Genomic DNA, 115,343 nt, shown 5'->3' with positions numbered 1-115,343 from the left:
CGAGGCTCCTTCGATCGATAAGACTTGGCGTATGCTGTCGTCCCAGACGTTGCTCTGCCCGCGCTCTTCCGCTTCGGTCTGGTAGCCGGTTGCCTCAACAAAGTCCGCAAAGGCGCGGTTGCTCACTTCGTACCGGTCGATCAAGAAAGTTGAAAGCACGACCTCGCTCTGCGGCTGTTCGTCAAGAAAGTTGTCAAGTACGCAACTAGATTGCGCCTGTTCGCAGAGCGCGACAAATGCTTGCAGATCGTCGTCACTGCTCCCCCGGATAAATGCGCCTCCTGGGATCAGCACCATTTCGTCGCTGTCGCTAACTTCAGCGGCGGTTGATCGCGCTGGTTCAGGCATCGTCGCCTGAGACGTCTCGTTGCTCCTTCCCGGCATGTTGCACGCTGCCAGGAGACTAGCTAGCAGTAACCATAACCATGTCCGTCGTCGGGTGGGTCGCATCTGAGCCTCCTCTTATTTCATTGATGCAGTTCGCTCGCGTAGCCGTTCTTGCAGCACCTGGCCAACCTGCTGTGGGTCAGTGAAGAGCAAATAGACCTCTCCTTCGCGATTGCCGAGCGCCAGGATTCGCCGATCAGCGCTGAGGGCCGCGCTCGTGAGGGGTTGCTCGGTCCGGAAGAGGATCGCAGGTTGATCCCAGGCGTTCGCGCCATAGGCGGCAACTGTCTCGGGCGTGATCACGAGCAGGGCCTGAGCAGCACTGGTGAATAAGGCCAAGGGGGCCTCGCCAGTTGCTATGCGCTGCTGTTCGACCATCTGAGGGTCAAAGCTCTGCACTTCACCCGAGGCCAGGCCAACGTAGAGCCAGCCGCGCTGGTCGTAGGTCAGGGCGGTGATGATGGCGCCAACTTCAAGCTCACGTCCAGCTTGCAGCCCGGTCGTTGCCTCCCAGCGCCGCACGGTCTGGTCCCGGCTCGCGGTGACAATGTGCGCGGTCTGCGGCTCAAAGACGAGTGCGACTGGATCATAGCGATGCGCCTGGATCGTTCGCCCAGCCCAGTCTGCGCGCTGATCCCATAATCGCAACGTGTCATCAGTCGCGATGCTCACCAGCAGGGGTCGCTGTGGGCTGAAACTGAGCGCCTGAATCGCCCCTTGATGGTCGGCAAGCCGCCGGACAATGCTTTGTTCGCGCCGATCCCAGATGGTGATGACGCCCTGGCGATCGCCAAGCGCAAGCAATTGGTCGTCGTGGCTGAAGGCAAGCGCTTGCACTGCGGCGTGACTGTTGGTGATGGTGAATTCGCGTTCCCAACGAGCGAGATCATAGAGCAGTACCTGGCGATCATGGGTCGCGATCGCCAGCGTGGTTCCGGTCTGATTGAACGCGAGGGTATGAATGGGTCCATGGAAGCGAAGGGGGGGATCCACTTCACCTCCGAGACGACGTGCCCAGAGCCGTACCTGTCGATCACGGCCTCCGCTGATCACCAGCGCTCCGTCAGGACTCAGCGTGAGGGCACGGATCTCGGCGGTGTGGCCGCGATAGCTCCGCACGACTCGCTGCGCGTCGAGATCCCATAGGCGGATTTGTCCGTCGGTATGACCACTCACGAGGGTTGCATTGTCCTGGCTGAGCATGATGGCCGTCACGGGCAGGCTGTCACTCCGCAAGACAAGCTCTTGCACGTCATCCCCAAGACTCGTGACAAGGATGGTGCCATCATCTCGGCCTAGTACCACAAAACGCCCATTGGCACTCACCGTTGCACTGGTCAGACGGTGCTGTCGGTGTGGGCGCAGGTCGTGTTGGCCGCTCGCTAGGTGCCACTGGATAAGTGACGTGCGGCTCACGATCACGAGGCTTTTTCCGTCGGTATGGAAAGCGAGCGCCCGCAGAAAGCCGTCCTCCAGCTTCAACACGGCGATCGCCTCACCCGTGGCAACCTCCCAGAGGCGTACGGTTCCATCACCCGGCACCGCAATGTCATCCTCGCCACTCATACTCGCTAGTATCAGGCCATCGGGACGAAAGGCAAGCGCAACGATACCTCGGCGGTGGCCTTGCATCGTCGCACGCAAGGTTCCATTGGTTGTGTCCCAAAGCCGGACGGTACGGTCGCTCGGGCCTCCGCCACTCGCGAGGGTCTGCCCATCAGGGCTAAAGACCAGGGCGTTGATCTGGTCAGTGTGACCAAGCAACTGCTGCCGCGCCTCGCCCTGCAGCAGATCCCACAGAATGATGGTTCGGTCACTGCTGGCCGTCGCGAGCGTCTGTCCGTCAGGACTCACCGCCAGGGCCAGGACGCTCTGCTCATGGCCGCTCAGAATCGCACGCACCGCAGTGGTCTGGGCGAGCAGATGGAGGGTCTCTTCGGTTGTTGGATTCGCATCAAGCGCAAAGGCTTCAAGCGCTTGGCCTATGGCGGCCTCTGGACGCTGCGCAACCATCTGACGTGCTGCCAGCGCACTGCGTTCGGCATTGGAACGCCGCAGGTTGGCACTCACGTGCTGGTACGCCAACAGAGTCGCAAACAAACCCAGGAACAAGACGGTCATCACCCCGCCTATGGTCAGACGGGTGTGCCATTGCCGCTGCTGCCAGTAACGTTCACTTGCGGCCAGGTAGCGCAACAAGGGCGTTCCCAGATCGCCCCCTCGTTCGGCCCGCCAGCGTCGTGCCGGCGCAAGTTCGTCGAGCGGCATGAGCCGCCCAGGACGTTCACCGCCTTCTTGCCAGTGCGCCAGGTGCAGCTCGCTGGTCTGTTTCCAGGCCAGAAAGAGCCGATTCTGCTCGAGCAGTTCCCGCAGGTAGATCCATTCTTGGACCAGCGCGTCATGGATCAGTTCCACGGTTTCACGTTCGCGCTCGCGTCCTGAAACAAGCAGACGTGCCGCAACCAGATGTTGCAGCGTAGGCATCAGGTCAGGATTTTGATCCAGGGCGTCGTACAAAGCACTGATCGTACGCCGACGGCGACTGTCGGGCCGCCCTTCATGCGCATTGCCAGGCTGCACGAGTTCGAGCAGCAAGCGGGCGACGAGCATGCGCTGTTGTTCAGGCAATTGTTCAACCGTGGTGGTGCCCCAACTGACCAGTGCCCCGCTGATGCCACCAATGGCCTGATACGCGTGATGGGTCAGTTGCAAGCCATCACTCTGTTCCCACAGCCGGGTGAGCATAAATTGCAACAACGGCAGCGCGGCCCCCGATTCATGCGCCTCGGCTGGATGCTCACGGAATACGTCGCCAACAATGCGTTCGGCCAGTCCTGCTTCGAGCGCGACCCCGACCGCCAGCGCCGGGGCCGTGATCATGTCGATCAGCGCCTCGCGGGTCAAGGTGTCAGGCAAGTGGATCTGGTTGTCAGCAACAGAGGGCATCAAGCTCGGGGCAAGTCGGCTCAGTTGACTATAGAAGTCGTTGCGCATTACGATAAGCACGGTGATCGGCAGGTCACATGCCAGCACGGCCTCAAGCTTCTCGAGGAAGCGAGCGCGGAGCTCTGGCTGGCACAGCACAAGGAATTCCTCAAATTGATCAAAGACGATCACGCGCTGGTCATCTGCTGAACGAAGCTGCATCTGTTTGGTCAGACTCGCCAGCAGATCCTCGCCATGCGCCAGCACCCCCGCTTCGGAGAGCGCCAGAAAGGGGCGATCCGCCAGGCGTACGCTCGCCACGGCCCAGGTTGGGTACAACAAGGCCAGTTGTGCCATCAGTCCCGCATAGATCAGCGACGACTTGCCGCTCCCCGACCCGCCAAGCAGCGCAAGCAGCCGCGGTCGTTGCTGCAGGCGCTCAATGAGTGTGGCGGTTTCAGCTTGACGCCCAAAGAAGAAGGGTGCATCAGCCTCGCTAAAGTGATCCAGTCCGCGATACGGGCAGGGTGGCCGCTCCTCGCCTTGAAGAAAGGCCAGCGCACGCTCAACCTCCTCAACGCCGTGGGTCTGGATCTGGGCGGCTTGGAGCAACCCGGCGACCTGTTTGTGGTCAACCGCCGGGTAGAGCACATGGAGGCGTGCGTTGGCCGCCGCCGCTAACTTGGCGGCATAACCCTCGACCGAGACCAACTCACCGCGAACACTCCCAAGGGTGCCGGTTACGGCCCATTGCTGGTGCAGCGACGATCCGTCAGCGCGCAACAGGTGCAGCAGACCAAGCGCAAAGCCCAGCCCCATCGAACTGCCCCGCAGTTGCTGGAGCAGCACGTCACGCGGCAAGCGCGGTGCTCGTATTTGGAGCGACCAGCGCACTGCCCCCTGCTTTGACCAGAGACCTCGCTCATGGACGAGCAGCTCGGCCGTCTGGAGGGCCTGCGCAAAGGTGGCATCAAACGCGCAGAAGGTCATGGTCGCCGGTGCTGGAAAACAGACTGTCGGCAGATCAGCGAGGAGCTCGAACGTCAGATCGGCAACCAGACCACCAATGGCATGCTCAAGCAAGACTGGCAGGCTACACGAAGCGACGGGTACAAGCGGTGCCCCTGACAGCCAGTGCGCCAGATCAACGAAGGTCGCCGCCACCTCGGGCTCAAGGCCATCAGGGAGCACGAGTTGCGCGGGGAGCAGCGCACGCGCTGGCGGCACCGCTGGCGGCGTCGGCCCGCTCCGTGCCTGAGCCGTGTTTGCGTTGTTGGCCCACTGCGTCGCGGCGCGTAGGATCAACGCCTGTGCCTCGTCGGGATCGCGCTCAGCAACGAGCAGTGCTAACGCCAGGCTTGCCGTTGCCGCTGGACGTGTGATCACCGCCGAGGCCGCCAGTGGGGTCTGCTCGGCAATCAGGCTCGCCGCCCATGCCAGCGGCGAAGCGTTGGTAAGATCGAGGAGCGCTGGCTGACGCAGCGCGATGACCTCACGACACGCCGCGAGCCAGCCTTGGGTTGGGCCAACGAGCTCATAAAAACAGCGCAGCCGGGCTTCAATGGAACCGTGGCGCGCTGCTTCAAGCTTGGCAAGGATCGTTGGCATACCCGTGGTACCTCAACCAGAGGGGATGGCGGAAAGGATCAGCGAGCGTACCCTGCCCGCTACATCGGGTCGCTCGGCAAGCGTGCGCCAGGCATGCAGCGTAATCGTTGATGCAGCCGCCGCAACCGAGGCCTGAATGATCATGCTAGGGAGCGTAGTATTGAGCGTCGCCAACTCAAGGGACGCATACGGCGGCCAAAGTTGTCCCAGGGTGCCTGATGGCAGCAGCACCTGGCCGCCCCATACGCCGAGTGCATCGTACCAACCTAGTGGCAGCAGCACCGTTTGGAGTGAGGTATGTTCCTCGCCCGTAACCATCTCATACACGATCGCAACGAGTGCGTTGGCCCAGGCGTCTTCCCGCGCGGTAACCAACAGCTCCCAGCCATCGTAGGCCGGCCGAAGCTGGATTGACAGATCACCGTCAGCGTGTTGAAGCTGCGGAAGTTCAACGTCTGGGCTGTCGGCAGCCGCCGCCCTCCCTTTGCGATCACTGAGCCAACCTGGACTCACTGCACCCAGCACTGCTTCCGGCAGGTTTGCGGTTGGCAGACTCAGGCTGCGTGCGCGGAGCCATCCCGGTGCGACCTTGGCGATCTGAACTTGCCCCAGGTGTTGGAGGCGCCCATAATGAACAATGGCCGGTTCTGACTCATGAAAGAGGAGCAGCGCCAGTTCACGTGGCAGCGCGATTGGGGGGAAACGCGAACGCATAACCAGCACGACTGTGCAGCGCCCGTTTGGAGCAGGTTCAGCCGGTGCAACCAGCAGATGCAGGTACTCACCCGCCAGGTAGATACCCTCGCTTGTGTGCCAATGCATGCGATTCAGCAAGGCGACCGCTTCTGATTGTAAAACCTCTAATGAAGGAACTGGTACATTCATAACAAACTAACTTTATTTCTGGTGTCGTTAGCCGACCACGAATGGGGGCACAAATAAACGAATACCGCACCGCAACGCCCCTATTCGTTTCTTCGTGATCAGTATTCGTGGTCGGCGGTGCGGGCAGAAAACGTAATTCACACACCACGTAACGGATCTCATTTCTTGGTCGGAGCATAGACCCACAACTGCACCGGGCGTTGCGAAACGGCGTGCCGCTGACAGAGTGGACATGCCGTTGCTGAACGCGCCGACCTCAACTCTTTTCGAGCCTGATGAATGAAATGACGTTGCGTCGTCGTTGCTCCTTCATCAACGCAGGTGCGCAACAATTCCATGGTCTCATAATGATACATATAGGACGCCGAGCATGGAAAGTGATGCCCACACGCGGTGCAATTCATAAACATACGCTCTTCATATGCCCCGCCATAGATGCGCGGAACCAGGAGCCAGTGGCGCCGTAGGAGGCGGTACGTTGATGTTGCTTCCGCGTGTTGACCACAACTGCTGCAACGGTTGCCTTCAAACAGACCAACTTTCCCCAACTCCGAGACCTTGATCGGATGCGCCTGGGTGATGGCTGCGTGAATCCGCTCGGCGTGACATGCTGCACTATGGCAGACCAAGAAGGCCACCGTGCCACTCAGCAGGCCAAGCTCTTCACGCAAAAGTGGATACAAAAGCCCTTCGGTGAAGGCGGCGCTACGCAGCGCCCCTGTGTCCAGCCTTCCCCCAAAGAGCCGTAAAAGATAAGAAGAGAGCCGGTGTTGTTCCGGTTTCCACCCATCGAGTCCCTGCGATGCAACCAGATCCAGCGCGAGCATACTCGCAAAACTACGCTCGCCAGCATCTCGATTGTGCCGTAACGCCAGAATACGCTCAGACGCCGGTGAAGGAAGATGCATCTCATCGAGTTGACGGAGCACCGTTCCCACCAGGGGTTCGCTTAATTGTGCGAGGGCCAAGACTGCTTTGGGCCAGGGTTGCTCCTGGCTCCTGGTTACAACACTGCGCCATCCACATCCCCAGGCCACCGCCAGTTCATAGCAGCGCTCGGGCTCATGGCCGCATTGACCGTCGTTGGCCTCAGCGAGTAGGGCCGCTAGGGCTGCCCGAGCTTGCCTCTCATCAGGTGCCAGGCGTCTGATTTCAGTCCATAATGCCGATCCTGCCACGCCTTCCGCTAGACACCACTCTTCGTATCCGCAACCCGCGACTGAGCGCTGCTGAAGAAGATGATTTTTCTGCATCGTAGTTAGGATTTGAGCTAGATAATGAGTAGGGGGTGCTAGTTTTTGGAAAGCTAGCAGTAATATTATACCAGACTTTGCGGGATGCGGGATGTTGAAAGTAGGGGCACCCCTTGCGGGTGCCCTGGCGGGGTGCATACACGGAAGATGCGGGGCGTCGCAGCAGGAGGGGCCGACGGTGCAACTGCACCGTCGGCCCCTCCTGCTGCGACGCCCTTACGCTTACGCACACTCTAGTGCCTGCATCGCCTGGTGCGTGGTCAGATGAATATGCTCGGTGCCGAGTTTGTCGACAAAGTGCGCCCGTTTCAGGCCGTCCATCACGGGGCCTTTGATCTCAGCGAGGTGTAGTTGCACCCCGGCGTCGCGCAGGCTCTGGATCAGCGCTTCGAGGGTGTGCAACGCGCTCGAGTCGATGAAGTTGATCGCCGAACCAATCAAGACTAGGTGCTTGACCTCGGGGCGTTCCGCGACAATGCGCAGCAGTTCGTCTTCCAGATAGCGCGTGTTCGCAAAATAGAGGCTTTCGTCAACGCGGACGGCGACGACGTGCGGCCAGGTTTTGACGTCGTAGCGCAAGATGTTGCGGTAGACTTCACTCTCACCGATCTGGCCGACCACCGCAATATGTGGCCGACTGGTGCGCCACAGATAGAGCGCCAACGAGACGCCGACCCCAACAAAGATTCCTGCTTCAATGCCCAGCAAGAGCACCGCAGCAAAGGTGATCCCCCACGTTGCGGCATCGCTTCGGTTGGCCTGCGCAATGTGCGCCGGCTCTTTCAGATCGACCAGCCCAAAGACGGCCACAATGACGGTCGCAGCTAGCACCGCCTGCGGCAAGAAGTAGAAGAGCGGGGTGAAAAAGAGCAGGATCAACGCAATGCCACCTGCCGTCACCAATGACGCCAACCCGGTGATCGCACCAGCCTGATAGTTGACCACCGAGCGCGCAAAACCGCCGGTGACCGGGTACCCGCTAAAGAGACCCGCCGCAATATTCGCGGCGCCAAGTGCAACCAGTTCCTGATTGGGATCAATCGCCTCACGGCGCTTGCTCGCCAGCGCTTTGGCAACCGCGATCGACTCAACGACGCTCACCAGGATAATCGCCGCTGCTGCGGGCATCAACGCCTGGGCATCAGCCACATTTGGCGAAGGCCAACTCAGGGGCGAGAGACCAGCCGGAATGCTGCCGACCACCGCCACCCCGGCCGTCTGATCGAGCCGCAACGCCCAGGTGACAATCGAGCCAAGTAGCACCGTCACGAGCGGCGCACCACTCACGATGAGCGTCACGGCAAGCGGATTCAACCCCGCTTTTTGCAAGATCGGCCGCAGCTTCTTGCGGAAGAAGAGCAGCATCGCAATACTGGCCACTCCGATCGTCAGCGTGACCGGATTGGTCATGCCAAGACCGACCACCGCATTGTACAAAATATCATAAATATGAGGGCCAGCAATGGAATACCCAAGGATATATTTCAGCTGCCCAGCCGCGATAATTAAGGCTGAAGCAGTCGTAAACGCAGCTAAGACCGGATGTGAAATAAAGTTAAGAATCACACCCAGACGAAAGACCCCGAGCAACAATTTGACCACACCGACCATCAAGGCCAGCAAAAGCACCAGTTCGACATAGCGGGCGCTGCCCGGCTCGGCGAGCGTACTGACCCCACTAAAGACGAGGAGCGAGGTGATCGCGACGGGGCCTACCGAGAGCTGCCCCGAGGTTCCGAGCAGCGCATAGATAATTAACGGTACAACTGAGGCGTACAAGCCGATCTGCGGGGGCAACCCGGCGAGTTGGGCATAGGCCATGCTCTGGGGAATGAGCATGATTGCCGTCACAATCCCGGCCACCAGATCACTCGGCAGATCTTCGCGACGATAGTTGAAAAGCCAGCGGGTGAAGGGAAAGTAACGGCCCAGACCTTTGGCCTGAGCCGCCGATGCCGCTCGACCCGCAAGCGACGGTGATGATGCCATAAGAGTGTCCTACCCTATTTGGTCGTCTCGGCGACCCGATCCATATAATCATCGGCACAGAAGCCAAAGGTCTCCATCGAGTCATCGTCATAGCCTGCCGCACGCAATTCAGCCTCGGCCTGCTCGCGGGTCCAGCCGTGATGTTGCTGCCGATAGAGCATCCACATCAGGCCGACGCGGGTGGCGCTACGGCAGTGAAAGACGAGGCGTCCCGTCTCGGGATTCTCGACGATCGCGGCCAACTCTTCGACGTGCTCGGGTTCGAGTTCGTAGGCTGGCCATGGCGTGTGCAGATAGCGTAGCCCCGCTGCTTCGGCATTGCGGCCCTGTTCGGCAGCACGCTCGGGGTCGCTGCGCAGATTGATCACCGTACGATAGCCCTGCTCAACCAATTTCGCCCAGTCCTCGATCTGTGGCTGCGAAGCCAGCAGCACATCAGGGGTCACGGCATAGCTCCGCAACGCGGCCCCCTCGGTCTGCGTCTGCAAATTGCCACAGGGAAGTTCGTTCGTTGCCATTCTCTAAGCTCCTTATATCTTAGCCGCGATCCATCGGAAAACCGGCCCGCGCCCATGCAATCATCCCACCGCTCAGGTTCGTCACATTCGTGAAGCCCTTGCGTGACAGTTGCTCACAGGCGACCCCACTGCGGTTGCCTGAACGACAGACACAGATAATTGGCTGGTCTTTTGGCAACTCCTCAATGCGGTTGGCCAGCATCGGCAGCGGGAGCAACCGCGACCCTGCGATCCGCCCGTCGTAGGTGTACTCTTCACCCGAGCGAACATCCACCAGCAGCAGGTTTTCACCCTGATCAAGGCGCTGCTTCAAGGTCTTGACATCAATCGTAGCTGGTGCTGTCGCACTCTTCGAACCACCCTGAAAAAGATTACGCAACATATGATGACCTTCTTTCTTTGCTTTCAAGTTCTTCAAACGCTCTTCTTTAAGCCACCTCTCCCTCCGGTTCCCTCCCCCAGCGGGGGAGGGTTGGGGAGGGGGACGCACCCCTAGATAAACAACGTCACTTTCGCCCGGGCGGCATCGCCGAGGAAGGTCGCGACCCCGCCGGTCTCCAGACCATCAACCAACTCGGCATCCTTCACGCCCAGCAGCTCGCGGGACATATCACAGACGACCATGCGCACCCCGAGCTCTTGCGCCAGACCAAAGAGTTCTTCGGGCGACGAGACATCGTGCTTGCGCATGAGGCCACGGATGATCTGCGCACCGGCACCAAAGAAGTTCATCTGCGACAGGCCGGTCTCACCAAGTTTGCCTGGCAACATTGCGGTAAAGCCCTGCTCGAGCAGATCCTTGCCGGTAAAGATCTTCTGCTTCTTGACGGCGTTGAGCCCCCAGAAGGTGAAGAACATGCTCACCTCGAGCCCCATCGAAGCCGCCCCAGTCGCAATGATGAACGCCGCAATCGCCTTGTCCAGTTCACCCGAAAAGACCACCATCGCCACCCGATCCTCAACACCCTGGGAAGGGTGCGCCTCCAACTCGTTCACCCGGCTCTCCAGGGCATTGATCCGCTCAAGCAACGTTTGGGTGTCAAAGGTCTCACTCATTTCAATGGTCATTGTCTTGCTACTCCCTCATATATATGGTTTGTGTTAACGATAGTTGCGCCCATCAGACCTCACAGGTCTTCAAGACCTGTGAGGTCTCACGTTCCATCACCGTCTTAGGACGTACGCTTCAAATAGTGAACGTAGAGATCCTGCCCGCCCTCTTGCTCGGTCTCCTGGGCCACCAACTCGACATTCTTGGCCGTCTTGGCCCAACCCTGGAAGTCGGCGACAGAACCACGATCCGTCGCGACCACCTTGAGCACTTGGCCCACCGTCAGATCCGCAATGGCCTTGCGGCTCTTTACCAGCGGCATCGGGCACTTGGCCCCCTTCACATCCAGCGTCTGATCAAAACTATTCGCCATGAGATTGACTCCTTATCGATCCATCGAGAGAGATTAAACCTTGGCGCCTCTGCGCCTTTGCGTCAAAAAAACCGTCCTCGTTGCAAGGTCTTGCGCTTAGCCAGCCAGGGCACAAATATTCTTGCCAAGCTCCAGCTCGTTCGCCTTGCCGTCACATGCCTCAACCAGACCAATGTTGACGCGCTTGATCTCAACATACTCGGGCGGGAAGACCGGCAGGTGGCTCAGCACATAGGCCGTAAATTCCGCTTCGCTGCGTGGCTTCAGGGCGTCGTTGTGGGCCCGGACTTCGCTGTATGGCGCGGCGAAGATGCCCTCGGCATTGCCTTCGTCAAGCGTGCTAAAGTGCGCCGGCAGGATGAGCGTATCATCATTCACGATTTTCGGCAAACGCTCGGTCAGGCTCCGGTAAAGGATCGGCGTCCAGGCTTCGCCCTTGCCACCCAGGTCGGGCCGACCAAACGAGCGCAAGAAGATGCCGTCACCAGTAAAGAGTGCGCTGCGACCATCGGGCGTGTCAACTCGGTAGTTGACCTGCCCAAGCGTGTGGCCCGGGAACCAGGCAACGGTGATGGTCGTCTGCCCAACCTGGAACTGCTGGCCGTCCTCAAGCGAGGTGTAGGCAATCGTTGCGGGCAGCATATCAATCGGGTGAATGGCATCGTAGGCGTGGACATAATAGGTTGCGCCAGTGATCGTCGCCAGCGCCGGGCCGCCACTGATGTGATCGGCGTGAACGTGCGTGTCAAGCAGGTGCGTCATCGTCGCGCCAGCCTCGGCCGCCAGGTTGAGGTAGATCTCGGTGTGGCGCATTGGGTCAATCAGGGCCATCTTGCCGTCGCTGATCACCGCGAAGCTCAGGTCGCCACGCGCAGGGCGGGCAATCTGCACGATCCGGCCCCAAGCGGCGTTGACCACGTCACGCACATCGTAGAAGTTGCCCCAACTGGTGAAGCCACCCTGCAGGTAGCGTGCGCTGTATCCATGCCCGGCCAGCAACTCGGCCACATACTGCGACGAACCCTCTTTGGCACAGACGACCATAATTTCACGGTCGGCCGGCACCCGCGCCACTGACCCATCCTCGTCCTCAAGGAATTCAAAGTAGGGAATATTGACACTGGTCAGATGCTCATGTCCCTCAATCGGGCTGCGCTTGAACTCGTCCTCGTTGCGCACATCGAGGATAAAGATCGCCTCGTTATTAAGGATGCGGGCATACAACTCGTTGGCAGTAAATTCAGCGATGCTAGTCTGGCCTTCAATCAGGGTCATTGCAAAACTCCTTTTCTTCTTCGTGCACGTCAGCACAAATCTCTTATGGGTGTAGTCTACCCTGCCAACGTAAGACGAACACGAGGGAATCGTAAGAGTTTTGTAAGGGTTTGCACAGATTATGCACAGATATATTTGCGCAACAAAAGACGGCCAGCATTGCTGGCCGTCTTCCTAAAAACTTGGTATTACCACGGGCCGGGCGACGCATCCGGCAACTCGACTTCGGCCTGTTCGTGCTTGTAGATCGCCATACCGCGAGCGGTATAATTCGCCAGCGCGACAGGCCCGTCGAGGCTACAGGTATGCACCCAAACCCGTTGTGCACCCATAGCCCAGCCCCGTTCTATCGCTGAAGTCAAGAGCGCCCCGCCCAAGCCGCGCCCAAGCGCGTGGGGCAGCAAGCCAAAATAGGCAATCTCGACCTTCCCGGCCTGGGCCTCTAGCTCGTAGTAGCCCGCCGGGGTGCCCGCCACGTAGCCGACCCAGGTTTCCACCTCGGGTCGGCTCAGGCGCTCCAACCAGGCCTGATAACTCCACCCACGCCGATCCAGCCAGTACCAGTTGCCACCCACCGCCGTGTACAAAAAGCGTCCAAACTCGGGGCTAGGATCTTCGGCCTGTTGCATGCGCAGGCTCGGGGCGGGACGGGCGGGCCGCAACTGGGCCGGATCGGTCTGTTCAAGGTAGGTGGTCGTCACCAGCACGCGCATCAAGCGACGACCTCGCGCTGATCGAGGCTGGACAGATCAACCCCAGCGGCGGCAAACCGGGCGTGCAAAGCCCCGGGATCGACGTAGGTGTGATCGTCAGGATCGTAGGCGAGCACCACCGTATCGTCGCCAATGCCCAGACTGCCGAGCACCTGGGCGATTTTGGCCGACGGGGCAACCTGCACCAGCGCGGGATCGTCCAGATCGACAAGATCGGTAGTCCAATCGAGGTAGACTGCGCCGGGGATGTGACTCGCCAGATAATCCTCGCGCCGCCCGAAGTAATGCGGTTTGGGCGCGGTTGGCGGCAACACCGTGCCGCGCATGTCCACCACCCGAAGCTGGGGATGGCCCAGATGCTCGGCGAGCCAAGCGCTACTCACCAATGGGCTAGCGGGTAACTCAAGCATTGCGAACTCCTTAGCCCCCAGCCTGGAGGCGCTGGAGCAGATTGCCCCAACAGACCTCGCCGCTGAACGCCAGCGCATGCAGCAGCACGCCGCATGCTTTCGCATCCACACCCGGGCGGTGCGCCAAACCAAGGCTTAATTCGCCCACTGGCGGTTGCGGGCAGGGGCCGCGAGCCGGTGATACCCCAGCCCAAACGGAAGCGTTTGCTGCTGCGGGATGGGCGCTTCGAGCAGCGCTTCGGCAGTCCGGATCAAGCCAGTCAGGATCTGCAGATCATCGCGGCTCAGGCAGAGCCCGGTTTTGTTGAGCCAGAGCTGAATGCCTCCGTCAGGGCTCTGCATCAGTCGGTAGTACCCACAGCGGAGCAAGCCCGGCTCTTCTTCGGCACACCATTCGTCAAGCAACATCGCCAGGTGCCCAAGATCATAGAGCGCGATACGGATCGTCGCCTCGTCCCAGACAAGGTTCAGGCTTCCATCAAGATTGGCGGTAATCAAACGTCCAGGTGTGGCACGGGCCAGGGTGATGCTCTGCGTTTCCATAGTATGTGTACTCTAAGGTGCGATTACAGCGCTCTTACATCAATCAAGGTCAAGTTTCCGCGCCAGGCGTTTGCGCATCCGCCGATGGAGTTTGTCTAACACCGGATTACCATCACGCACATGGTCAAGCACAATCTGGCGGGTCGAGACCGGACAGAGGTGCAAGTAGGGGTACATCCCCGGCACTAGGGTCAATACCGGGCCATCATCACAAAAGTCCTGGCAACGCGTTTGCACAACGGTGACAGCTTGCGTTAGGTCTGCTTCGTGCAGCGCCGCCTCAGCCGCCTGCAGGATCATCCCGCCCCCGGCCCGCGCACAATGCTTGCCTCCACAGACCGCGATGCAAGGCTGCCCATTGCGTGCGACTTGCTCGATCGACGGCCCACGCTCACGGTCGTGTTTACCCATAGATGCAACCTACTCTGGTTTGTAATGCTGTGGCAGGCCACGCAAGATCCATAACAACGCCAGGCCAAGCCAACCCAGCCCAACCGCGAGTACAACCTGCACCAAATCAAGCCACGCCAGCATTATACACCTCTATGATGAACAGACTACCTCTGGGTGTTAGTATGTGCAAACATCCGTTGGTATCATAGCTGAATTACGTGACTTGTCTAGTTGTGAATTTCCGAACTACTATGAAACTGGTGCCAGGCGCACAATTGGTAACTGGCGCGTGGTACGGCTTTTGTACGTTTGATAGGATTTGGTGTTTCACTGGGGCAACCCTGTGAAGCCCCTCTTCCTTTGCCTATGCTATACTAAGACTCACGAATGATCTACCTTATGGGACAGTTGTATGCACGAGACAATGCGCTCAGGTACCGACCAACTTGCGCCTCTTCGCGACCTCTACCCCTTTCAAACGCGCCGTCTGGCGGTACCCGGTGGTACCATCAGTTATGTGGATGAGGGCGCTGGCCCCCCGGTGCTGATGGTTCACGGCAATCCGACCTGGTCGTTTTATTATCGCCATCTGATTGCTGCCCTCAGCCCTACGCATCGGGTCATTGTACCTGATCATATGGGCTGCGGGCTTTCCGATAAGCCCCAGACTTATGCCTATACGCTCCAGAATCATCTTGGCAATCTGACCCGCCTGATGGAGCATCTTGACCTTGGGCCGCTCGATCTGGTTGTCCACGATTGGGGCGGTGCCATAGGCATGGGCTGGGCGACTCGTTTTGCTGACCAGGTGCGCCGCATTGTGGTGCTCAATACGGCGGCTTTTCTCTCGCCGCGCCTGCCGTTTCGTATCGCGGTCTGCCGATACCCCATTTTTGGCGATCTGGCGGTACGTGGCCTCAATGGGTTCGCCGTCGCCGCGACCACGATGGCCGTCGAGCGTCCGATGTCACCCGAGGTTCGCCGGGGCTACCTCTTCCCCTACAATTCGTGGGCCAATCGCGTCGCTATCCAGCGCTTTGTGCGCGATATTCCGATGTCGCCGCGCCATCCGACCTGGGCTGTTGTTGATGGTATTGACCGCGATCTGGTCAATGTGCGCGACAAGCCGATGCAGATCTTCTGGGGTGGCAAAGATTGGTGCTTCTCGGACTATTTTCTCGCTGGTTGGCTCGAGCGCTTCCCTGCGGCATCGGTTGTCCGTTTTGATCGCGCCGGACACTATGTGCTTGAAGATGCGCACGAAGAGATTGCGCCGCGTGTCGTACGGTTTTTCGGGGAGGCTCGCCCTCAATAACGCTTCAAAGGAAATGTTGATGACAGATGCGTCTTCTGGTCAGACCATACACGACGACTCCCTCTATGCTTCAGCCCCTCCAGGCGCAAATATTGCGCGCTATCTTCCCTTGATGGCCCGCGAACGCCCCGAGCAGACGGCAATTGTGATGGGCGATGGGCAGAATCGCGCCGGGCAGACGGTCTATCGGCGCTTGAGTTTCGCCGAGTTAAACTTGGTGAGTGACCGCTATGCCTGGGGCTTGAGTGCGCTTGGGATCGGACGGGGTACCCGGGTCTTGTCGATGGTTCCCGCCGGCCTGCCCTTGATCAGTCTGACCTTTGCGTTGATGAAGGTCGGGGCGGTGCCTGTTCTCATCGATCCCGCGATGGGGCGGCGTAATTTGATCCAGTGCATCAAGGAGTGTACCCCCGAGGCGATGATCGGGGTGGCGCGGGCGCAAGTGGCGCGGCTCCTCTTTCCCGGTGCGTTTCGTACCGTGCAACGCAGTATCACCGTTGGTTCGCGCTTTACGCCCCTTGGTGATCTCAACCTCGCCGATCTGAGTGTGCCGCTCAATGCGCCTTTTGCGTTGGCCCAGGTCGCGCCTGATGAGCCCGCAGCAATTATCTTTACCACCGGCAGCACCGGTGTGCCCAAGGGGGTGCTCTATGAGCACGGGATGTTCGAGGCCCAGGTGCGCCTCTTGCGGGCGCTCTTTCAGCTCGAACCAGGTGAAGTTGAAATGCCGGCGTTTCCGCTCTTTTCCCTCTTCAATGTGGCCCTCGGGTGTACGTCGGCTATTCCGCCGATTGATCCGACCCGCCCCGCCAGTTGCGATCCTGCCGCCGTCATTGCTTTTATGCAGGATCAGAAGGTGACTTCGACCTTTGGTTCGCCCGCAATCTGGCGCAAGGTGACGGCCTATTGTCTGGAACATCAGGTGAAATTGCCCGGTCTACGGCGTGTGCTGATGGCCGGTGCGCCCGTGCCGGCTGATCTTCACGAGCGCTTCCGTCAGATCTTGGACGAGACAAGCGACACCCATACGCCCTATGGCGCGACCGAGGCCCTGCCGATTACATCGATCAGTGGGCGTGAAGTGCTCGCGGCGATTGCTGCGCGGGGGGCCGATCCGACTGCCGGTACCTGTGTCGGCTTCCCGGCCCCCGAGGTGACGCTGCGCATTATTCCGGTCAGCGATGAGCCGATTGAACACTGGGACGAAGCCCTCGCCTTGCCCGCCCACCAGATCGGTGAGCTTGTCGTCAAAGGCCCCTCGGTGACCAAAACCTATATCAGTCGCCCGACCTCAACTGCCCACGCCAAAATCCACGAAGGCGATCAGGTCTGGCACCGTATGGGCGACCTCGGCTATCTCGATGACGAGGGCCGAGTCTGGTTCTATGGCCGTAAGAGCCATCGGGTCGAGACCGGACGTTTGCACGGAACCCTCTACACCGAACCGGTCGAACTGATCTTTAACCAGCATCCCGCTGTGGCGCGGAGCGCCCTCGTTGGCGTTGGCCCTGCTGGTTATCAAGAGCCGGTTGTGATTGTCGAGCCAAAAGATCGCTCGCTGCTGCGGGATCGCACTGCCGCAGCAGCGTTGCTGCGCGAGCTCGAGGAGTTGGGGGGGCGTTATCCAATGACTTCAGGCATCACGACGTTTCTTCTCCACCCATCGTTCCCGGTTGATATCCGTCACAATGCCAAAATCTTCCGTGAACAACTCGCTGTCTGGGCTCTCAGTCAACCTGGCATCCCGACTGGCTCAACAATGCCGCTCGCCCAGAGTCTCCAGGCCCCTCATGTTGCCGAGCAAGAGGGGTAGCTCCGGTTCGGGGTGTGGGGGCCTCTCCTTCCGTCTGCTGTGGATAGCTTTGCCGCTGGGAGCGCGGGCGGCGCGCCCGCAAGCGTATGTAGGCGTGCGAGCCACCCGCGCTCTCTGGAGAAGAGGGCCGCACGGGTTTGAAGGGCGACAGCCTTTTAGGAATTCATTTCTTCGGGCGCAAGCCCGCTTTGCATGCTGCGGAGCAATGGATGTTAACACTTGTCACTGGTGGCAACGGTTTTCTTGGCCGCTATATCGTTGAACAGTTGCTCGCACGCGGTGACCGCGTCCGGGTGCTTGGGCGCAACCCGTATCCTGAACTTGAAGCGCTTGGGGTGACGTGTGTTCGTGCCGATCTGAGTAGCCCTGAGGTGGCGCTGCCCCTTGCGAAAGCGCTGCAAGGCGTCGAAGTTGTCTTCCATGTCGCCGCCAAAGCAAGCGTCTGGGGTACGTTTGATGAGTTCTATGTGAATAATGTGACGGCAACCCAGCGTCTGGTACGCGCCGCCGAGCGGGCCGGGGTGCCACGCTTTGTCTATACCTCGTCCCCATCGGTGGTGATCGGCGAAACTGATCTCGTAGGTGCCGATGAGAGCACGCCCTATCCTGAGCGCTATCTTGCCCCCTATCCGGCGACCAAAGCCCTTGCCGAGCGTTTTGTTTTGAGCCGCAGTGAGCTTGCGACGGTTGCTATTCGGCCCCACCTGATCTGGGGGCCACGCGATCCACATATCTTTCCGCGCTTGCTTGCCCGAGCACGCAGTGGCCGCCTGATCCAGATTGGCGATGGCACCAATCTCGCCGATATTACCTATGTCGAGAATGCCGCCGAGGCCCATCTACAGGCCGCTGATGCACTGAGCGAGCATTCCCCCGTGCGGGGCCGCCCCTATTTCATTGGCCAAGAACAACCGGTCAATCTCTGGGCCTTCATCAATGAAGTAATTACCGGCGCAGGCTACAAGCCAATTCGCCGCTCGATCTCGTTGCGCACGGCGCTGCGCCTCACCACCGGCATCGAAGCGGCCTATCGCGGCCTTGGCATCACCCGCGAACCGCCACTGACCCGTTTTACCGTCAACCAGATGGGCATCAGCCACTGGTTTGACCACTCGGCGGCCAAACGCGACTTTGGCTACAGCCCGCGGATCACGACTCCCGAAGGTTTGCGTAGGACGCTGGCCGCGCTCGGCAAGCACGACCATGCTTGAAGGTTGACGCAAAGACGCAAAGACGCAAAGGCGCAAAGGGTTGTTTCGATCTTTGCGCCTTTGCGTCTTTGCGTCAAAACATGAAGCGTGAGAAGCCTACACGTGCCCTCTATAGCGCATGATCAACGCCGAATCAAGGGCAAAAAGACCTGTTCGATTGGCCGATTTGGGTCAATCGTTACGACCATCACCCGTTCTTCCGACTGATTGCCCAAGCTGTCAAACGCGGTGTAGCGGATGGTGTGGGTGCCAAGGCCAAAACCATCGAGTATGACCCCGCTGCTTTCGTAGGGTTGCCATGCCCCATCATTGATTGACACCTCTACTCTGGCAACCCCAGCGCCCCCCAGATCGTCGGCCACCAGGTGCAACCCGTCGAGACGATGAAAGGTATTCCCCAGCCGTCCCTGCGGGTTGATCAGCAAGCCATCAATCACCGTGCTAAAATCAGCGGCTCCGGGCGCAAGGAGATCATAGCCAGCGGTAGCTTGCCCGCTGCGTTCAAACATTTTGAAGGCGAGTACGTGATGGCCTGCTTCAAGGTAGACCGAGCCAATGACCGAGCGGGTTGGTTGCAAGCCAGGGTTGCTCACCACTAGGCGCCCGTTGACCCAGAGCCACGCTCCATCATCGCTGGTGACGCGGAAGATGTATTCGCCCGCCTGCGCGACGACGATTGAGCGGGTCTGCTCCACGAGAAAATAGTCGGTCAGTTCAGGCACCGCGAGGAGTGGCCCGCCGTCGCCCCAGTCAAGCGTTGTGCCATCCCAGGCAAAACTGCCCATATAGGTGCCACGCGGGATGGCCGTTGGATCGACTGTTCGCGCCAGCAGGTTATCAGGCACAAACCCGAGTTGATAGACATGGGCTTGGGGGCCAAGGGCATCGGTATAGGCCGCCGGCGCAGGCATCTGGCGTTCGGGCTGTACCGTGATGGTCGTCGGGGCCAGCGAACGCGCCATATACCCCACATATTCGTGGATGGCCCCCGCCTGAAGCGTGAACTGCCCAGGCGTACGGAGCCGGATGTAACCGACGATCTCGCGGGTCTCGCCAGGCGCAAGCGACCCATTCAGCCCCCAGCGCCACGGGTACCCACCAGTTTCACCTGCACACGTCGGCTGGTGCCCAGCTTCAACTGGCCCGAGCACGACCCGAAAACGTCCAGCCTCTTTGGGAAAGGCCGGATAGCTCTGCAAATCGTTGCCCTGGAAGCATTCGCCTTCGTCGTAGACATAACTATTGTCGAGGTCAAAGCCACTGGGGGACGCACTGTTGCGACTCGCTTCAGGGGCCTGGCTTTCAATCGTCATACTTCCGCTATTTTTGACGGTGAACGTGACCTTCAACAACTCACCTGCCCTCACTTCCTGCTGGTCGTAGCGCACGTCAAGCAGATCGAGGCGTTCGGTTGCGTCATTTTCAAAGACAAAATGCATGCTATCAAAGAAGATCAGGCGTTGTTCGCTCAGTGGTTCGCCTGTCAGATCGTTGAGTTCGACAAAACCGGCCTGGCCGGCGTTAAAACGGAAACTTCCCAGGGCCACCCATTCATCGCGGGTATTGTGACTGATCGTCACCTCTTGTGTGCCATCGGCACTCGTGATGCGATAGGTTGCCCGATTGGTTGCATGACCAAGGCTACAGCCCTGGGGGATATGGACAAGGATCTGGTAGTTGCCGGCCTGACTGATGGTTGGGCGCCAACGTCCATAATTAGTACTTTCGGCAGGATTGTCAGTGGCAAAAGTGTGGAGAGTCGTGCCCCCATAGCCACACGCGGCCTCATACCAGTTGGCATTGCTGCGGGTAAAACCGCTATCGCGCTCATCAATCAATAGCGGATCATTCACGATGCCCTGCAGACGCTCGTGGATTCGCCACCGCATGCCGGGCAACATCTCCATAAAGCGATCACCCGGGCATGTGGTATGGCCCGGGGTCACCTGGCGATGGCCGGCGATATTTTCAATGATCGCCCCTGGATTGAACGGATTGCAAAAAGCGCTGCGGGAACAGCCATAATAAAACGCCCGCCCGAGCGGATCGATGCCCTGTTGATCGGCTTTCCAGGCCAATAACTCAACCAAACTATCGACCGCAGGTGCAGGCGGATTGACCGTCGCGTAGGTGCCGATGACCGACACGCCCATCGAGCCATAGTTGGCGGTATCGTGGAAGCCGACCGCATTATCACCGCCAGCCCGCCCTTCATAGATGACGCCGTCGGGATCAATCAGGAAGTTGTAGCCAATATCGCCCCATCCTCTGGTGAAGGTGTGGAATGACCAGATGGCCCGCACACGATCCGCCCAGACCTGCTGGCTCCCGCCGAGGCTATTCGCGTCGGCGGTGTGATGGACGATCATGTGCTTGACGGGATAATAGACGGGGGTTGCCCGGCTGCCCTGACCATCAGGGTTGCCCCAACCCGTGCGCGTCACCACCGGTGGTCGCGCCAAGTTGGCCAGGCCTGACTGATCTGGCTCAAAGGAGGGCAATGGATCGGCAGGGCCAAAGCGGGCATCAATACTATTGACCTCGATCCGTTGAAGTTCCGGCAAGGCCCCATCGGTTGCTGGATCACGCAAGGCTCGCACCTGCCAGAACCGGCGGGCTTCACCAGCATAGATCTCTTCACTCCAGAAGACACCCTCGCCATCCTCGGGCATCCAGAGTTCTGGGTTCGCTTCGACCGTGCCCCAATCGGTCCAGGTATGTCCATCGCTGCTCGCCCGGATTTCGAGCTGCAAGGCCGCCCCGTTTGGCACAACCGCTTCCCAACGCACCAGCAGATAGCTAAACGGATGCGGCGTCGCTGTCGCCGCCGAGAGGTAGCCATCGCCAACACTGTTGAGGATCCCCGCACCAGCGATAGCCTCGGCCTCGGCAGGAATCAGCACTGCCTGATCGGGCCGACCTGGTTCACCAGTCGCTGGAACAGTGGCCTCAACCTGGTGCGTCACCAGGCCAAAGAATAGCAACATGCTCAGGAAACTCAAGAGACGAGCAAGCCAGCGTATCATTGGATTTACCTCACAAGAAGCTAGTCTTTCCTCTAAGCCAAGGTTCGCAGGTACGTGACTGTTTGCGGTGATTGGAGTGCCGACTGACGTCGGCACTCCAATGAAACCTTGTCTAACCATAGAAACGCTCGTTGGCAGAATTTTGGCTTGTTACGCACGTGATAAAGAGGTGAGCAAAGCGCTCTCGTCCGCAAAGCGAGACACTGGTAATACCGTGGTATGGTGCGGTTGGTATGATGATACCATGTCGTGGAGCAGCAGTGGAGTATCAACCCATGAGCGCGACCCATTGTATTCACCTGTCGCTGTTACGGGGCTTCTTGGTTACCTTCTTTGTTCTGGCCCTGGTTGGGTGTGGTGCGGCTGGCTCATCATCACCTTCATTGCCCCTCATCGAAGCCACCTCAGCAATTCCGGCTACGGCTCCAGCAGCGCAGCCCACGGTTCAGATCGGGTTGGTGATGAAGACCTTGACCAACCCGTTTTTTATTGAGATGGAACGGGGAGCGCGTCGGGCTGAAGCCGAACTTGGCATCGAGTTGATTGTGAAGACGGCGGCGCAGGAGACCTCGATTGATCAGCAGATCGCGATTGTGAACGATCTGATTGATACGCAGGTTGATGCCATTGTCATTGCCCCTGGCGACTCAACGAGTCTTATCCCTGTCCTCTACGAGGCGCAGCAGGCTGGGATCACGATTGTCAATATTGACAATCGCCTGGATATGTCGGTGGCGGCAAACCTAGGCCTGGTTGGGGTGCCCTTTATCAGTGTTGATAATGAAGCCGGGGCGTATGACTCGGCGCGAGTCATTAGCGATCAAGTTACGACGCGCACGAAAGTGGCGATCATGCAGGGCATTCCTACCGCCCAGAATGCGATTGATCGCGAACAGGGGGCGCGCCGGGCGTTTCGTGGTAACCCGAATATTACCGTTGTGGCGACGGCGAGTGGCTTCTGGAAAATTGATGAAGGCTACAAGGTTGCCGCCCAATTTTTGACCGCGCATCCTGATCTTGGGGCGATCTTCTGTGCCAACGATATGATGGCCTTGGGCACTATCCGGTTTCTCCGCGAGCATGGGCATGATCATGTGCTCGTCGCCGCGTTTGATAACCTCCAGGAAGTCCAGTCGGCTCTGCAAGATGGTTCGTTGCAGGCAACCATTGATCAGCAAGCCGCTGAACAGGGCTATCTGGGCATCCAGTATGCCTACAAGATGCTGCAGGGCGAGACTGTGCCTGCCGAGACGATGATCCCAACCTTGCTTGTGACAGGTACGCGTCAACCGTAAGGCTTTTTTATGCGCGTGCGGCTCAATCTTACCCAGAAATTTATAGCCATTCTGATAGTGATCAGTATTCTTCCACTGATGATTGTCAGCCTTGCTTCGTATCAAGTATCGCGCACGGTCGTGAATGATGAGGTGAGTCACTATGCGACCGAGTTGCTCAATAGCCATCGCGACCATCTTGATTTCAACCTTGAACAACTTGAGCGTCTGATCATCAATCTTTCGAGTGTTGAACCAGTTCTTCAGGCTCTTGGTCAGACTGAGGCCGAAATGGATACCTATACGCGCCTGGCAACCCAGGCGCAGATTGGGTATATCCTTGATAGTTACACCGACCTTGGTGGGGTTGTCTCGATTGATATTTTTACCGAGAATGGTGTACATTACCACGTTGGTGATACGCTCAATATCTCGAATATTCGTACCGATCTGCGTGACGACATTATTGCCCAAACTCGTGCCGCTGCCCCCGATGTTGTCTGGTTTGGTCTGATTGAAAATGTCAATAGTAATTCGAATACTAGGCATGTCGTGACGCTTGCCCGAGCGTTGATGACCGTTGATGTCGGTACCGCTCAGGCACGACCTGTCGCAACCCTGTTGGTCAACTACGATCCGCAGATGCTCCAGAAACATTTTAATCATGTCGATCTGGGGACGGACGGGTTTATGCTGGTGAGTGATGCGAGAGGTCAGATTATTTATCATCCGCAGCAGGATCTGATTGGGGCGATGCTCCATCCTGACCTGTTGCACCTGGTACAAGCGTCTCAAGGTGGTTTTACCCACACCATTAATGATCAGCCGATGGTGATCAACTCTGTGCAATCGCAGGTCACCGACTGGCTCATTATGAGTCTCGTGCCAGTGCAGACGCTTGATCAAGGTGTGCAGGCGATTGGAACCGTCACGGTGCTGGCGGTGGGGCTGGCCCTGTTAATTGTGGCGGTTGGCGCACTGCTTGTCTCACGTTCGGTCGTCAATCCTATCCGCCAGTTGACCTACCGTTTTCAGCTCTATCAGAGTGATCGCCCGGGTTGGTCAGAGCCGTTGCAGGCGACCAGTCAGGATGAGATCGGTGAACTGACCCGCTGGTTCAATGCATTTCTCGAGACCCTGGCCGCCCGTCGCCATGCCGAACAGGCGCTTCGCGAGAGCGAGTCACGCTACGTCCTGGCCCTCCAGGGGGCCAATGATGGGATCTGGGATTGGGATCTGCGCACCCAGACGATCCACTATTCGCTGCGCTGGAAGATGATGCTGGGCTATGGTGATGATGCAATTGGGGATAGCCCCGATGAATGGTTCAAACGCATTCATCCCGCCGATTATGACCATGTACGAGCCCAGATTGACGCCCATTTGCGTGGCGATTTGCCCCATTTTGAGAGCGAATATCGGATGTTCTGCCAGGATGGTTCGACGTATCTCTGGGTGTTGGCCCGAGGCATGGCTGTTGCCGATGAGCACGGGACGATGGTGCGGATGGCAGGATCACAGACCGATATCAGTATGCGCAAACAGACGGAAGAACAGTTGCGCTACGAGTTGCTCCATGATCCGCTGACCGGGTTGCCCAACCGTACCTATTTTATCCAGGCGATTGAACAGATGCTCGGTCATCTGGATCTTGCCTCTGGGCGCCAAGCTGCGGTGCTTTTCCTCGATCTGGATCGCTTCAAGGTGATCAACGATAGCCTTGGTCACGCGGCTGGCGATGAGGTCTTGCGAATGGTCGCGCAGCGCCTCTCGAACTCACGGCGCTTTAGTGACGTGGTGGCCCGGATCAGTGGCGATGAGTTTGCTCTGCTCCTCCCTGAGATGCGGTCGTTTGAAAGCGCCACCAGGGTCGCTGAACGTATCCAGGATATCCTCTCGCAGCCGATGGCAATCGAGTCACTCGAAATTACGATCCAGGCCAGTATTGGCATTGCTTTCATTACCGGGGCCTATATCCGGGCCGAGGATCTTTTGCGTGATGCCGATACTGCACTCTATCAGGCGAAAGCCAATGGGCGCGCCTGCGCGATGGTCTTTGATAACGAGATGCATACCCGCAGTATGGATCTCCTTCATCTCGATACCAGCCTGCGTCGGGCCATCGACGAAGACGAGTTGCGCGTGTTCTATCAACCCATTGCCGATGTGCAGACGGGACATATCTATGGGTTCGAGGCGCTTGTCCGCTGGTATAGTTGGGAACGAGGCATGATTAGCCCCGCTGAGTTTGTCCCCTTTGCCGAAGAGACGGGCCTCATTACCCGGATTGATCTCTGGGTGCTCGGGCGTGCCCTGACGCAGCTACAGGCCTGGCATCGCCAGGGCTATAACCACCTCTCGGTTTCGGTTAACCTTTCGGTGCGGAGCCTCCAGAATCCCCATTTGCCTCGCCTGGTGGCGAATTTGCTCACGGCGATGGGGCTCCCCCCGACCAGTTTGCACCTCGAGGTGACCGAAAGTGCCGCCATGCTCGATATTGAACGTACCATTGCGTTGCTCAAAGAGTTACGAGCGATTGGGGTACAGCTTGCGATTGATGATTTTGGCACAGGCTATTCATCGCTTGGGTATCTGCGTCGCTTGCCAGTGCAGATCCTCAAGATTGATCGCTCGTTTGTCCGCGATATTACCGAGAGCAAGGATGCCGCCGCGATTGCGAGCGCCGTGATTGCGATCGGGCATATTCTGGATATGCGTATTGTGGCTGAAGGCGTCGAGACCCAGGCCCAGCGTACATTCTTGATGAACCAGGGTTGTGATGCCATCCAGGGCTATCTCATCAGCCCACCACAACCTGCGGAACTGGCTGAGAAGTTGCTCGGCCAAACCCTCTTTGAACTCAAGCGCTGAGTAGTCTCCTGGGCGCACGGGCGGCCCGCCCGCTTCCGTGCATAAGACCTCACAGATCTTGAAGATCTGTGAGGTCTGCCGTGCGCTACTTTTCAAATAAGCTCACGCGAAGGCGCGAAGGGTTCGCTCACGTACGCTAAAAACTTTGCGCCTTTGCGCCTTTGCGTCAAAACAAGCGCCTTATTTGCAAGGTATTGCGCCTAGGCTTCGCCCGATGGATCAATTTCTGTACCATGTTTGAACCAGCGTGCGACAAGCGCAATAATTTCGTCGGCGCTCTCTTCAATCGAGCGGTCAGTCAAATTAAGCGTGGCCCACCCGTGCTGGCGAAAGAGGCGGCGTGCCCATTCGACCTCGTCCTCGGTGGTCTCTTGGCTGACATACCGACTCCCAAACGCCATGCCTGTCCGACGCTGGCGATGGCGACGCCGTGCGGTGATCTGTTCTGCGTCAACAACAAGGCCAATTACCCGTCGGCGATCAATCTGAAAGAGCGCTTCCGGGGGCGTGACCTCTTTGACCAGCGGAATATTCGCCACCTTCCAGCCAAGCACCGCCAGGTACATACTCAGTGGGGTTTTGCCGACGCGTGAAATGCCGACCAGCACAATCTCGGCGTCGTGCAACTCATCGGTGCGCGCACCATCGTCATGCTTGATCGAATATTCAATCGCCTCAAGGCGATCAAAATAGGTCGAAAGCCGTTGTTTGTAGAGCCCCGGCTTGCCCAGCGGTTCTTTGCCGACCAGGGTGGCAACGCGGGCGAGCACCGAACCAACCAGATCAATTTCGACCACGCGGTTGTCGCGGGCCTTCCGCATCAGATCGCGACGCACGCCTGGCTCCATCAGCGTATGGAGAATGGTTCCGCGGCTGACCCGCGCTTCTTCGATGACTTCACTGATCTGCTCGGGAGTGTGGACATTCGGAATGACAATGACGGGTACCTGGACGCCCTCGAACTGGCTGATTACCAGGCGGGCTACCTCTGATCCGACCAGTCCCTCGCCCCCTGACACAACATAGATTGGTGGGGCCAGACTCGCATCCTGAGACACCGGTGTCTTCGTTTGATCCATGGGTTTCCTCATATTTCTGGCCAGAATGCGTCAAATTGTAGCACACTTCTTTTTCTATGTGCTGGTCAAACTGTTACAGGCTGTTATCGAACATTTACACGCTTGCATGGGTTGGGGTGCGATAATGAAGGGGGTGCGCTTTAGAGCGCAAGCCCTGAACTTTAGTAGTTTGTAACGTAAGTTTTCTGACCTTCCTGGGTACGCGGGCGTCCCGCCCGCTTCGCGAGCACCAGCGGGCGGGACGCCCGCGTACCCAGGGTGCAGCAACATCAGAAAATGCACCTTACAGACCACGTAGGAGTGTGTGATGTCACGACAAGGTTTTGGCATGGTCGTGGTCGTTGCAACGTTGTTGCTGGCAAGTTGTTCCTTTGGGCAGGCCTCAACGCCTACGCCTGTCATTGAAGATACGTTTGCGCCACCACCACCATTGGTCATTGCTGATGGGCGGGTTGTGCCCGCCCGTTCGGTTGAGTTGCAGTTTGCACTGACTGGTACCGTTGCCGAGGTGCTGGTCAGTGAGGGTGAAACGGTCGCGCCAGGGGCACCTCTGGCCCGGTTGCAGACGGCTGAGCTTGAAGCAGCCGTTGAACAGGCGCGGGCGGTGCTTGATGAGGCGCAGGCGCAGTATGAACTTTTGCGCGAGCCGGCTCGCCCCGAGGCAGTTGCTGCTGCCGAGGCGCAACTTGCGCAGGCGCAGGCCGCCGAGCGTCAGACCGCCGGGCGGGTCACGGCGGCGGATCTTCAGGCGGCCCGCGATGAATTGCGTGAGGCCCAAGCGCTCTTGGCTCGTCTGCTGGCTGGGCCCAATAGCTCAGAACTAGCCCAGGCCGAGGCGTCCGTGACGCAGGCCCAGGCCAATCTGCAGGCCCAACGCGATGCCCTTGCAGCGGCCAAGGTTGCGGCCGAGTTGCGCGTGACCCAGGCGGCAAACGCCCTGCGCGATCTCCAGGATGCGTATAGCCGCATTGTCTGGGAAAATAAAGATCTGCGCGAAGAGGCCGAGCGGCAGGGCGAAACGCTGGCCCAGGCCCGTCAGGATGCCGAAGCGGCGGCTTTCCGTGCGGTGGCAAATGGCGAAGCTGCCCTTGAAGAGGCCCGGCTGGCCTTGGAACACGCCCTTCAGGCTGAACGCACTGGCATTGACGCGGCGACGGCCCAACTGCGCGAGCTCGAGGCGCGACGGGATCGTTTGCTCGCCGGGGCTGAAAATGACCAGATCGCCAGTGCGCGGGCCCGGGTCAGTGCGGCTCAGGCGCGCCTGGCCCATTTGAGTGGCACCGCTCGTGCAGGTGAACTCGAGGCTGCCCAGGCAGGCGTGGAACAGGCCGAAGCCGGGTTGCAACAGGTGCTCGCCGATCCAGCAACGCCGGCAGTGGCTGCCGCCGAGGCGCGGGTCCGTGCGAGCCAGGCCAATCTGCGTCTCGCCGAGCTTGCCCTTGCCAAAGCAACGCTGACCGCGCCTTTTGCGGCCACCGTGGTGACGATCAATCTTGAGCCAGGTGAACAGCCATCGGCCACGATGCCGGCGTTTGTCCTGGCCGATCTGACTTCGTGGAAGATTGAGACGAGCGATCTGACCGAACTAGATATTGTGGCGGTGCGGGAAGGCGATACCGTTACCCTGAGCTTCGATGCGCTGCCCGATCTCACCCTTGCCGGTGCGGTGAGCCAGATTGAAGCCATGGGCCAAACCTATCAAGGCGATGTCATCTATACGGTCACGATTGTCCCGCAAACGTGGGATCCGCGGCTGCGCTGGAATATGACGGCCACTATGACCCTCGAAGGCTAATACCATTGCAGCTTGCAGCTTTTGGATTGCCGATGGCCGTGCATGACGGTCCAAGCCAAATGGTATAAAGGGGGGCGTCATGCTCAGTTTCAAAAATCTGCTGCGGCGCAAGGTTCGCACCCTGCTGACCCTGCTTGGCGTGGCGATTGGCGTCGCGGCGGTCGTGGTGCTCTCGGCCTTTGGTGAGGGTATGGCGCGTGGGTTTGGCAGCGCGGGCGATACCCGCGATGCCGATCTGCTCATTAGCCAGAAAGATGCGCTTTTGATCATGATGGGCGCTATCGATGCCGAGATCGGTGATGAGATCGCGGCGATACCGGGGGTGACCGCTGTCAATCAGACGGTTATCGGCATTCTGCAGTTACCCGAGACGCCCTATTTTCTTATTGCTGGTGAAGAACCTCGCGGGTTTGCGATCCAGCGTTACCGCATTATTGAGGGGCGTTCGGTGATTACGCGCCGTGAATTGATTCTCGGTCGTCAAGCGGCGCTCAATTTCAAAAAGCAGGTTGGCGATAAGTTTCGCATCAATGAGATGAGCTATACCGTTGTTGGTGTCTATGAGACCGGGGCGAGCTTTGAAGACAATGGGGCGGTGATCCACCTTGATGATGCGCAGCGCGCCTTTGATCGCCGTCGCCAGGTGACCTTTTTCAAAGTCCTTGTCCGTGATGCCCATGAACGCGATGCAATCAAAGAGCACATTGAGCAGCGCTGGCCTGATCTGGCAGCGACGCGCTCGGGCGATCCCCATAGTCAGGACGATCTGCTGGAAATCTATCGTTCGATGGGGTGGGTGATCGGCATTTTTGCGATTCTGGTTGGTGGCCTGGGGATGATGAATGCTCAGTTGATGAGTGTCTTTGAGCGCACCCGCGAGATCGGGGTGCTGCGGGCGCTTGGGTGGCGTAGGCAGCGTGTGGTGCGTATGATCATTGGTGAAGCGCTGCTCGTGGCGCTCGCCGGTGGCTTGCTTGGCCTGCTGCTCGCGGCTGGTTCAATTACGCTGTTAGCTCAATCGGCGGCGTTGAGTGGCTTCCTGAGCGGTGAATTGGAAGCGTCGGCGATGGTGCAGGCAGTCGTCATTGCTGGCGTGCTTGGACTGGTTGGCGGCGGCTACCCGGCGTGGCGAGCTGCCCGCCTTGCCCCGGTCGAGGCGATGCGCGCCGAGGCAGGCGCCAGTGTGCGCTGGGGCTTGATGGCACGCTTGATGGCCCCGTTGCTGCGCGGGCCGGCGCTCCGCAATCTGCTGCGCCGACCGACGCGTAGTTTAATGACGATGCTTGGCCTCGGCGTTGGCGTTGGCTTGATCGTTGCGCTCAGTGGCATCGCCGAAGGCTCGCGTCAGGTCATTACCGAGATGCTCGGGGCCGGGCAGGCTGATATTCTCGCCCAGCAAGCGGGTGCGTCTGATGCGATGTTCTCGTCAATTGACGAACGGCTTGCCGATCACCTTCGTACCCACCCCGAGATCAAAGCCGTGTCGCGGCTGGTTTTTGGCTCAACGGCGGTGCCCGGCCTGCCCTTCTTTTTGCTCTATGGCCTTGACCCCCGCGAGAACCATATCGCTCATTATCGCGTGAATGAGGGCCGTTTGATCCAACGCAGTGATGAAATTATCCTGGGACGCCTGGCTGCTAACACCCTGGACAAGCAGGTGGGCGATCGGCTCCGCCTCAGCGGTCAGACCTTTACGCTTGTGGGGATCTATGAGACCGGCATTGGCTATGAAGACTCGGGCGGGGTGATTAATATTCGTGAGGCGCAGCGTCTCTTTGGCAAGCCGCGTCAGGTCTCGTTTCTCGGGATTAGCCTGCATACGCCTGAACGAGCCGCCGAGATCGCGGCTGAGCTTGAGGCGCGCTACCCTGAACTGCTGGTTGCACGTACGAACGATCTGACTTCGCGGATGCAGGATTTTGCCACGATGGACGCCTTTTTTGGGGCCTTGATGGGCTTGATGATGCTTGTTGGTGGCGTCGTCATGATGAATGTGATGCTCATGAGTGTCTTTGAACGTACCCACGAAATCGGGGTGCTCCGGGCGGTCGGCTGGCGTGGTCGGCGGGTGCTGCGGATGATCCTCGCCGAGTCGCTGGCGCTCGCCTTGCTCAGCGGTCTGGCTGGCCTTGGGCTTGGGATGGGCCTCAACCAGTTGCTTATCTTGATCCCGGGGTATGGCGAAGTGCTGGCCATTAGCTATGCGCGTGCCGATCTGTGGCGTATTTTCGGGCTGGCATTGGGCCTCGGCCTGATTGGGGGCCTGTTGCCAGCGTGGCGAGCGGTGCGCCTACGCCCGATTGCCGCGCTCTATCACGAATAGAAGAGAGCAAAGATCATGCCTACGACAATTGTGCTCGAGACGCGCAAATTGACTCGTATCTATGGTGAGCGCGTGCCGGTACGGGCGCTCAATGAGGTCGATCTGCAGATCCAGGCCGGTGAGATCGTGGCGATTGTTGGCCCATCTGGCTCGGGCAAGTCCACGCTCTTGAACCTGATCGGTGCGCTTGATCGCCCCTCTTCGGGTGAGGTGATTATCAATGGTACCTCACTGACCAAGGTCCGCAACCTTGACCGTTTTCGCGGGCAGACGATTGGCTTTATCTTTCAGAGTCACAACCTCTTGCCGACGCTGACTGCTCGTGAGAATGTCGAAGTCCCGATGTATGAGTCGTCGCTGCGGGCTGGTCAGCGTCGCGCCCGAGCGCAAGAATTGCTGACGCTGGTTGGGCTGGCGTCGCGCAGCAACCATCTGCCCAACCAGCTTTCGGGGGGCGAACGCCAGCGGGTTGCCGTCGCCCGTGCGCTCGCCAATCGCCCTGCCATCATCCTTGCCGATGAACCAACGGGCAACCTCGATACCAAAACCACCGCCGACATCATGGCCCTGCTCACCACGCTCAACCGCGAACAGGGCACGACGCTGATCATCGTTACCCACAACAGTGAGGTCGCAGCGGCGGCCCAGCGGGTGATCACCATTCGTGACGGCCAGATCCAGCGGGACGTTTTGATGACCAATCAACTCGAACGGGAACTGATCGAACTCAAAAGCTCGGCCCTCGGGCAAGCGATTCTGCGTGGCGACCCGCTCCCCCCGGCCCTTGCCGAGATCGCCGGACCGTTGCACGAACTCCTTGAGCATGTCTGAACGTGAGGTTCTGCCCCGGCTTCCGCTCTTATTATGGTAAAGTTATCCACATCTGGGGGATTACTGTGGATAACACCACTATATCTAGTGGCTGGTGAGCCGGTCTACGGCCTGACCAACTCAACCGTGCTGAGATCAAGCAACCCCATCGGCGTGAGCTCAAGGCCGCGTACGTAGGGTTTCACCAGCATATGCTCGACATCGTGGTAGAGGGGGATGATTGGGCTGTCGGCCATGATGCGCGCTTCAATTTCCTGATAGAGAGCGTAGCGTGTCGTGTCGTCGGGTTCGACGGCGGCCTGGTTGAGCAGGCGATCAACGTCGGGGTTGCTGTAGGCCATATGGTTTTGGCCGCTGCCACTCCGAAAGAGCACGTCCAGAAAGTTTTCGGGGTCGGGATAGTCGGCAATCCACCCGGTGCCAAAGAGCTGAAAGCGGTTCTCTTCCAGGGCGGCCAGGTAGTCACCGAAATCTTCGTAGTCGCGAACCTCGATCGTAATCCCGAGCGTCGCTTCAGCCACGTCGCTCAGCAGGCTCGCCCAGGTTCCATACGCGATAATTGGCGGCAAGGCTTCCACACTCCCATAGCGTGACGTCGCAATCAGTTCGCGAATGCGCTCACCATCTGGCTCAAGTGGTGTCAGTTGCTCGTTATATCCAGGCATGCCAGGCGGAAGCACGCCGTACGCTGACTCGGCGGTGCCTTGCAAGGTCACGTTGGTGAGCAGGCTGCGGTCAATCAGCAGGCGGAAGGCTTTACGGATGTTCGCATCATCAAAGGGGGGCAGGTTGGCGTTCATGCCCAGGTAAAAGAGCGAGAGTTGTGGCTCTTGCCGCAGTTCTGCCGCGAGGGGATTATTGTCATCCTCAATGCGCGCCAGGGCAAAGGAGGGCACACTGGTCAGGTCAATCTGGCCCTGTTCGTAGAGGATCAGCGGATTGCTGGCGGCGGCCCCGATGAGCATCTGCACGCGATCGAGACGCGCCGGTTCACGGGCAAAATGGGGATTGCGCGCCAGCACAAGCAACTGGTTGCGCTCCCAGCGTTCGATGGTAAAGGGCCCACTGCCATTCGGTTGCTCGGTCCAATCGCCTCGTCCGGCTTCAACGGCCTGCTGGTCAACCACAAAGCTCGTTGGATGGGCCAGTTTTGCGAGGAAGAAGCCCTTGGGCGCGTCAATCGTCAGCACGATGGTACGTTCGTCACGCACCTCAAGCCCGCTGATCGTGCTGGCTGTTCCGGCGAGTTTTTCGGCGACCCCGACGATATCGCCCAGGTAGGTCGCCGCTGGCAGCATCGCCCCGAGCCGTGGATCAGTGGCGCGTTCCAGGCTATAGCGCACATCCTCAGCCGTGATTGGCCGCCCGTCGGCAAAGTTGGCCGTGGGCCGCAGGCGAAAGGTGTAGCTCCGCCCATCCTCTGAGCGTTCCCAGCTTTCGGCCAGATCTGGTTCGACTTCGAGGTCATTGTCCAACCGTACCAGGCCGCTGAAGATCTGCCGGACGACAAAAGCACTTGTCACATCACCAACGAGGGCCGGGTCAAGCGTGGTTGGATCGCGTGAGCCGAGCGTCATAATGAGCGTCCCACCCGAAGCGCCTTCAGGTGTTGGCACTGGCCCAGAAAGGGGCTCATTCGCCTCCGGGCCACACGCACCAAGGCTCAAACTGAGCACAAGCAGCAACGCTATGACAACCCACGCTCGGTGGTTGGAGAAGGCGATCTTGTTGGCACCCTGCATGATTGGATCCTTCCGCAACGGGCAGATTTGTTGGAAGCAACGTATAATTATAGCATGGGCAACGGGGTGGCATGCCCATGATCCCCGTCGCCAGAATCGGTACTGGCTTGGCGCTGATCTCGTGGTCGAAATTGTCAGTCCCGATGATCCTGAGCGTGATACGGTGGTCAAGGTGGCCGATTACGCCGAGGCTGGCATTGCCGAGTATTGGCTGGTTGATCCGGTCGCCGAGCAGATCACCGTCTTGATACTTGAGGGTTTGGCCTATGCGGTGCATGGGCGCTTTGCCCGTGGTGAACAGGCCACCTCGTTGAGCTTGCCTGGCTTTGAGGTGGCCGTGAGTGCGGTCTTTGATGCGACGTGAGGGTTGGCGCTTAACTTGGGACTGAGGTGCCTGCGAGTTGCCCGCAGGCGGCGGCAATGGCGACGCCTCGTTCGATCCGGACGGTGCAGGCGATGCCATAGTCGAGCAAGACTTGCTGGAAGGCCGTCACGCGTTCGCGCTCTGAGCGGCCGAGCGGCATGCCTGGCACGGGGTTCCACGGGATCAGGTTGACATGGCAGAGCAAGGGCGCCCCTCTGCTGACGCTCTGACCACGGAGCAAGCGGGCGAGGGCAAGCGCTTGGTGCGGGTGGTCGTTGCGCCCCTGCAGCAGCACATATTCAAAGCTGACCCGTCGCCCAGTCTGGTCGATATAGTCTCGGGTTGCCTCAAGCAATTCGACCAGCGGATACCGCTGGTTGATCGGCATCATTGCGCTGCGCAGCGCATCGTCGGGTGCATGCAACGAGATTGCCAGGCTGATTGGCAAGGGAGCTTCGGCCAGGCGCCTGATGCCTGGCACAAGTCCGACCGTCGAGACGGTCATGCTCCGTGCGCCAAGGTTGAAGCCCTGTGGATCGTGCAGGCGCTCGACGGCTGCCCACCAGCGGTCGTAGTTGGCGAACGGTTCACCCATGCCCATAAAGACCAGATTCGTCACCCTGGCGACCTGGTGCGTGACCCGTTCGGTAAAGGCCTCGCCTTCGCCGCCCCACCACTGCCCATCGTCGTCGGTTCGGGTGGCCTCGGGGCGCGGCAAGGCTTGTTGTCTGGCCCGGCTTGTCGCAGGGGGTGCCTCGAGTTGGCTGTCGGTTGCGCCAGGGGCCACCAGGCTTGCCTGCCACTTCCGCAACTCACGTGAAGCCCAGAGCGCCTGTTCGACGATCTCGCCCACCGTCAGATTCCGTAACAGACCGAGCTTGCCGGTGGCGCAGAAATCGCAGCCCATCGCGCAACCAGCCTGCGTACTGACGCAGACGGTTGCGCGATCAGGATAGATCATCAACACGGTTTCGAGCACAGCCCCGTCGTGCAGCCGAAAGAGCGCCTTGCGCGTCAGCCCCTGATCGGTCTCTTGCACCCGTTCAAGCTGCAACGCTCCCAGGCGCACCTCGTTGGCGAGCCGCTCGCGCAGGGCGAGCGGCAGATCGGTCATCGTCATCGCATCGCCGGCTAGATTGACATAAAGTTGACGATACAACTGTTTCGCGCGAAAGGCGGGCTGGCCCAAGTCACGCAGCAGGGTTTCGAGCTCGATCATGGTCAGATTGTAGAGGGCAACAGTTGACATTGCGCTTACACAAGCACCGGGCGAAACTTGTACCCATAGACGAGCACATTATCTTCGCCGGTATCGAGCAACTGACGGGTCACCATCTCGACGGATTGACCAATCGCAAGATCGGCCTCGGCGCAATCGGTCAACTGGGCCGCGACCAGTGGGCCTTCTTCAAGGCGCACCATCCCGACCGGGTAAGGCACGAGCCCCTCATAGCCATCAGGCCCCTGACGGAGCACACTGAAGCTATAGAGTTCGCCGCGCCCACTAAGCTCAACGGCTTCCCACACCGCCGGATCTTCGCCGATGGCCGGGGGCTGAGCGGGAAAGCGAACTTCACCAGTTTCACGATGACGTTGACCTTGCAACCGATAGCGTGCGGCGCGTTGGCGCCAGTGACGAGCAATTTCCATATCGATTGATATCTCCTCGTAAAAAAATCAGACCCCACCAGCCGCGCCAATAATGGCTGCGATCATGAGGGCAAAGAAAAGGAAAAAGCAGAGGCCGATGGCGATCCCGATGGCAAACTGGATCAGAATGACGTACAGAGCCTTATTGCCCGGCAGGTTCATGCCAGCCTGGATCGCGAGATAGGTGAGGTAGAGATTGTAGATAAAGAGCGCAAATGCCGCGATGCCACCAAGGAATGGAATGAGGCCCAGCAGGCTCCCGATCACCGTAATGGGTGCCCCAAAGAGCGACATATTGTAGGCCAGTTCACCAAACTTGCCGGTGCCCCCAAACGCACGTCCAAGGGCAAAGGTAATGCCCCAGGCAATCAGCAGAATGAGGGGCGTAAAGACGATTGCCCCGATAACCGAGGCCCAGATGCTGGGGGTCGCGGCTGCGCCGGTGCTCATCCCGCCGAGCAACTCGGCCAGTTCCGGGGGGATATCGCCTAAATCTTGCGGATTGACGGCGGCTGGTGGAAAAAGCGCGAACTGAATGCCACTAATGATCGCATTGATCACCCCGGCGAGCACCGAGTAGATCAATGCCCAACCCAGATTATCTTTCTCATATTCCTCGAAGGTCGCCACCGAAGGTTTACTCAGCACACCGACGCTGCCGTTGATCATTTCCTGAATCATGGTTTGGCTCCTGTAGAAAGCGCGGGTACGTAGCGCAAGATCCACCCCTTGCGAGGGTCAGGGTCTTGGTTTCATTGTAGTGCATGAAGAGCGAAACGTACAGCTTGACGCCAAGGCGCCAATCCTTACTCAGCGACGATGACGGCGGTTGCTGCGGTTGCCCCAAGGCCACCGAGCGTCTGCGCCAGCCCAACGCGGGCGTCGGCGACCTGGGTTGGGCCGGCTTCGCCGCGCAACTGGCGTACCAGTTCGACGACCTGGTAGACGCCACTGGCGCCGACGATGTCGCCACGGGCTTTGTAGCCGCCTGCCGTGGCGAGCGGCGTGCGCCCGGTTGGGGCAATGGCCCCGTCGGCGGCGTGCCGCGGAGCTTCGCCGCGGTCGTAGGAGCCGATTGACTCGAGCGCAAGCGTGGCCGCAATGCCGTGAGGGTCACTCAACTCAAAGACTTGCACATTGCTGAGGCCCAAATGGGCACGTCCAAGCGCAACGTGGGCACTGGCCCGCGCTGCTTCAAGATCGAGCGGGTTACGGCGTGCGCCCAGCGAAGGCGTATCGGTGGCGACGGCGGTGCCAGCCAGCCGGATGAGTGGCCCGGGGAGCTCGCGGGCAAGCGATTCAGCCGCGAGGATGACACATGCGGCCCCATCGGCGACGGTGCTGCAATCGAGCATATTCAGTGGCGAGGCGACCATCCCGGCTTTGCGGTACTTGTCGGCGTTGATCGCAAACCGGTAGAGCGCCTGCGGATTTTTTGCTGCATTGGCATGCGCATTGACCGGGAAGGGCGCAAAGGCTTCGAGGCCATAGTTGTATTCGTGCATATACCGCCGCATCAGCAGCGCCCACTGCGAGGTCAGCGTCAACCCGTGGATCGCCTCGGCCTCGGCGTCGGTATGCAGCGCGAGCGCTGCTTCGAGCGCCCCTTCAAGGCGATCGGTCACCTTTTCGGCTCCTAGGACGACAACAAGGTCGCACTGCCCCGTTGCAATCGCCTGGGCAGCTTGGTGTAACGCAACCCCGCCACTCGCGCCGGCGGCCTCAACCCGGAACGCAGGCACCCCACGCAACCCGACGGCGTTGGCTAGATACGCCCCGAGTTGCCCCTGACTTGCCAGCGCCTCACCCATGGCATTCGCGACAAAAAGCGCCCCAACGCGCTCGGGGCTTACCTCGGGTAGGGCGGCAAACGCGCTACGTACCGCCTCACTCGCCAGATCGCTCAGACTGCGTGCATAATGTTCGCCAACCGCAGTTGCCGCAGCACTCACAATATATGATGGTCGCATACATCTCCTTATTTGCTTAACAATCCTTTTCAGCGTAGCCCTCGTTTGCCTGGTTTTGGCGGCGCAGCCACCAAAATCAGGCAAACAAAAGAATTACCCCATGACGAGTTTGCCGATCCATTTCGCATAGACCGCATAGTCAATAAAGACCTGCCGTTTGAGGTAGGCCTCGGTCAGCGGGGCACGGTTGCGCCGCTCGAGGATCTGCTCGGTGACGGTGAGCGCATAAGCATCCGAGCCAGCGCCGCTGCCGTAGGTCGTGATAAAGATGGTCTCGCCGGGTTGCGCAACGTCAAGTGTTGCACACAGGCCGACCATAGCCGCGCCCGAGTAGGTATTGCCGATCTGTGGGCTGAGCAAGCCGGGCGCAATCTGACTATCGCTAAAACCCAGGCGTTTGGCGACGGCCTGAGGGAACTTGGCATTCGGCTGGTGGAAGATCGCGTAGGTGAAATCCTTGGCGGTCTTGCCCAGATCGCTCATCAAGCGTTGGGCCGCCGATTGGATCTGGTGAAAGTAGGCCGGCTCGCCGGTAAAGCGATTGCCATGGACAGGGTAGGGGCGATCGGCGCGCCGGAAGAAGTCGGGCGTATCGCTCACATAGCTCACGGTTGCATCAATCGTTGCCACAGACTCTTCGGCTGGCCCGATCAGCAGCGCCCCTGCCCCTGCCGACGCGGTATATTCCAGCGCATCGCTGGGGCGGCTCTGCGCCGTATCGGCCCCGATCGCCATGGCATACGTAGCCATCCCGCTGCCCACCAGGGCCATCGCTGCGGTCAGCGCCTCGCTGCCCGCTTTGCAGGCAAACTCAAAGTCGGCAGCGCTCACCCATGGCGTCGCCCCGAGGGCCTCGGCCACGATCGTGCCCGAAGGCTTCACACTATATGGATGGCTCTCACTGCCGACCCAGACCGCGCTCACCTGTTCGATCGTGACCCCGGCGCGTGCCAGGGCATTGCGCGCGGCCTCGATCGAGAGCGTAATCGTATCTTCATCAGGGCCCGGCACACTCTTGGCATCCACGGGCACCCCACCCTGCCCATCAGTCCAGATGCGCGCAATCTCACGCGCAGCGATGCGATAGCGGGGAACATACGCCCCGTAGCCAATCAGCCCAACCGGGCGTTCTGGTTTCATCATATGACGATCCTTCTCTCTAAGCTTGATATTTGGCACAGCAAAAAACACAGGTCTCAGCCAACGTGCGATGCAGCCATCGTCATCATCGGCGATCCTGCGTTTATCCCTCAGCTGCTTTGTCTCAACACCCTTTGCGCCGTTGCGTCTTTGCGTCAACATTACCGCAATTCAGCGATCAACTCTTCCGCCCGCGCGGGTTTGATATTGCGCTCTTCGACCATCCGGCGAACGATCTCGTCTACGAGGGGGCCGTGGGCACCGGCGGCCATGGCAATCTGGCGTGCGTGGAGCCCCATATGGCCGCGGTTGATCCCTTCGCAGGCGAGGGCACGCATGGCGGCCAGATTGCTCGCGAGGCCGGCGGCGACACAGATCTCGGCCAGTTCGTTGGCTGACTGCACCCCAAGCAATTTGAGCGCGGTCTGGGCAGCGGGATGCACCCTGGTGGCACCGCCGACAATGCCAACGGCCATCGGCATTTCGAGTGTCCCAACGAGATTGCCCTCGTCATCGCGCTCCCACACGCTCAACGAGCGGTACTGGCCGCTGCGTGAAGCATACGCGTGCGCCCCAGCCTCGATGGCGCGCCAGTCGTTGCCGGTTGCGACAATCACCGGGTCAACCCCATTGAGAATGCCCTTGTTGTGGGTGGTTGCCCGATAGGGATCAACGGCGGCAAAGGCATAGGCCCACATAATGCCCTCGGCCACCTCTTCGCCACTCAACCCATCGCGTTCGAGGGCGCGGGTCGGCACGACACAACGGGCGCGGGCGAGACGACGGTCACTGAGATTCGACAGAATGCGCAGATAGACGCGCCCGCCGGTAATCTGCTCGATAAGCGGGGCAACAGCCTCGCACATCGAGTTGATCGCGTTGGCACCCATCGCATCGCGAGTATCAACCAGCAGGTGAACAACCATCATTGGCCCCATCGGGCTCGTTGCATGCAGGTTGACTTCGAGATCACGGGCACCGCCGCCAAGCCCGACCAGCGAGCGGCTCTGCGCATTGGCGATCGCAAGGATCTCTTCTTTGCGGGTGAAAATATCGTGGCGCGCACTCTGTGGGGCCGCCACGCCAACAATCTGAATTTGCCCGATCATCACGGGATCGGTGCTATTGGTGGCAAAACCGCCGCCCTCGCGTACCATTCTGGCCGCGTAGCTTGCGCCGGCAACAATTGACGGCTCTTCAACGACCATCGGGATCAAATGGTCACGCCCGTTGATCAAAAAATTGGTTGCGATGCCAAGCGGCAGGTTGTAGGTGCCAACCACATTTTCGATCATCTTGTCGGCACGCTCAATCGTCAGGGTGCCATGACCACCATGCAAAACCCGGAGATCTTCTTCGCAAAGACCGTCAAAGGACTTGACCATCTGCAAACGCTCAAACGGGTTTAATTGATAAAATCCCTGGAGCCGTGAATTTTTTGTACCCATAAAATGCTGCTCTTCCTCCGCGTCGTACCTTGTTGCTAGAACTTTCCCGTTGACTATTGTAACATTGGTATGCGCTCGGCAAGCCCTGAATTAACTGTCAAAACCTATCAACCCACTCTCTCAGGCTTTCAGGCAGGGCCCATGGGCTTGAAATTATGGTAAAAAGAGGCCATTATAACCGCATTTCACGTTGTTCACGCACGGGGTTGTTTTTGCTAGACTTGCATGCGCGCAAAACATTGGACATTCTTTTACAGGGGAAGAAAATACATATATGCACATCATAACTCTCGAAGCGGACGACCACGAGGGCCGTACAGCGGCGGCGATGCTGCTGGTTGAAGGGTTTCGTGAGCTTACGCCGCAGACCTGGCCGGATCTTCAGAGCGCCCAGACCGAAGTTGAGGAGGCACTTGATGCGGCGAAAATCTGCCGGGTGGCCTATGACGAGGCCGGGACACTCGTGGGTTGGATTGGCGCCCTCGAGTTGTATCCCGGCCATGTGTGGGAGTTGCACCCGCTGGTGGTGCGTCGCTCGCACCAGCGCCAGGGCGTTGGGCGGGCATTGGTGCAAGACCTCCAACGGCAGGTTGCGGTGCGTGGCGGCTCGACCATCTTCCTTGGTACCGATGATGAGGCTGGGCTTACGTCGCTGGCGGGCCTTGACCTCTATCCTGATGTGTCTGCCAATATCGCGACGATCCGCAACGTGCATGACCACCCGTACGGCTTTTATCAACGGTGTGGCTTTGTGATCGTTGGCCTCGTCCCCGATGCCAATGGCTTTGGCAAACCTGATATCTTGATGGCGAAACGGGTTGCTTAGGCCTCGGGTCCAAAATAGTCGGGCACAAAGCAGCCGTGGAACCCATGCGGCAGGTGGTGCTTCATATGAAGCTGGGCGATCGGCCCCTGGGCTAGGTCGCGGGCATCGAGGATCACCACGCTGCTGCGATGCTGCTCGCCATCGTAGACGAGGCTCAAAAGCCAGCCATCATCTTCCGTCACCCCATCGGGCCTGGGCACAAAGAGAGCCTCGCTCGGAAATCCGTAGGGCGCAGCATTCCACACATCGGTCGCGCCCGTGGCGAGATCGAGTTTCGTGATCGTCTGCACAACCCATCTTGTCTTGTCTGGTGGGGCCGCAACAAGGTAGACATAACGATACGGGCGGCCCTGGTTCTGCGGGTGGAGTGTCGGGAAATCGCAGGTACCCGGATAGAGGAACGTACGGTCAACCGTGCCAGTTTTGGTATCAATCGTATAGCGCCAGAGTTCTCCAGCCGGAAAGCGTCGATAATCAAGGTCAAGAAAGTTCTCGCCCGGCTCGATCTGAGGGAAATCGGCGTACGAGACGGCATCAACACAGATCTTATCACCATCTTCAAAGGCATTGGCAAGGTGAAAGATGAAGCCTGATTTTGCGTCGTAGATATTGACGGGTCCTTCGGGATCGCGGGGTAACACCACAATCCGGGTCGGACGCGACTGATTCAAGCGGAAGGACTGGACAATCGATTGAATGCCGAGCACATAGGGTACTGCATTGTAGTCGAGCGGTGTCTGGAAAAAGATGCAGTGGTTGGGCGTGATCGCCATGTCGTGCAGCACCGAGAAACCGGGGATGCGATAGGCATGGCGCTTGAGCACCTTGCCGGCCTGGTCAAACTCATAGATCGTAATGATCGTTGCATCTTCCTGGAAACCGATGCCGAGCTTCATCTGGCTCCCAAAATTGACGAGATGCGGCTCACCCGCGACATTGGGGTCAATGCGATAATGGGCCGCAAACTCTTTGCCGGGGCTGAGGATGCCGCCCAGGTCATCGAGGCCAAGCGTTTCGAGCGTATAAGGATCGAGGCGATGCGGCTCGCCACCCTCCCACAGCGCAAGCAATTTGCCACCCCAATAGGTGACACTGGTATTCGCCAGGTTCTTCAGGCGCAGATCAAAGATATTGGCGAGCATCCCGCCAGGTTTCTGCGTGCCAAACGGGCTACGGTAAAGGATCTTGCCGGCTTCTTGCTCTTCGAGAAAGCCTTTGGTCCGCACAAACCGATTGCGCACAAAGGCGCGCCCATTGGCAAAGGCCATCGAAAAGATCATCCCGTCACCGTCAATCGGGTGATGCAGGCGTTGCCCATTCACATCGAGCAACCCCGGCCCATTGCGAAAGAACGTTCCGTGCAGCTCGGGGGGAATGGTTCCCTCAACCTCATCAAGCCAATAGGCCAACTCTTGCCGCTGCGACTGATAGCCCCGCGCAAAGGCAGCGCGTATCTGCTCGAACGGGACTTCAGTCGTTGGGGTGGTTGTCATTGTCATCGCTGCTCCTTTTCCGCCTTCCGGCGCGGTCTAGGGCTATTGCCCTAAAAATCCATACAAGCGAGTTTCTTGGGGCCTATGGCTCCAAGAAACTCAGATGAAAGCTTTGCAAAAACCAAAAAAAACCTGTGCATGCTCTATTGTACCACAAGAATGAGGCCCCCAGGAGGCGTTCCTGTGCGGGGAGCCAAGCCAGTGGCGCTGGCTGCGATACCCGCACGGGGACGGCATACAGGGCGATTGCATCCGTGGCCTGATTCCAGCCGGCGCAGGCCGGCTTTGCCCTGCGTAGCCAAGGCGTTTACGCCGACGGACGGAAGATGCAATCGCCCTAGGACGGCATATTTCGGACATTGAAAGTCCCCTTAGCGGGTGATACAATACGATCACCGGTCTCATGGCTCCACTCCTTACACTGCATAATCACATTTGAGAGACCAGTGTCTATGCAAAATCCAACCAGTCTTATTTCACCATCGCGCCGTTTGCGGCTTATAGGGAGCATCCTGCTGCTGGCGCTGCTCTATGGGGCAGTTTTTCGTACGACCCTCTTTTTTCTCGATCCGCTTGATCCGATCGTTGCGGTGTGGCCTGCGGCTGGTGTGGCGCTGGCTGGCGTTGTTGTCGGCGGTTACTGGTTGAGCCTAGGGGTGCTGGTGGGAGGTCTTCTCGCCAGTCTTTCGCTCCTTGGCGGCCCGGTGACCCCGATCCTGGCCCTGGTGTTTGCGCTTGGTTCAACGATGCAGGCCCTGCTCGGGGCTTTTTTGCTGCGCCGGTTTGCCAGTCCGTTGCCGCCGCGCATGGTAAAGTTGGTGGTACGGGGCCTCCTCTTGAATGGGGTAACGGCTGTGGTGGCCCCTGCTGTCAGCATCGTGGCCTTGGCCGTGGCCGGGGCGTTGCCGTGGGCGCAGGTGCCAATCCTGTTTGGACGCTGGTGGATCAGTGCCTATGTTGGCATCTTGATACTTACGCCGGCGATCATTGTTGCAACCCGGATCCGGCATAACCGTGTGAGCCTGGAGGTGATGGTTGGCCCATTGGCAAGTCTGATGGTCGGACTGGCTTTTTTTGCCTTTACGCTCGCGCTCAACTATGAAGAGCGTCAGTTGCGTGCCCGCCTTGAAGCCGATAGTGCCGAAATGGTGCAGGCTGTTGAGGCGACAATGCTTGATCATGGGTCCTCGTTGCTCGCGGTGCGCTCCTTCTATGAGGCCTCAGATCAGGTCACTCGCGCTGAGTTTTTGCGTTTCGTGACGCCTTTGCGTGAACGATCACCGAGTATTCAAACAATTGCGTGGGCACCCGTCGTTGCGCAAGAGCAGCGTGCCGCGTTTGAGCAAGCGCTGCGTGAAGAGGGTTTTCCTTCCTTTACGATTTTTGAACGTGATGCCGCTGGGCAACCCGTGCCTGCAGCTGAGCGAATGTTCTATGTTCCGGCGACGTTTTTTGAGCCGTTTGAACTCAACCGTGCGGCCCTGGGTTTTGATATGGGATCTGAGCAGATCCGTGCTGCGACGATTATGCGTGCGCGTGATCGTGGGGAACCAGCGCTGAGCCCCCAGCTCAAGCTTATTTCAACGGATAACGACGACCTTCATGTGTTGCTGGTGAGTCCGCTCTACAACCCTGATCTGCCCCTCAATGCGGTTGCTGAGCGTCAGGTTGCTTTTGAGGGCGTTGCTTTTCTGATTCTCCCGATGGAACGTGTGTTTGAACAGGCGCTTGTGGCTACCACACGCCACGATCTTGAATTCTATCTCTTTGATGTGAGTGAGCGTGAGCCAGATCTGCTGGCCTGGCAACCCTCACGCTCGGGGAGCCAGGATCGATCAGAAACCAACACCTTCACCCAAGCTGAACTCTATGCGTCGCAGTATGTGACCACGCGAACGCTGGAACTCTATGGCCGCACCTGGGAGTTTGTTGCCCGACCCGGCCCGGCGTATGTGGCTGCTATTCGTGGTTGGATGGCCTGGCCTACCCTTGTGATCGGGCTTTTCACCGCCACGCTCTTCCTGCTGTATATACGGTCGCGCCAGCGCACCGATCTCTTGTTGGCGCAGAGTCAGGCCAGTCTCGAGATGGCTCAGGAGGTGGCCCATCTGGGGAGTTGGGAACTGGATCTTGCCACTGGCAAGGGCTTGTGGTCACAAGAGATGTTTCGCCTCTTTGGGCGTGATCCGGCTGCCGGAGCCCCCCAATTTGAGGAGTTTATGGCGTGGGTTCACCCCGATGATCAGGCTGCGTTGCTTGCGGCCCAGGTCGAGGTGCTAGCTACGCACGAGCGGGTGACGATCGAATATCGCCTCAACCCCTCGTTGGGACGTGCGCAATGGTTTGAAGCAACCATCTCGTGGATTCAGCCCGAGGGTAAACCCCAACGAGTCATTGGCACGGTGCTCGATATCACCGAGCGTAAACTGGCGCTTGAGACGTTGCGAGTGCGCGAAGAGATCTTTTCGAGCATTGTCAGTCAGGCGATGGATGCCATTGCCCTGATTGATGCTGAGACACGCCGTTTTGTCGAGTTCAATGAGGTTGCTCATCGTGATCTGGGCTATACCCGTGAAGAATTTGCCCGCATGGGCATTACTGATATTCAAGCGGAGCATACCTTAGACGAGATCCGGCACAATATCGAAGCTATTTTTACCCATGGTCAGGCCGCTTTTGAGACCGAGCATCGCCATCGCAATGGAGCCATCCGAATCGTCTCGGTGCGCGCCAGTCGCTTGATCCTGCGCGGCCATCCCTATATTGCCGGTGTCTGGACGGACATCACCGAGCGCAAGCAGGCCGAAGTGCGTTTGCACAAGCTCAATCGTGCGTATATGGTGCTGAGTGAGGTGAATGAGACGATCGTGCGGGTGCGGGATGCGCAGATTCTCTTTACCACGGCCTGCCAGATCGCGGTTGCCCAGGGGGGCTTTCGAATGGCCTGGATCGGCTTGCTTGATCCGGGCACGAGTGAAGTGCAACCGGTTGCCTGGGCTGGCGAAGTTGGCGATTATCTGGGTAAAGTGCGGATCGCGCTTGACGAAAGCCCGCGCGGGCGTGGGCCGACCGCAATGGCCCTTCGCCAGGGTGAGCATATTGTCGTGAATGATCTTGCCAATGATCCTCGCATGGCCCCCTGGCGCGAGGATGCGTTGCGCCTTGGGTATCATGCGCTAGCGGTCTTCCCCTTGATTGTTGCGGGCAAGGTAGAGGGTTCGCTGAATCTGTATGCTCCTGAGACCGATTTCTTTGATCAAGCTGAACTCAAACTCTTTGACGAGATGGCCATTGACATTGCCTTTGCCCTGGAATTTATGGCCCAGGAGCAGCAACGCCGCGAAGCGGAAGCGCAGATCCGTACCAGTGAGCGGCGTAGCCGGGCGTTGCTTGCGGCGATTCCGGATATCATGTTCCGGGTGAACTACGAAGGCGTCATTCTTGATTATTCGGCTATGATGTCTGACCTCCTGTATGTCTCGCCCGACGTGTTTCTTGGCAAGTCGTTTCGCGATGTACTGCCCTTGGAGGTCGGGGAACAATGGCAGATAGCCATTGATGCGGCGTTCACAACCGACGCCTTGCAGACCTTTGAATATCAACTGATGCTTGGCGATAAACCGCACTTCTTTGAGGCGCGGCTGAGCGTTAACCAGAGCGAGCGCGAAGCGGTGGCGATTGTCCGTAATGTCACGGAGGCCCGGCGGTCAGCCGCCGAAATTGTGCGTCTCTCACGGGTGGTGGAACAGATGGATGACATCGTCTTGATTGCCGATATCAATGGGATCATTCAGTATGTCAACCCGGCCTTCGAACGACAGTTTGGCTTTACCTGTGCTGAAGTCATTGGGCAGACACCGCGTATTCTCAAATCGGGCCTAGAGAACAGGGCCTTGTATACCAACCTCTGGGCCACGATTCTCAGTGGCGAGTCCTTCCATGCCGAGTTTCGCAATCGGCGCAAAGATGGTCAGATTATCTATGAGGCCAAGACGATCACCCCGGTGCGCGATGAGCATGGCGTGATCACCAACTTTGTCGCGACGGGCAAAGATATTACCATGCGCAAGCAGATGGAACACGATCTGCAAGAGCGCCTCAAAGAATTGACCTGTTTGCGTCAGGTGCAGCGCTTGCTTGACCAGAATCCCTCCCTTGATGCTCTTGGTCGTCAGGTGATCGGCTATCTTGTCGCTGCGATGCAGTATCCTGAGCTTGCGCTCGCTACCATTGAGCTTGATGGTTGCAGCTATCGTTCAACTGAAGATGATGAACCGTTAGATCAGTTGCCTTACATCCGGGCCGAAATTCTCGCAGGGGGCGTTCTGATTGGCTGCCTGAAGATCTTTTACCTTGAAGATGCGCAACTTATTCCGGAAGAGCAAAACATGCTCGATAGTATTGCGCATGCCCTTGGTCTCTGGCTTGAGCGACGGCGTGCTGAAGAGGCGTTGATCAACGAGCGCAATCTGTTGGCCCGGCGGGTTGATGCGCGTACGGCGGATCTTAGCCGTACCAACCTGGAACTTGCCCGCGCTGTGCGTGCCAAAGATGACTTTCTTGCCAATATGAGCCACGAGTTGCGCACGCCGCTCAATGCGATCCTGGCCTTGAGTGAAGGTTTGCTGGAACAACTGCGTGGTCCGCTCAATGAACGCCAGCAGGCCTCGCTACGCAATATCGAAGTGAGTGGTCGCCACTTGCTTGCCTTGATCAACGATATTCTCGATCTCTCGAAGGTTGAAGCCGGACGCATGGATCTGCAACCCGAAACCCTGCTGGTGAGCGACATCTGCGAAGCGAGTATGGTCTTTGTTAAAGAACTCGCCAATAAAAAGCAGATCCAGTTGCACATGCAGATCAATGAACCCCAGGCGCGCGTTGAAGCCGACCCCAAGCGCCTCAAGCAGATCCTTGTCAATCTCCTCAGCAATGCGGTAAAATTTACCCTGTCAGGGGGCCGGGTGAGTCTGTGCGTCGAGGCGCAGGCGGGCGAGGGGGCGATCCGTTTTGCGGTTGAGGATACCGGCATTGGCATGGAACCCGAAGGCATAGCCCAACTCTTCAAACCCTTTATGCAGCTCGACTCGAGCCTGAGCCGTCAGCATGAAGGGACTGGTCTTGGCCTCGCGCTGGTGCGACGGCTGGTTGAGTTGCACGGGGGCAGTGTCACGGTGACGAGCGAACCAGGCAAGGGCAGTTGCTTTACGGTCGCGCTACCCTATCCACCGCTTCCTACGGTTCCAGCACGCTTGCCGACCAAGTCGGCAGACGCGCCTGCTTCCGACGAGCTCCGCTCGGCGCTGGTGATTGAAGACTCGGAAACGGCCGGTGAACAGATCGCCCGGTACCTTGAGGAACTCAACATCCATGCGGTGATCTATGGTCGGGGTGTCGGGGCCGTTGAGCAGGTTGCTCGTCTGCATCCTGATGTCATTTTCCTTGATCTCCAGATGCCCGAGCAATCAGGCTGGGAGATCCTGGCCCAACTCAAGGCTGATCCAGTCTTGCATGTGATACCGGTGATTATTATCTCGGTAGTTGATGATCGGGTGAGTGGCCTGGCGGCCGGGGCGGCCGAATATCTGGTGAAGCCCATCTCGCGCGAGACCCTGCGCCGGGCGCTTGGGGTTGCGGTGCATAAGCCTCAAGCACCACGTGAAGCGGTTGTCATTGCTTCAGCACCGGCACGACGCCCATCAGCAACCCACATCCTGATGGCCGAAGATAACGAAGTCAATATTGTTGCGCTTGGTGACTATCTGCAAGACAAAGGCTATCGGCTCTCGGTGGCACGTAATGGGCGTGAAGCCCTTGACCTGGCTGCCGAGACGCCCCCCGATCTCGTGCTCATGGATATTCAGATGCCTGAATTAGATGGACTCGAGGCGATTCGGCAGTTGCGCGCCGATCCTACTTTTACGCTGACGCCGATTATTGCGCTGACGGCTCTTGCGATGCCCGGGGATCGTGAGCGCTGCATGGAGGCGGGGGCGAGTGAGTATCTCACGAAACCGGTGAGTCTGCGTGGCTTGGTCGAGACGATTGAGCGGCTTCTCGATCATCCGCAGGGGGGCTATGATGACCGCACCGAGCATTGTCCTCATTGTTGATGATAATCCGATTGGCCGCGAGACACTGGAAGATCTGCTTTATGGGCAGGGCTATACCCTGGCGTTTGCGGCTGATGGCCCTGAAGCGTTGCAGCAAGCAAGTGCTCTGACGCCTGACGTAATTTTGCTTGATGTGATGATGCCAGGCATGGATGGCTTTGAAGTGTGCCGGCACCTGCGCGCCGATCCGCATCTGGCCGAAGTCCCTGTCGTGATGGTCACGGCCCTCGATGACTCAGAGTCGCGGCTGCGTGGGATCGAGGCCGGGGCCGATGATTTCATTAGCAAACCCTTCAAACGGGCCGAGTTGCGGGCACGGGTCAAGACGATTACGCGGCTCAATCGCTATCGGAGCCTGCTCGAAGAGCGCGCCGCTTTGCAGCGTGCCCACGAGGAGTTGATCGCGAGCTATGATGCGACCATCGAAGGTTGGGTGCATGCCCTTGATCTGCGTGACAAAGAGACCGAGGGCCACTCATTGCGTGTGACCGAGATGACCGTACGTATGGCCCGCGCCGCTGGCATCACTGAACCTGAATTGACCGCGATTCGGCGTGGGGCGTTGCTGCATGATATTGGCAAACTCGGCATTCCTGATGCGATCCTGCTCAAACCAGGGCCATTGACCGCAGAAGAGTGGGCCATTATGCACCAGCATCCGCAGTATGCCTACGATATGATTGCGCCGATCGCCTATCTGCAACCAGCGCTCGCTATTCCTTATTGCCACCACGAAAAGTGGGACGGGACAGGCTACCCGTGTGCTCTGGCGGGCAGCGCTATTCCGCTGGCGGCGCGGCTCTTTGCGGTTGTCGATGTCTGGGACGCCCTGCGTTCTGATCGTCCCTATCGCCGTGGCTGGCCCGAGCAAGATGTTCTGGCCTATCTGCGGGCGCAAGCGGGAACACACTTTGACCCGTGGGCAGTCGAGCTCTTTTTTCAAGTCCTCGAGGCAATGCCTTGCAAATAAGGTGGTTGTTTTGACGCAAAGGCGCAAAGGCGCAAAGGTTTTCGTGTAGGTGGGCGAACCCTTCGCGTGAACTTATTTGAATGGTATTGTCTAGAGGCAATACTTTTTAAAGAAGGACGAGCAGAGACCTCACAGGTCTTGATGATGGCGTCCCAATGCCGACGAGCAGACCTGTGAGGTCTTTCTTATTTGCAAGGTATTGGACCTAGAGGAGCAGTAAGACAGTATGTTTATGTTTCGTCGCCGCCAGTTTGATCTGCTCATGCTTGTCACGCTGGTGGTGGGTCTTGGGTTGATCGTGCTGACCCGTGTGCGGCCTGATGTTCCCGTTGCGCTGGGCGAGCCTGGTGGCCCATCCGTTGCAACGACGCCAGCGCCTCGTGAAGGCCATCCTGCGCCTGACTTTACCCTGCTCGATCTCACGGGGCAACCGGTGCGCCTGGCTGACTTGCAAGGCCAGGTGGTCTTGATCAACATCTGGGCGAGTTGGTGCCCGCCGTGCCGTGCCGAGATGCCAATGATTCAGGCGTCGTATGAGCAGTACCGTGACCAGGGGTTCACCGTCCTGGCAGTCAATTCCGGTGAGGATGCCGCAACGGTTGCAGGCTATATGGATGCAAGCGGCCTCACTTTTCCCGCCCTGCTTGATCAAGATGGCACTGTGAGCAATGCCTATCAGGCCCGTGTGATGCCATCGAGCTTTTTTGTTGATCGTGCCGGGGTGATCCGGGCAGTCTACCGTGGGCCACTGGCGCGCAGCGTCATTGTCGGTACCGTCGAACAACTGCTGGCCGAGGCACCCTAATGTACCCACTCATTCCGCTTGGCCCGCTCAACTTGAGCAGTGGCGGTCTGTTGCTGCTGCTCGGCATCATGGTGGGGATGTTCCTGAGCGAACGCATTGCGCGTCAGCGAGGCGGCGCGGAACTGGCCGATCAGGTTTCACGGCTCACCTTGCCGGTGTTGGCGGGGGCGCTGATTGGCGGGCGGCTCTGGTATGGGCTCTTCAACTGGGATCTGTATGGGCGCAATCCGGGGCTCTTGCTTGCCTTGCGGGTTGCCGATCTTGCCTGGGCGGGGGCGCTGATCGGTGGCATGGCGGCGGCGTGGCTCTGGTGCCGGTGGCAGCGGTGCGACCTCGCGCCGAGCGCGGATGTGGCGGCGCTGACCATGCCGCTGGTACAGGCCATTGCCAGCCTCGGCCTGTTGCTCAGCGGCGAGGCTTTTGGTGTACCAACTGCGTTGCCCTGGGGCATTCCGCTTTTTGGCACCATGCGCCACCCAACGCAGATCTATCTGATGCTCGCGGCGCTCATCAGCTATGGTATGCTTCAGATACTTGCCCGGCGGACCCTGGCACCGGGGGCACTCTTTGCCGTCTACCTCTGGCTGCAAGGCCTGACCATGCTGTTGCTTGAACCGCTGCGTGGCGATGCTCTGCTGACCGTCTTTGGCCTACGGATCGCGCAGATCGTCGGCCTGGGCCTGATGTTGGGGGCGATGGGATGGTGGCGGGAGAGAATGCCACTGCATAATGCGAATGTGAGGTGAACAAATGCCTATGCGCTATGCCTTCGGTCTTTTGCTTTTGCTGACCATCCTTCTGCCGCTCAGCGTTGTTGCACAGACCTCTGATCCACCCGCTTTCAGGACACTCTGGGAGCGCAGCGATTACCCGGTGCAGCAGGGGCGTGGCAGCCATTCGTGGCTCTGGGGGCCTGTTCCGCGCACGCAAGGGTTGCGGGAGTGGTATGTTGACGGGCCAGAGCAGTTTCGCTCGGTGCAATACTTCGACAAGGGGCGGATGGAGATCAACGATCCACTTGGTGATCCCGATAATCTCTGGTTTGTCACGAGCGGGTTACTCGTGCGTGACATGATTGATGGGCGGGTGCAGGTTGGCAATGGCGATTTTGTTCCGTTGGCCCCAGCGACCATCCCAGTGGCGGGCGATCCTAACGCGAGCTTTCCAACCTACGCCGACCTACAGCCTTATGTGCGGGCGCAACCGCGCCTTGGCCCTGGCGATACCGTCGCCCAGCGTTTGACGTCCGTTGGCTTGCGTGCCGCCCCAGAGTTCGCCAACCTTGCGGCGGCACGCATTGACAGTGCGGTCGTCAATGGATATGGCATCCCACGAGCCTTCTGGTCATACCTCAACGAAGGCGGAGTTGTGTACGAGCGGCAACGTTTTGGGCAAGTGAACCCGCGTTTCGACTGGCTCTATGTAGCGGGGTATCCTCTTGCTGACGCCTTCTGGGTGCGTGTCCCGATTGCCGGGGTCGAGCGTGACGTCATGGTGCAGCCCTTCGAGCGGCGGTTGCTGACCTACACCCCAAGCAATCCGCCCCAATTTCAGGTCGAAATGGGCAACGTTGGCCTGCACTACTACCGTTGGCGTTACGAACTACCCTTTGCCGAGGGACAGCAGGCGTTGCTTACGGCACCGGCGGCGGCGACGCGCATCAGCAGTCCCGTACTTGTGCAAGGCTTTGAGCGTGGAAAAGCCTTTGAGGCGGGCATTGATCTTCGGCTACGCACGGCCAGCGGCGCGATCATCGCCCAGGGTGGCACCTCGGTGCAGCGTCCCGATCTTAACATTGCCGGCCCCTTTGTGACGAGCCTTGAATTCACGCCACCCGAAACCGAAACCCCTGGTGTCATCGAAGTCTTTGTCATCTCGCCACTTGATGGCAGCGAAACAATCATTGCACGTCAACCAGTGATCATCGAGGGTGTTGCGCGTGGCATCGACCGAGCGCTTGCCCTTGCGCAAGCCGATCTCATTAAGCGTACCGGGGCCTCGGTCGCCGCAATCAGCCTGCACGCTGCCGACGAAGTCGTCTGGCCGGATGGGTCACTCGGTTGCCCTGAACCAGGCCAAAACTACCTCCAGGTACTCACCCCAGGCTACCAGATCGTGCTCAAGCTAGACGAACAGTTCTACGACTATCACACCGACACCCGCACCGCGGTGATCCTCTGTCGCAATGGGCGGCCAGTGGGGTAAGCGAGCGCTAGTCTTGACATACACGATTTCGTGTGTTATAATGAAAACAAGTGTACGCAATACTTGAGGCCACAGATGACCATGCGCAGTGTTGGAACTTTGCTTGAGCAGGTAGATCTGATGCGTTTGCAGGTTATGCCCGCTGCTAATGCACGCACAACCATGGGGCAGGTCTTTACACCAGTTTCGCTTGCTCGCCTGATGGCAGGATTATTTGAGCAACCACGAACAACGGTTAGAATGCTTGATCCTGGTGCTGGTATGGGGATGCTTACGGCGGCAACGGTTGCCGCACTTTGTCAACGGCCTGATCCTCCACATAGGATCTCGGTCACGGCCTGTGAACTTGATGCGCAATTGATCCCCTCTTTGCGGATGACGATGGACTTATGTGAGCGTGAGTGTGAGGCATTGGGGATTCATTTCGAGGCCAACATTATCAAGGGTGACTTCCTTGAATTTGCGGCCAATCAGCTTGAGCCTCTCTTTACAGCTACACCAATGCGTTATGATCTGGCAATTCTCAATCCGCCCTATCGCAAAATTCAGACGGTATCACGCGAAAGACGTTTACTGCGCCGTCTTGGGATTGAGGTCTCAAATCTGTATGCTGGTTTTATCGCGCTTAGCTTACAACTGCTCCAAAGAGGCGGTGAGCTTGTTGCGATCTCACCACGTAGTTTCTGCAATGGGCCGTATTTTCGCTCTTTTCGCGAGATGCTGCTTGCCAGGTCTGATCTACGAGGGTTTTATCTCTTTGAGGATCGTGAAGAAGCTTTTCGGGACGATGCAGTGCTACAGGAGACCGTAATTACTTCTTTAGTTGCCGGTTGTACACAGTCGCCAATGGTCAAAATGGTGAATGCGCATGATCCTGCTGATGAGATGCCCACGATCCAGGCCATTCCGTTTGACCAGGTGGTGTATCCACATGATCCCGAGCATTTCTTCCATCTTGTTGCCCATCAAGACGGTCAGAGCGTTGCTTCGCGCCTGCAGAGTTTGCCAGCGACGCTCGCTACACTAGGCCTGAGTGTCTCAACGGGTCGTGTCGTTGACTTTCGTGCAACAGCGCATCTGAGGCGCGATCCAGGCCCAGATACCGCCGCCTTGCTCTATCCAACTCATTGTGAGCGCGGGCATGTCGTCTGGCCGAAAATTGGTAAAAAGCCTAATGCTTTGGTGATCAACGAGGCAACCCAGGATCTGCTCGTCCCAAATGAACCCTATGTGCTGGTGAAACGCTTTTCGTCCAAAGAAGAACGTCGTCGCGTCGTCGCTACCCTTTTCCTCCCAGAAGCTGTGCCTGGTAGCGTTGTAGCTTTTGAAAATCACCTCAATTATATACATAACCAGAGACGTGGAATTGATTATCACCTAGCTCGTGGTTTGACGGCTTTTCTCAATTCGACTTTTGTTGATACTTTTTTTCGTCAATTTAATGGTCATACGCAGGTAAACGCTACTGATCTACGTACGCTGCGCTATCCTGATCGTGACCAATTGATTGCTCTCGGACGAGCGGTTAGCCCCGATGCTGATCAACATACTATTGATACAGCTGTAGCACAAGAGGTGTTTGATATGCATGAAGAGGGAGATCCTACGCTTGGGCAACGGCGTATTCAAGAGGCTCTCGCACTTTTGAAGTTGCTTGGCTTACCTCGCGCTCAACAGAACGAACGGTCAGCCTTGACCTTGCTCGCTCTCCTCAACTTGAAACCTGATACCTCATGGGCACAAGCTGAGGCACCCTTATGCGGCATTACGCCAATGATGGAATTTTTTCAGCGTTACTATGGGCGTACATATGCACCTAATACCCGCGAGACCGTACGCCGTCAGACCGTACACCAATTTCTAGAAGCTGGTTTTATTACGGCTAATCCTGATCAACCGGATCGACCAGTCAACTCGCCAAAAGCGGTTTATCAGATTGAAGCAACGCTCTTAGCTGTTCTCCAGACCTATGGAACTGATCAATGGGAGGTTCAATTCACTGCGTATCTTGATACGATTGAGACCCTGCGTGAACGTTATGCTCGTGAGCGCTCTGGACGGCGACTCGAAGTTCAACTTGCTGAGGCACAGTTGCTCTATCTTACTCCCGGAGGTCAGAATGAATTAGTAAAACAGATCGTTGAAGTCTTTCGACCACAATTTGCACCAGAAAGTGAAGTTTTATATGTTGGAGACGCAGGTCAAAAGTTTGCTTTTATCAAGCGTGATGAGCTTGAAGAGCTAAACATCGTGATCGATGAGCATGGCAAGATGCCTGATGTTATTCTGTTTGAGCGGAAACGCCGCTGGCTTTTTCTGATTGAAGCTGTAACCTCGCATGGGCCGATTGATGGTAAGCGCCATGATGAATTGCGGCGGATCTTTGTCAATGCTACGGCTGGAATTATCTATATTACAGCTTTTTTAGATCGTAAATCGCTGCAAAAAGATTTATCCCACATATCATGGGAAACGGAGGTCTGGCTTGCTGAGGCACCCTCGCATTTGATCCATTTTGATGGTGAGCGTTTTCTGGGGCCGTATGATTCTGGTTACGAGACTGGCTCGCATCCTTGACTACTTGAAAATCGATCGTCTGATCCCCGTTTCTTGCCCACATCCGGTGCAGGCTGTGCCGTCGAGGCCGACGATGCGGGTGATGCCGTTGGTGCGGGTGATCAGGGTCTGCTCGCAGTGGGAGCACAGGGTCTCCTGGTCTGGTTCCAGACCGTAGATGTGGAAGAGGCCGCGTTCGTGGCCGAGCCTCCGTGCGCGCATGGTTGAGGCTGCTGTGGCGCTGCCGGTATCGCCAGGTAGGATATGCCAGGGCGTGGCTGCGCCCAGGGTGTCACGGATCCAGTCGATGAGCGCGGCAAGTTCGTCAGGGTTGTCGTTGACCCCGTGATGGATGCGGGTGGTTACTTCGAGGTGGCATTGCCAGCGTTGCTGGGCCCGCTCGGCGATGTCCAAGACCTCGCGCCACGCGGGGAGTCCGCCGAGCCGTGCATAGCTCGCGTCGCTAAACCCGCGTAGGTCGAGGCTCATGCCGTCAAGGTAGTGCCCGAGCGCATCAAGGGCTTCGATGGTGAAGGCACCCGTCGTTACCAGCGCAGTGTAGCGACTGGTCGCCCGGCAGAGTTGCAACAGGTTGCGGACATATTCAAGGTTGACCGCTGGCTCGCCAAAGGCCCAGATGACCCCTCGACAGAGCCGTTCGAGGGCGACGTTGGCCGCACGTTCGGGATCAAGCCGTCGCTGCTGCGCCGGATCTTCGGGGAGTGCGCCGTACAGGCCGCGTTCCTGATCCACCAGGGTTGCATAGCCCCATCCTCCTAGCGCCAGGGTCATCGTGTCGGGGAAAAAGTGCCACAGCCGATAATCTTCAATCGATCCAAGCGCTGCGCCAGCAATGCGTTCGTAGTTGAGCATGGCGATGCCGCCTTCGACCCCGATGCGCATCTGGCAGCGCCCGGTTTCCCCAGAAGCGAGGGTGCAACGCCATTGGCACGCCTGACATGTCGTTCGATTTTCATCTCTGGCGATGACGAGATCGGCGAGGTTGTGCGCGTCTGTCATGCGAGTTCCTGTTGCTCTAGCATTGCATTCATGAGATGACGTATAATAGGACAGTGTAACATAGGTATTCGTGCGTCAATTTGAGAAACTTCATGGAAGATACCCCCCTCCGGCCCGGGCAACCCGATGAGGTTGCTCGTTCCGTTCAGTATGAGCGTTCCCCTGGTGATGATCAGCCCTGGACGCACGTTGGCGAACCGCCGCACCCTGGGTTCCGTGTGAACCAGGTGCGCCGGGTTGTGCGCGAATTGTTGGAAACGGCCCTCTTTATTTTGCTGATCTTCTTTATTGTGCGCGGTATGGTGCAAAACTTCAAGATCGAAGGAAGTAGCATGGAGCCGACGATGCACACTGGTCAGTATATCCTTGTCAACAAGTTGGTCTATTTTCACTTTGACCTCAATGCGCCATTACGCCTGATGCCCGGCCAGGAGGATCTGCCGCAACGCATTATCTATCCGTTTCATCAGCCGCGCCGTGGTGATATCGTCGTCTTTGAGTATCCCAATGATGTTGCCAAGGATTATATCAAACGGGTAATTGGCCTGCCTGGTGATAGCGTAGAGATCCGCGATGGCAAGGTCTTTGTGAATGGTCAGGAGTTGGCGCAGCCCTATCTGGGTGGTGCGTCAACCTACTGTATGATCAATTCGGCCTGTCAAACTGGCCCGCTGGTGGTGCCCGAAGGCCATCTTTTTGTGATGGGCGATAATCGGGCGAATTCGAGTGACTCGCGCGAGTGGGGGCCGCTGGCCTTCGAGCGGGTGGTCGGCAAAGCCTGGTTTGTCTATTATCCGCTGAGCGACTGGGGCCTGGTGCCGCATTATGACTATGCGTCGCTGGCTGGCGCTCATCAACCGCCAGCCGAGCTTGCTTTTGAACCGTAGCTCGACGGGTAACGTTACAAAAAACGATCAATTCTATGCATGTTGCCATCAATGCCCATCTGCTTGCCCATACCCGTTCCTTCCGACGCGCTGGGGTTTCGCACTATATTGAACAGGTGTTGCTGCACCTTGGTCGCCTTGATCGCCAGAATTGGTATACCGTCTATACGACCCGTGGCTTGACCAATGCGGCCCTCGGGTTGCCCCCCAACTTTCGTGTGATCCCTAGCCATCTGCCGACGATCAATCCGCGCGTGCGGATTCCGTGGGAACAGTTGCTCGCCCCGCTGTTGCTGCGTTCGATCCGCGCCGATCTCTTTCATGGGGTCTTGAATGTGGCTCCGCTCGTTTGCCCCGTGCCGAGCGTTATTACCATCCACGATCTCGCCTTTATTCGCTTCCCTCAGACCTTCCGGGCCTATAATCGTACCTATCTTGATTTTGCGACCCGCTTGAGCGCCAAGCGGGCGTCACGGATTCTGGCGGTGTCTGAGCATACCAAACGCGAAGTTGTCGGCTTGCTGGGCATCCCAGAGGATCGCATTATCGTCACGCCCAATGCCGTCCGTGACCATTTTCGCCCCCCCGAGCCAGGCATGCTCGCTGCTTTCCGCGCCCGCAAAGGTCTGCCCGAGCGCTTTCTCTTGACCGTCGGTACCCTTGAGCCACGGAAAAATCTGACGACCCTGCTTGAGGCGTATGCCCAGGTGGTGCGCACCCATCAGGTTCCACTGCTGATTGGTGGCGGCAAGGGCTGGCTTTATGATGCCGTCTTTCAGCGTCTCGAGGCACTTGGGTTGCGCGATCTGGTGGAGTTTGTCGGCTATATTGAAGAAGAGGAACTGCCGCTCTGGTATGCGGCGGCGACGATCTTTGTCTTTCCATCAATTTATGAAGGCTTTGGCATGCCGCCGCTTGAAGCAATGGCCTGTGGCACTCCGGTGATCACCTCGGCGAGTGCAAGCCTGCCCGAGGTTGTCGGTGACGCCGGTCTGATGGTCAACCCGCACGATGCTGGGGCCTTTGCGCAGGCGATCATAGCCATGCTTGACGACCACGACTTGCACCACGAACTGCGTGAGCGTGGGTTGCGGCGGGCCGAGGCTTTTTCGTGGCATACGACGGCAGAACGAACGCTCGCCGCCTACGAAGCCGCCGTGAGGGGTTTTTAAGCACAATACCTTGCAAAGAACGCGGTTGTTTTGACGCAAAGGCGCAAAGTTTTTCGCGTACGTGAGCGAACCCTTCGCGCCTTCGCGCCTTCGCGCCTTCGCGTGAGCTTATTGGAAAAGTATTGGTTTTAAGGCAAGGTTTCAGGTTACTTTACAGTTTGGAGGCCTCCATCGCGTCCTGATGCGCTCGGCTCTTTCCTATTTTCTAGCTCCTAAATCCTTGTCTAAGCATTAAAAAGGAATTGTTGATGCACCACCCACAACGTCTCGTTTTCGTGATCGTCCTGCTGCTGAGTCTGGCTGCCTGTGCGCAACCCCAACCGCCCTTGCCCGAGGTGCAACTGACCGAAGATGCGGTCGGTCAGACCGTTGATCTGGCGGTGGGCCAGGTGCTTGCGCTGACCTTGCCGAGCAATCCATCAACCGGCTACGCCTGGCAATTCATCGCTGGCGATGAGGCGATCATCGCGCAACAGGGCGAGGCTGAATATGTCCAGGGCGCGAGCATGCCCGGGGCCGGTGGGATGGAGATCCTGCGGTTTACGGCGCAAGGCGCGGGGACTACCATGTTGACGCTTGGCTATAAGCGCCCCTTTGAGCCAGATGCGATGCCCGTGCAGAGTTTTACCGTCGAGGTGGTCGTCCGCTAGTATAATAGGCATGGTTCCAATGGTAGATATGCCTCTAGGCGAGGAGGAGCGATGGCAAACGTGGATCTTGCGAGTCTGGTGCGCAATGTGCCCGATTTTCCGATTCCGGGCATTCAGTTCAAGGATATCACCACGCTGATCAGCAATGGCTCGGCGTTTCAGCAGGTGATCACGACGCTGGCTGATCGGTACCGCCCTCTGGGGATCGACGCGGTGGTAGGGATCGAGTCACGGGGATTTATCTTTAGCGCCCCGCTGGCCCTGGAACTGAAGGTGGGCCTGGTGCCGGTGCGCAAACCGGGCAAGTTGCCGGCTGATACCTATCAGATCGAGTATGCGTTGGAATATGGCACCAGCAAACTGGAAATTCACCGTGATGCGTTTGTGCCAGGGGCACGAGTCATCGTGATTGATGATCTGCTGGCGACGGGTGGCACAATCAGTGCCGCCACGCAACTGATTGAACAGGCTGGCGCACGGGTCGTTGAACTTGCCTTTGTGATCGAGTTGGCGTTTCTCAATGGACGCGAAAAACTTGAGGGCTATCCGGTCTACTCGCTGATCCAGTATTAAGACTTGCACAACGCCTGAATCTCGGCTATACTTTTGTACGGTGTATCGTCGTTGTTCTGAGGGCTGCATGGGGCCACACCAAATCCACGGCAAAGGGGGTGAGCAGACGAGATCAATATCAGGCGTGTCTGGAACAGGCGCTGCCCCACGCGTATGAGAGTCCAGGCCATCTGAGGTGGTCGTACGATATTGATCGATGCAGAGCAATGCGTGTAGAACGTCGTGAAGGCGAGACTGTCGAGCAGTTGATCCGCCGTTTTAACAAGGGCGTGGTCTCTGAGCGGATTACGAAAACATATCGCGAGAAGATGCACTTCGTTTCCAAGAGCGAACAGCGCAAGGAAAAACGTCGTCGTGCCGAGCGCAATCGGCGCAAGAAGATGTCGAAGGGTTTCTAACCAATCCATACAATAACGACACGAGGCTAGCGGTCATTTGTCCGCTCTTCTCGTGTCGTTTGTGTCTTTTTAAAGGTTGTACCGTATGTTTGATAAGCTGAAACTTGTTGAAGCTCGCTATGAAGAGCTTGATCACCTGATGGCGAACCCTGAGGTGATGACTGATTTGGCGCGCTTGCAACAGTATGCGCGTGAGCAGAGCGATTTGACCGACCTTGTGACCGCTTATCGTGCGTATCGCCAGGCCGTCACCGCGCTCGATGAGGCGCAGACGATGGCGTATGAGACCGATGATGCCGAGCTGAAGGCGCTTGCGCAAGAGGAGGTTGAGCAGCAGCAGACCACGATTGCCAGGCTCGACCAAGAGATTCGCTTGTTGCTGTTGCCGAGCGATCCGAATGATGCCAAAGATGTCATTATGGAGATCCGGCAGGGCGAGGGGGGCGATGAGGCGGGCCTTTTTGCCGGCGATCTCTATCGGATGTATGTGCGGTATGCTGAGTTGCGCGGGTGGAAAGTTGAAGTGAACAGTACCACCGAAAGTGATACTGGTGGAATGAAAGAAGTGATCTTCGAGATCCGTGGCGAAGGTGCCTATAGCCGGATGAAGTATGAAGGTGGCGTGCATCGGGTGCAGCGGGTGCCCGTGACCGAGGCGCGTGGGCGTATTCATACCTCTACGGCGACGGTTGCGGTCTTGCCCGAGGTCGAACCAACCGAATTTGAGATCAAGTCAGACGAGATCCGCCTCGATGTCTTCCGCGCCGGTGGCCACGGCGGCCAGGGGGTCAATACGACCGACTCGGCGGTGCGCCTGGTCTATCGAGCGGGAACGCCTGATGAGATTGTGGTGACATGTCAGGATGGCCGTTCGCAGATCAAGAACCGGGATAAGGCGATGGTGGTGTTGCGGGCGCGGCTCTATGCCCGTGAACAAGAGAAGCAGGATCGTGAACTGAGCTCATCACGCCTTGCCCAGGTTGGCACCGGTGAACGTGCCGAGAAGATTCGTACCTACAACTTCCCGCAGGATCGCATCACCGATCATCGTATCGGCCAGAACTTCTCGAATCTGCCCGGTGTGCTCGCTGGCAACCTGGATAAGATTATTGATGCCCTGATCGTGCATGATAACGCTGAACGCCTGCAGGCTTCCGGGATTGCGTGATTCGATTGGCGCTTGCTGAGAGGATAGTCTATAATCTTCAGACACCATCGGCAAGATAGTCAGGGAAGATCATTGTGCTCACGCCAGTGCTTGAGACCTTTATCACTCAGATGCCCAAGGTGGAACTCCACCTTCACCTGGAGGGGACGATTACCCCGCGCACGTTGTTAGTGCTGGCTGAACGCAATGGGGTCACCTTACCCGCCAATGATGAAGAGGGTGTCGCCGCCCTCTTTCGCTATCGCGATTTTGGCGATTTTCTCAATGTGTTTATGGCGATGACGCGTGCCATCGTGAGTGGTGAGGATTTTGAACAACTGGCCTATGAGTTGGGCCACGATCTCGCCCACCAACATGTGCGCTACGCCGAGGTGATGATTTCACCGATGCAGTACCTGCTGCGTGGGGTGGATCTCTATGAGGTCATTGAGGGCACGATGGCCGGCTTTGCGCAGGTCGAGCGTGAGGCTGATATTATGCTCCGTCTGGCGCTTGATTATGGGCGCCAGTATGGCCCCGAACGGGCATGGGAGTCACTCGAAGTCGCCTGTGCGCTGATGCACCGCGGGGTTGTCGGCTGGTCGATCGGTGGCAATGAGATTGGGCATCCCCCCGAGCCGTTTGCCCCCGTCTTTGCGTCTGCCCGTGCCGCAGGGCTTGGCGTGATGGCCCACGCGGGTGAGGTGGTCGGGCCGGTGAGTGTCTGGGGCGCGATCGACTTTCTTGAGGCGCAACGGGTCGGCCATGGGGTGCGCAGCGTTGATGATCCTCATCTGGTGCAGACGCTGGCCGAACGGGGCATTGTGCTCGATATTTGCCCCAGTAGCAATCTGTTGACCGGTGCCATCAAGACGTGGGCCAGCCACCCGTTGCGCTCGCTGGTGGCCTCGGGGGTGCCGGTGACGATTAATTCTGATGACCCGACCTTCTTTGCGACGACGTTGACCGAAGAGTACCGCCGCTCGCTGACGCACCTTGGTCTGACCCTCGACCAGTTGTGTGGTACGGTCAGCACAGCGGCCCGGGCTACCTTCTTGCCCGCCTCTGACCAGGAGGCGCTCACGACGCGGGTTGAGCAAGAGATGACGCTGCTCCGTCAACGCCTTGGGCTGTAACGGCCAATGGTGGCGCACAGCAAAAAACAAGCCAGCAATGCTGGCTTGTTTTTTGCTGTGCGCCACCATTGGCTTAGTGTGTTATAATCACGATACATATATCGTGAACTATATATAGTGACTTAAAAAGTCATGCGTAGCCTGGGAGAGGGTATGCAGGTCTTCAATCACTTCCGGTTCGATAACCTTCGCGGGGACCTGTTCGGTGGGGTGACGACGGCCATTATTTCGTTGCCGCTGGCGTTGACGTTTGGGGTTGCTTCGGGGGCAGGGCCTGCAGCCGGTCTGTATGGGGCCGTGCTGGTTGGTCTCTTTGCGGCACTCTTTGGGGGGACATCAACGCTCATCTCAGAGCCAACTGGCCCGATGACGGTGGTTATGACGGCGGTGATTGTCGCGATGCTGGCGCAGAACCCCGATCAAGGGATGGCCATGGCCTTTACGGTGGTGATGCTTGCGGGCCTCTTTCAGATCTTGTTTGGCCTGCTCAAACTGGGCAAGTATATTACGCTGATGCCCTACAGTGTCATTTCGGGCTTTATGTCGGGGATTGGCATTATCTTGATGACGTTGCAACTGGCCCCGCTGATGGGCCAGCCGAGTCCGCCGGGGGGTGTCCTGGGGACGTTGCAAAATCTGCCGACCCTGGTGGCGAATATTCGCCCTACCGAGACGATCCTGGGTGTTTTGACGCTAGCGATCCTCTTTCTCTTTCCGGCGCGCTTCAAACGCTATGTGCCCCCTCAGTTGATCGCGCTTGTTGCGGGTACGGTTGTCTCGTTGTTGGTCTTTGCCAATGAAGATCTCCGTCGGATCGGGGTGATTCCGGTTGGCTTGCCCGAGTTGATCTTTCCCACCTTTACCCCCGAGCAGATCACGACGATGGTGATTGATGGTCTTATCCTGGGGATGCTCGGGTGCATTGATACGACACTCACGGCAATGATTGCCGACAGCCTGACCCGTACCGAGCATCGTTCAGATAAGGAGTTGATTGGTCAGGGCATTGGCAATTTCTTCGCGGGTCTCTTTGGGGGGTTGCCGGGTGCGGGGGCCACGATGGGAACCGTGGTCAATATCCAGAGTGGAGGCAGAACGCCGCTTGCCGGAGTGATCCGGGCCTTGCTATTGCTCGTCGTGGTGTTCGGGGCCGCCAGGTTGACCGAACAGATCCCGCTTGCCGTGCTTGCTGGCATTGCGATGCATGTTGGCTTCAACATCCTCGACTGGAGCTTGCTCAAACGGGCGCATCGGGTCTCATTCCAGACAACGGTGATTATGTATGGCGTGTTGTTGTTGACGGTTTTTGTTGATCTGATTGTTGCGGTTGGGGTGGGCATTTTTATTGCCAACATTTTGACGATCGAGCGGCTGAGCGCGTTGCAGTCAGAGCATGTGAAGGCGATTAGTGACGCTGACGATGCGATCCAGATGACTGACGAAGAGCGCAGCCTCTTGCAACAGGCCGATGGACGGGTCTTGCTCTTTTACCTGAGTGGCCCGATGATCTTTGGGGTCTCGAAGGCGATTGCGCGTCAGCACGCGACTATCAGCGAGTATGATGCCGTGGTGATCGATCTGAGCAATGTGCCCCTGCTGGATGATACGATTTCGCTGGCGATCGAGAATGCGATCAAAGATGCCGTCGACGCCAGGGGCGAGGTCTTCATCGTGAGCCCCACCGCCGCGATGCATCGCCAGTTGAGTCGCCTCGATATTTTTGCCATGATCCCAGAGGATCATGTCTTTTGCCATCGCCCAGCGGCTCTGCGCCAGGCGGTCGGGCGGGTGATACCTGAAGTGCCGAGCATCGCAGCTTGATGGACTTCTCGCTCTCACCCGCCTCCTAGAGCGGGGGTGACGGGGATGGCACGGCGGCGTGGGGAGCACGGCACCGCCGTGCCCGTACGACGGATCGCATGGGGCGGGAATGTCACCGGGGATGCCACGGGGCGTGGGGGCGTGGGGGCGTGGGGGCGTGGGGGCACGGCCCGTCAAAGGGTTTCACCTGCTCGGTCACGGGCGTTCCCGTGCGCGCTATTGCCACATGGCGGTGTGCCACCCCATCAAACTTGCCAGATGTGCGCCGGGACACCGCTCCGTTCCCCCACGGATCGCGGCGGCGCACACCTAGGTTTCCGACGGCGCGACGAAGCCACCCGCCATCCAGACGTCCTCCCGGGCCTCAGGGCGGTTTGACGCCCTCTGGTGAAACCTTTTGACGGCCACGGCACCGCCGGGGCACGGCACCGCGGGGGCAGGGCACCGCCGTGCCCCTACAGGGCTGATGCAACGTCAGATCTCCGGGGTTGCCGTCGCCGTCAACGGCTCGGCTCCTGCGTGCCAAGCCCGCCTGCGCGGGCTGAATGAGGCCGCGCAGGCGGCCTTCGCGACCCATCGCCGAGGGCTTCAGCCCGACGGTGCTCCGGTCAGGTGGGCGTTGCCTCAGCCCTGGCCGTGCCCCTGCTGCTGGTTGCGTCCTCCGCGTGGTGTGTGCTACCATGCGTGCGCGAGATGGTTCGTGGTTCATGCGCAAGGGGGATTTGGGGGATGGAAGATTGGCCCTATCTCGCTGAGTTGGCATTGATCATCAGCGGGGTCGCGATCCTCTTTGCGACGCTGAGTTATGGCGATCATATGCGGCGTATTCCTCTCGCTGCACCGATTGAGTCCTGGTTTTCCAGCGGGTTTGCCCTCTTTCTCATCGGGGTGATGTTGATCGCCCGTGAAATGCTCTGGCTTGAGTTGATCAGGCTGACGATTACGGCGGCGGTCTTTTTTTTGGCGCTCTGGACGATGCGCTGGCTGCGGAGACGACGATGACCCAGATTGCTGCCGATTCCCCGCTTGCTTCTTCCCGCCGCAAGGCAACAGATTGGGTGACGTTCGCGTGCCTGTTGAGTTTTGCGGTGCTCCACGGCTTGCTCTATCTCTTTTTGGTGCTGCCCTGGCAGGGCTATGATGAGCCAACCCATTTTGAGCATGCGTTGATCCGCGCGGCGAGCGATCTTGCGACCTACCGCAATGAGTTTGTGCAGCCAATTGCCGATTCGATGCTGCGCTTTGACTTCTGGGGGCCTGATGGCGAGCCGACCTACCGCTCGCCTGGGGTGCCTTTCATTGGTTTTAACCAGCGCATTCATCCGCCCTTCTATTATGAGCTTGCCGGGGTGCCCATTGAACAGACGCTTGAACAGTCGATCGAAACGCAGCTCTATGCCGCTCGTCTCGTGAGCCTCGCACTCTATGTCGTCTCGGTGCTGGCGATCTGGCGGCTCGCGGTGGTGCTGGCCCCTGATCAGCCGTCACTCCAGGTGGCGGTGCCGTTGATCTATGCCACGCTGCCTTCGTTTGCCTCGTTGATGGTCACGGTGAATAACGATGTGTTGATCAATGCGACCGGGGCTAGCTTGTTGCTCGCCTGTGCGCTGCTGATCCGCGATGGTCTGCGTCCGCTGCCGTTGCTGATGGCGTTGCTTAGCCTGGGGATCGGGGTGGCAGCCAAACGGACGGCGGTGCTCGGCGTGGTGCCGCTGGTGCTGGCGCTCTTCTGGGCGCTCAAACGCCAGCCGATCCGTGGGATCTGGCGTTGGGTGACGCTGCTGCTTCTTGCTGCGCTTGCTGTGGGGGGCTTGGTGGCGGCAGTGCAGATCGCGCCGACCGACGCGGGCCTCGCCTTCGATTTGCGACCCTGGTTGCTGCAACTCGATCAGCAGTATCTGCGCCTCAGGCTTGAGCCCTTTTTCCTTTCGCTTATGGACTGGGAAAACAGTTCGCAACTCTATCCTTTTACCCTTGACGTTGCCTTTCGTACGCACTGGGGCGCCTATGGCTGGGATCGCATTGTGCTCGATGGGGTCTGGACGATCATCTTTCTGCTGCTCAGTGCCGGTGCCGGCCTTGGCTTGCTTGTCCGGGCTTTCCGCCGCCGCGCTGAGGTGGCGCTCTGGCAGCGGCGGGTGCTCTGGATGCTGTTGAGCCTGCTCGCGGTCGGGGTGGCCGCGTTGCTGCTGCGTGTGCATCCAATCCCGCCCTATGGCGATTATGTCTATATTTCGCGGGGGCGCTACCTCTTTGGGATGCTCGGTGCCACGATCTGGCTGCTGGTCTTTGGCCTGCTCGGTCTCTTGCCGCGCCGTTTCGAAACGCCGCTCTTGCTGGCGCTTGTGCTCTTCGTCTTTATCTTTAACACGTACGGCCTCGTCACGCTGATCACCGAATACTATGGGCAGCCCTGGACGCTCGAGGCGTTCACTGCCGGCAAGCCCTGGCTCTTTGCCGTGCCCGCGCTCTATCCTGCGCTTGGTGTGCTCACTGCGCTGAGTGCAAGCGTGTGTCTGTGGCGGGTTTGGGCGGTGGCGCGGGTGTAGTCGCACTACCTTGCAAATACGCCGGTTCTTTTGACGCAAAGGCGCAAAGGCGCAAAGGTTTTCGCATAGGTGAGTGAAGCCTTCGCGCCTTCACGTGAGCTTATTTGAAAAGGATTGCCCCTCCCCCTATGTCAGCAGCGCAACTCTCTCTGGCCCTGGCTCAGCGCCACCACAATCGCCAGCTTTTTGCTGATCGGTATCTTGATGTGACGTTGCCTCAGCGTGAGGAGTGGCTGGCGCTGCGTGCGGAAGCTATGCCGGTGCTGGCTCAGGTGCAAGCACTGCTGGCAGCTTTTACGCCTTCGAATAATGAGGCGCAGACGGAGCATGATTTGGTGCGTCCGGTGCTGCTGGCGCTTGGGCATAGCTTTGAGGTTCAGGCTGCGTTGCGTACGCCCAAGGGGACGAAGAAGCCGGATTATGTCTTTTATCGCGATCAGGCGGCGCTGAATGCCAATAAGGGCCGGGTGTTGACGGAGGCCGATCTCGGTGCGGCGTTTGCGGTGGGCGATGCGAAGCATTGGGAGCGTAAGCTGGATGTTTCGAGTACCGGTGAGGGCGATGAGATCAATAAAGTTCCGGCTGATCAGATTGCTTTTTACATGCGCCATAGCGGGGTGGCCTGGGGTGTCTTGACCAATGGGCGCTTCTGGCGGCTTTATCATAAGGATACCGTTCATAAGCAGGATCGTTTCTACGAGGTCGATCTGCGTCAGTTGGTCGAGGCCGGTGATGTTGATGCGTTCCTCTATTTTTATGCCTTCTTTCGGCGGGCTGCTTTCAACCCTGCGGCGACGGAACCGCTCGCGCTCGAAGCGATGCTCCGCGAGAGCAGTGCTTATGCGCGTGGCGTGAGTGAGAGTCTCAAGGCGCAGGTCTTTGATGCGCTCCGCCATCTTGCCCAGGGGTTGCTCGATTATCCGGGCAATCGGTTAGAACCGACGCCCGAGACGCTGCGTGAGGTCTATAGCCATAGCTTGATTGTGCTCTATCGGTTGCTCTTTATCTTTTACGCTGAGGCCCGTGAGTTGCTGCCGTTGCGTGCGAGTGCGTCCTATCGCGAGGATTATAGCCTGGCGGCGACGGTGCGTCAGGTGGTGCGTCGTCTCGATAGTGGCTTGACGCTGCTTGCCGATACTGGGCGTACTTGGGCACGCTTGCGCGATCTCTTCCAGATCATCAATGGCGGGAGTCCGCCGCTTCAGGTTGCGACGTTCAATGGCGGCCTGTTTGATCCGCAGCGGCATCCTTTTCTTGAGCGCTATACGATTGGTGATGCGCAGCTTCAGCGGGCGCTGGATAAGCTCGCTCGTGTGAACAAGGAGCAGATCGATTACCGCGACCTGGCCGAGCGCCATCTTGGTACGATCTACGAAGGCTTGCTGGAGTACCATTTGCAGCCGATTGCGCCTACGTCTGACGGCTTTACGCTTGATCTTTTCAATGATAAGGGCGAGCGTCATCGCACCGGCAGCTACTATACGCCCGATTTTGTGGTGCAGTATATTGTTGAGCAGACCTTGCGCCCGCTGCTGGACGCGGCGGTCGCTGGGCAGACGACGGATGAGGCGAAGATTGCGGCGGTGCTGGCGGTGAATTGCCTCGATCCGGCGATGGGTAGCGGGCATTTTCCGGTGGCGGCGACGGAGTATATCGCGCGCTACCTCGTCGAGTTGGGCGTTCAGCCGCCCGCCGAGGCCGGTGAGGAGCCTGATCTGGTCTATTGGAAGCGGCGCGTGGCGCAGAGTTGCATCTACGGCGTCGATCTCAACCCGCTGGCGGTTGATCTCGCCAAGCTCTCGCTCTGGCTGGCGACCGCCGCGAAGGGTCGCCCGCTCTCCTTCCTTGACCATCACCTGCGCTGTGGCAATGCGCTGGTGGGTTCCAGAGCGACCGAGGTCGCGGTCAGCAAGCCGGTGAAGCCGGCGAAGCGGAGCAAAAAAGAGCTTGCGGCGGCGCAGGCGGGCCAGCTCTCGATGTTGGAAGATCCGGCCTTTGCCGGGGCGATGTCGAGCGCCGTCGGGTCGATGTGGCTGATTGAAGGCAGCGCCGGGCGCACCGTGGCCGAGGTGAAAGAGCAGGAGCAACTGTACGAACTGATCCGGCGCGAGTTGACCGAACGCTTCGCGGTACAGGCCGATCTGCGCACCGCCGACGACTTCGCCCAGGCGCCCGACCAGAGCCTCTGGCCGAGTCTGCTTGCGTATGCCAGCAAGCGCGAGAGCGGGGCGTTTGCCATGCCCGCCTACGAGCCGCTGCTGGCGCAGGTACGTGCGTTGGCCGAAGCGCAACGCTTCTTGCATTGGGATCTCGAATTCCCCGAAGTCTTCTTTGATCGCCACGGTCGCCCGCTGGGGGAAGAGGCCGGCTTTGACGCGATCATTGGCAACCCGCCCTACGTGCGCCAGGAACAACTCGGCCCGCTCAAGCCCTACCTGCAACGGGCCTACCCCGAAACCTACAGCGGGACAGCGGATCTCTTTGTCTTCTTCTTCCACCAGGGCGTCAAGTTGCTGCGGCAAGGCGGGCGGCTGGGGTATATTGCCAGCAATTCCTGGCTACGGGCCAACTACGCGACACCGCTGCGCAGCTTTATGCGTGAACAGGTAACAGTTGAGCAACTGATCGACCTGGGCGACAACCGGGTCTTTGCCGATGCGCCCGATGTCTACCCGGCCATTCCGCTGGTGCGCAAAGCCACGCCGCCGCATGATCACACCGCCCAGGTCGCCACCTTCAACCGGGGCGAAGGCGTGAGAGCGTTTGCCACCCAGGTTGCCGCCAAGCTCACCCTGGTCAGCATCCATGATCAGCAGGATACCGGTTGGCAGCTTGGGGATGGCGCGGGGCGGCAGTTACTTGCAAAGTTAGTATTGGATCGGAAACCATTAGGAAGTGCAGCTAAAAATGCAATATACCGAGGTGTTTTAACAGGCTTAAATGAAGCCTTTATCATTGATCAAGTAACTTATGATCGGATCGTGGAGACCGATCCTGCTAGTACTGCGGTACTGAAACCGTTCTTACGTGGTGAAGATTTGCGACCCTGGTATCAAGAGGCCGAAGGTCGCTGGCTCATCCTACTGCCAAACAAGTGGACTGGGCAAACCTTTGGCCCCGGCTTGAATGAAGCGGAGGCATGGGTCAAACTCCAAGCGCTCTACCCTGGTATTGCGGCACACCTCAAACCTTTTGCTGCTGATGCGCGGAAGCGAGGCGATAAAGGTGAGTACTGGTGGGAATTGCGTCCTTGTGATTACTACGACGCGTTTGGGAAAACCAAGGTTTTCTACCCCGAACTTGCGAAACAACCTCGCTTCAGTTGGGATGATACGGGAGCTTACGTGAACAACAAAGGCTTTATTATTCCAACCGAGCAACCCTGGCTGGTAGGGCTTCTCAACTCGCGCACTATTTGGTTTCTTATTATGCGAACTGCGCTAGGTTTAGGTGAGCGAGCTGGCATGGAGCGATTTCAACTTTTCGCCCAATTCATCTCACGCCTCCCCATTCCCGACGCGACCGCCGCCGAGCGCGACATCATCGGCGACCTAGCGATGCAAATCACTGCCGAAGCGCAGGCGCGTTACACCCTGCACCAGCGCGCGCGCCGCCGCATCCTCAGCGACCTGGGCGGCGCACCAGGCACCAAGCTCAATCAAAAACTCACCGCCTGGTGGACGCTCGACTTCCCGGCCTTCCGCACGGAGGTCCACAAAGCGCTCAAACGCGAGATCGCCCTCAAAGAGCGTGACGACTGGCAAGACTGGCTCGACACACAGCGGGCCGCGCATGCCGCGCACACCGCAGCGATCATCGCAGGAGAAACCGCACTCAACGCCAGGGTCTACCAACTCTTTGACCTAAGCGCCGACGAAATCGCCCTGATCGAAGCGAGCACGAAGTATCATTATGGCGAAGAGTAGGAGCATAGCGGCGTCACCGACGTGAGTCGGTATGCAAAGAAGACCAGTTTTTGACGCAAAGGCGCGAAGGGTTGTGGTTCTATAGTTTGCTGTGGTCTGATTCCTCTGTCCATTCGTGCCATTTTGACGCACGACGAGTATGACCAGGGGAAAGGGCATATTCCCGAAATATCCGATCGGTGAATCCAGCAAACATAAGGGCGGAGATTTGATCTGCATCCACCATGCGCATCAGAGCGATTGCATCTTCTTCCGTCGCCGTCAACGGCTCGGCTCCTGGGGAGCGAAGGCCACCTGCGTGGCCTAGGCGAGTCGGCGAAGGCCGGCTTCGCACGCGGGAGCCGAGGCGTTATGGATTTTAAGAAATGAATCCGCTCAACCAGACCTGTGAGGTCTGGCCTTGCCGTGCCGTGCCGATCAAGGATCACCGCAAGGACGAGACCTCACCGGTCTTCTCGACCCAATGCGGTCTCGTCCAGACCTGTGAGGTCTTGCCGTGCCGATCAAGGATCACTCCATGGAAGACCTCACCGGTCTTCTCGCCCCGATGCGGTCTCGTCCAGACCTGTGAGGTCTGGCCATGCCGATCAAGGATCACTCCATGGAAGACCTCACAGGTCTTCTCGACCCGATGCGGTCTCGTCCAGACCTGTGAGGTCTTGCCTAGACCTTGTGTGAGAGGCCGCCGCCGGCCCCCTTTGCCAACGAAACTGGCTTTGCGCCGATCGCCGCCGCGCTTGGCGTACCACGCCGCGCAAAGTGCGGGGGTGAGCATTGCATCCGTGATGGATGCGGCGGCATGATCGCCGGGGAGCTTTGCACCTGACGGTTATCGCCGGTGGGTTTGCCGTAGCGCGTGGCGGAAGGCGACAGCGTCAGCACCTACGCGGTGTAGAGCATAGCGGGAACGTAGATGGAGATGGGCGCATCGCGGTGGAACAGGGATGGGGTGGATAGAGGTGGCAAACGTGCTGTCTACTTCATGTTCGGCGGCAGTAACGACGCCATACCTCTTGCTGAGCATCCGCCCTTCTGTTACAGTAGGCGGGACAGTTACCGTGAAGTTGCAATGTAACAGATGATCCATTAGTTATTCAATTCGGAGGTTTTGATTTACGTATTGATTATCGTCAACCCTGTGTGCCGGTGCATCACCACGATGGTATGGTGGCGAAAGGCGGCAGTGGCAGCGCTTGCATGGTACTTTTTTGATGCCCTCTCATCATAGAGCCCTACCGTACCGTAAAACCTTGTATAATGGAGCGAGAACGATACCTTCGCGAGGAAGGGAGTGTGTACGTGCCCGCACGCGATGTCTATCACACGACGGTAAAACAGGCGCTGACGAAAGCCGGGTGGGAGATCACGCATGATCCGCTACGGCTCCAATGGGGCACCAAGGATATGTATGTCGATCTTGGTGCAGAGCAACTTGTCGCAGCAGAGTATCAGGGGCGAAAAATTGCCGTCGAGATTAAAAGCTTTATCGGGCCATCAGAAATAGAAGACCTGCGCAATGCCCTGGGCCAATTTATCTTGTATCGGACGCTTTTACAGGCGACAGAGCCTGAGCGGGTGCTGTATCTCGCAATTCGCGAAGCAACCTATCTGGCGCTTTTTGTCGAACCAATTGGCCAGTTCATCGTTGAGCAAGAGCGGATTCGCCTGATCGTCTTTAATCCAGAAACAGCGGAGGTTCTCCAATGGATACCCTAGCGCAGTATCGCCAAATCATTCAAGCTGTCCTGCTAATATACACGAAAATACCGTATGCCCATGGGAGTATTCAGTGTAAGCCCGTTTTTGATGTGGAACGCGACAGCTATGTCCTTCTTACTGAAGGATGGGATGGATCAAAACGTATTCATGGCTGCCTTGTTCATATCGAAATCATTCACGATAAAGTCTGGGTTCAGCGTGATGAAATAGATAGTGGTATTACTTATGATTTAGTACACGCAGGTATTCCAAAAAGTGCTATTGTTTTAGGATTTCAAGAAGCAAGCGTACGTCCATTTACCGAATATGCCACAGCATAATCCATCCTCCAAGCGGCCCAACACCGGTGTGCAGCCTGCCGCTGCGTGCGTATTCCTCAGCCTGGGCGCAACGTCTTCGAGCCGTCTCTGATGAAAATGCTTCCGAAAAGCCTTCCATCCGCCCTATAAGCGTCCGTATACTGATTTTGCGGTCGGTTGAGTCGTTGCGCGCCGGGATGCGCTGGCTGGATTCAGTCGGCACCGGCCGCCTTCGCGTTCCGTTGCCGAGGCATTGACGCCGACGGGAGGGGCGGATGGGGGCATTCGCAGATCTGGTGGCAGATCCCTCGGCATACCCAAAATAAGAAGGAGACTGAATGATGTCCAGTTTTTGGATGGAATGTAAGGCAGAATTCATTGCGCAGTACCAAGAGCAGAAACAAATGGCGGATGCAGCCTTAGGCCGCATCGATGACACGACGTTTTTTACCCGCCTGAAACAGGGCGGGGACGCTGAAAGCAATAGCATTGCTGTTTTGATCAAGCACATCAGTGGCAACTTCATCTCGCGTTGGACTGATTTTTTGACCAGAGATGGTGAAAAGGCGGACCGTCAGCGCCCACGTGAGTTTGTGCATGAGGCGAGCGACAATCGCCCACAGATCATGGAACGTTGGGAGCAAGGCTGGCAGATCCTTTTCGCAACCCTCGAATCGCTCACAGAAGAAGACTTTGCCAAAACCGTCTACATCCGTGACGAGGCGCACAGCGTGGTCAAAGCCATCCTGCGGAACCTGCTCCACACCACCCATCATATCGGGCAGATTGATTTGTTGGCGACGGTTTTGAAAAATCAAGATGGCGAAGGATGAATCACGCGGACGCCGCTGGCGCATCGCTGCCCCTGGGCGTTTTTTGCCGCGTCGTCTGTGCCATCCCTTTGCCAAGGAAACCAGCGTTGCGCCGATTGCCGCCGCGCTTGGCGTGTCACACCCGCGCAAGGTGCGGGGGTGCTAGAATAGGTCAATGATGATTGCTGGCCGTTAGAGAACGGTATCAGCATCGTACGCTCAGCAAGGTGGTACGCGATGAACGCAGTGGCTGACACCATCATACGCGACTCGATCGACGCGCTTCGGTCGTTCTGCCAGGAGTGGGGCATTACTGAGCTTGCCCTCTTCGGATCGGTCTTGCGGAGCGACTTTCGGCCCGACAGCGACATTGATGTGCTCGTCCAGTTTCGCGACGAGGTGCGCTATAGCTTGTTTGATCAGGTACGGATGAGCGCCCAGTTGGAGCAGGTGTTTGGCCGACCGGTCGATTTGATTGATCGCAAGGCCATTGAGCAGAGTGCCAATTACCTCCGTCGCGACCTCATCTTGCATGCTGCCGAGGTGGTCTATGCGGAGCGATGAAGCCCTGATGCTGGACATGCTGCTCGCCCTGCAGAAGATCGCCAGGTTTATCCGTGGGATGCGTGAAGCCGACTTTCTTGCGAACGATCTCGTCCAAAGTGCCGTGATGCGCGAGCTTCAGGTGCTGGGCGAGGCCGCCCGGATGGTCTCGCTGGAGGCAAAAGCGGGCACGCCCAACATTCCCTGGCCGTTGATCGCCGGGATGCGCATTCGATGTGCGACTTGACAATGATGATGAGATGCAACCAGAATACGATACCAAAATGATGACCTTTCTTATGCGCCAAGTGCAAGATGAGGCCATTATCAGCCCGCAAAATCCCGTGCAATTGACTGATTACACAGAACCCCAACCCGATCTTGCCGTGCTGCGCTACCGTGACGACTATTATGCGCAGGCATTGCCAAGGGCGGATGATATTTTGCTATTGATCGAAGTCGCTGATACCGCGCTCACGTATGATCGCGAAGAAAAGATGCCGCGCTATGCGCAAGCAGGTGTACCGGAAGCGTGGATTGTCAATCTAACAGAACTCCTCATTGAGCAGTACACGTTGCCGGTCAAAGGCCAATATACCCGTCTTCAAAAAGTGTTACTGGGTGATACCGTTACATCGCCAACCTTTCCCCGTATCGCACTCAATACCTCACTGATTTTAGGATAAAAATAGCTTGTGCCCTTATGACCAATCCTTCACGTAAGCAAGACGACCCTCAGCAAGTCTGGGAATTCATTCCGATCTCCGAGTATAAATCCCCAGAAGTCCCTGCCTCGCAAGTGACCAGAAAGGGGCTCTCCCAAATATGGCGCATCTTTCGCCAAGAGGAAGAGAAATCTGAAGTGGCCTTCAAACCAGAGTCAGATTTACGGACACTAGATGCCAGCCAGTTAGAGCAGATCAGCTCTGCGCCAAATTGGGAGGCTAGTGGTAGCGCCTTAAGAGAAACCCTGCAAACTTGGTTAAAACCCGATCGGATCGGTCAGAATATCGTATTCCTTGTTGAACCACCACATGGCGGTCATGCTGAAAAGCTGATGGCATGGGCGGCTCAGAGCGATGCAACAATCGTCAACTCGCCTACGCCAGAGCAAATCATGGAAAACGCAGATGTCTGGCTCGCTTCCCTTCCCGAAAGAGATACCTTTTGGATTTATCCCACACTGGAAAAGACCTACCTGCGTCATGCCAGTGGGCTTCGCTTGGTGCGTCGCTTTTTGGATCGCGCAGCTTCTGGGGCGATGGGCCGGGGCATTATTGGGTGTGATAGTTGGGCATGGGCCTACTTGCAACACGTCTGGCACGGGAGTTGGCCGAGCGCCATCACGTCGAAAGCTTCTGACCAGACGCAATTAGTGCGCCAATTTCAGCGCATGCTGCCGTCAAAACGAGGAACAACCTATCTATTCATGTTTCTCTGTGGTATCGTATGACACGTAAGCTATACGAGGGTTTTATGAGAAACGTTATCGATCAGTCACCACCGATTGACCCCATTATCCAGCGATTACAGACCATTTTACCACAGCTTCGTGAAGAATATGATGTAGAACGACTTGGTATTTTTGGGTCATATGTACGAAATGAGCAACATGCCGAGAGCGATGTTGATATTCTTGTATCATTTCGTAACACGCCCGGTTTATTGAAGTAGTAGTCGGCACCAAAGGGGCCAATGTGCCACGCGATTACCTGACCAACTGCATGCCCTTGGCAACGACGGAGGGGTAGATGCGCTTCTGGGTAACTGCCTGTACTGGCCCGCTTGCCCCAATCCTTTGCAAAGAAGACCGGATGGTATGATATGCCAACATCGGCACAGAGATAGCGGGCGGGAACGAGGAGCACTACAGATGACGATCACGCGCACACGGCACCAATTTACGGTTCACGATTATACCCTGATGCGTCAGGCGGGTATTCTTACCGAAGATGATCGGGTTGAACTGCTGGATGGAGAGATCTACGTTATGAGCCCAATTGGCCCGCTGCATGTGGGGATCGTCAATAAGTTAAATCGGCTCTTAAGCCTCCTTGTGGGAACGGCAGGCATTGTAAGTATTCAAAACCCCATCCGCTTAAGCGACTATAGCGAGCCACAACCTGATATTGCGATCTTGAGTCCCCGTGATGATTTTTATACGCGCGCCCTCGCAACCCCAGATGATGTATTGCTCGTTATTGAGATTGCCGATAGTTCAATCGAGTATGATCGCGACGAAAAATTGCCGCGGTACGCACGTTCCGGGATTAGTGAAGTATGGATTATTGACGTACATAAGCTCGTAATTGAGCAGTATACCCAACCCGTGCAAAATGAATATACGCAACTCCACAAAGTATTACGCGGCAATATGATTACGGCAACGATGCTTCCAGAAGTACAGCTACATACGCACGATCTCTTCTAGGGTGTTTGTGCACTGTAGTAATATGATGCGCGGTTGAGGCCGAGGAGCGCACACTGACGCCGAATACTCAGGTCAGGATGATCGGGTTCGAGGAGCGTGCGCTTCTCGTTCAGCGCTGCAGGGATGGCTGGCTCTCATTGGACGCTTTTCCGCTCAGCAGGTGTTCGACCTTACAAGGGAAGCAAGAAGCCGTCAAGCCACGATACACGCAGAGCCATGTTGTATGTCTTTTTGACTCGCGATTCGGCCTGGGTGTGTACGGGTTGGGGGCGCTCCACTTGAGCGAGTGGTTAGGCGTCGCTCGGCGCAGGTAGAACATGCAGTACTTCAAAGACGTTGCAGATGACTGGCATGGTTTCCGTTGGCTCCCTTCCGATGCGTCTGCACTCACGGGAGAAGAAGTTCCAGTGCCCCTTGCGCCAGTATTCCAATGAACCATCGCCTTCTCCCTCGATTGCTGCGTACTCCGCGCTGACTTCAATGAAAGCGACGACCTCAGACCTCACGATTCTTGTGATCAGTGCAGGTTGGTTTCGATGGTCAACGACGATCTCGATGTCTCCTGTCTGTGCGATGGGTTCACCATCGTGTTCGTAAGCCCATAGCAGTCCAGTCCCTGCTCGCTTGCGCCCTGACTTGATGAGGTCGAGTAGCTCTGTGGACAGCTCGGCTGAATCTCCGTATCCGTCAACGCGAACAGTACCTTGCGGGAGCGCGATTCCATGCACGGCGAGCTGCGCGATTACTTCGTCGATGGAGGGCAAGGTGTTCATTTGCGAGACCTAACGCCAGAGCCTAGCCGCGCCGCTGCGACGGTCGGGATGGCAACCACAGTCGGCACGCGATCAGACTGACAGACTCACCCTCGTTTGGGGCCGCGCAGCGGCGTCGGCTACGGCGAATGTTGGGCGGGCGGGCAGTGCTTTTATTGCTCTATATTTGTCGCTTTATTCAAGAGTACTTTTATTTTCTCTATTATTTCTGTTTTCACTTTGCCAAAAACACGAACAGCGATACTTTGTGAAAGCGTATAGATCTTATCTGTCCGTACTTGTCCTGGCCGATTCAGTGATCCTTCCACAAGATCCTGGTTGGTAATCGTAAAGCTATACCGTGTTTGGGCTGGATTTGAGGTCATCGCCACCACAATCATGTCGGATGTCGTCCGATTATACGTCGCACTTGAAATAACAATCACGGGCCGACGTTTTGTTGATGAAAGATCGGTAAAGGGCACCGGTATAAGGACAATTACACCTTGGTCAATCATTATTCCAATCCTCATCATCAAAGGGGTGATCCCAAAATGCGAGACTACTTGCGGCCGCATGGGTAAGATCACTGAATGTATCGGGTTCTTCCTGCTCTTGAAGCACAAAGACAACAACACGCCTTCCTGGCGCAAACGGAACTTGGAGTTCGATATGCCCATCTTCCTGTACGATTGCCTCGTACTTTACTGCGGATATACTTTGCGTTGTCATTATATCCATGGTATTCATTCCTCCGTGCGTGGTACTCGCTCTTTTTGAAAGCGATAATACGTCATTTTATCATAGTAAGGAGGTAAAAACAGGGTGCGATTGCCTTGTAAATAGGCTGCGTCCCGTCTATATCGTGAAAGGCAAAAACCATATCGGGCCAGCCAGGACGTGATAAGGTCCGGTGGGAGCCAGACGTGCGTTTGATCTGCCACCCAATGCGAATGAGTGCGGCAAGGACACGGCGTGCTTTCGTTGCGGGCCATGTACTCATACGAGGGCCGCTTCAAAGGCAATGGTCGCCAAGGCAAGCGGTTCTTCCCCATGCTCTAACCGCTCTGCAAGTACGCGCAGCGCGAGCGCTTTGGCGCGTGCAATTGCTTCATCACGGGTCGTCCCATACGCGAGCACACCTGCTAATTCCATGATTTCCGCAATCCAGCGCATGTCTGCTTCTTGTTCAGTTTCAATCGTGAAGGTCATATCTTGCTCCTCCATCAACGGTCTTGGGTACGAAACACATTGTACCACGTGGGTACGCGGAAAGGCGGATGCGAACAAGATAGGAGAGCATTCTGGGTTGAGGGCGGCCCAACATGAATTAGACAGCGATTCAGCGGCCTAGATGAGCCTTACCCGTTCTATACCGCGATGATGCCACCTAAATCTGCTCTGTATAGTGCGACGCCGCACGTTTGCCACCTAAATCTGCTCTGTATAGTGCGACGCCGCACGTTTGCCACCTAAATCTGTCCTGTCAGGTACGCATCGCTATCCGCCGGAAACCCTCTTCACTCCGCACCGAAGAGGCCTCTGTCGGTTGGGTGCGTCGCTCTTACGCTTCATGTCAACACAATTGTTTCTTGAATGACATCATCGGGCAAACCACGCAACATATCTTCTCTTCGGTCATGCATAATCAATTCAATAGCCTGGCGCAAACTCTCCTTTGCTTCAGCTACGGTTTCTCCCTGTCCGTTCGCCCCAGGGACTTCAGGGCACCTTGCCCAGTATCCCCCTTCCGGAGCTGGTTCGATAATTGCTGTGAATTCTGCTTTCATTCTCTGCCTCCGTTTGTGGCATAGCCCCTGGGGTTCGCTATCCATGCACTCTGCACCAAGTTGACAATAACACGTTGCTGCGTGGGGAGATGGAGCAGACCTTTGCGCCGTTGTGTCGTTGCGTCAACACCGATCAAACTTGCCGCAGCAGTTGTCCAAACAGTGCAACAGCATGCTTTTGCCGCCAGTTGACAGGGGCCTCCGCCTGGGTTACAATAACTTCCGATTAGTATGGGTAATCGGAAGTTATATGAAAAAAGCCCTCATATGGTTGACATAAGTAAAGAAAACGGAACATCGTCCCCTTCAGGCCGGATCGTGCGTCCAAGGATTGATCCGAGCGTTGCGGCGTCGGCGAATGTTGCGGCGCTGGCGACGACGTTTGCCGAGTATCGTGGACGCATTGATGGTGATACGCTGCGCCGCCAGGAAGCGGATCTGGCGCTTTTTGCCTTTTTCCTTGGGTCGATCAAGGCGATCCCTGAGGCTGAGGTTGCGGCGTTGGGGGCGCGGCTGCCGACCCAGGCCGACGCCTGGGAGCATGTGACCCACGGCCTCGTCAGTGGGTTTGTGCAGTGGCAGTTGCAACAGGGTTATGCGATCGGGTCGATCAATGTGCGCCTCGCAACTGTCCGGCGCTATTGCTTGCTCGCCTATGAGGCTGGCGTGATTCCGGCCGATGATCTTGCCCTGATCCGGACGGTGCGTGGGTATAGTGGTCGCCAGGCGCGGGCGATGGATACGCAGCGACGGCGCACTGCTACGCCAACTCGGGTGGGGAGCAAAAAGGCCCAGGCGATCGTCTTGACGACGCCCCAGGTCCAGGCCTTGAAGGAGCAGCCTGCTACGCCCCAGGGCCGCCGCGATGCGTTGCTCGTCGGTCTGTTGCTCGATCTTGGCCTGCGCGTCGGCGAGCTCGCGGCGCTGACCGTTGCGAGCATTGATCTCCGTGATGGCACGCTGACGTTCTATCGCGAGAAGGTGCATACAACCCAGACGCACCACCTGCCAACTGATAGTCTCGCGGCAGCCCAAGCCTACCTTGCCAACGATGCGCTCGCCACCGGCCCGCTGCTGCGCGGCTCACGCAAGAATGGTGAACTCTGGGGTTTTATGTCAACTAGGGCCATCCGCGACCGGGTTGCCCTGCTCGGCGAACGGATTGGCGTCACCGGGCTTGCGCCGCACGACTTGCGCCATACCTGGGCAACCCGCGCCGCTCGGGGCAAGAGCGACCCCTTTGCCCTGCGCGATGCTGGGGGCTGGACGAGTCTGATGATGCCAGGACGTTATGTTGAGTCAAGCCAGACGGCCAATGAACGCATTCGTCTCGATGAGCAAGATGAGAATGTAGTATAATCAAGCAGAGAAGAAGGATGTGCTCTGTCCCCTTGAGGCGCTATGCTAGCCCTGGTTTTTGATGGTTCACTCAATCTGGTAACAACGTATGCCGATCCCGCGTTGCGCCCCGGCGAGGCCTTGATTCGTCCGCATCTGGCTGGTATCTGCAATACCGATCTTGAAATCACGCGTGGGTACATGGGCTTTCAAGGCGTTCCTGGGCATGAATTTGTTGGCACCGTCATTGCGTGTGAAGATCAGGCCTGGGTTGGGCAACGCGTTGTCGGCGAAATCAATGCGGCCTGTGGTGTCTGTGCGACCTGTCGCCGCGGCGATGAACCCCATTGTCCGCAGCGCACGACGCTCGGCATCGACCGACGCGATGGCGTCATGGCCGAGTGTTTTAGCCTACCGGTGCGTTGTCTGCATGCCGTTCCTCCAAACGTGCCCGACACAGCGGCCGTCTTTGTCGAGCCGCTGGCGGCAGCGCTTGAGATTGTCGAACAGAGCCATCTCCGGCCAAGCGAGCGGGTTGCCGTGGTTGGTGACGGCAAGCTTGGGGCAATGATTGTCCAGGTCGTACGGCTCACTGGATGCGCGCTGACCCTGGTTGGGCGCCACCCTGAGCGCTGGGGCGTCTATCAGCGCCAGGGCATCACTTGCACCACCGAAGATCATCTGGCAGCGGGATCGTTTGACGTTGTCGTTGATTGTACGGGGCAACCGGCTGGCCTCGCCACCGCCCGGCGGCTTGTGCGCCCCCGGGGACGGCTGGTGCTCAAAAGTACGTTTGAAGCGGCTTCAGAGATCAATCTGACGATGCTGGTTGTTGATGAAGTGCAACTGCTTGGCTCACGTTGCGGCCCCTTTGCCCCGGCCCTGCGTCTGCTCGAGCGCGGCCTGATCGAAACCGGACCACTGATCACGGCGACGTATCCGCTGACGAGGGCGCTTGAAGCGTTTGCTGCCGCCCGCGGCAACCTCAAGATCCTGCTGCAGATGCGCAGCAGTGACTGAGCCACGCTGGGTATACGAGGGATCCTAATTGTATGGATACACTTGTGCTGCTAGTCCTGCTTGGACTACTCACAGTGGTGGGGGCAGTTGTTACCACGTTGCTGATTGTGCGACGGCGACGTACCGATGATGTACTGCCCGCGACGCCACATGCTGAACCAGGAACGGCTGCCGCTCCCGAGCGCGAAGCTCGTGGTGCCCGTCGTGGCAAGGGCATGGCGCGTCTTCGTGCGTATCTGCGCACCCTCAGTCGCCGCCAGGCGCTGGTTTTGGTGCTGATCGTTGGGTTGATCATTGTCGGGGCTGGCTATCTGCTTATGCAGGATCAGTTTGTCAGTCGGGCGGATCGCTTCATCGTGGTGGTGGCCCCGTTTGATGATGGAGGGGATGGGACGACCGGGGAGAGTGTCGCGGCCGAACTGGTGCAGGTGTTGCAAGGTGCCGGGCAACGGGCGATTGTGGCGAGTGTGGCCCAACGACGACCCGCCGATCCGGTCGAGGCGCTGGCCTTGGCCGTTGATGCCGAAGCGGATCTGTTGATTTGGGGGCAAGTCGAGGCGGGCAGCCTGCTCGATCAGGCGGCCCTGCGCCCGTTCCTTATCTATAACCCCACCGGGATCTATGGCCCGAACGCCTGGGATGGCTATCTCAGTCGGTTTGCGCTGCCCCGAAGCTATATGCTGACGACCGAAGCGATCAACGGCCAAGCGGTGCTTGCCCCCTTCGTCGTGGCGCTCTACGACTATGCCATGGGCGAACCAGATCGTGCCTTGAACCGCCTTGATCAGTTGCAAGAAGACTATGCGGCGCTTGAAAATCCTTTGATCTATGCCCTGCGCGGCAATATCTTCTGGGCGCGTGGGCTTGCTAATGAAGCAGCAACCCAGTACCGCCAGGCGCTTGCCCTCCCGGGACATGAGCAGGCGCTGCTCGCCAATAATCTCGGGGCGATCCTCTTTGATGGCGGCAACCCCGAAGCGCTGGCTGCTTATGCCGAAGCTGTGCGCCGACTCGATGGACGCGATCTCGGCGAGCTACGGGTCAACCTGGCGCTGCTTGCCTTCCGTGAGCAACGGCCTGCCGATGCCCTGGTTGAACTCAAGCAGGCCCAGAATCTGTTACCAGCCAGCGCCCCGCTCTTGTTTGAATTAACAACTGGCTATCGTGAGACCGGACAATTGCAGGCGGCGAGCACCACGCTAGAAGCGGCGGAACACCAGATGCGCCGGGATCCACGGCTCGTCCCGACGCCATTGCGCGTGATGTTCAATCAGCGGCATGAAGCTCGTCTGTATGAGGAGCAAGCCCTGCTCGCGCTTGCCCGCCAACTTGAAACCAGAGGACAACTGATCTGGGAGCTCGAAATCGCCCCGGAGCAACCAGTTAGTTCGTTACGCCCGATCCTCGCTGATCTGCAGCGTGCGTTTGAGGCAAGCGAAGCAGAGAGCATCCAGTGGCGACGCCACGCCGTCACCGAAGCCGCCGCATTCCCCGGAACAGGGTTGCTCGCGAGTGCCCAGGCGGCAGGGTCGGAACGCAACCGCGACCGTCAGCGCTACTATTATGCCCTAGTGCATGGTGAGATCGAGCGCACCACGCTGAGTGAACAACCAGGCTTTCTGGCGGCCCTCTTTGGCACCGGGGCGTCCCGTTCGACGAGTCTCGCCGTGCTTGATGAACTTGATCAGCGCAATCCAAATATCCCTGCCGTTGTCAATGCACTCGGGCGCATGTACCGCCTGCAGGGTCAGCAAGAGCGAGCCGGTGAGCGGTATGATCAAGCGATCCAGGTGGCCCCACAACAACCAGAGGGCTATTTTGGGCAGGGCATGGTCGCTTTTGCGCGAGGTGAGCAGGGCGAGGCGACGCGTTTCTTCAACGAGGCGCTGGCGCGCAACAGTGCCTTCTTTCCAAGTCATGTCGCCCTGGCCCGGATTGCCGAGGCACAGGGCGATTGGGCCACCGCCCTCACCCACTACGCAGCGTTGCAAGAGCTCCGGCCCGGATCGCTGACGACGATCAGCTATGCGCGCCTGTTACGGCTCAGTGGGCCAGATAGCTGGGCCGAGGCCGAAGCCCAATTGCTCGACTTGAGCACCACGAACGCCATGGCAGCGATTGAACTGGCGCGTTTATATAATGATGCTGGTCATCCTGAACGTGCCCGCGATATCTACCGTGATGCGTTACGGCTTGAGCGACGCAATAGCACAGCGGCCTTTGAGCTTGGCGAAACGCTGATGCGCCTGGGTGATTACGAAGGAGCCGAACGCGCCCTTCGCGACGCCCTTCGTTTTGAGAGCACCAACCTTGATGCACGGCTTGTGCTTGCCGATCTCTACCACGGGCCCCTGAATGATCCGGCGAAGGCCGATCGTGAATACGAGGCGATTCTCGAACAGGGCCTGCGTGATCCCAAGGCGCTGGAACGCATTGGTGATGCCTTTATGACCCACGGTACCTATGATCAGGCGATCACTGCCTACCGTGAAGCTCTTGCCGCACAACCTGGCGTCGCCCAGGTACACTTCAAACTGGGGGAGGCCTATGCCGCCCGTGGGCAACTTGAGGCCGCGATCGGCGAACAGCAGCGCGTGCTCGAATTGACCGCAGGCAGTTCCGACCCCACCCTGGTCGATCTGCGCGTGCAGGCTCTGATCGCACTTGGCGATCTTCACCGACGCAGCGACAATTTGAGCCTGGCAAGTGAATTTTACACTCAGGCGACCCGTCTCGACCCAAATCGCGTCAACGCCCAACTTGGCCTCGGCATGATTGCCGTGGCGCAAGACAACTGGGGCTTTGCGCAGAGCTATTTCGAAGCAGCGGCGGCGCTGCCTGATGGCCCAACCAGTGCGCATGCCCAGTTCTGGGTGGGCGAGAGCCTCTTGCGCCGGGGCGACTTCTATGGGGCCGCCGAACGCTACAACCAGGCCCTCGCCCTGGATCCAGGCTTTGCCGAAGCCTATCTCGGGCTAGCGCAGACCCGTCATGCCCAGGGTGAGAGCAACCTTGCCCTGGAGATTGTCAATCAGGGGCTTGCACAACGGCCCACCTACGCCGAAGCCCTGCTCTTCCAAGGCAAACTCTTGCAGGAACAACAGCGTCACAAGGAGGCGATGAACGCATATAATCAATCAATTGCCGCAAATAATACCATTGCAGAGACCTTCTACCGGCGAGGGGTGCTTGCCCTTCAACAGAACAATGAAGAACAAGCGATGGATGATCTCAACCGGGCCATTCAGCTCGAGGCCAACTTTCCTGATGCGGCCTACTGGCTCGGGCGAGCCTATTATGCTCAGGGACGTTATGCCGCCGCCGCGAACGCCTTTGACCAGGCGCTTACGTACCGGCCTGATTTTGTCGAAGCCATGTTTTATCGTGGGCTCGTCGCCGAGGCGATGGGCAATACCGCAGAAGCTATCCGTGCTTACCGCACGGTTATCCAGCTCGACGCATCGAGCGACTTTGCCGCCCGCGCTCGTGTGCAGCTTGATCGTTTGACCTGATGACAACTCTGACACAATACCGCATCGCGCTGCAGATCTTCCAATCCAACCGCCTCCGGCGCGACTATAGCGATCTGGCCGAGATCCCGCAGTACGATCTCGTCGGTGAGTTCTTTTTTTCGGAAATGTACGGCCCGCGGGATTTTACCGCGCGGGATGCGGGTGCCCGTCGGCTGCAGCATATTTTGCAAATGCTGCCGGGGGTTCATGTACGTGATGTTGAGGTTGTCCTCGAACTGCTCGATCTCACCAACAAACTTGACGGGGGGTTAGCCCGTCTGATGTTTCGTCACAATACGGGCACTGATTTTGACGAAGCGACGTACGACTATTTTTATCGGCTCACCGACAACTATGATGACCGCCTGACTCAGTTGAAGCTGGTTGACACAAGCCTCTACAATGTCTTTCGGCTCTCACGTTCCCAGTTGCTTGGGATCGGCCTGCACCGTTCCCGCCTGGTCGCCAAATTGGCTGGGATCGAGGTCGCGCACGATTTCCTTGTCAAAGGCTATGACGCGGTGCGCAACGTAACCGAGATTGAACATTTTGCGCAGACTGTCTACACACGGGAACTGGCCCGTCTAGATCGGATTTATGAACGCTGATCTGCTGCCCATCTTTCTGCATGTCCCTGCCGGTATCTTCCGTATGGGTACGTCCGAGCGCGATCTGTCAGCGCTCGCGCGGCGCTATGGTGGCACCCGTGAGAGCTATCGTGAAGAGGCACCGCAACACGAGGTCGCGCTCCCGGCTTTTGCCCTCGCCGCAACACCCGTGACAAATGCGCTCTATGCCCCCTTTGTGCGTGCCACCGGCATCACACCACCACTCCATTGGCGTGGCACGCTCCCCCCGGTAGCTCTGCACGATCACCCGGTGGTTGATATCAACTGGCACGAGGCCGTCGCCTTCTGCCAATGGCTCACCGCGTCGCTGCACCAAACACCGATTGTGGTGCCAGGCCTTGCGGCACCATACCACTTCCGGCTGCCCAGCGAAGCGGAATGGGAGCGCTCGGCACGAGGCACTGATGGACGACGGTTTCCGTGGGGCGACGAATTTCGGGCTGAGTTGGCCAACACGCGCGAAAGCAACCTTGGCAGTAGCAGCGTTGTCGGCAGCCGGCCCGAAGGCATCAGCCCCATCGGCGCACATGACATGGCGGGCAATGTGTGGGAATGGACCGCGAGCCTTGACGCATTGTACCCGTATCAGCGTCATGACGGACGCGAAGATCCAACGCGTGAGGGGCGGCGCATTATGCGTGGTGGATGTTATGTCAACCCACAGGGCTATGCCCGGTGTGCGTGTCGCTTTCGGCTTGCGCCAACCGTCCGCAACGAATTTACGGGTTTTCGCCTCGCGATCTAGAAGGATCCACGAATGACCATTAAATATACCCGCTGGCTGCGAAGCTACGTCGGACACCAACGGATCTTGCAAGTACGGGCGTGCGCTTTTGTGCGCAACGAAGAAGGCGCGATCCTGCTGTGTCGGCGCGCCGACGTGATGTTGTGGGATGTGCCGGGAGGCACCATTGCGCTTGACGAAGTTCCGGCGCATGGCATGGCGCGCGAGGTCGCTGAAGAGACTGGGCTGCACCTCGAAGCCGAGCGCTTGATCGGCGTCTATGGCGGCCACGATTTTCAGTGGACTTACCCCAACGGCGATCAGGCTCAGATCCTCACGATCTTCTTTCGGGCGCGCATCGCGAGCGGTACCCTGACCCCGACGGGGCACGAAAATGTCGGTACAGGCTTCTTTCTGCCGGACCAACTGCCGCCCCTCGTGCCCCGAACCCGGCGCATGCTGACTGATGCCCTCGCCGAGCGGCTTGAAGCAAGCTTTGATCGGTAAGTGAGCGCACATTGTGGCATCAGACGACTTCGACGTGGGCTTTGGCTAGAAAGCCCTAAACAGTGGCGCCCCCGGGCCGACTCGAACGGCCGACACGCAGTTTAGGAAACTGCTGCTCTATCCTCTGAGCTACGGGGGCATATCATTTGCAATCCGGCCCGTTGACAGACCCACCAAAGAGGGTTTGAGGGGCGCAAGCCCTCCGAAAAAGCCCAGCAAACCAGGTTTGATCACACGGTAAACGTTGGCCCACCGCAATGGGCCAACGCTCACTGAAACACAATGAACTACCGATGACCAAACAGGCGCCAGCCACTCGGCAAGGCGACTGCGGCAAGGCCAATCTTGATCGCTGCCCCTGGCAAGAAGGGGATCACGGCGGCAACCAGCAGGGTGGAAATGCTGACACTGCCCGTCAACATCGCGGTGGCAACCACAAGCCATGTGAAGCCCATCACCAGGATGATCGCTTCGCCGGCGAGCATTGCAGGCAGGGCCGTGCGTACTTTGCGATCCCAACCACGGTTCGCTAGATAACCAACAACTGCTGCGGCCACCGGGAAGGCAAAAAGGTAGCCAGCTGTTGGCCCAAAGATGACCGGCAGCCCCGGAATGCGGCTCGGACTCCATGCGCTCGTGCCCATCGAGAAGACCGGCAAGCCCAAGAGACCCTGACCCAGGTAGGCGAGCAGGGTCAGCGCCCCCAACCGCGGGCCGTACAGGGCACCAATCAGATAGACGCCAAGCGTCTGACCAGTGATTGGCACGGGGGTGAAGGGCAACTGAATGCTGATCCGCGCCAGCATTGCCATCAAGATTGTCCCGGCTACGATCAGCAATCCATCACGCACAATGGGATTGGCTAGAGACCCGCGGGCGGGGACCAGGCGGTCAGCCAGGGTTCCAACAGTCGTCACGCCAGTGGTCATACAGGTCACTCCTTCATAGATCGTACGAATGATGGGGCCTATTGTAACACGTTCTCGGCAATGCTCGCAAAAAATATTCACCTGTACGTATTCACCCTTCGCCAGGGAGCGCGGGCGTCCCGCCCTCGGGGTGCGTTCGCGGGCGGGACCCCCTCGCCCCCAGGCTTGTCCTGGCCCGCACGTGCATCATTATATCAATCTAAACTGTCTTAATCCTCACTTAACAGAGCCTTAACGCGCTCTGTTATCGACAGAAGCGGGTTGAACTCGTATAATATCAATCAGATTTGTTGTAGTAGAGGAGAAGGCTTGTGACGGTACGGGTTGGTATGAATGGCTTTGGGCGGATCGGGCGGCTGGCGTTGCGTGCGGCGTGGGGCTGGCCCGAGGTGCAGTTTGTCCATGTCAATGAGGTTGCAGGTGATGCGGCGGCCTGTGCCCATCTCTTGATGTTTGATTCGGTGCATGGCCGTTGGGGCCGCGAGGCTTCAGGTGAGGGTGACCAGTTGTTGGTTGATGGGCAGACGCTTGGTTTTAGTCGCATCAAAGATCTCGCCGCCGTGCCGTGGGCCGACGCCGGGGTTGATCTGGTGATCGAGGCGACCGGCAAGTTCCGTACGCCCGAACAATTGGCCCCCTATTTTGCCGCCGGGGTCAAAAAGGTGATCGTGGCCGCCCCCGTCAAGGGTGAGGCGCTCAATATTGTGATGGGCGTGAATGACCATTGGTACGATCCCGCGACCCACCATCTGTTGACGGCAGCGTCGTGTACGACCAATTGCCTCGGGCCGGTGGTCAAGGTGATCCACGAGGGCATTGGCATCAAGCACGGCATGATTACGACGGTGCATAGCTCAACCAATACGCAAACGGTACATGACTCGCCGCACACCGATCTGCGCCGCGCACGAGCTTCGAGTCTGTCGCTTGTGCCAACGACCACCGGTTCGGCTACGGCGATTGGCCTGATCTTCCCCGAGTTGAATGGCAAGCTCAATGGGCAGGCGGTGCGCGTTCCGTTGCTCAATGCCTCGCTGACCGATTGTGTCTTTGAAGTCACGCGCCCAACCAGCGTCGCCGAGGTCAATGCCCTCTTGCAGGCCGCCGCCGCTGGCCCGCTCGCCGGCATTCTTGGCTATGAGACACGCCCGCTCGTTTCGATGGATTATGTCACCGATCCCCGTTCGGCGATTGTTGATGCGGCGTGTACAATGGTGACGAATGAGACCCAGGTGAAGATCTATGCTTGGTACGATAATGAGTGGGGCTATGCCAATCGTCTGGTTGAGCTGGCTCGTAAGGTGGCTGGGTTGTTATGACCACGACCAGGACGCCGCAAGCACCAGCGCCCCTCGGTGAGGCCGAGGCCCTGGCTCAGCGCCACACGAACCTGCGCAATTATGTGCTCGTGACGTTTGCGTACTGGGCCGATACGCTTACTGACGGCGCGATTCGGATGCTGGTGCTCTTCTATTTCTACCAACTCGGCTTTACGCCGTTGCAGGTCGCCTCGCTCTTCCTCTTTTATGAGATCTTTGGCATTCTCACTAATCTGTTTGGTGGCTATCTGGGCGCTCGCTTCGGGCTCAAGACAACCCTCTTTCTCGGCCTTGGGACACAGATATTCGCGTTGAGTCTGCTTGCGTTGGCGCCGCCGTCACTCTTGGTGGTGCCGTATGTGATGCTCGCGCAGGCCTTTTCGGGGATCGCCAAAGATCTGACCAAGATGTCGTCCAAGAGTGCGGTCAAGCTAGTGGCCGGCGAAACCCAGGGGCAGCTCTATACCTGGGTGAGTGTGCTCACCGGTTCGAAGAATGCGATTAAGGGCGTCGGCTTCTTTTTGGGGGCGTTGCTGCTCACCCTGATCGGGTTTCAGCTCGCCATGCTGGTGCTGGCCGTCTTGGTGCTGACCGCGCTGGTTACTACGGCGCTCTTGATGCGCGGCGATCTCGGTACGGCCAATAAGAAGGCGAAGTTTACCCAGATGTTTTCGCATAACCGGGCCGTCAATCTGCTGGCTGCCGCCCGGATCTTCCTTTTTGGGGCGCGGGATGTCTGGTTTGTCGTTGCGCTGCCGATCTTCTTTGTAAGCGTGCTCGGCTGGGATTTCTGGCTCGCGGGTGGGTTTATGGCCGCCTGGACAATTGGCTATGGCGTGGTGCAAGCCGCCACCCCACGCCTGATCCGCCGACGCGTCGAGGGCAATCACGAGCCTGATGGCCGTACCGCGACCATGCTCGCTTTTGCCCTGGCCTTGTTTCCGGCAGCCATTGCCTTTGCCCTGATGAATGCGTTGGCCCCAGCCTTTTCGGTCGTGACCGGGTTGATCATCTTTGGCATTGTCTTCGCCTTCAATTCAGCCGTGCATTCCTACCTTATTCTTGCATATACTGACAGCGATAAAGTAGCCATGAATGTCGGCTTTTATTATATGGCGAATGCGATGGGGCGCCTCGCCGGAACCGTGCTCTCCGGGTTACTCTACCAGATCGGGATGAGCCTAAGCACCTATGGCGGTCTGATCATCTGTCTCTGGGCCTCGGTGGCCTTTGTCTTGCTGGCCGGCCTGATCTCGCTGCTGCTGCCTCGCCATATCGCCCCGCGCACCCGCCCGCTTGCGCTCGGCGACCTCGGTGAATAGCTGTGGTAGGATATGCTTATGCAGAGGCCAGCTTTGCTGGCCTCTGCATAAGCATAAGTATGATTGGGCTGAGGTTTACCGTGATGGAGAGTGAAGCGAGTCTGGGTCAACTGGTCGAGAGTCTGCTTTTTGTAGCGGGTGAGCCACTGACGCTGGCTGATCTAGTGCGAGCCCTTGAGGCACCAACAGAGGCGGTGGAACAGGCTTTGCAAGAACTGGCAACGCACTTGCAGACCCGTGGCATCCGCCTCCAGCGCCACGGTGACGGACTGCAACTGGTCAGTGCGCCAGAGGCTACGCCAGCCATCGCACGGCTGCTCGGGCTCCAGGCCAGTGGACGGCTCTCCAACGCTGCGCTCGAAGTGCTGGCCATTATCGCCTACCGCCAGCCGCTCACCCGCGCCCAGGTCGACGCGATCCGCGGGGTGGATAGTAGCGGCACGCTGCGCGCCCTGCTTGCCCGTGACCTGATCAGCGAGGCCGGGCGCCTCGAAACCGTCGGTCGACCGATTCTCTATGCCACGACGCCCGCCTTTCTGCAACAATTTGGCCTGCTTAGCCTCGCCGATCTGCCGCCCCTCGATCTTCCCCAGGTCGAAGCGGCGCAATAACCCACGCGTTGTCCACACTCACCCCCCAGTTATCCACAATTTTGTTGCGAAGCATTGCTTGGCTCACAACAGGGCTTCCAAGCCACTGCAATGCTCTCGCACCATCCAAAAAGCCATGACACCACGAAAAGTTATCCACATTAATCGTTCATAGTTGTCAACATAAACACGTAAATCAAGCACTAGAATCGAAAGTTTCAGCCCTAGAGCACCGTGCAAAACTATAAGCAAGAATTATAGAGATCGTACGTTATGTTGCTTGAAATGGATGGGAAGATCGAGTATGATTGCCAGCAGACTAAAAACGCAACGGCGACTACTCCTGCTTCGCTCGTAGCTTGTGTGAGCAGAAGCGAGCTACATGAGGGCCTACGGCCCGCTTTCCAGGTTCATTTTGATGTGTAAGGGGCAGCGGCCCCGCTTTATCGTGAGAAGTCTGTGGGAAGGCAGTGTGCCTTGCCCCCTGGCTTTGTATTGTCTATGTAGGACAAGGAGGTGCCTGTGAATCTGAACCAGATCTGGCAAGCAGCACTGGGCACCATTCAGATGCAGACATCCCGTCAAGAGTTTGATACGTGGCTGCGTGGTACCACCCTCCTTGCGCTCGATGGTGGGACGGCAACGGTCGGGACGAGCTCGCCCTTCCACAAAGAGGGGATCGAGACGCGTTACATCACGCCCGTCCGCCGTTCGCTCGGCGATGTGGTCGGCTACCCAGTGCAGGTGCGGATCGTGATTGCCAATGGCACCAGCGGGATGCTCCGCCATGAGCTAGCCACGACGACGCCCCTGGTCACGGCAGCGGATGATGAGGCGTATGGCAACAATGAGCGGGCCGTGCAACTCGATCTGTCGAGTGCGCTCCGCACCGGGATGCTCAATCCAAAGTATACTTTTTCGCGGTTTATTGTCGGCTCAAGCAACCGGATGGCCCACGCGGCCTGCCTTGCGGTGGCCGATAATCCCGGCCAGGCCTACAATCCCCTCTTCCTCTACGGCGGAGTGGGGCTCGGCAAGACCCACCTGTTGCACGCGATTGGCAATTATGTGCTCGATCGCGACCCTGAAATCAATGTGCTCTATGTCTCTTCCGAGAAGTTTACGAATGATCTGATTAATGCCATTCGTCGCCAGCAGACCGAAGAATTTCGCATTCGCTATCGTAATATTGATGTGTTGTTGATTGACGATATTCAGTTTATTGCGGGCAAAGATGCCACCCAGGAGGAGTTTTTTCATACGTTCAATGCGTTGCATTCGGCTGCCAAGCATATCGTGATTAGCTCGGATAAGCCGCCGAAAGCGATACTGACCCTTGAAGAACGCCTGCGCAGCCGCTTTGAATGGGGCCTGATCTGCGATGTGCAACCGCCCGATCTCGAGACTCGTACGGCCATCCTGCGCGCGAAAGGCGAGCAGATGAATGTCTATATTCCCGACGAGGTCTTTGATTTCCTGGCCTATAAAGTGCAGAGCAACATCCGTGAACTCGAGGGGAGTCTCAATCGTGTTGCGGCCTACGCCGACTTGCACGGTCTGCCCGTCAACGTCGAGGTGGCAACGCTCGCCCTGGCCGATCTGCTTGGCACCTCACGCCGCCGTCGCATCACGCCCGAGATGATTATTCAGGCGGTCAGTGAGCACTATGGCATTGATGTGCGCATTCTGCAAGGCCGTGGCCGCTCACGCAATATCGTTGGCCCACGCCAAGTCGCAATGTATCTGCTGCGCGAAGAGACCGAGTGTAGTTTGGTTGACATTGGCAACCTGCTCGGCGGGCGCGACCATACCACCGTCATGCATGGCTATGAGAAGATCGGGGAAGATATCAACACCGATACCCGCCTGCGCAACGAGGTGCTCACTATCCGCGAGCGGCTCTATGCCCAGAGTGCGTAGGGGGTGTGCACGTCAAAGGGTTTCACCAGAGGGCGTCAAACCGCCCTGAGGCCCGGCAGGGCGTCTGGATGGCGGGCGGCTTCGTCGCGCCATAGGAAACCTGCCCGGTGTGCGCCGCCGCGATCCGTGGGGGAACGGAGCGGTGTCCCGGCGCACACCGGGCAGGTTTGATTGGCGCGAAGGCGCAAAGGTTTATGGCGCTCGACGCGATCATCACAACCTGGAGCCAGCCCGAGGTGCTCACACTTGCGGGGCTCAGCCTGTTGTTGGCGGTGTTATGGCGCGTGCCGATCCTGGGTTGGCTCTTCTATCCGTTGCGTCTGCTCGACACCTTTGTTCACGAGATGAGCCACGGGCTGGCAGCGATCATGACGGGGGGGTGCTTCGAGCGTTTTGTTGTCTACCCAAATCGCGAGGGTCTGGCACATATTCGTGGCGGCACCCGTTTTGTGGTGGTGAGCGCCGGTTATCTTGGCCCTGCGTTGCTCGGCGGAGCCTTGATTCTGCTCTCAGCGACCGACCTTGCTGAACCGACGATCCTGATGGGCCTCGGGATCGGATTGGCCCTGCTCTGCCTGGGTTTTGTGCGCAATCTGTTTGGTTTTGTGGCGGGATTGCTCCTTGCGGCCAGCCTCATTGCCGCCGGATGGTACCTGCCACCCCAACCAGCCTCGTGGCTCTTTCTCTTGCTGATGATGCACCTGCCCTTGACGTCCGCCAACAGCCTCATTGACCTAATACGGCTATCAGCGCGCCGTTCGCCCCGCGAACAACGCACCGACGCCGAGGTGCTCGCCGAAATGACGCACCTTCCGGCGCTGGTCTGGGCGCTGCTTTGGTTTCTCCTCGCCCTGATCATTGTGGTCGTCACCGTGACCGTTGCGTGGTCGGCGGGGGCGTAGGGGCGCAGCAGCGACGGCACCCGCCCGTTCCAACGGAGGGGCCGATGCGCTGCTGCGCCCACGGGCGTGCCTTGCCCCACGGGAGGGCGCAGCAGCGAGGGGGAGGACGTGGCGATCAACAGATGCGTAGGTGCTGCTGCGCCCCTACGTCACCCCCATCCACGCGCATTTGCGCCCCACCACCTGGGTATACTAAAGGTGATCCCGTGCTCGTTCCTGGCGCTGCCTCCGCTGTAGCGGTGTATCCGCGCTGGCGGTGGTTATGCTCCAGCCCGAGTTCGCTTGCTCGCCTCGCGAGGGGGCGGTTCGGCTGGTGCAGGTCGTCGTTAGCAGGAGCAGTGGAATACCATTCCAGCGTCAGGGATGGGCACGGGGTCGGCTCTAGGTGAACCAGATAGATCCGTATCACCAAGTCTGCGCTACATAGGCTATACTAGTAGCAGCGGACAACTACCGACGCAGTGTTGCTGATCGTGCCATTACTGGTGCGCTCAGCTTTTTTTGTTTTTGACGCCTCATACCAATTGGCATTGAGCAAGCCGCATCGGTATTGCTGCCCGAGCGCATGAGAACGCCATGCGCGGCAATCTACAATCCAAAATCTGCAATCTGAAATAGAGTAGGGTGCTATGCACGTCCAGATTGGCTTCGAACTTGTGCTTGAGTCGGGGGCACCAACGCCAACCGTCGCAATAACCCAGCCGCGCTCGACCGAGTGCCAACGCATCCTTGGTCCGTGTCTGACCATCACGCCAGAGATGCCGCTGCACACCTACAACGATAGCTTTGGGAACATTGGTTGGCGCTGGACGGCGCCCCAGGGGATGCAGCGCATTCACTACGATGCTATCGCCGAGGTCTCGCCCCTGGCCGACCCGGTTCTGCCCGATCTGCCTGGCACGCCGGTTGACCAGCTTCCCGATGCGGTGCTGCTCTATACGCTGCCCAGTCGCTACTGCCCCTCTGACATGGTGCTCAACGATGCGTGGCAGCTCTTTGGTGGCGTGCCGGACGGTTGGCCCCGCGTGCAGGCGATCTGCGACTGGGCGTACCACAGTGTTGCCTACGTCGCGGGGAGCAGCACCGGGACGACCTCGGGCTATGATGTCTATCAGAGCCGCAGGGGCGTCTGCCGCGACTTTGCCCATCTTGGCGTGATGTTCTGCCGGGCCTTGAGCATCCCGGCCCGCTATGTCTGCGGCTACCTCCCCGATATCAACGTGCCGGTGAACCCTGAGCCCATGGACTTTCACGCCTGGTTCGAGGCCTACCTTGGCGGGGCGTGGCGCACCTTCGATGCGCGCCATAATCAACCGCGCATCGGTCGTGTGGTGATCGCCCATGGCCGTGATGCTGTCGATACGGCCATTCTGACCAGCTATGGCGCGAGCATCCTGACGGGTATGACAGTCTGGGCCAACGAGCAGCCTGACCTTACGCTGCTCGGCGAGCAGAAGGCCCAGCAATGAGTCGGAGGGGCGCAGCAGCCCATTGGCCCCTCCGTTCAGAACCGGCGGGTGTCATCACTGCTGCGCCCCTCCGCAATGCGTGCGGTTTTGGTAGAAAATGTCAAGTCATGCGTGCCCTAGTAGGTTACAGTCAACCTTACTCAGCTTTGTGGGTTGCCGTGTAATTTACAGGAGGGGCATATGGCGCGTCGGCATGCTGCGTTGTTGGTTTTGGTCGCTGTTCTGTTCGCAGGTTTGCTCCCTACACATACGCCACTTCCCTTGGCTCAGCCTCAGGCCCGTGCTGCCGACCTCGCGGCGCTGCCAGCCCCGATCCCGGGCGCACCTTCGCCAAGTATGGCGCTCTCGGTCGCTTCGGGCTACGCCGAGCAGCCTATCATTGTCACTGGTGAAGGTGTACCAGGCTTGCCTGGTGTGCGGGTCGTCTGGTTGCTCGAGGGGGCCACTTATGCAGCGGCGGTCGTTGCGACCGACCCTGAGGGCCGCTACGAGGCTGCCATTCAGGTGCCACCTGAAGCCGGGGTTGGCGCAGCGCAGCTTTGTGTTGCCGCCACGGGGAGTGAACAGGCCGCGTTTGCCTGTGCTGATTTTACGGTCGAGTCGCCTCCTCCTGCTAGGCTCGATTTCATTCTGCCTGCTGATATGTTCCCTTCGGGAGCAATGCTTCAGCAAGAGGAAGAAGCGACGTTTCGGTTGCTTGATATGGCTGGCAATACGGTTGCGAGTGCGCTTGTGCAACCTGATGGACGGGTGCAGATCGCCAATATACCTCCAGGGGTCTATCAGCCGATCCTGAGTGGTAGTGTCTATCGGCTGAGTGAGTATCAGGTGCTCGATCTGGGGCCGGCGGAACAGATGACGACCGTGTCGCCGCTCTCGCCTTTGGTTCAACGGGTTGATCCGGTGACCAGAGAGTTCTGCGATAACAATGATGCGCTGGTCGCCTCAATTGGCGCACTCTTTTCCAATGAGGGACGTTTTACGCCGCCATCGGCTGGGAGTGGCGCCTCGGCGTCAACGACACGGGCTGGCTTGATGGCCGCTCGTGCAACCTACTATGGCCCTAATCCTTTCTATAATCCAACGAATACGCAGGCGCAACAGCCCCAACTTGGCTGGTATGTGAGCGGGGTCAGTGCGCCCAATCAGTTCCAGGCCAGGATCCAATCTCGGTTTGGCAATAGTGTGCAGCAGGTCGAAGTCTGGCGTCGCGATGCGACCAGCAGCCAATTCGCGAAAGTTGCCGATGTGGCGCGGATCAATCATCGTTTTACTTACAACATGGATGTGGGCACCCTTCCGGTGGGTGCCTCAGAGTTGGCGTTTGTGCCAGTGGTCAATGGAGAGCGGCAGTGTAGCCGTCGTGTTACGCTCAATGTGGCGATGGATCCACTTGCCGGGCTCTTTGCCGATACAAGAACGCGTTGGAATTCCGATGGTTACTATGAATTCGAGGGTGTGTTACCAAAGGTTCCTGGCTTGCCGGTTGAGCTTCCCCTTGATGTTGAGTACCTAGGCGACCTTGGCACTCGGATGAGCGCCGGTCTTCGCATACGGGGCTTTCTCGAACTCAATCAGGTGATGACGATTGATGTGCTTGATGCTGAGTTGCTGGCAAAGATTGTTGGTCAAAATCTGCTCAACAAGCGCCAACAACTTGCCCCTTCAGGAACGCGTTTTGATCCGCATAATCCAAGGAGTCTGTCGATCCCGGTTGATCTTGGGACCCTGGTGTCCGTGCAACAAGAGATTACTTTTTTTCGGGGCACGATCTTCTCGTGGTTTGGGATTTTCAATCTCAATGGTGCCGTCGGGGCACGCTTTGGGGCTGGCCTCGCCTTCCGTGCGGTGGTCTATCCGCTGCAGCCACGCTTTGATGCAACGCTCAGTGCCGGTGGCTTTGTTGGGGGTTGGCTCGAATTTTCGGCTGATCTGCTGGGCGGTTTGGTTGAAGGTGGTGTTCGTGGGGGGCTTGATGCCATCATCAATTTGCCGCTTGGGGTAGATGTTGGTTCGCCTACCGTGAATGCCGATCCACAAATCAATGTTGGTCTGCGTACGCCTTGTTTCCGCCTCTTTGGCTACATGCAGCCGTATGCTTCGGCGGTTTGGGGTTTGTTCAAGAAGCGTTTCAAACCAATCACGCTCTTTGATGTGCGCGAGCCGCCCTCGTGTAGTTCAATCACGCCACAGGCGACGGTCAGTCAGATCGAGCAAGACGAGGCGACCTTGCCCCGTGTATTGGCGCAGACAACGCTTGCCGCAGGTGCCGATGGGCGCATGCTGGCCTTGGCGATTGAGGACGCCACGCCAGAGGCTGAGGCTGCTTCGCCGCAGCTTGTGGCCCGAGCCTGGGAGGTTGCGACCGAAACCTGGGGCCCACCCGTGGCACTGACTGATGGGGCCAATCTGGTTGATCGTCCGGCTGTGGCATTTTATGGCGATGGCACACAGGCAATGGCGGTATGGGCGCAGATAGGGTTAGATGAGGCTTCGTCGGTTGCCCAAGAAGAGACGCCGCTCGCTCAGTTGCGCACCTTTGAACTCTATGCAGCCACCTGGGATGGTACAGCGTGGGGCACCCCTGAGCGCCTGACCGAAGACGATGTGCCCGACGGACGCCCCAGTCTTGCTGGTGGCGTCACTGGCTTGACCCTCGCCTGGGTACGCGATCTCGATGGCGATGCGTCAACGCCCGATACGCGCATTGCCGTACGCGAATGGGCCAATGGCAGCTGGACACCGCTCGCGCTGCTTGGCAACGGAGGGCGCAATATCCAGGTGAGTGTGGCCCGCGTTGAGCGTGGTTGCCCCGCTGGATGTCTTTTCTATCAAAGTCGTGCGGCCCTCGCCTGGACAAACGACGAAGATGAGTCTGACGCCACGATCAGCGACCGTACGCTACGCCTGGCGACACGCATTCCTGGCAGTGATGCTGATTGGCAAATGGTCGCAACCCCAAACAATACGCCTTTTGGGGTGGATATGCCGACCGTGGCGATTAGCGATGACGCCAATGGCGCTCCGCTCGCGCAACTCAATGTCGCCTTCACCGAACTGCCCATCGATGAGTCTGGACAACCAATCCATGTGAGCGATCTGGCGGTGCTCTGGGCCGGCTATGTGGCTGATGTGGGTGCCGAAGGGTGGCAAGGCGAAGCGCGTGAGTTGCTGGAGGATGGCAGCGAGATCCGTGCGCAGCGACCGCTGATCCAGACGGGACCTTTGGGCGAAACGCTCCTGCTTTTTCGCCGCTTTGGCGCTGGCAGTACGACGGCAACGCTTGGGCAACTTGCCCTCACGCGCCTCACGCTTGCTGCGAGTGGAGAGGTGAACTACACGGTGCCTGCGTATCTGAGTAACGGCTATCGCCAGCATTGGCAGCATAGCATGGCGATCAATAGCACTGGGACAATGATGCTGCTTGCCGAGCGCCGGGTGTATGCGCGAAGCGAAGCCGACGAAGCTGAACTGCGTAAAACAATGGCTGATATCCCCACGGTAGCTCGTCTGGCGACCCTTGATGGCGCCGATGGTTTGGTTTGGGCACAGATACCAAGCGCAGCTGACCCAGCCTTGGCGCCAGAACTGGAGTTGAGTCAAGCGCATGCCCCATTTGGGATGAATGTTGTGATAACGGCAACGCTACGCAACCTTGGGCGCGAGCCCATTGGCCCAGGGGGTCTTGTCAAGCTCTACGCAGGTACACCCGAAGCCCCTACGTTGCGCGACAGTGTTGCCCTGCCTGAACTAGGCTTGAACGAGGACAGCCTGTTAACCTTCACCCTGCTCGCCGATGGCACGCTCCAACCGATCTTCGCCGAGATAAGCAGCGCAACAGACCACGATACGAGCAACAATCTCGCCTTTGCCGAACTGGGCACACCGGAAGCCCCGGAAATCATCAGCGCCATTCCTACCGAATTGTGGCCGAATGCCGTGGAAGTAGGCCTGGCTGGCCCGCCATTACCCGGACTCGAGGGTTATCGCATCTATCGACGCACCTCCGCGATGACCGAAGTTGAACTGGTCGGTGAAACGACGGGTGCGTACTACCATGACCTTTTGCTCGAGCGCGAAGAGACCTATTGCTACACAGCACGTAGTTTTGATGCTACTGGCCTGCTCTCGCCACCGAGTGCTGAGCGCTGTGTTACTACCCCTGCTGCGATTCGCTATGCAACCTGGTTGCCGTTGATCCAACGGTGATCGCCAAGCAGTTGGCACGCATGTAACATGTTCTTGTCCGTCAATTTGATGCTCTGCTGGCAGATGACGCTTGCAAACAGCGCTGTCCAGCAGAGCAAATCCTTCTGGAGGCGCAGAATCCCAGGCTGGAAAGGAACATTTATGCGACGCTCTATCGGCTTTATCATTGTGTTGCTCCTGCTCAACAGTAGTGGCATGCGAGCCACCACTCCTACCTTCGCCTTGCCGAGACTGACTCAGGTGCCCGTTGCTGATCCGGCTCCCGACAGTGCGCTGGCGCAGACTGCGGCCCATCCCCGGCTTTGGTTGACGCCTGCGGAGGTAATCAGGCTACGTAGTCTAGCGGTGCCGAGCAATCCCATCTATGCCGAAGGCTTAGAACCGTTGGTAGCGAGTGCGGTAGCCGATATGGATGAGGGTCGTGTTCCAGATGAGGATTGCGGGCAGCGTGCATATACCGAGTATCCCACCGAAGCGTACGCTGAATTGTTTGCCTTTATGGCGCTCATTCACCCTGATGCGGATGCCCGTACCGATTATGCTGGACGTGCCCGCACCTTGTTGATGCATATTATGGACGCGGCTGCCCAAGGGCCAGCTACCATGCGTGACTATGCTTGCCCAGGCGACGAATCGGGGCCGATCTACTATCCCCCCTTTCGCGATCCGGCATTTTTTACCGAAGATTCTGATCGTCCACGTTGGCATGGCGAAGCCTTTGCCCTGACCGTCGACTGGATCTATCCTGTTTTAAGTGCTGCCGACAAAGCGACGATCCGTACGGTCTTTACCCGTTGGGGCCAGGAGATCATTGATGCGGGCTAGCACCATCCCGAACCCATCGGCATGGTGCGTGACCCACAATTGCTTACCGATCGTGCTCAGGTACGTTGGGCGGGCAATAACTATTTTGCTGCGCATATGCGGAATCTTGGCTTGCTTGCCATGGCACTTGACCCGGAAGACTCGAGCCCGCTGCTTCAGGGCTACCTTGATAATGCCACAGGTGCCTGGCTCTATCTCTTTGATGAAGCGACGCGCAGTGATGCACGCGGCGGCCTTTTGCCCGAGGGATTTGAATACAGCCCTCAGACGGCCAGTTATGCCCTGCAGTTTTTGCTTGCCTTGCGCACCGCCGGTGAGGACGATGCCTCTGTGCATGGGTTGCATGTCCGCTTGGACGAGAATCCTTTCTGGGATGCGTTTGTGACGGCTTATTTGCATGCGCTGAGTCCTGCTACGGTTGAGCAAGAGGGTGTAGGGCCGGTGTACCAGCCTGCCTGGTATGGCGACGCTCAGCGTTATCATCTGACTGATTTTATTGATGCTTTTGGTGCCTTGGCCGCCTATGATCGTCTGGATCAGAATACGCGTCGCTTCGAAACGGTGCGTTGGATACAGACCCATACAGCACCGGGCGGGGCTGCTAACCTGCTCGAGCGCATCCGCCGTCCTGACTCTGCGCGCCAGGCGATCCTCTATTTTATGCTGTTTGATCCCGCTGACGTGCCACCAGTTGACCCGCGCTCAGCGCTGGCGCCCAATTTTGTTGCGTCGGGCCCGCAGCGCCTCTTCAGCCGTACCAGCTGGGACACTGATGCCGCTTGGTTGATCTATGCGCTGCCGTGGAATGCGATTGACCACCAGCATGCCGAGGGCAACCACTTCGAGTTTTATCGCAATGGCGAATGGCTGACCAAGGCGCGCATTGGCTATGCTAATATCGCTGAAGGTATCGCTAGTTCCGAGTTTCGCAACAGCGTTGCGATCCAGAATGCCCGCCCTGTTGATCGTGACGATGACGATTGGCGGATCGATTTGTGGCGACGCGGCTCGCAGTGGAACCTGGTAGCAAGCGGCGACCCAGGGCCGTTGCAACATAGTTTTGGCTCTGGGTATACCTATGCCGCCGGTGATGCGACTAATCTCTACAATACGGTGTCGGAAGGCGCTACTGAGGTTATCCACGCCAGTCGGGAACTGATCTGGCTTCAGCCGGATCGCATTATTGTCTATGACCGTGCTGAAGCGCCCGTTGGCCGCTTCAAGCGTTTCTGGATCCAGTTGCCACAGCCAGCCACGATTGAGGATCTACGCGCAACGATGACCACGAGTCGAGGCCAGCAACTCTTTCTCACCACGCTCCTGCCTGAGGATGCGACGATGCGGCTGGTCGATCCAGCCGAAGACAATGTAGGTGATACCGTTGCCACTGATGAGCCGATGACCCAGCGCATCGTGGTGACGGCTCCTGATGCGGCCAGTGTACGCTTTTTGCATGTGTTGGAAGGGGCCGATGGTGGGGCCTCGGCCACTGAGGCAACGCTGCTGCAGAGCAACTCGGGCACCCCTTACGAAGGAGTCGTGGTGGGTGCTGTGGCAGTTCTCTTTCCTGTTACCGCAGGTCAATCTTTTGCGAGCCTTCGTTATACGGTGCCGGCGACGATCCAGGAACACTTGATCACAGGCTTGATGCCAGGTGGCGCGTATCAGGCCACCTTGACCGTCGTGACCGCTGATCAGGTGGACGTGCAGATTCGCGTGGGTGGCGCGTTGCGTGCTGACGCCGGCGGCGTCTTGCATTTAGATACGGCCCGGCCAGCGTACCGGCTCTATCTGCCCTTGATCTAGGGTTAATACCTTGATCTTCCTTGCGGTGATCCTTGATCAGCAAGGCAAGACAAAGCAAGACCTCACAGGTCTGGACGAGACGTCACCGGGCGGGAAGACCTGTGAGGTCTCGTCCTTGCGGTGATCCTTGATCAGCACGGCAAGACAAAGCAAGACCTCACAGGTCTGGACGAGACGTCACCGGGCGAGAAGACCTGTGAGGTCTCTTCTTTGCAGTGATCCTTGATCAGCACGGCAAGACAAAGCAAGACCTCACAGGTCTGGACGAGACGTCACCGGGCGAGAAGACCTGTGAGGTCTCTTCTTTGCAGTGATCCTTGATCGGCACGGCGAGACAAGGCCAGACCTCACAGGTCTGGACGAGACGTCACCGGGGCGAGAAGACCTGTGAGGTCTCTTCTTTGCAGTGATCCTTGATCGGCACGGCGAGACAAGGCCAGACCTCACAGGTCTGGACGAGACGTCACCGGGGCGAGAAGACCTGTGAGGTCTCTTCTTTGCGGTGATCCTTGATCGGCAAGGCGAGACAAGGCCAGACCTCACAGGTCGGCGCGTTGGCCTTGGGACGCCAGCATCAAGACCGGTGAGGTCGCTCAGCGCGGCGTAACAATAGAGAGGGCGAGGGTGACCGCACGCGCTGGCGAAAGTTGCGTGCCTTCGTCCCATGCGGCGGCCCATGCGGCTGCCTCGCTGTGGGTACGGGCAAGTTCTAGGGTGTACTCATAGCGTGGTTGGTCGGCAAGCGGAATTGGCACACCGGTGGACGCACGGATGGTGGCGGCACAGCCAAGCAACCGGCTTGCGACTAATGGTTGATGCACGGCAGCGCAACCGGCTAATCCTTCAAGCCCGCTCGCAATGCCATGTTGAAAATCAAGCCCATGAGCAAGCATCAGGCACTGCCGAAAATGTTCAATTGCGGTAGGGATAACGCCGGCTAGAAGTTCGACATCGCCAAGGCGTCCGTGGGTTGTACTGATCATCTGTTGGTCGCCAATCGTTTGGAACTCCGCGAGGGCAAGGTGCAAGCGTTGCCGGGCGGTGGCAAAGTCGCCCGCGTCAGCAGCAAGATCGCCCAGGTTTAACTCGGCGACGGCGACGCTCCACGTATCTCCGAGTTCGCGGAAAAGGGCCTGGCTCTGGGTCAAGGTTGCGATGGCTTGCCCAGGATCAGCCAGATCACGATAAATCACGCCGATGCCCAGACTCACGAGCGCCAAGCCAGAGGTGTCTCCGATCTGTTGGTAGATGCGCAAACACTCTTGATAAAGGCTCAAAGCTTGCGCGCTCTCGTTCAACTGATTGTACAAGTTCGCCAGGTTGTGCAAGACGCCAACCGTTTCGACGGGGGTGCCGAGCGTGCGATAAAGCGCGAGACTCTGCTCATAACACACCTGCGAAGCCCCCGTATCGCCACGATCAAAGCTGATCAAGCCAAGATGCATCAGGGCTCGCGCCTGGCCCGTCGTATTGTTGATCCGCTGGTGGATGAGCACAGCATCACGGCTGAAGCTTGCGGCCTGGTAGTAATCGCCCTGACGCCAGGCCAGTATGCCCGCATCATCGAGCGCGGTGGCGCGTAGCTGCTGCTCAAACTGACTTTGTCCGGTGCGCGCCACTTGCAAGAAATGCTCAATCCAGCTTCGCCCTTCGCGCAGGTACCCGCGGGTATACCAGAAAACCCGCAACGCACTCGCTAGGCGCAGACCAGATTCGTGTTTGCCTGAGTCGAGCGCATACCGTAGTGCGGCACGGATGAGCTCGTGTTCCGCTTCAAGCCGCGCGATCCAATCGGCGAGCCCTGCGCTGTAGTTCATTTCTTGACGAGCCTGTTCAGCCAGTTCCAGACAAGAGGACAAGAGCCGTTGCTGCACAAGATCGCTCTCACCTCGTTCGGTCAGGCGCACGTGGGCAAACTCTCGCACCATCGTTAGCAGGTGCAGGCGTCCTGTATCGCGCACCATCTCGCGCTGAAGCAAGCTATGGTCAAGCAATAATTCCAGGTGCTCGAAGAGCGCCGCCCGTCCTCTATCCTCCAGATCACAGACGGCACAAGCGGTATCGGTACGCCACGAGCCAGGCAAAATACTCAGCCGGGCAAAGGTGACCTGGGCTGCCTGGGGCAACTGCGCATAGCTCCAGTCGAGCGCCGCCGTCAGGGTCTGATGGCGTGGCGGTATATCGTGGCCGTGTCGGCGCAGTTGCATAAAATGTTGCGTAATTTCGGTTAGCAATGCTTGTGGCCCAAGGAGCCGTCCACGGGCTGCGATCAACTCGATTGCCAGGGGCAACCCATCAGTGCGCACACAGATGGCGGCAAGGGGGAGGGCGTTGGTTTCCTTCAGCAGGAACTCAGGCGCAACGGTACGCAAACGGGAGAGCAGCAATGCCATTGACTCGATCTGTGTCAGGGTCGCAAGTGGCGGCAAATTGGCGAGATCAGGCACAGCGAGCGGTTCAAGTGCAAAGCGATGTTCAACCTGGAGGTGCAACGCAACCCTGCTCGTGACCAGAAGGTGGAGTCCTGCTGCGCTCAACAGAAGTTCGCCCAGCAGTGGTGCTGCTTCACGCACTTGCTCGAAATTATCAAGGATGACCAGGACGTGACGCCTCTGCAAGGCATGAATCACCGATGCACGGAGATCACCCGACTCGTCGGTTGGCAGATCAAGTGCGCGTGCGAGGGTTGGCAAAACAAGTTCGGCCTCATTCATCGGGCTGAGGTCAACAAAATAGACCCCATCGGAAAAATGCATGGAGAGGTCGTGCGCTATCTGGAGGGCCAAGTGGGTCTTGCCGACACCGGCAGTACCGAGCAGGGTGACAAGGCGCACGTTCGGATCGCCCAAGAGGAGCCGCAGCGCTTGACGCTCGTGGGTTCGCCCAATGAGCGTTGTTGTTGGCAGAGGGAGCGTAGGCCGGTTGAACTCCGGCATGGGCGCGTCTTCGAGCGCCAGCACGGGCCTGGCTACTTGTTCACCATCAACCCTTCGTGCTTCATCGGCCAGACGTAAAAGGTCGTGCGCATCGGCGGAGTATGCTTCGAGGCCCAACGCAGGAAAAAAGAGCGCAACGAGGATACTCAGATCAGGCGGGCGACGGCCCATTTCAAGGCGCGAAATCTGCGCGTCACTATAGCCTACGGCCCGCCCCAGCTCGGCTTGGGTTAGCCGGGCGCGGCGACGCAGGAGGCGTAGTTGTGTGCCAAAGGTTGTTCCTGCCGAAACATCTATTGCAACGTGTCGGTGAGGCATAACGTTATTTTACTCCAACGTCAGGGATTGGTACGGGGTCGGATCCAGGTGTACCAAAAGGCGCTCCCGAGGGCCGCAAGCGCGATGATGACCCAGAGGATCGCCCAGAATGCCGCAGGAAGAAAGGTGATCTGCGCCATCGCATGCGCGTCCGTCATGCCTGTCATACCCGTGCTGGTGCTGAGCTGAAAGAGCACGCGCAGGTCACTCAGGGCACTCAGGCCGATCCAAAAGGCGAGCAGGTTCAACAGACCAAGCGCCCACGGAACGGTCGCTTTCCAGGCAACCCCGAGCAGCACCGCCCCCAACGCCAGCCCTGCGCCCAGCGTCAAAAGCCCGCTCAAGATATGGACGCTAAAGACCGACGGCAAGGCGTAGCGCACGGTCAGCAGAACAAGCACCGCGCCAATGATGCCGAGGGCGATCCGACTTGCCCGTGGGCTCCGCCCGACTATGATCAGCACCGCCCCAAAAAAGGCGGTCCCAAGATAGCCAGCGGGAATGATCAACCACGGGATACCGCCGGCGGTGTAGGCCAGGCCTGAGCCATCAGGAAAGACCACAAAGCGCACAAAGGCCCCACCGGTGAGCAAGGCAGCAAGCCCGTGGCCCAACTCGTGAACAATCGTCGTCAACAACCGAAACGGAAACGCCAGCGGGCCAAGCCAGCCCAGGGCAAACGCGCCGACCGCAGCCAGCAGCGGGATCGTGCTCGATGGACGAGCAACTGACGGTGGTTGCATACCAGATGCTTGCATAGCTTCTTCCTTGAGCGAACCTGTAGGCACGCCTTCATGATATAACAAAGACGCCGTGCATCACAAGGATGTTGCAGGCTCTATCCCTTGCCAAAAGGTATGCGCATCAGATAAACTATGCTCATCTGATGCGGTCGCAACAACCTTTGCGCCTTTCCGCCTTTGCGTCAAATCATCGGGAAACTTCGTTGGCAACCCCCTACCCAAGACAATGCAACCAGAAACATTTAATCCTGGTGCCGCCAACGCGGCCCTCCAAGCCGGTTTTCACTTCACCCCTGCTGATCTACGAGCGAATCAGCAGGGGCGCATCACCGAGCGCCAAGAAAGACGCATGCGTGAGCAACATCAGGATACGATCCGCCTCACGCGAGAATTCTTTAGCTTCATTATGATCATCGGCTACCTTGGTAGTGGCGCGGCCGCCCTCACCGAAGGGCTTTCGCTCCTTGAGATGTGGGGATGGGTCAGCTTCGGCTTCCTCTGCTTCTCCGGCTTTGCCTGGGCGATCATCTTCTTTGACCGACGGCAACTCGAGCGCACGCTTCGCGACGGCGACCTGGCCCAGATCCGTGGCTCACTGCGCCTCGTCATGCGCCAGAACAAAACACCAAGCTACTATTTCTCTGTCGGTGCCCACGAGTTTTCGATCGATCACGCCGCCTACACCCGCCTGAAGCGCGGCAACCTTGACGGACAACAAGCGCTTGTCTACTACACCAGACGCTGGCGCTGGGTGCTTTCGGCAGCCATCGAGGGGTAAACCTCGCGCTTGAAGCGGTCGTTTCGTTACTCCAGAACATCCGGCGTCGCTGGTGTTTTGGATCAACGAGGCAACGGTGCCTGCGGCGCGTCCTTGAGCAATGCTTCGCCCTTGATCATCCACGAAACCCCGAAGGACAGAATGGCACATGCCTCAAGCCAGAAGACCGGGGCAAGCGGCGTGATCGGGCTATCCTCGGGCAACACGCCAACGCCCGCGATCGCCACAAGGCAACCAATGATGAGATAGCCACAGATCGTATAGACCTCGTTACGGCGCTCTTTTGCCCGCGTAGGCGTGCCCGCACCAGTCTGGCGAAAGAGCCCCAGGCAGAAGTAGGCCAGCGTAGCGAAGAAGATCGCCGCCGCGCCTAGATGCAACGCCCCGAGTACCTGCTCGACCCTCGTCGGTTCAACTTCGGGCGTCGTAGGGAAAAACGCCACCCCCAGCGCGGCAAACCCGGCGACATTGCCCGCGGCATTGTCACGCCAATCGTAGCCCTGATACGCCCAGAGAAAGACCGCAATCGCACAGAGGCTGCCGACGAACACATCGCGCATGGGGGTATGGTAATACGCACTGATCGACCCTTGCAGCTGAGGTTCCTGCAGAAACATATTGCCCAGCGCCAGCACAAAAGGCAACAAAATACCGATCACCCCCACCGCCTTGCGCAGCGTCAGATACGAAATCAGCAACGGACTCTCATGCGCCGGTATCCGCTCGAGATACGAACGCAAAAGCAGCGTATCATGATCGTGCAACTCAGGTTTCATCGCCCTCCTCGATACAGCTGGTTCTTGTGGCGCGAGAAGCCAGCAAAGCTGGCTTCTCGCGCCACAAGAACCATCGTATTTAGGGCGTCAGCCCTAAACAAAAATAACCAGCGTCGAAACAAGCATCGCAAACGCACAGAACGGCCAATAGAGCAACTTGGGCAACAGGTGATCGCCGTAGGTGATCAGCGGCAGGTTTGGCGCTCGCACCAACAAAAAGGCATCGAAAATCACCGCAACAACGATTAGATAGAGCAGCAAATAGAGGTGTTCGAGATAGGTGATGCCAATCGCGGCCACATTTTCACGCAACGCGGTATGCGCGAGCGCAATGACGAAGAAGAGGGCTGCCGCATAGCTAAGCGCCGCCACGAGATCTTGACGATCACTGATCTGGCGATCCGACATGAGAAACGCAAACACCAGTACCAGTGTCACCATCCCGGGGAGCAAATAGGCAATGAAGGGGCCAACCACCTGGCGCTGCAGCGTCAGCGTAAAGAAGAGCTCGGGCGGGGGGAGACGGTCAGCCCGCCGACTAAGGCCCAGGCTCGCGCCCTCGTGCCCTTCACGCAGCGTAAAATAACTATTTTCGAGTTCCCACTGGTTCAGCCAGATCGCCTCGCCAACCCCCGGCAGGGCCGAAGGGCGCAGCAACGGATAGGCCTCGAGGTCAGGGGTCAGCATGACATTCTCATCGAGCTCGGCAGGCTGCAACCAGACCTCAACCGCGCGGGTATCAAAGGGGAAGCGCAGCGGATCAAAGCGTTGCTGCAACACAATGCCAACCCGCCAGACAATCAATTCGCCATCGCCCTCGCGCACCCGTGCCGCCTCCTCAATCGGCAGCAACTCCCCAATCGTCTGGGACAACGCAAACCCGCGTTCAACCTCTTCAGGGATCGTATCGGCATACCGCTGCCAGATGAGCGCATTGATCGTCACCGTTGTCGGCGTCGGAAACTGCAACGCCGTCAGCTCAATCCCGGTCGGCACCACAAAAGGCTGCTCATCGCCATGCAGACCCTCGCGATAGCGCTCAACCATCCGCTCGACCGTCGCAGGGCTTGTCAAGGCCAGGCTCGCCTGGTCACGGGTGAGCGCACTAAGCCGCCAGGTCAACCCGATCAACCCGACACAGACCCCGGTAAAGACGAGCGCCAACAGCCAGAGTTCGCGCCGCCCCCCGTGTTCTACCCGCACCACGAGAGCAGTCAGCAGCACCATGAGACCACCCAAGGTCAGCCCAAGAGCCACGAGATTGCGCAGCGTCGCCTCGGCGGGGGGGGCCATATCAGCGGCATCGATCACCACGCCAACCACCCCGCCATTCGACTCGAGTGGTACCAGAAAAAACCAGGCCTCGCGGCCAGTCACGGCATCAGGCTGCGCAAGTTCAACCATCTCACCGGCGAGCGCACGACGAACTGCGGCCTGCACCGCCGCATCATAGCCACTCGCCGGGTCAAAGATCGAACGGCGGGCCACAAAGCGGATGTCGGGATGGCTCAAAAACGTCCCGTCAGCCGTCACAATAAACCCATAGCCACGCCCCCCGAGCTCAAGGTTTGCCATCAACCGCCGCATGCCCTGGGTCGAAAAATCGACCGTCACAAGGCCGGCAGGCGCAGGATCAGCGGGATCAAGCCGCGCAAACGGCGTCCCATACTCAATCAACACCTTGGCTGCGCCCGTCGCCAGAAATGGTTCACTCCACTGCGCACCCTCACGGATCGGATCATAGTACCAACCCGTCGCCGGAGCACCGAGATCATCCTGAGGCGGCAGCGTATAATCATAGGTCGCGCCCTCAAGCAGACCAAGGCCCTGATTCGCATCACGAAACGCATAGACCTGCGTCAAACGGAGGTTCGGATCGCACGCAAAGGGCTCACAGGTCACCGCAACCCCATCGAGCTCAGGTTCAGCAGCGAGGAGCGCTTGGAGACGTTCAGGTACCTCGGCATAGGCAAGCGACCCCGCAGCGAGATCGTCACCGATCGCAACCGCAAGGGTCTGCGCACGGAGCAACGCCACATCAATCGTCGTCGCCGCCGCCTGCGCCTCAGTGCGTGCCGTCTCTAGGGCCAGGGCACTCACTTGCGCCCGCACCACGAGAAAACGGATCGCCAGGAAAAGCGCCAACAAAACCAGGACAACCGTACTAACGAGCAACACCCAACGCACCCGCCGAGCCACCCCGGGGTCTTTCGACGGCGACACCTCAAACTGACCGGGCTGCACACGAAACATTGCGCACCCTCATCAACAACCAACCGCTTCAGCAAAAGGAACTGCTAGAGTATACCATTGCCTGGAGGCGGGCGTGTGGGGATGAGGGGCGAGGGAAAGAACCCGTGGGTGTGCTGGCGAAAACGTCCAGCACACCCACGGGTTTAGCTCACCCCTGCTCCGATCCCGCCGTCGGGTCGTTCGTTGTGCGACGGCTCAGTTCCGCTGATTAGCTTGTAACGTACATTCCTTTGCCAGGCGTTGGTAGGCCCCCTCCCCAAGGGTGAGCTTCGGGAGGGGTGCGTGTTGGGCGCGGTTACCGTCCGGCGATGGGCATGAAGATCCGCGTGCGTTCGTCGGTGAAGACGACCGTGGCGCGGCCCGGGACGGTGAAGGTGCCCGTGGCTGAGTCGAAGCTGGCACTACGCACCGCTAGATCGACGGACGTGCCATGGATCGGGTGCAGACGTAGCTGCGCGTCTGCCAGGGCTGCGGCGGTGAAGGTGACTGGCTCGGGGGCCGCGTTGAACAGCACGACGATCTGCTCGCGCTGCGGATCAAGGTCGCGCGTACCGTTGTCGTTGATTTGCATGACGATCAGGCCCGGGATCTGGTCGGCCCCGGTGTTCATAAAGCTGACCTGGGCGATCACTTGCTCGGCGGTACGCAGGCGGAAGAGCGGCGAGCTCCTGCGGATCTGCAGCATCTCGCGGAAGTGGTAGTGACCAAGGTCAAGCTCGGCCCGTCCGGGCTTGATCTCCTCGCGCACGAGCACCGAGCGCAACACACCCCAGTTGTTGTTGTTCTCGCCCTGGGACGGCAGACCTGAACCCCAACCATGCTCGTTGCGCGTCCAGTCGATGCGGTTGAACCAGTCGCCCGCGTCGTAGCTGTTGCGGTCGCCTGACTTCGAGCGCAGCAGATCCTGGCCCGCCTGGAAGAAGGGGATGCCCTGACCTAGCATCGCGACACTGACCGCCAGGTTGTGCATGCGCACCCGGTCGGCTAGGGTCGCCGCCGCTGGGGCCTTCAGCTGCACCGCGTCGAAGAGGGTCTCGTTGTCGTGGGCCTCGACGTAGGTGATCACCTCTTGCGGGTCAAGGGTGTAGCCGCCCGGCGCACCGTTGTAGGTCACGTCTTCGCCGTTGACGACCCGCCCGGTGCGGTTTTCCAGCGGGAAGAAGGCTAGATTGCCGGTCAAGCCTACGCGAATCAGGTCAGTCGCGTCCAGCAGGTTGTTGCGCTGCTCGGCTGCGCTGCCCTGGTTCAAGTCGTTCGGGTCGGTGAAGAGCCCGGTCGCGAAGCCCTGGCGCCTGGCACCCTCGCCACTGTCGAAGGGGCCGCCCCCGCGTACGGCGTCACGCAGGCGATCCGAGAAGGTGGCAATCCCGGTACCCGCCATGTTGCGCTGGGTCGCGTTGAGGCCACGCTGCCCGTCGGCCACCTCGCCAAAGTTCCAGCCCTCACCATAGAGCATAATCTTTGCCCCGTCCACGCCGTCCTTCGCAAGCGTGAGTGCATCAAGGGCCGCCCGTACGTTGAGCATGTTCGCGCGCGTGTGGTGGCCCATCAGGTCGAAGCGGAAGCCGTCCACCTTATATTCGCGCGCCCAGAGTACCAGCGACTCGATCATGAGCCGTTCCATCATGGCGTGCTCGGTGGCCGTGTTCGCGCAGCAGGTGCTGTTTTCGACCACGCCGTCGGCATTCAGGCGGTGGTAATAGCCGGGAACGACGCGATCAAGCACCGACTTCTCGCTCTGACCGGCGGCGTTGGTATGGTTGTAGACCACGTCCATCACCACGCGCAAGCCGTTCTCGTTCAGCGCCTGCACCATCTCGCGGAACTCGAGAATGCGTGGCGTCCCGTTCGGGTCGGTGCTATAGCTCCCCTCGGGTACGCTGTAGTGGAAGGGATCGTAGCCCCAGTTGAAGCCGTCGAGATTGCGCACCTCGTTGCTGATGCGCTGCTGCTCTTCGCTGTCAGGTGATAGCGCACGCAGTTCGGGGAAGCGGTCGAGCAACTCGGTGCGAGCGTTGCGGTCCTCGTTGATGGTCGCAATGTCAAAGACTGGCAGCAAGTGGATGTGGGTCAGACCATCTTCGGCCAACTCGCGCAGGTGGCGCATGCCGTTACTGTCGCGCTGCGTGAAGGCTTTGAACGTCCCACGCTGGAGCAACGGTACGCTCTCATCGGTGATGCTGAAGTCGCGCACATGCAACTCGTAGAGCACAACATCCTCGAAGGCTTCGAGCGTAGGCTTGGCGGTCGCATCCCATCCACTCGGCTTGAGCGCCGCGTTGTTCAGGTTGACAATCTGGCTACGCGTACTATTGGTCGCCAGACTGATCGCGTAAGGATCGGTGACCTGGTTGGTCTCAACCCTGCCTGTGCTCGGCACAAAGACGCTGACCTCGTAGAGGTAGAACTGCCCGTCGCGGGTAGTCGGTACCTCAATGCTCCAACTGCCCGACGCGTCGTCGCGGGTCATGGCAAGGCGCTCGGGCGTGCTCACAACCGCCGTGTCAAAGAGCAGCAGGTTGACCGCCTGCGCCGTCGGTGCCCAGAGCCGCAGCGTGATAGCCGGGGCCTGAGCCAGTTCTGGCGCACCGTAGCTCACGCCCATGGGCAGCGCGGCGGCGGCAGCGGCATAGAGATCGTCAAGTACACCCGGGATCTGCACCCCGGTCACTTCGATCAGGCCGAGTTGGTCGTTGCGGGCCGAAATCCAGACCTGACCGCGCAGCATCTCCTTGATCTGCTCGGCACTCAGGCTATGGGTCAGGCGGGCATGGTCATTGCCAGCGAGGTGCGGGAACTTCGTGGCGACCGCACCAGTCAGGCCGCTGCCGGCCAGGGTCAGCGTCACACTCGTGCCCCCCTGCACGGCACCATCAACCACACTCATGCCCCCGTTGGCAGCATAGTGCAGCGTGTACTCGACCTGGCTACTAGCCAAGACCGGCCAGGCCAGCGTATTCTGGCTCACCCAATGGGCGCGTTGCTTGCTCACGGCATTGCCCTGGCCCAGCGTACACCCGGCCTCCACCGGCACGATGTAGGGGTAACTACCGGGCATATTCTGCAGCACCCAGATCTCGTGGCCGGTGCCATTCAGATCGAGGAACTGGTCGGCCTCTTGATCCTTCTCGTTGCCACGATGGATGATATAGGCCCAGCGTGGCGCATCTGGTTCGAGTTCAACCTGGAAACCAATCCCGAAGCTATCCTGGGGCAGATTGGGCTTGAAGGGCGTTTCCCAAGCGGGGTTCGGCGTCTTGGTTCCGGCCCAAAGATGCAGGCCCCAGAAGTCGTTGAAGTTGGTGCTGGTAAAGTCACCATAGTCGCCAGCCGGGCGGTGGTAGCGCAACGTCGCCACATTCAGCGCCTGGCTCAGCGAGCGATTGTTCGCCTCGTCGCCACTGTTGACCCAGAGCGCAGGTTGCTCGGATGGGATGAAGGTGCGGTCAGGATCGGTATCCTTGACCCCGTTGTTCATCACGATCACGCCAATCTGTTTGGTTGCGTCGGTCAGTTGGATCCGCACAAAGCGCCCAAAATCGTCGGTGCCGGTAAAGGGCCGGTTGGCGGGCCAGGCGGTCTGTTCGCTTGGGTCAACCCCATCGCCAAAGACATAGACGCCCCAGCCGTCGTAGACCCCATCGGGGCGGTTGTAATGCACGGTGATAAAGCCCTGAGCTTCGGCCTGCGAGGTATAGATCGCCGCATCGCCGCCCTTCAGGAAGATCTGCGGATGCTCCTGAGGGATAAAGCTACGATCGCCGCCGGGGTCACGCGTATCGGGCACACTATCACCGCCGGGTTGGTGGACGATGAAGTTGACCGGCTTGGTCGGGTCTTTCAGGCGTACCCAGGCGAATGCGCCATAGTCGGTGCGCCCCAAGAACGGCTTGGGCGCGTTCCAGTCGGTCGCTTCGCCATCAGCGATTGCGTCGCCCCAGAGGTGCAGGCCCCAATCGTCGTAGTTGCCATCCTCGCGGTAGTAGTGGATGACCGCAAACTCGTACTCGACCGTACAAATCGGCGGAATGCCCAGACTCACGATGCTGGTGGCCGAGTTGAAGTTGCCCTCGGCCCCAAGCAGGTCGGTCACAACGGCCTTGAAGGTGAGTTCAGCCCCGGCAGGCAAGCCCTGCGGATCGAAGAAGACCCGGTAGGGCGCATTGGTATCAGTGCCCAGATGCTGGAACGCAGCCCCGTCGACACTGACCGCAAACGAGACTTCAGCAAAGGCGTTGCCAGCGACACTGGCCGCCACCTCGATCAAGCCCGTCCCGAGCACGACTGTGCCACTGACCGGCCCCGTGAGGCTGATCGCCGGGCCGATTGGGGCAGCCGTGATTATTGCATTCGCCGCCAGATCGCTCTGCTGTTGATAGACAACCACACTCAGGGCGGGTACGGTGATTTGCAGCCGCCCATTGGCCCCCGTCACTGCCTCGCCTTCGGCCCCATAGATTGCCGCAAAGGTCGTATCGGCGGCAAAGGTGGCAATGGTCACGGTGCGTTCCGTCGTCGCATTATTGGCCGCGACGACATACTCGACCTGCTGTTCACGGTCAATGCGCGAGAAGGCATAAACGCCGCTGTCACCGCCTTCAGCGAGACGCTCGATCTGGGCCCCAACCTGCAGCGCCGGATGCGCCGTGCGCAGGGCAGCCAGGTCAGTCAGACCGCGGTAAAGCGGGTGGGTCGGGTCAAAGTTGTCATCGGCGGTGGTCTTCGTGGTGCCGATCAGGTCTTCGGCATTGTAGCTTGCCACCTGGCTTGGGAACATATTCTGGCGGGCATCCTTATCGTTGCCATCGTCGTTGCCGGTGAAGCCCTGCTCGTCGCCGTAGTAGATGATCGGCACACCACGGGCGGTGAACATCACCCCATAACCAAGCAAGATCCGCTTGACGCGCAACTCGTCGGCATCGTCCTGGGGGGTGCGCAGCCGATTACCGAGGCGGCCCACATCGTGGTTGCCGAGGAAGGTCGGCAGGTTGTAGGCGTTCTGCTCGGCAGTCGTGTAGAAGTCATCACCCCGGAAGAGACCCTGGAGCCGCCCGGGGCCGGCGCTGGTGGTGGCGAAGTCGCCCACCGAATAGTTGAAGTCGAAGTCGAGAATAGCCGGGAATTCACCTTCGCGGGTGAAGCGGCTAAGCACGGCAGGATTGCCATCAAAGACCTCACCGAAGATAAAGAACTCGGGCTTGCCCTCAGCGGCGGCATGGGCGCGGATCGCCGGCACAAACTGCTGCCAGAACTCCATATTAACGTGCTTGACCGTATCCACACGGAAGCCGTCAATGCCGAACTCGCTGATCCAGAACTTGTGGATCTCAAGCATGCCCTCAACCACTTCGGGGCGTTCGGTAAAGATCCCATCGAGGCCAACGAAATCGCCGTAGAGGTCGCCCTCCGAGCCATCGAAGGCCGCGTTGCCACGGTTATGGTACATCGTCGGGTCATTGAGCCAACTCGGCGTCTTGGCCGTCGCATCAGCGGGTTCGGGGAAGAAGGGCCGTCGCGGGAAGCTGAAGCGATTCATCGCGGGGAAGCGCTCGGCAAAGAGAAAGTCCCGGTCATCGAAGATATTGCCGCCGGCATCGCGATAGGGCACTGCGGCCCGCGAGACATAGGTTGTATTGCCGTCCTCGGGCGCAATCACATCGGCGGTATGGTTGGTAATAATGTCGAAGAAGACCCGCATCCCCCGAGCCTGGGCTGCCTCGACAAAAGCCTTCATCTCGGCATTGGTGCCG

89 protein-coding genes and 1 tRNA gene (2 of these 90 cut by a window edge) are annotated in these 115,343 nt (G+C 58.5%); 52 read left to right on the top strand and 38 right to left on the bottom strand.

Features of this window, described 5'->3' with window-relative positions; genetic code table 11:
- The 14 genes from EKD05_RS03245 to EKD05_RS03180 all read right to left on the bottom strand — a co-directional run.
- Window positions 1-450, bottom strand: the beginning of a protein-coding gene (locus tag EKD05_RS03245; protein ID WP_129670870.1) for an SUMF1/EgtB/PvdO family nonheme iron enzyme. The gene continues 522 nt to the left of window position 1, outside the view; the window shows 450 of its 972 coding nt (coding positions 1-450); it begins with the start codon at window positions 448-450; its stop codon lies off the left edge, out of view.
- 12 nt (window positions 451-462) lie between these two features.
- A complete protein-coding gene (locus tag EKD05_RS03240; RefSeq protein ID WP_129670869.1) occupies window positions 463-4,920 on the bottom strand; it encodes a WD40 repeat domain-containing protein in 4,458 nt (1,485 codons plus the stop codon).
- Window positions 4,921-4,932: 12 nt separating this feature from the next.
- A complete protein-coding gene (locus EKD05_RS03235) occupies window positions 4,933-5,805 on the bottom strand; it encodes a hypothetical protein (RefSeq protein ID WP_129670868.1) in 873 nt (290 codons plus the stop codon).
- Window positions 5,806-5,963: 158 nt separating this feature from the next.
- On the bottom strand, window positions 5,964-6,983 hold the full coding sequence (locus tag EKD05_RS03230; protein WP_129670867.1) for a hypothetical protein: 1,020 nt from the start codon (window positions 6,981-6,983) through the stop codon (window positions 5,964-5,966).
- Between the two features lie 297 nt (window positions 6,984-7,280).
- Window positions 7,281-9,047 (bottom strand): SulP family inorganic anion transporter, encoded by a 1,767-nt coding sequence (locus EKD05_RS03225; RefSeq protein ID WP_129670866.1) that lies wholly within the window; start codon window positions 9,045-9,047, stop codon window positions 7,281-7,283.
- Window positions 9,048-9,061: 14 nt separating this feature from the next.
- Window positions 9,062-9,565, bottom strand: a complete 504-nt coding sequence (locus tag EKD05_RS03220) for a protein tyrosine phosphatase family protein (RefSeq protein WP_129670865.1) — start codon at window positions 9,563-9,565, stop codon at window positions 9,062-9,064.
- Window positions 9,566-9,584: 19 nt separating this feature from the next.
- The gene (locus EKD05_RS03215) at window positions 9,585-9,947 is read right to left on the bottom strand and encodes a rhodanese-like domain-containing protein (protein WP_129670864.1); all 363 of its coding nucleotides are present in this window, start codon (window positions 9,945-9,947) and stop codon (window positions 9,585-9,587) included.
- 110 nt (window positions 9,948-10,057) lie between these two features.
- Entirely contained in the window at window positions 10,058-10,633 is a 576-nt protein-coding gene (locus EKD05_RS03210; RefSeq protein WP_129670863.1) for a DsrE/DsrF/DrsH-like family protein, read from the bottom strand.
- A gap of 104 nt (window positions 10,634-10,737) precedes the next feature.
- Window positions 10,738-10,989 (bottom strand): sulfurtransferase TusA family protein, encoded by a 252-nt coding sequence (locus EKD05_RS03205; protein ID WP_097651760.1) that lies wholly within the window; start codon window positions 10,987-10,989, stop codon window positions 10,738-10,740.
- 96 nt (window positions 10,990-11,085) lie between these two features.
- Window positions 11,086-12,264, bottom strand: a complete 1,179-nt coding sequence (locus EKD05_RS03200; RefSeq protein ID WP_129670862.1) for an MBL fold metallo-hydrolase — start codon at window positions 12,262-12,264, stop codon at window positions 11,086-11,088.
- 188 nt (window positions 12,265-12,452) lie between these two features.
- Window positions 12,453-12,977 carry a GNAT family N-acetyltransferase gene (locus tag EKD05_RS03195; protein WP_129670861.1) on the bottom strand — a complete coding sequence of 175 codons (525 nt, stop codon included), beginning with the start codon at window positions 12,975-12,977 and terminating at the stop codon, window positions 12,453-12,455.
- On the bottom strand, window positions 12,977-13,387 hold the full coding sequence (locus tag EKD05_RS03190; protein ID WP_240695609.1) for a rhodanese-like domain-containing protein: 411 nt from the start codon (window positions 13,385-13,387) through the stop codon (window positions 12,977-12,979). Before EKD05_RS03190 ends, EKD05_RS03195 begins: the two co-directional genes overlap by 1 nt.
- A 135-nt stretch (window positions 13,388-13,522) precedes the next feature.
- A complete protein-coding gene (locus EKD05_RS03185; protein ID WP_129670860.1) occupies window positions 13,523-13,930 on the bottom strand; it encodes a hypothetical protein in 408 nt (135 codons plus the stop codon).
- A 39-nt stretch (window positions 13,931-13,969) separates the two neighbouring features.
- Complete coding sequence (locus EKD05_RS03180) at window positions 13,970-14,341, bottom strand: ferredoxin (RefSeq protein WP_129670859.1); 372 nt, start codon at window positions 14,339-14,341, stop codon at window positions 13,970-13,972.
- 394 nt (window positions 14,342-14,735) lie between these two features.
- Between EKD05_RS03180 and EKD05_RS03175 the strand changes: the two genes are divergently transcribed.
- From EKD05_RS03175 to EKD05_RS03165, 3 genes are all read left to right on the top strand, one after another.
- Complete coding sequence (locus EKD05_RS03175) at window positions 14,736-15,638, top strand: alpha/beta fold hydrolase (protein ID WP_240695608.1); 903 nt, start codon at window positions 14,736-14,738, stop codon at window positions 15,636-15,638.
- 19 nt (window positions 15,639-15,657) lie between these two features.
- Window positions 15,658-17,451 (top strand): fatty acid CoA ligase family protein, encoded by a 1,794-nt coding sequence (locus tag EKD05_RS03170; RefSeq protein ID WP_129670858.1) that lies wholly within the window; start codon window positions 15,658-15,660, stop codon window positions 17,449-17,451.
- A gap of 209 nt (window positions 17,452-17,660) precedes the next feature.
- Window positions 17,661-18,662, top strand: coding sequence for an NAD-dependent epimerase/dehydratase family protein (locus EKD05_RS03165; RefSeq protein WP_129670857.1), 1,002 nt, complete (start codon window positions 17,661-17,663; stop codon window positions 18,660-18,662).
- 122 nt (window positions 18,663-18,784) lie between these two features.
- Here the strand turns inward: EKD05_RS03165 and EKD05_RS25635 are convergent, their stop codons facing one another.
- Complete coding sequence (locus EKD05_RS25635; RefSeq protein WP_165360557.1) at window positions 18,785-21,688, bottom strand: N-acetylmuramoyl-L-alanine amidase; 2,904 nt, start codon at window positions 21,686-21,688, stop codon at window positions 18,785-18,787.
- 275 nt (window positions 21,689-21,963) lie between these two features.
- Here EKD05_RS25635 and EKD05_RS03155 point away from each other — a divergent pair, with 275 nt between their 5' ends.
- On the top strand, window positions 21,964-22,983 hold the full coding sequence (locus EKD05_RS03155; RefSeq protein ID WP_129670856.1) for a sugar ABC transporter substrate-binding protein: 1,020 nt from the start codon (window positions 21,964-21,966) through the stop codon (window positions 22,981-22,983).
- Window positions 22,984-22,992: 9 nt separating this feature from the next.
- Complete coding sequence (locus tag EKD05_RS03150) at window positions 22,993-25,833, top strand: EAL domain-containing protein (protein ID WP_129670855.1); 2,841 nt, start codon at window positions 22,993-22,995, stop codon at window positions 25,831-25,833.
- Between the two features lie 200 nt (window positions 25,834-26,033).
- On the opposite strand, the gene EKD05_RS03145 is transcribed toward EKD05_RS03150, so the two are convergent.
- Window positions 26,034-26,912, bottom strand: a complete 879-nt coding sequence (locus EKD05_RS03145) for a pyruvate, water dikinase regulatory protein (protein WP_129670854.1) — start codon at window positions 26,910-26,912, stop codon at window positions 26,034-26,036.
- Window positions 26,913-27,219: 307 nt separating this feature from the next.
- Between EKD05_RS03145 and EKD05_RS03140 the strand changes: the two genes are divergently transcribed.
- From EKD05_RS03140 to EKD05_RS03130, 3 genes are all read left to right on the top strand, one after another.
- Window positions 27,220-28,707: an HlyD family secretion protein gene (locus EKD05_RS03140; RefSeq protein WP_240695607.1), complete on the top strand. Its 1,488-nt coding sequence runs from the start codon at window positions 27,220-27,222 to the stop codon at window positions 28,705-28,707.
- 79 nt (window positions 28,708-28,786) lie between these two features.
- Window positions 28,787-31,030: an ABC transporter permease gene (locus EKD05_RS03135; protein WP_129670853.1), complete on the top strand. Its 2,244-nt coding sequence runs from the start codon at window positions 28,787-28,789 to the stop codon at window positions 31,028-31,030.
- Between the two features lie 15 nt (window positions 31,031-31,045).
- Window positions 31,046-31,861, top strand: coding sequence for an ABC transporter ATP-binding protein (locus EKD05_RS03130; RefSeq protein WP_129670852.1), 816 nt, complete (start codon window positions 31,046-31,048; stop codon window positions 31,859-31,861).
- A gap of 104 nt (window positions 31,862-31,965) precedes the next feature.
- On the opposite strand, the gene EKD05_RS03125 is transcribed toward EKD05_RS03130, so the two are convergent.
- Window positions 31,966-33,603, bottom strand: coding sequence for a peptide ABC transporter substrate-binding protein (locus EKD05_RS03125; RefSeq protein ID WP_129670851.1), 1,638 nt, complete (start codon window positions 33,601-33,603; stop codon window positions 31,966-31,968).
- On the opposite strand from EKD05_RS03125, the gene EKD05_RS26625 reads away from it, so the two are divergent.
- The gene (locus EKD05_RS26625; RefSeq protein WP_370374870.1) at window positions 33,602-33,967 is read left to right on the top strand and encodes a Uma2 family endonuclease; all 366 of its coding nucleotides are present in this window, start codon (window positions 33,602-33,604) and stop codon (window positions 33,965-33,967) included. The genes EKD05_RS03125 and EKD05_RS26625 overlap by 2 nt on opposite strands.
- A gap of 10 nt (window positions 33,968-33,977) precedes the next feature.
- Here EKD05_RS26625 and EKD05_RS03115 read toward each other — a convergent pair whose 3' ends face one another.
- The 6 genes from EKD05_RS03115 to EKD05_RS03090 all read right to left on the bottom strand — a co-directional run bounded on the left by EKD05_RS03115 (window position 33,978) and on the right by EKD05_RS03090 (window position 40,175).
- On the bottom strand, window positions 33,978-35,216 hold the full coding sequence (locus EKD05_RS03115) for a radical SAM protein (RefSeq protein ID WP_129670849.1): 1,239 nt from the start codon (window positions 35,214-35,216) through the stop codon (window positions 33,978-33,980).
- A 5-nt stretch (window positions 35,217-35,221) separates the two neighbouring features.
- Window positions 35,222-35,617: a Zn-ribbon domain-containing OB-fold protein gene (locus EKD05_RS03110; protein ID WP_129670848.1), complete on the bottom strand. Its 396-nt coding sequence runs from the start codon at window positions 35,615-35,617 to the stop codon at window positions 35,222-35,224.
- A 27-nt stretch (window positions 35,618-35,644) separates the two neighbouring features.
- Window positions 35,645-36,298, bottom strand: a complete 654-nt coding sequence (locus EKD05_RS03105; RefSeq protein ID WP_129670847.1) for a YIP1 family protein — start codon at window positions 36,296-36,298, stop codon at window positions 35,645-35,647.
- A gap of 125 nt (window positions 36,299-36,423) precedes the next feature.
- Complete coding sequence (locus EKD05_RS03100) at window positions 36,424-37,587, bottom strand: beta-ketoacyl synthase N-terminal-like domain-containing protein (protein ID WP_129670846.1); 1,164 nt, start codon at window positions 37,585-37,587, stop codon at window positions 36,424-36,426.
- 93 nt (window positions 37,588-37,680) lie between these two features.
- On the bottom strand, window positions 37,681-38,730 hold the full coding sequence (locus EKD05_RS03095) for a hydroxymethylglutaryl-CoA synthase (protein WP_129670845.1): 1,050 nt from the start codon (window positions 38,728-38,730) through the stop codon (window positions 37,681-37,683).
- Between the two features lie 158 nt (window positions 38,731-38,888).
- A complete protein-coding gene (locus tag EKD05_RS03090; RefSeq protein WP_129670844.1) occupies window positions 38,889-40,175 on the bottom strand; it encodes a hydroxymethylglutaryl-CoA reductase, degradative in 1,287 nt (428 codons plus the stop codon).
- Window positions 40,176-40,449: 274 nt separating this feature from the next.
- On the opposite strand from EKD05_RS03090, the gene EKD05_RS03085 reads away from it, so the two are divergent.
- Entirely contained in the window at window positions 40,450-41,001 is a 552-nt protein-coding gene (locus EKD05_RS03085) for an N-acetyltransferase (protein ID WP_129670843.1), read from the top strand.
- On the opposite strand, the gene EKD05_RS03080 is transcribed toward EKD05_RS03085, so the two are convergent.
- Window positions 40,998-42,500, bottom strand: coding sequence for a carotenoid oxygenase family protein (locus EKD05_RS03080; RefSeq protein WP_129670842.1), 1,503 nt, complete (start codon window positions 42,498-42,500; stop codon window positions 40,998-41,000). The two genes, EKD05_RS03085 and EKD05_RS03080, sit on opposite strands and share 4 nt — an antisense overlap.
- A 446-nt stretch (window positions 42,501-42,946) precedes the next feature.
- Between EKD05_RS03080 and EKD05_RS03075 the strand changes: the two genes are divergently transcribed.
- From EKD05_RS03075 to EKD05_RS03050, 6 genes are all read left to right on the top strand, one after another.
- The gene (locus EKD05_RS03075; protein WP_129670841.1) at window positions 42,947-48,607 is read left to right on the top strand and encodes a PAS domain S-box protein; all 5,661 of its coding nucleotides are present in this window, start codon (window positions 42,947-42,949) and stop codon (window positions 48,605-48,607) included.
- Window positions 48,573-49,577, top strand: coding sequence for an HD-GYP domain-containing protein (locus EKD05_RS03070; RefSeq protein WP_240695606.1), 1,005 nt, complete (start codon window positions 48,573-48,575; stop codon window positions 49,575-49,577). Before EKD05_RS03075 ends, EKD05_RS03070 begins: the two co-directional genes overlap by 35 nt.
- Before the next feature lie 226 nt (window positions 49,578-49,803).
- A complete protein-coding gene (locus tag EKD05_RS03065; RefSeq protein ID WP_240695605.1) occupies window positions 49,804-50,382 on the top strand; it encodes a TlpA disulfide reductase family protein in 579 nt (192 codons plus the stop codon).
- Window positions 50,382-51,128: a prolipoprotein diacylglyceryl transferase gene (locus EKD05_RS03060; RefSeq protein WP_129670840.1), complete on the top strand. Its 747-nt coding sequence runs from the start codon at window positions 50,382-50,384 to the stop codon at window positions 51,126-51,128. Before EKD05_RS03065 ends, EKD05_RS03060 begins: the two co-directional genes overlap by 1 nt.
- A 4-nt stretch (window positions 51,129-51,132) precedes the next feature.
- Window positions 51,133-52,587, top strand: coding sequence for a Gmad2 immunoglobulin-like domain-containing protein (locus EKD05_RS03055; protein ID WP_129670839.1), 1,455 nt, complete (start codon window positions 51,133-51,135; stop codon window positions 52,585-52,587).
- A gap of 75 nt (window positions 52,588-52,662) precedes the next feature.
- Window positions 52,663-55,164, top strand: coding sequence for a BsuBI/PstI family type II restriction endonuclease (locus EKD05_RS03050; protein ID WP_129670838.1), 2,502 nt, complete (start codon window positions 52,663-52,665; stop codon window positions 55,162-55,164).
- On the opposite strand, the gene EKD05_RS03045 is transcribed toward EKD05_RS03050, so the two are convergent.
- Entirely contained in the window at window positions 55,165-56,163 is a 999-nt protein-coding gene (locus tag EKD05_RS03045; protein WP_129670837.1) for a radical SAM protein, read from the bottom strand. It abuts the gene before it with no gap.
- A 92-nt stretch (window positions 56,164-56,255) separates the two neighbouring features.
- On the opposite strand from EKD05_RS03045, the gene lepB reads away from it, so the two are divergent.
- The 20 genes from lepB to EKD05_RS02945 all read left to right on the top strand — a co-directional run bounded on the left by lepB (window position 56,256) and on the right by EKD05_RS02945 (window position 76,226).
- Window positions 56,256-57,050, top strand: coding sequence for a signal peptidase I (gene lepB / locus EKD05_RS03040; RefSeq protein WP_129670836.1), 795 nt, complete (start codon window positions 56,256-56,258; stop codon window positions 57,048-57,050).
- Between the two features lie 35 nt (window positions 57,051-57,085).
- Window positions 57,086-58,222 (top strand): glycosyltransferase family 1 protein, encoded by a 1,137-nt coding sequence (locus EKD05_RS03035; protein WP_129670835.1) that lies wholly within the window; start codon window positions 57,086-57,088, stop codon window positions 58,220-58,222.
- A 248-nt stretch (window positions 58,223-58,470) separates the two neighbouring features.
- Window positions 58,471-58,872 (top strand): protease inhibitor I42 family protein, encoded by a 402-nt coding sequence (locus EKD05_RS03030; RefSeq protein WP_129670834.1) that lies wholly within the window; start codon window positions 58,471-58,473, stop codon window positions 58,870-58,872.
- A gap of 51 nt (window positions 58,873-58,923) precedes the next feature.
- A complete protein-coding gene (locus EKD05_RS03025) occupies window positions 58,924-59,445 on the top strand; it encodes an adenine phosphoribosyltransferase (RefSeq protein WP_129670833.1) in 522 nt (173 codons plus the stop codon).
- 206 nt (window positions 59,446-59,651) lie between these two features.
- Window positions 59,652-59,843, top strand: a complete 192-nt coding sequence (gene rpsU, locus EKD05_RS03020; protein ID WP_097654388.1) for a 30S ribosomal protein S21 — start codon at window positions 59,652-59,654, stop codon at window positions 59,841-59,843.
- A gap of 85 nt (window positions 59,844-59,928) precedes the next feature.
- Window positions 59,929-61,011 carry a peptide chain release factor 1 gene (gene prfA, locus EKD05_RS03015; protein WP_129670832.1) on the top strand — a complete coding sequence of 361 codons (1,083 nt, stop codon included), beginning with the start codon at window positions 59,929-59,931 and terminating at the stop codon, window positions 61,009-61,011.
- A 74-nt stretch (window positions 61,012-61,085) separates the two neighbouring features.
- Window positions 61,086-62,126: an adenosine deaminase gene (add, locus tag EKD05_RS03010; protein ID WP_129670831.1), complete on the top strand. Its 1,041-nt coding sequence runs from the start codon at window positions 61,086-61,088 to the stop codon at window positions 62,124-62,126.
- 153 nt (window positions 62,127-62,279) lie between these two features.
- A complete protein-coding gene (locus tag EKD05_RS03005; protein ID WP_129670830.1) occupies window positions 62,280-63,947 on the top strand; it encodes a SulP family inorganic anion transporter in 1,668 nt (555 codons plus the stop codon).
- 729 nt (window positions 63,948-64,676) lie between these two features.
- Window positions 64,677-64,949 (top strand): hypothetical protein, encoded by a 273-nt coding sequence (locus EKD05_RS03000; protein ID WP_129670829.1) that lies wholly within the window; start codon window positions 64,677-64,679, stop codon window positions 64,947-64,949.
- Window positions 64,946-66,496, top strand: coding sequence for a glycosyltransferase family 39 protein (locus EKD05_RS02995; protein WP_129670828.1), 1,551 nt, complete (start codon window positions 64,946-64,948; stop codon window positions 66,494-66,496). Before EKD05_RS03000 ends, EKD05_RS02995 begins: the two co-directional genes overlap by 4 nt.
- A gap of 128 nt (window positions 66,497-66,624) precedes the next feature.
- Window positions 66,625-70,422, top strand: a complete 3,798-nt coding sequence (locus tag EKD05_RS02990; protein WP_129670827.1) for an Eco57I restriction-modification methylase domain-containing protein — start codon at window positions 66,625-66,627, stop codon at window positions 70,420-70,422.
- Between the two features lie 1,299 nt (window positions 70,423-71,721).
- The gene (locus EKD05_RS02985; RefSeq protein ID WP_129670969.1) at window positions 71,722-72,138 is read left to right on the top strand and encodes a XisH family protein; all 417 of its coding nucleotides are present in this window, start codon (window positions 71,722-71,724) and stop codon (window positions 72,136-72,138) included.
- A complete protein-coding gene (locus EKD05_RS02980; protein WP_129670826.1) occupies window positions 72,126-72,461 on the top strand; it encodes a XisI protein in 336 nt (111 codons plus the stop codon). The genes EKD05_RS02985 and EKD05_RS02980 overlap by 13 nt, the downstream gene beginning before the upstream one ends.
- Before the next feature lie 317 nt (window positions 72,462-72,778).
- On the top strand, window positions 72,779-73,273 hold the full coding sequence (locus EKD05_RS02975) for a DUF1572 family protein (RefSeq protein ID WP_129670825.1): 495 nt from the start codon (window positions 72,779-72,781) through the stop codon (window positions 73,271-73,273).
- A 216-nt stretch (window positions 73,274-73,489) separates the two neighbouring features.
- Window positions 73,490-73,816 (top strand): nucleotidyltransferase family protein, encoded by a 327-nt coding sequence (locus EKD05_RS02970; protein ID WP_129670824.1) that lies wholly within the window; start codon window positions 73,490-73,492, stop codon window positions 73,814-73,816.
- Window positions 73,803-74,042, top strand: coding sequence for a DUF86 domain-containing protein (locus tag EKD05_RS02965; protein WP_165360555.1), 240 nt, complete (start codon window positions 73,803-73,805; stop codon window positions 74,040-74,042). Before EKD05_RS02970 ends, EKD05_RS02965 begins: the two co-directional genes overlap by 14 nt.
- Window positions 74,043-74,055: 13 nt before the next feature.
- Window positions 74,056-74,481, top strand: coding sequence for a Uma2 family endonuclease (locus EKD05_RS02960; RefSeq protein ID WP_129670822.1), 426 nt, complete (start codon window positions 74,056-74,058; stop codon window positions 74,479-74,481).
- A gap of 17 nt (window positions 74,482-74,498) precedes the next feature.
- Window positions 74,499-75,248, top strand: coding sequence for a hypothetical protein (locus EKD05_RS02955; protein WP_129670821.1), 750 nt, complete (start codon window positions 74,499-74,501; stop codon window positions 75,246-75,248).
- Window positions 75,245-75,469, top strand: a complete 225-nt coding sequence (locus EKD05_RS02950) for a nucleotidyltransferase family protein (RefSeq protein ID WP_370374869.1) — start codon at window positions 75,245-75,247, stop codon at window positions 75,467-75,469. The genes EKD05_RS02955 and EKD05_RS02950 overlap by 4 nt, the downstream gene beginning before the upstream one ends.
- 199 nt (window positions 75,470-75,668) lie before the next feature.
- Entirely contained in the window at window positions 75,669-76,226 is a 558-nt protein-coding gene (locus EKD05_RS02945; protein WP_129670819.1) for a Uma2 family endonuclease, read from the top strand.
- Window positions 76,227-76,516: 290 nt separating this feature from the next.
- Here the strand turns inward: EKD05_RS02945 and EKD05_RS02940 are convergent, their stop codons facing one another.
- The 6 genes from EKD05_RS02940 to EKD05_RS02915 all read right to left on the bottom strand — a co-directional run bounded on the left by EKD05_RS02940 (window position 76,517) and on the right by EKD05_RS02915 (window position 78,768).
- Complete coding sequence (locus EKD05_RS02940; protein WP_129670818.1) at window positions 76,517-76,999, bottom strand: ASCH domain-containing protein; 483 nt, start codon at window positions 76,997-76,999, stop codon at window positions 76,517-76,519.
- A 152-nt stretch (window positions 77,000-77,151) separates the two neighbouring features.
- Window positions 77,152-77,496 carry a type II toxin-antitoxin system PemK/MazF family toxin gene (locus EKD05_RS02935; RefSeq protein WP_129670817.1) on the bottom strand — a complete coding sequence of 115 codons (345 nt, stop codon included), beginning with the start codon at window positions 77,494-77,496 and terminating at the stop codon, window positions 77,152-77,154.
- Entirely contained in the window at window positions 77,489-77,719 is a 231-nt protein-coding gene (locus EKD05_RS02930) for a hypothetical protein (protein ID WP_129670816.1), read from the bottom strand. The genes EKD05_RS02935 and EKD05_RS02930 overlap by 8 nt, the downstream gene beginning before the upstream one ends.
- A 52-nt stretch (window positions 77,720-77,771) precedes the next feature.
- Window positions 77,772-77,981 (bottom strand): type II toxin-antitoxin system HicA family toxin, encoded by a 210-nt coding sequence (locus EKD05_RS02925; protein WP_129670815.1) that lies wholly within the window; start codon window positions 77,979-77,981, stop codon window positions 77,772-77,774.
- On the bottom strand, window positions 77,978-78,190 hold the full coding sequence (locus EKD05_RS02920; protein ID WP_129670814.1) for a type II toxin-antitoxin system HicB family antitoxin: 213 nt from the start codon (window positions 78,188-78,190) through the stop codon (window positions 77,978-77,980). The genes EKD05_RS02925 and EKD05_RS02920 overlap by 4 nt, the downstream gene beginning before the upstream one ends.
- A 359-nt stretch (window positions 78,191-78,549) precedes the next feature.
- Entirely contained in the window at window positions 78,550-78,768 is a 219-nt protein-coding gene (locus EKD05_RS02915; RefSeq protein ID WP_129670813.1) for a type II toxin-antitoxin system HicB family antitoxin, read from the bottom strand.
- A gap of 267 nt (window positions 78,769-79,035) precedes the next feature.
- Here EKD05_RS02915 and EKD05_RS02910 point away from each other — a divergent pair, with 267 nt between their 5' ends.
- The 6 genes from EKD05_RS02910 to EKD05_RS02885 are packed head-to-tail and all read left to right on the top strand — an operon-like array spanning window position 79,036 to window position 86,498.
- Window positions 79,036-80,127 carry a site-specific integrase gene (locus tag EKD05_RS02910; protein WP_165360554.1) on the top strand — a complete coding sequence of 364 codons (1,092 nt, stop codon included), beginning with the start codon at window positions 79,036-79,038 and terminating at the stop codon, window positions 80,125-80,127.
- Window positions 80,128-80,169: 42 nt separating this feature from the next.
- Window positions 80,170-81,126 (top strand): alcohol dehydrogenase catalytic domain-containing protein, encoded by a 957-nt coding sequence (locus EKD05_RS02905; protein WP_129670811.1) that lies wholly within the window; start codon window positions 80,170-80,172, stop codon window positions 81,124-81,126.
- Window positions 81,127-81,158: 32 nt separating this feature from the next.
- Window positions 81,159-84,638 (top strand): tetratricopeptide repeat protein, encoded by a 3,480-nt coding sequence (locus EKD05_RS02900; protein ID WP_129670810.1) that lies wholly within the window; start codon window positions 81,159-81,161, stop codon window positions 84,636-84,638.
- Window positions 84,638-85,246 (top strand): hypothetical protein, encoded by a 609-nt coding sequence (locus tag EKD05_RS02895; RefSeq protein WP_129670809.1) that lies wholly within the window; start codon window positions 84,638-84,640, stop codon window positions 85,244-85,246. The genes EKD05_RS02900 and EKD05_RS02895 overlap by 1 nt, the downstream gene beginning before the upstream one ends.
- The gene (locus EKD05_RS02890; protein ID WP_129670808.1) at window positions 85,236-86,012 is read left to right on the top strand and encodes a formylglycine-generating enzyme family protein; all 777 of its coding nucleotides are present in this window, start codon (window positions 85,236-85,238) and stop codon (window positions 86,010-86,012) included. The genes EKD05_RS02895 and EKD05_RS02890 overlap by 11 nt, the downstream gene beginning before the upstream one ends.
- A 12-nt stretch (window positions 86,013-86,024) precedes the next feature.
- Window positions 86,025-86,498, top strand: coding sequence for an NUDIX domain-containing protein (locus EKD05_RS02885; RefSeq protein WP_129670807.1), 474 nt, complete (start codon window positions 86,025-86,027; stop codon window positions 86,496-86,498).
- Window positions 86,499-86,561: 63 nt separating this feature from the next.
- On the opposite strand, the gene EKD05_RS02880 is transcribed toward EKD05_RS02885, so the two are convergent.
- Together EKD05_RS02880 and EKD05_RS02875 are read right to left on the bottom strand one after the other, a co-directional pair.
- A tRNA-Arg gene (locus EKD05_RS02880) sits at window positions 86,562-86,637 on the bottom strand.
- Between the two features lie 148 nt (window positions 86,638-86,785).
- Window positions 86,786-87,427, bottom strand: coding sequence for a biotin transporter BioY (locus tag EKD05_RS02875; RefSeq protein ID WP_129670806.1), 642 nt, complete (start codon window positions 87,425-87,427; stop codon window positions 86,786-86,788).
- A gap of 311 nt (window positions 87,428-87,738) precedes the next feature.
- Between EKD05_RS02875 and EKD05_RS02870 the strand changes: the two genes are divergently transcribed.
- From EKD05_RS02870 to EKD05_RS02830, 9 genes are all read left to right on the top strand, one after another.
- Window positions 87,739-88,746 (top strand): ArsJ-associated glyceraldehyde-3-phosphate dehydrogenase, encoded by a 1,008-nt coding sequence (locus tag EKD05_RS02870; protein ID WP_129670805.1) that lies wholly within the window; start codon window positions 87,739-87,741, stop codon window positions 88,744-88,746.
- Window positions 88,743-90,068, top strand: a complete 1,326-nt coding sequence (gene arsJ, locus EKD05_RS02865) for an organoarsenical effux MFS transporter ArsJ (RefSeq protein WP_129670804.1) — start codon at window positions 88,743-88,745, stop codon at window positions 90,066-90,068. The genes EKD05_RS02870 and arsJ overlap by 4 nt, the downstream gene beginning before the upstream one ends.
- A 59-nt stretch (window positions 90,069-90,127) precedes the next feature.
- Window positions 90,128-90,679 carry an SMC-Scp complex subunit ScpB gene (gene scpB / locus EKD05_RS02860; RefSeq protein ID WP_240695603.1) on the top strand — a complete coding sequence of 184 codons (552 nt, stop codon included), beginning with the start codon at window positions 90,128-90,130 and terminating at the stop codon, window positions 90,677-90,679.
- A gap of 501 nt (window positions 90,680-91,180) precedes the next feature.
- Complete coding sequence (gene dnaA, locus EKD05_RS02855) at window positions 91,181-92,578, top strand: chromosomal replication initiator protein DnaA (protein ID WP_129670803.1); 1,398 nt, start codon at window positions 91,181-91,183, stop codon at window positions 92,576-92,578.
- A gap of 194 nt (window positions 92,579-92,772) precedes the next feature.
- Window positions 92,773-93,480: a M50 family metallopeptidase gene (locus tag EKD05_RS02850; RefSeq protein ID WP_129670802.1), complete on the top strand. Its 708-nt coding sequence runs from the start codon at window positions 92,773-92,775 to the stop codon at window positions 93,478-93,480.
- Window positions 93,481-94,109: 629 nt separating this feature from the next.
- Window positions 94,110-94,949, top strand: coding sequence for a transglutaminase family protein (locus tag EKD05_RS02845; RefSeq protein WP_129670801.1), 840 nt, complete (start codon window positions 94,110-94,112; stop codon window positions 94,947-94,949).
- A 180-nt stretch (window positions 94,950-95,129) separates the two neighbouring features.
- Window positions 95,130-99,158, top strand: coding sequence for a hypothetical protein (locus EKD05_RS02840; protein ID WP_129670800.1), 4,029 nt, complete (start codon window positions 95,130-95,132; stop codon window positions 99,156-99,158).
- Window positions 99,159-99,299: 141 nt separating this feature from the next.
- Entirely contained in the window at window positions 99,300-99,983 is a 684-nt protein-coding gene (locus tag EKD05_RS02835; protein WP_129670799.1) for a hypothetical protein, read from the top strand.
- A gap of 21 nt (window positions 99,984-100,004) precedes the next feature.
- Window positions 100,005-101,789: a hypothetical protein gene (locus EKD05_RS02830; RefSeq protein ID WP_129670798.1), complete on the top strand. Its 1,785-nt coding sequence runs from the start codon at window positions 100,005-100,007 to the stop codon at window positions 101,787-101,789.
- A 593-nt stretch (window positions 101,790-102,382) separates the two neighbouring features.
- Here EKD05_RS02830 and EKD05_RS02825 read toward each other — a convergent pair.
- Both EKD05_RS02825 and EKD05_RS02820 read right to left on the bottom strand, forming a co-directional pair.
- The gene (locus EKD05_RS02825) at window positions 102,383-105,043 is read right to left on the bottom strand and encodes a tetratricopeptide repeat protein (protein WP_129670797.1); all 2,661 of its coding nucleotides are present in this window, start codon (window positions 105,041-105,043) and stop codon (window positions 102,383-102,385) included.
- A gap of 20 nt (window positions 105,044-105,063) precedes the next feature.
- Entirely contained in the window at window positions 105,064-105,801 is a 738-nt protein-coding gene (locus EKD05_RS02820; protein ID WP_129670796.1) for a M50 family metallopeptidase, read from the bottom strand.
- Between the two features lie 334 nt (window positions 105,802-106,135).
- Here EKD05_RS02820 and EKD05_RS02815 point away from each other — a divergent pair, with 334 nt between their 5' ends.
- On the top strand, window positions 106,136-106,564 hold the full coding sequence (locus EKD05_RS02815; protein WP_129670795.1) for a hypothetical protein: 429 nt from the start codon (window positions 106,136-106,138) through the stop codon (window positions 106,562-106,564).
- A gap of 62 nt (window positions 106,565-106,626) precedes the next feature.
- On the opposite strand, the gene EKD05_RS02810 is transcribed toward EKD05_RS02815, so the two are convergent.
- The 3 genes from EKD05_RS02810 to pulA all read right to left on the bottom strand — a co-directional run.
- Window positions 106,627-107,340, bottom strand: a complete 714-nt coding sequence (locus EKD05_RS02810) for a hypothetical protein (protein ID WP_205703850.1) — start codon at window positions 107,338-107,340, stop codon at window positions 106,627-106,629.
- Between the two features lie 93 nt (window positions 107,341-107,433).
- Complete coding sequence (locus tag EKD05_RS02805; RefSeq protein WP_129670794.1) at window positions 107,434-109,593, bottom strand: cache domain-containing protein; 2,160 nt, start codon at window positions 109,591-109,593, stop codon at window positions 107,434-107,436.
- 295 nt (window positions 109,594-109,888) lie between these two features.
- Window positions 109,889-115,343, bottom strand: partial view of a pullulanase-type alpha-1,6-glucosidase gene (pulA, locus tag EKD05_RS02800; RefSeq protein ID WP_129670793.1) — the 3' portion only. The gene runs 1,181 nt beyond the window's last position; the window shows 5,455 of its 6,636 coding nt (coding positions 1,182-6,636); the start codon falls outside the window, past its right edge; the stop codon is at window positions 109,889-109,891.

It is taken from the genome of Candidatus Chloroploca sp. Khr17 (assembly GCF_004138165.1).
Taxonomy (GTDB): Bacteria; Chloroflexota; Chloroflexia; order Chloroflexales; family Chloroflexaceae; genus Chloroploca.
This window is presented reverse-complemented; position numbering and strand designations above follow the sequence as displayed.

What these genes read in the sequence shown, in the direction of transcription:
- EKD05_RS03140 (WP_240695607.1), top strand. Translation starts at nt 27,220, where the DNA reads ATGTCACGACAAGGTTTTGGCATGGTCGTGGTCGTTGCAACGTTGTTG.
- EKD05_RS02840 (WP_129670800.1), top strand. Translation starts at nt 95,130, where the DNA reads ATGGCGCGTCGGCATGCTGCGTTGTTGGTTTTGGTCGCTGTTCTGTTC.
- EKD05_RS02955 (WP_129670821.1), top strand. Translation starts at nt 74,499, where the DNA reads ATGACCAATCCTTCACGTAAGCAAGACGACCCTCAGCAAGTCTGGGAA.
- EKD05_RS03005 (WP_129670830.1), top strand. Translation starts at nt 62,280, where the DNA reads ATGCAGGTCTTCAATCACTTCCGGTTCGATAACCTTCGCGGGGACCTG.
- EKD05_RS03175 (WP_240695608.1), top strand. Translation starts at nt 14,736, where the DNA reads ATGCACGAGACAATGCGCTCAGGTACCGACCAACTTGCGCCTCTTCGC.
- EKD05_RS02875 (WP_129670806.1), bottom strand. Translation starts at nt 87,427, where the DNA reads ATGACCACTGGCGTGACGACTGTTGGAACCCTGGCTGACCGCCTGGTC.
- arsJ (WP_129670804.1), top strand. Translation starts at nt 88,743, where the DNA reads ATGACCACGACCAGGACGCCGCAAGCACCAGCGCCCCTCGGTGAGGCC.
- EKD05_RS03110 (WP_129670848.1), bottom strand. Translation starts at nt 35,617, where the DNA reads ATGGAAATTGCTCGTCACTGGCGCCAACGCGCCGCACGCTATCGGTTG.
- EKD05_RS02930 (WP_129670816.1), bottom strand. Translation starts at nt 77,719, where the DNA reads ATGGATATAATGACAACGCAAAGTATATCCGCAGTAAAGTACGAGGCA.
- EKD05_RS03025 (WP_129670833.1), top strand. Translation starts at nt 58,924, where the DNA reads ATGGCAAACGTGGATCTTGCGAGTCTGGTGCGCAATGTGCCCGATTTT.
- EKD05_RS03130 (WP_129670852.1), top strand. Translation starts at nt 31,046, where the DNA reads ATGCCTACGACAATTGTGCTCGAGACGCGCAAATTGACTCGTATCTAT.
- EKD05_RS03115 (WP_129670849.1), bottom strand. Translation starts at nt 35,216, where the DNA reads ATGTCAACTGTTGCCCTCTACAATCTGACCATGATCGAGCTCGAAACC.
- EKD05_RS02895 (WP_129670809.1), top strand. Translation starts at nt 84,638, where the DNA reads ATGACAACTCTGACACAATACCGCATCGCGCTGCAGATCTTCCAATCC.
- EKD05_RS03035 (WP_129670835.1), top strand. Translation starts at nt 57,086, where the DNA reads ATGCATGTTGCCATCAATGCCCATCTGCTTGCCCATACCCGTTCCTTC.
- EKD05_RS03075 (WP_129670841.1), top strand. Translation starts at nt 42,947, where the DNA reads ATGCAAAATCCAACCAGTCTTATTTCACCATCGCGCCGTTTGCGGCTT.
- EKD05_RS02890 (WP_129670808.1), top strand. Translation starts at nt 85,236, where the DNA reads ATGAACGCTGATCTGCTGCCCATCTTTCTGCATGTCCCTGCCGGTATC.
- EKD05_RS03235 (WP_129670868.1), bottom strand. Translation starts at nt 5,805, where the DNA reads ATGAATGTACCAGTTCCTTCATTAGAGGTTTTACAATCAGAAGCGGTC.
- EKD05_RS26625 (WP_370374870.1), top strand. Translation starts at nt 33,602, where the DNA reads ATGATTGGATCCTTCCGCAACGGGCAGATTTGTTGGAAGCAACGTATA.
- EKD05_RS02850 (WP_129670802.1), top strand. Translation starts at nt 92,773, where the DNA reads ATGGCGCTCGACGCGATCATCACAACCTGGAGCCAGCCCGAGGTGCTC.
- EKD05_RS03060 (WP_129670840.1), top strand. Translation starts at nt 50,382, where the DNA reads ATGTACCCACTCATTCCGCTTGGCCCGCTCAACTTGAGCAGTGGCGGT.
- EKD05_RS03070 (WP_240695606.1), top strand. Translation starts at nt 48,573, where the DNA reads ATGATGACCGCACCGAGCATTGTCCTCATTGTTGATGATAATCCGATT.
- EKD05_RS03125 (WP_129670851.1), bottom strand. Translation starts at nt 33,603, where the DNA reads ATGCAGGGTGCCAACAAGATCGCCTTCTCCAACCACCGAGCGTGGGTT.
- EKD05_RS02940 (WP_129670818.1), bottom strand. Translation starts at nt 76,999, where the DNA reads ATGAACACCTTGCCCTCCATCGACGAAGTAATCGCGCAGCTCGCCGTG.
- EKD05_RS03215 (WP_129670864.1), bottom strand. Translation starts at nt 9,947, where the DNA reads ATGTTGCGTAATCTTTTTCAGGGTGGTTCGAAGAGTGCGACAGCACCA.
- EKD05_RS02965 (WP_165360555.1), top strand. Translation starts at nt 73,803, where the DNA reads ATGCGGAGCGATGAAGCCCTGATGCTGGACATGCTGCTCGCCCTGCAG.
- EKD05_RS02915 (WP_129670813.1), bottom strand. Translation starts at nt 78,768, where the DNA reads ATGAAAGCAGAATTCACAGCAATTATCGAACCAGCTCCGGAAGGGGGA.
- EKD05_RS02980 (WP_129670826.1), top strand. Translation starts at nt 72,126, where the DNA reads ATGGATACCCTAGCGCAGTATCGCCAAATCATTCAAGCTGTCCTGCTA.
- EKD05_RS03220 (WP_129670865.1), bottom strand. Translation starts at nt 9,565, where the DNA reads ATGGCAACGAACGAACTTCCCTGTGGCAATTTGCAGACGCAGACCGAG.
- EKD05_RS02885 (WP_129670807.1), top strand. Translation starts at nt 86,025, where the DNA reads ATGACCATTAAATATACCCGCTGGCTGCGAAGCTACGTCGGACACCAA.
- EKD05_RS02900 (WP_129670810.1), top strand. Translation starts at nt 81,159, where the DNA reads ATGGATACACTTGTGCTGCTAGTCCTGCTTGGACTACTCACAGTGGTG.
- EKD05_RS02950 (WP_370374869.1), top strand. Translation starts at nt 75,245, where the DNA reads ATGACACGTAAGCTATACGAGGGTTTTATGAGAAACGTTATCGATCAG.
- EKD05_RS02905 (WP_129670811.1), top strand. Translation starts at nt 80,170, where the DNA reads ATGCTAGCCCTGGTTTTTGATGGTTCACTCAATCTGGTAACAACGTAT.
- EKD05_RS02945 (WP_129670819.1), top strand. Translation starts at nt 75,669, where the DNA reads ATGACGATCACGCGCACACGGCACCAATTTACGGTTCACGATTATACC.
- EKD05_RS03105 (WP_129670847.1), bottom strand. Translation starts at nt 36,298, where the DNA reads ATGATTCAGGAAATGATCAACGGCAGCGTCGGTGTGCTGAGTAAACCT.
- EKD05_RS03135 (WP_129670853.1), top strand. Translation starts at nt 28,787, where the DNA reads ATGCTCAGTTTCAAAAATCTGCTGCGGCGCAAGGTTCGCACCCTGCTG.
- EKD05_RS02990 (WP_129670827.1), top strand. Translation starts at nt 66,625, where the DNA reads ATGTCAGCAGCGCAACTCTCTCTGGCCCTGGCTCAGCGCCACCACAAT.
- EKD05_RS25635 (WP_165360557.1), bottom strand. Translation starts at nt 21,688, where the DNA reads ATGATACGCTGGCTTGCTCGTCTCTTGAGTTTCCTGAGCATGTTGCTA.
- EKD05_RS02925 (WP_129670815.1), bottom strand. Translation starts at nt 77,981, where the DNA reads ATGAGTACATGGCCCGCAACGAAAGCACGCCGTGTCCTTGCCGCACTC.
- EKD05_RS03200 (WP_129670862.1), bottom strand. Translation starts at nt 12,264, where the DNA reads ATGACCCTGATTGAAGGCCAGACTAGCATCGCTGAATTTACTGCCAAC.
- EKD05_RS03190 (WP_240695609.1), bottom strand. Translation starts at nt 13,387, where the DNA reads ATGCTTGAGTTACCCGCTAGCCCATTGGTGAGTAGCGCTTGGCTCGCC.
- EKD05_RS02995 (WP_129670828.1), top strand. Translation starts at nt 64,946, where the DNA reads ATGACCCAGATTGCTGCCGATTCCCCGCTTGCTTCTTCCCGCCGCAAG.
- EKD05_RS03095 (WP_129670845.1), bottom strand. Translation starts at nt 38,730, where the DNA reads ATGATGAAACCAGAACGCCCGGTTGGGCTGATTGGCTACGGGGCGTAT.
- EKD05_RS03155 (WP_129670856.1), top strand. Translation starts at nt 21,964, where the DNA reads ATGAGCGCGACCCATTGTATTCACCTGTCGCTGTTACGGGGCTTCTTG.
- EKD05_RS03000 (WP_129670829.1), top strand. Translation starts at nt 64,677, where the DNA reads ATGGAAGATTGGCCCTATCTCGCTGAGTTGGCATTGATCATCAGCGGG.
- EKD05_RS03225 (WP_129670866.1), bottom strand. Translation starts at nt 9,047, where the DNA reads ATGGCATCATCACCGTCGCTTGCGGGTCGAGCGGCATCGGCGGCTCAG.
- EKD05_RS03080 (WP_129670842.1), bottom strand. Translation starts at nt 42,500, where the DNA reads ATGACAATGACAACCACCCCAACGACTGAAGTCCCGTTCGAGCAGATA.
- EKD05_RS03165 (WP_129670857.1), top strand. Translation starts at nt 17,661, where the DNA reads ATGTTAACACTTGTCACTGGTGGCAACGGTTTTCTTGGCCGCTATATC.
- EKD05_RS03195 (WP_129670861.1), bottom strand. Translation starts at nt 12,977, where the DNA reads ATGCGCGTGCTGGTGACGACCACCTACCTTGAACAGACCGATCCGGCC.
- prfA (WP_129670832.1), top strand. Translation starts at nt 59,929, where the DNA reads ATGTTTGATAAGCTGAAACTTGTTGAAGCTCGCTATGAAGAGCTTGAT.
- EKD05_RS03050 (WP_129670838.1), top strand. Translation starts at nt 52,663, where the DNA reads ATGACCATGCGCAGTGTTGGAACTTTGCTTGAGCAGGTAGATCTGATG.
- EKD05_RS02920 (WP_129670814.1), bottom strand. Translation starts at nt 78,190, where the DNA reads ATGACCTTCACGATTGAAACTGAACAAGAAGCAGACATGCGCTGGATT.
- EKD05_RS02960 (WP_129670822.1), top strand. Translation starts at nt 74,056, where the DNA reads ATGCAACCAGAATACGATACCAAAATGATGACCTTTCTTATGCGCCAA.
- EKD05_RS03180 (WP_129670859.1), bottom strand. Translation starts at nt 14,341, where the DNA reads ATGGGTAAACACGACCGTGAGCGTGGGCCGTCGATCGAGCAAGTCGCA.
- EKD05_RS02825 (WP_129670797.1), bottom strand. Translation starts at nt 105,043, where the DNA reads ATGCCTCACCGACACGTTGCAATAGATGTTTCGGCAGGAACAACCTTT.
- EKD05_RS03055 (WP_129670839.1), top strand. Translation starts at nt 51,133, where the DNA reads ATGCCTATGCGCTATGCCTTCGGTCTTTTGCTTTTGCTGACCATCCTT.
- lepB (WP_129670836.1), top strand. Translation starts at nt 56,256, where the DNA reads ATGGAAGATACCCCCCTCCGGCCCGGGCAACCCGATGAGGTTGCTCGT.
- EKD05_RS02845 (WP_129670801.1), top strand. Translation starts at nt 94,110, where the DNA reads ATGCACGTCCAGATTGGCTTCGAACTTGTGCTTGAGTCGGGGGCACCA.
- EKD05_RS02970 (WP_129670824.1), top strand. Translation starts at nt 73,490, where the DNA reads ATGAACGCAGTGGCTGACACCATCATACGCGACTCGATCGACGCGCTT.
- EKD05_RS03030 (WP_129670834.1), top strand. Translation starts at nt 58,471, where the DNA reads ATGCACCACCCACAACGTCTCGTTTTCGTGATCGTCCTGCTGCTGAGT.
- rpsU (WP_097654388.1), top strand. Translation starts at nt 59,652, where the DNA reads ATGCGTGTAGAACGTCGTGAAGGCGAGACTGTCGAGCAGTTGATCCGC.
- EKD05_RS02815 (WP_129670795.1), top strand. Translation starts at nt 106,136, where the DNA reads ATGCGTGAGCAACATCAGGATACGATCCGCCTCACGCGAGAATTCTTT.
- EKD05_RS03205 (WP_097651760.1), bottom strand. Translation starts at nt 10,989, where the DNA reads ATGGCGAATAGTTTTGATCAGACGCTGGATGTGAAGGGGGCCAAGTGC.
- EKD05_RS02820 (WP_129670796.1), bottom strand. Translation starts at nt 105,801, where the DNA reads ATGCAAGCATCTGGTATGCAACCACCGTCAGTTGCTCGTCCATCGAGC.
- EKD05_RS03170 (WP_129670858.1), top strand. Translation starts at nt 15,658, where the DNA reads ATGACAGATGCGTCTTCTGGTCAGACCATACACGACGACTCCCTCTAT.
- EKD05_RS02910 (WP_165360554.1), top strand. Translation starts at nt 79,036, where the DNA reads ATGGTTGACATAAGTAAAGAAAACGGAACATCGTCCCCTTCAGGCCGG.
- EKD05_RS03065 (WP_240695605.1), top strand. Translation starts at nt 49,804, where the DNA reads ATGTTTATGTTTCGTCGCCGCCAGTTTGATCTGCTCATGCTTGTCACG.
- EKD05_RS02935 (WP_129670817.1), bottom strand. Translation starts at nt 77,496, where the DNA reads ATGATTGACCAAGGTGTAATTGTCCTTATACCGGTGCCCTTTACCGAT.
- EKD05_RS03045 (WP_129670837.1), bottom strand. Translation starts at nt 56,163, where the DNA reads ATGACAGACGCGCACAACCTCGCCGATCTCGTCATCGCCAGAGATGAA.
- EKD05_RS03085 (WP_129670843.1), top strand. Translation starts at nt 40,450, where the DNA reads ATGCACATCATAACTCTCGAAGCGGACGACCACGAGGGCCGTACAGCG.
- EKD05_RS02975 (WP_129670825.1), top strand. Translation starts at nt 72,779, where the DNA reads ATGATGTCCAGTTTTTGGATGGAATGTAAGGCAGAATTCATTGCGCAG.
- EKD05_RS03240 (WP_129670869.1), bottom strand. Translation starts at nt 4,920, where the DNA reads ATGCCAACGATCCTTGCCAAGCTTGAAGCAGCGCGCCACGGTTCCATT.
- EKD05_RS02810 (WP_205703850.1), bottom strand. Translation starts at nt 107,340, where the DNA reads ATGAAACCTGAGTTGCACGATCATGATACGCTGCTTTTGCGTTCGTAT.
- EKD05_RS03185 (WP_129670860.1), bottom strand. Translation starts at nt 13,930, where the DNA reads ATGGAAACGCAGAGCATCACCCTGGCCCGTGCCACACCTGGACGTTTG.
- EKD05_RS03090 (WP_129670844.1), bottom strand. Translation starts at nt 40,175, where the DNA reads ATGGGTACAAAAAATTCACGGCTCCAGGGATTTTATCAATTAAACCCG.
- EKD05_RS02805 (WP_129670794.1), bottom strand. Translation starts at nt 109,593, where the DNA reads ATGTTTCGTGTGCAGCCCGGTCAGTTTGAGGTGTCGCCGTCGAAAGAC.
- EKD05_RS03145 (WP_129670854.1), bottom strand. Translation starts at nt 26,912, where the DNA reads ATGGATCAAACGAAGACACCGGTGTCTCAGGATGCGAGTCTGGCCCCA.
- scpB (WP_240695603.1), top strand. Translation starts at nt 90,128, where the DNA reads ATGATTGGGCTGAGGTTTACCGTGATGGAGAGTGAAGCGAGTCTGGGT.
- EKD05_RS03100 (WP_129670846.1), bottom strand. Translation starts at nt 37,587, where the DNA reads ATGCGACCATCATATATTGTGAGTGCTGCGGCAACTGCGGTTGGCGAA.
- EKD05_RS03150 (WP_129670855.1), top strand. Translation starts at nt 22,993, where the DNA reads ATGCGCGTGCGGCTCAATCTTACCCAGAAATTTATAGCCATTCTGATA.
- EKD05_RS02835 (WP_129670799.1), top strand. Translation starts at nt 99,300, where the DNA reads ATGCGACGCTCTATCGGCTTTATCATTGTGTTGCTCCTGCTCAACAGT.
- EKD05_RS02830 (WP_129670798.1), top strand. Translation starts at nt 100,005, where the DNA reads ATGGTGCGTGACCCACAATTGCTTACCGATCGTGCTCAGGTACGTTGG.
- EKD05_RS03210 (WP_129670863.1), bottom strand. Translation starts at nt 10,633, where the DNA reads ATGACCATTGAAATGAGTGAGACCTTTGACACCCAAACGTTGCTTGAG.